Origin of the sequence: Aeromonas sp. S11(2024), from assembly GCF_041402345.1 — a bacterium.
Lineage (GTDB): Bacteria > Pseudomonadota > Gammaproteobacteria > Enterobacterales > Aeromonadaceae > Aeromonas > Aeromonas veronii.
Window position 1 is genome coordinate 1 of sequence record NZ_JBGLRC010000010.1, and the last position, 114,453, is coordinate 114,453.

103 protein-coding genes, 1 tRNA gene, 1 rRNA gene and 1 riboswitch (1 of these 106 only partly in view) are annotated in these 114,453 nt (G+C 59.6%); of the genes, 76 read left to right on the forward strand and 29 right to left on the reverse strand.

Features of this window, described 5'->3' with window-relative positions; all coding sequences use genetic code 11:
• Window positions 1-100, forward strand: a 5S ribosomal RNA gene (gene rrf / locus ACB040_RS10285); the annotation flags it as partial.
• A gap of 95 nt (window positions 101-195) precedes the next feature.
• Window positions 196-272 (forward strand) — tRNA-Asp (locus ACB040_RS10290).
• A 477-nt stretch (window positions 273-749) separates the two neighbouring features.
• Here the strand turns inward: ACB040_RS10290 and ACB040_RS10295 are convergent.
• Complete coding sequence (locus ACB040_RS10295; RefSeq protein WP_371154756.1) at window positions 750-1,115, reverse strand: YijD family membrane protein; 366 nt, start codon at window positions 1,113-1,115, stop codon at window positions 750-752.
• A 19-nt stretch (window positions 1,116-1,134) separates the two neighbouring features.
• A complete protein-coding gene (fabR, locus tag ACB040_RS10300) occupies window positions 1,135-1,755 on the reverse strand; it encodes an HTH-type transcriptional repressor FabR (RefSeq protein WP_005339921.1) in 621 nt (206 codons plus the stop codon).
• A 147-nt stretch (window positions 1,756-1,902) separates the two neighbouring features.
• Between fabR and ACB040_RS10305 the strand changes: the two genes are divergently transcribed.
• Window positions 1,903-3,021: a fatty acid desaturase gene (locus tag ACB040_RS10305; protein WP_270905515.1), complete on the forward strand. Its 1,119-nt coding sequence runs from the start codon at window positions 1,903-1,905 to the stop codon at window positions 3,019-3,021.
• Between the two features lie 210 nt (window positions 3,022-3,231).
• On the opposite strand, the gene ACB040_RS10310 is transcribed toward ACB040_RS10305, so the two are convergent.
• Window positions 3,232-3,387: a hypothetical protein gene (locus ACB040_RS10310; protein ID WP_005348505.1), complete on the reverse strand. Its 156-nt coding sequence runs from the start codon at window positions 3,385-3,387 to the stop codon at window positions 3,232-3,234.
• A gap of 175 nt (window positions 3,388-3,562) precedes the next feature.
• Here ACB040_RS10310 and ACB040_RS10315 point away from each other — a divergent pair, with 175 nt between their 5' ends.
• Window positions 3,563-4,189, forward strand: a complete 627-nt coding sequence (locus ACB040_RS10315; RefSeq protein WP_005348507.1) for a lysoplasmalogenase — start codon at window positions 3,563-3,565, stop codon at window positions 4,187-4,189.
• Window positions 4,190-4,266: 77 nt separating this feature from the next.
• On the opposite strand, the gene ACB040_RS10320 is transcribed toward ACB040_RS10315, so the two are convergent.
• Both ACB040_RS10320 and ACB040_RS10325 read right to left on the reverse strand, forming a co-directional pair.
• Window positions 4,267-5,820, reverse strand: a complete 1,554-nt coding sequence (locus tag ACB040_RS10320) for a DHA2 family efflux MFS transporter permease subunit (RefSeq protein WP_236354021.1) — start codon at window positions 5,818-5,820, stop codon at window positions 4,267-4,269.
• Window positions 5,820-6,872 (reverse strand): HlyD family secretion protein, encoded by a 1,053-nt coding sequence (locus tag ACB040_RS10325; RefSeq protein ID WP_371154752.1) that lies wholly within the window; start codon window positions 6,870-6,872, stop codon window positions 5,820-5,822. The genes ACB040_RS10320 and ACB040_RS10325 overlap by 1 nt, the downstream gene beginning before the upstream one ends.
• A 96-nt stretch (window positions 6,873-6,968) precedes the next feature.
• On the opposite strand from ACB040_RS10325, the gene ACB040_RS10330 reads away from it, so the two are divergent.
• Window positions 6,969-7,871: a LysR family transcriptional regulator gene (locus ACB040_RS10330; protein ID WP_236281489.1), complete on the forward strand. Its 903-nt coding sequence runs from the start codon at window positions 6,969-6,971 to the stop codon at window positions 7,869-7,871.
• A 9-nt stretch (window positions 7,872-7,880) separates the two neighbouring features.
• Entirely contained in the window at window positions 7,881-8,195 is a 315-nt protein-coding gene (locus ACB040_RS10335) for a DUF2007 domain-containing protein (RefSeq protein ID WP_005339933.1), read from the forward strand.
• Between the two features lie 11 nt (window positions 8,196-8,206).
• Here the strand turns inward: ACB040_RS10335 and ACB040_RS10340 are convergent, their stop codons facing one another.
• On the reverse strand, window positions 8,207-9,490 hold the full coding sequence (locus ACB040_RS10340; protein ID WP_042052525.1) for a dicarboxylate/amino acid:cation symporter: 1,284 nt from the start codon (window positions 9,488-9,490) through the stop codon (window positions 8,207-8,209).
• 208 nt (window positions 9,491-9,698) lie between these two features.
• Between ACB040_RS10340 and ACB040_RS10345 the strand changes: the two genes are divergently transcribed.
• Window positions 9,699-9,944 carry a YecH family metal-binding protein gene (locus ACB040_RS10345; RefSeq protein WP_005357633.1) on the forward strand — a complete coding sequence of 82 codons (246 nt, stop codon included), beginning with the start codon at window positions 9,699-9,701 and terminating at the stop codon, window positions 9,942-9,944.
• 99 nt (window positions 9,945-10,043) lie between these two features.
• The gene (locus ACB040_RS10350; protein ID WP_013724175.1) at window positions 10,044-10,643 is read left to right on the forward strand and encodes a YhgN family NAAT transporter; all 600 of its coding nucleotides are present in this window, start codon (window positions 10,044-10,046) and stop codon (window positions 10,641-10,643) included.
• 77 nt (window positions 10,644-10,720) lie between these two features.
• Here ACB040_RS10350 and ACB040_RS10355 read toward each other — a convergent pair whose 3' ends face one another.
• Window positions 10,721-11,689: a LysR family transcriptional regulator gene (locus ACB040_RS10355; protein WP_338772891.1), complete on the reverse strand. Its 969-nt coding sequence runs from the start codon at window positions 11,687-11,689 to the stop codon at window positions 10,721-10,723.
• Between the two features lie 276 nt (window positions 11,690-11,965).
• Here ACB040_RS10355 and tatA point away from each other — a divergent pair, with 276 nt between their 5' ends.
• The 3 genes from tatA (at window position 11,966) to ACB040_RS10370 (ending at window position 14,097) form a co-directional block, all read left to right on the forward strand.
• A complete protein-coding gene (gene tatA, locus ACB040_RS10360; RefSeq protein ID WP_005339944.1) occupies window positions 11,966-12,127 on the forward strand; it encodes a twin-arginine translocase TatA/TatE family subunit in 162 nt (53 codons plus the stop codon).
• A 16-nt stretch (window positions 12,128-12,143) separates the two neighbouring features.
• Window positions 12,144-12,446, forward strand: coding sequence for a YfcZ/YiiS family protein (locus ACB040_RS10365; protein ID WP_005339945.1), 303 nt, complete (start codon window positions 12,144-12,146; stop codon window positions 12,444-12,446).
• Between the two features lie 229 nt (window positions 12,447-12,675).
• Window positions 12,676-14,097, forward strand: coding sequence for a lytic transglycosylase F (locus tag ACB040_RS10370; RefSeq protein ID WP_021231555.1), 1,422 nt, complete (start codon window positions 12,676-12,678; stop codon window positions 14,095-14,097).
• Here ACB040_RS10370 and ACB040_RS10375 read toward each other — a convergent pair.
• On the reverse strand, window positions 14,075-14,251 hold the full coding sequence (locus ACB040_RS10375) for a hypothetical protein (protein ID WP_168797173.1): 177 nt from the start codon (window positions 14,249-14,251) through the stop codon (window positions 14,075-14,077). The genes ACB040_RS10370 and ACB040_RS10375 overlap by 23 nt on opposite strands.
• Before the next feature lie 73 nt (window positions 14,252-14,324).
• Here ACB040_RS10375 and ACB040_RS10380 point away from each other — a divergent pair, with 73 nt between their 5' ends.
• Window positions 14,325-15,578 carry a phospholipase D family protein gene (locus ACB040_RS10380; RefSeq protein WP_338772885.1) on the forward strand — a complete coding sequence of 418 codons (1,254 nt, stop codon included), beginning with the start codon at window positions 14,325-14,327 and terminating at the stop codon, window positions 15,576-15,578.
• A gap of 532 nt (window positions 15,579-16,110) precedes the next feature.
• On the opposite strand, the gene ACB040_RS10385 is transcribed toward ACB040_RS10380, so the two are convergent.
• From ACB040_RS10385 to ACB040_RS10410, 6 genes are all read right to left on the reverse strand, one after another.
• Window positions 16,111-18,666, reverse strand: coding sequence for a TRAP transporter permease (locus ACB040_RS10385; protein WP_371154746.1), 2,556 nt, complete (start codon window positions 18,664-18,666; stop codon window positions 16,111-16,113).
• Between the two features lie 103 nt (window positions 18,667-18,769).
• Window positions 18,770-19,741 carry a TAXI family TRAP transporter solute-binding subunit gene (locus ACB040_RS10390; RefSeq protein WP_005339950.1) on the reverse strand — a complete coding sequence of 324 codons (972 nt, stop codon included), beginning with the start codon at window positions 19,739-19,741 and terminating at the stop codon, window positions 18,770-18,772.
• Window positions 19,742-20,155: 414 nt separating this feature from the next.
• A complete protein-coding gene (locus ACB040_RS10395; protein WP_371154744.1) occupies window positions 20,156-22,309 on the reverse strand; it encodes a S9 family peptidase in 2,154 nt (717 codons plus the stop codon).
• A gap of 234 nt (window positions 22,310-22,543) precedes the next feature.
• Window positions 22,544-22,975 (reverse strand): DUF411 domain-containing protein, encoded by a 432-nt coding sequence (locus ACB040_RS10400; RefSeq protein WP_005339953.1) that lies wholly within the window; start codon window positions 22,973-22,975, stop codon window positions 22,544-22,546.
• A 46-nt stretch (window positions 22,976-23,021) separates the two neighbouring features.
• The gene (locus ACB040_RS10405) at window positions 23,022-23,345 is read right to left on the reverse strand and encodes a hypothetical protein (protein ID WP_005339955.1); all 324 of its coding nucleotides are present in this window, start codon (window positions 23,343-23,345) and stop codon (window positions 23,022-23,024) included.
• A gap of 88 nt (window positions 23,346-23,433) precedes the next feature.
• Window positions 23,434-24,156, reverse strand: coding sequence for an SDR family oxidoreductase (locus ACB040_RS10410; RefSeq protein ID WP_323897340.1), 723 nt, complete (start codon window positions 24,154-24,156; stop codon window positions 23,434-23,436).
• A gap of 142 nt (window positions 24,157-24,298) precedes the next feature.
• Here ACB040_RS10410 and ACB040_RS10415 point away from each other — a divergent pair, with 142 nt between their 5' ends.
• The 5 genes from ACB040_RS10415 to ACB040_RS10435 all read left to right on the forward strand — a co-directional run bounded on the left by ACB040_RS10415 (window position 24,299) and on the right by ACB040_RS10435 (window position 29,420).
• On the forward strand, window positions 24,299-25,141 hold the full coding sequence (locus ACB040_RS10415) for a LysR family transcriptional regulator (RefSeq protein WP_323897339.1): 843 nt from the start codon (window positions 24,299-24,301) through the stop codon (window positions 25,139-25,141).
• A gap of 101 nt (window positions 25,142-25,242) precedes the next feature.
• On the forward strand, window positions 25,243-25,839 hold the full coding sequence (locus ACB040_RS10420) for an NAD(P)H-dependent oxidoreductase (protein ID WP_005339958.1): 597 nt from the start codon (window positions 25,243-25,245) through the stop codon (window positions 25,837-25,839).
• 67 nt (window positions 25,840-25,906) lie between these two features.
• Entirely contained in the window at window positions 25,907-27,763 is a 1,857-nt protein-coding gene (locus ACB040_RS10425; protein WP_323897338.1) for a monovalent cation:proton antiporter-2 (CPA2) family protein, read from the forward strand.
• Window positions 27,760-28,146 carry a SirB2 family protein gene (locus tag ACB040_RS10430; RefSeq protein WP_042081419.1) on the forward strand — a complete coding sequence of 129 codons (387 nt, stop codon included), beginning with the start codon at window positions 27,760-27,762 and terminating at the stop codon, window positions 28,144-28,146. Before ACB040_RS10425 ends, ACB040_RS10430 begins: the two co-directional genes overlap by 4 nt.
• A 287-nt stretch (window positions 28,147-28,433) precedes the next feature.
• Window positions 28,434-29,420: a YafY family protein gene (locus ACB040_RS10435; protein WP_005339987.1), complete on the forward strand. Its 987-nt coding sequence runs from the start codon at window positions 28,434-28,436 to the stop codon at window positions 29,418-29,420.
• 855 nt (window positions 29,421-30,275) lie between these two features.
• On the opposite strand, the gene ACB040_RS10440 is transcribed toward ACB040_RS10435, so the two are convergent.
• On the reverse strand, window positions 30,276-30,587 hold the full coding sequence (locus tag ACB040_RS10440; protein ID WP_323926953.1) for a DUF1145 domain-containing protein: 312 nt from the start codon (window positions 30,585-30,587) through the stop codon (window positions 30,276-30,278).
• Window positions 30,571-31,200, reverse strand: coding sequence for a 16S rRNA (guanine(966)-N(2))-methyltransferase RsmD (rsmD, locus tag ACB040_RS10445; RefSeq protein WP_088870315.1), 630 nt, complete (start codon window positions 31,198-31,200; stop codon window positions 30,571-30,573). The genes ACB040_RS10440 and rsmD overlap by 17 nt, the downstream gene beginning before the upstream one ends.
• 110 nt (window positions 31,201-31,310) lie before the next feature.
• Between rsmD and ftsY the strand changes: the two genes are divergently transcribed.
• The 10 genes from ftsY to hutH all read left to right on the forward strand — a co-directional run bounded on the left by ftsY (window position 31,311) and on the right by hutH (window position 43,243).
• Window positions 31,311-33,080 carry a signal recognition particle-docking protein FtsY gene (gene ftsY / locus ACB040_RS10450; RefSeq protein WP_371154738.1) on the forward strand — a complete coding sequence of 590 codons (1,770 nt, stop codon included), beginning with the start codon at window positions 31,311-31,313 and terminating at the stop codon, window positions 33,078-33,080.
• Between the two features lie 89 nt (window positions 33,081-33,169).
• The gene (ftsE, locus tag ACB040_RS10455) at window positions 33,170-33,838 is read left to right on the forward strand and encodes a cell division ATP-binding protein FtsE (RefSeq protein ID WP_005339995.1); all 669 of its coding nucleotides are present in this window, start codon (window positions 33,170-33,172) and stop codon (window positions 33,836-33,838) included.
• A complete protein-coding gene (gene ftsX, locus ACB040_RS10460; protein ID WP_005339996.1) occupies window positions 33,838-34,791 on the forward strand; it encodes a permease-like cell division protein FtsX in 954 nt (317 codons plus the stop codon). The genes ftsE and ftsX overlap by 1 nt, the downstream gene beginning before the upstream one ends.
• Window positions 34,792-35,242: 451 nt before the next feature.
• Complete coding sequence (rpoH, locus tag ACB040_RS10465) at window positions 35,243-36,097, forward strand: RNA polymerase sigma factor RpoH (protein ID WP_005339997.1); 855 nt, start codon at window positions 35,243-35,245, stop codon at window positions 36,095-36,097.
• A gap of 125 nt (window positions 36,098-36,222) precedes the next feature.
• Window positions 36,223-36,882: a carbonate dehydratase gene (gene can, locus ACB040_RS10470; RefSeq protein ID WP_005339998.1), complete on the forward strand. Its 660-nt coding sequence runs from the start codon at window positions 36,223-36,225 to the stop codon at window positions 36,880-36,882.
• Window positions 36,883-36,893: 11 nt separating this feature from the next.
• Window positions 36,894-37,598 carry a histidine utilization repressor gene (hutC, locus tag ACB040_RS10475; RefSeq protein WP_041202733.1) on the forward strand — a complete coding sequence of 235 codons (705 nt, stop codon included), beginning with the start codon at window positions 36,894-36,896 and terminating at the stop codon, window positions 37,596-37,598.
• Between the two features lie 154 nt (window positions 37,599-37,752).
• Entirely contained in the window at window positions 37,753-38,988 is a 1,236-nt protein-coding gene (gene hutI, locus ACB040_RS10480; RefSeq protein WP_371154734.1) for an imidazolonepropionase, read from the forward strand.
• A complete protein-coding gene (hutG, locus tag ACB040_RS10485) occupies window positions 38,981-39,943 on the forward strand; it encodes a formimidoylglutamase (RefSeq protein WP_371154732.1) in 963 nt (320 codons plus the stop codon). The genes hutI and hutG overlap by 8 nt, the downstream gene beginning before the upstream one ends.
• A gap of 53 nt (window positions 39,944-39,996) precedes the next feature.
• The gene (hutU, locus tag ACB040_RS10490) at window positions 39,997-41,706 is read left to right on the forward strand and encodes a urocanate hydratase (RefSeq protein WP_371154730.1); all 1,710 of its coding nucleotides are present in this window, start codon (window positions 39,997-39,999) and stop codon (window positions 41,704-41,706) included.
• 4 nt (window positions 41,707-41,710) lie between these two features.
• A complete protein-coding gene (gene hutH / locus ACB040_RS10495; protein WP_371154728.1) occupies window positions 41,711-43,243 on the forward strand; it encodes a histidine ammonia-lyase in 1,533 nt (510 codons plus the stop codon).
• A gap of 143 nt (window positions 43,244-43,386) precedes the next feature.
• Here hutH and ACB040_RS10500 read toward each other — a convergent pair whose 3' ends face one another.
• Together ACB040_RS10500 and ACB040_RS10505 are read right to left on the reverse strand one after the other, a co-directional pair.
• On the reverse strand, window positions 43,387-44,484 hold the full coding sequence (locus ACB040_RS10500; protein WP_371154726.1) for a calcium:proton antiporter: 1,098 nt from the start codon (window positions 44,482-44,484) through the stop codon (window positions 43,387-43,389).
• A 311-nt stretch (window positions 44,485-44,795) separates the two neighbouring features.
• Window positions 44,796-46,322 carry an EAL domain-containing protein gene (locus ACB040_RS10505; RefSeq protein WP_371154724.1) on the reverse strand — a complete coding sequence of 509 codons (1,527 nt, stop codon included), beginning with the start codon at window positions 46,320-46,322 and terminating at the stop codon, window positions 44,796-44,798.
• A 504-nt stretch (window positions 46,323-46,826) separates the two neighbouring features.
• On the opposite strand from ACB040_RS10505, the gene ACB040_RS10510 reads away from it, so the two are divergent.
• Window positions 46,827-48,755 carry an EAL domain-containing protein gene (locus ACB040_RS10510; RefSeq protein WP_338772866.1) on the forward strand — a complete coding sequence of 643 codons (1,929 nt, stop codon included), beginning with the start codon at window positions 46,827-46,829 and terminating at the stop codon, window positions 48,753-48,755.
• A gap of 76 nt (window positions 48,756-48,831) precedes the next feature.
• On the opposite strand, the gene ACB040_RS10515 is transcribed toward ACB040_RS10510, so the two are convergent.
• Window positions 48,832-49,755 (reverse strand): pyridoxal-phosphate dependent enzyme, encoded by a 924-nt coding sequence (locus tag ACB040_RS10515; RefSeq protein ID WP_338772864.1) that lies wholly within the window; start codon window positions 49,753-49,755, stop codon window positions 48,832-48,834.
• 87 nt (window positions 49,756-49,842) lie between these two features.
• Between ACB040_RS10515 and ACB040_RS10520 the strand changes: the two genes are divergently transcribed.
• The 27 genes from ACB040_RS10520 to tldD all read left to right on the forward strand — a co-directional run bounded on the left by ACB040_RS10520 (window position 49,843) and on the right by tldD (window position 79,197).
• Complete coding sequence (locus ACB040_RS10520; RefSeq protein ID WP_005340015.1) at window positions 49,843-50,706, forward strand: hypothetical protein; 864 nt, start codon at window positions 49,843-49,845, stop codon at window positions 50,704-50,706.
• Window positions 50,706-51,299, forward strand: a complete 594-nt coding sequence (locus ACB040_RS10525) for a PilN domain-containing protein (RefSeq protein ID WP_005348605.1) — start codon at window positions 50,706-50,708, stop codon at window positions 51,297-51,299. The genes ACB040_RS10520 and ACB040_RS10525 overlap by 1 nt, the downstream gene beginning before the upstream one ends.
• Window positions 51,299-51,946 (forward strand): MSHA biogenesis protein MshJ, encoded by a 648-nt coding sequence (locus ACB040_RS10530; protein WP_219595028.1) that lies wholly within the window; start codon window positions 51,299-51,301, stop codon window positions 51,944-51,946. The genes ACB040_RS10525 and ACB040_RS10530 overlap by 1 nt, the downstream gene beginning before the upstream one ends.
• On the forward strand, window positions 51,939-52,268 hold the full coding sequence (locus tag ACB040_RS10535; RefSeq protein WP_005342886.1) for an MSHA biogenesis protein MshK: 330 nt from the start codon (window positions 51,939-51,941) through the stop codon (window positions 52,266-52,268). The genes ACB040_RS10530 and ACB040_RS10535 overlap by 8 nt, the downstream gene beginning before the upstream one ends.
• 70 nt (window positions 52,269-52,338) lie before the next feature.
• Window positions 52,339-54,006, forward strand: coding sequence for a pilus (MSHA type) biogenesis protein MshL (mshL, locus tag ACB040_RS10540; protein WP_043826241.1), 1,668 nt, complete (start codon window positions 52,339-52,341; stop codon window positions 54,004-54,006).
• A gap of 92 nt (window positions 54,007-54,098) precedes the next feature.
• A complete protein-coding gene (mshM, locus tag ACB040_RS10545) occupies window positions 54,099-54,989 on the forward strand; it encodes an MSHA fimbrial biogenesis protein MshM (protein WP_371154720.1) in 891 nt (296 codons plus the stop codon).
• Window positions 54,986-56,065 carry a tetratricopeptide repeat protein gene (locus tag ACB040_RS10550; protein ID WP_371154718.1) on the forward strand — a complete coding sequence of 360 codons (1,080 nt, stop codon included), beginning with the start codon at window positions 54,986-54,988 and terminating at the stop codon, window positions 56,063-56,065. The genes mshM and ACB040_RS10550 overlap by 4 nt, the downstream gene beginning before the upstream one ends.
• A 74-nt stretch (window positions 56,066-56,139) precedes the next feature.
• Window positions 56,140-57,849: an MSHA fimbrial ATPase MshE gene (gene mshE, locus ACB040_RS10555; RefSeq protein WP_005348611.1), complete on the forward strand. Its 1,710-nt coding sequence runs from the start codon at window positions 56,140-56,142 to the stop codon at window positions 57,847-57,849.
• A 3-nt stretch (window positions 57,850-57,852) separates the two neighbouring features.
• The gene (locus tag ACB040_RS10560) at window positions 57,853-59,073 is read left to right on the forward strand and encodes a type II secretion system F family protein (RefSeq protein WP_371154715.1); all 1,221 of its coding nucleotides are present in this window, start codon (window positions 57,853-57,855) and stop codon (window positions 59,071-59,073) included.
• An 88-nt stretch (window positions 59,074-59,161) separates the two neighbouring features.
• Window positions 59,162-59,623 carry a hypothetical protein gene (locus ACB040_RS10565; RefSeq protein WP_005340030.1) on the forward strand — a complete coding sequence of 154 codons (462 nt, stop codon included), beginning with the start codon at window positions 59,162-59,164 and terminating at the stop codon, window positions 59,621-59,623.
• A gap of 77 nt (window positions 59,624-59,700) precedes the next feature.
• On the forward strand, window positions 59,701-60,372 hold the full coding sequence (locus tag ACB040_RS10570; protein ID WP_005348617.1) for a prepilin-type N-terminal cleavage/methylation domain-containing protein: 672 nt from the start codon (window positions 59,701-59,703) through the stop codon (window positions 60,370-60,372).
• Between the two features lie 14 nt (window positions 60,373-60,386).
• Window positions 60,387-60,821, forward strand: coding sequence for a prepilin-type N-terminal cleavage/methylation domain-containing protein (locus ACB040_RS10575; protein WP_270657096.1), 435 nt, complete (start codon window positions 60,387-60,389; stop codon window positions 60,819-60,821).
• Window positions 60,822-60,877: 56 nt separating this feature from the next.
• Window positions 60,878-61,366: a prepilin-type N-terminal cleavage/methylation domain-containing protein gene (locus ACB040_RS10580; protein WP_270657095.1), complete on the forward strand. Its 489-nt coding sequence runs from the start codon at window positions 60,878-60,880 to the stop codon at window positions 61,364-61,366.
• Window positions 61,353-61,913: a prepilin-type N-terminal cleavage/methylation domain-containing protein gene (locus tag ACB040_RS10585; RefSeq protein ID WP_201954087.1), complete on the forward strand. Its 561-nt coding sequence runs from the start codon at window positions 61,353-61,355 to the stop codon at window positions 61,911-61,913. The genes ACB040_RS10580 and ACB040_RS10585 overlap by 14 nt, the downstream gene beginning before the upstream one ends.
• The gene (locus ACB040_RS10590; protein ID WP_338772849.1) at window positions 61,913-62,842 is read left to right on the forward strand and encodes a type II secretion system protein; all 930 of its coding nucleotides are present in this window, start codon (window positions 61,913-61,915) and stop codon (window positions 62,840-62,842) included. Before ACB040_RS10585 ends, ACB040_RS10590 begins: the two co-directional genes overlap by 1 nt.
• A gap of 37 nt (window positions 62,843-62,879) precedes the next feature.
• Window positions 62,880-63,305, forward strand: a complete 426-nt coding sequence (locus tag ACB040_RS10595; RefSeq protein WP_236358246.1) for an MSHA biogenesis protein MshP — start codon at window positions 62,880-62,882, stop codon at window positions 63,303-63,305.
• A complete protein-coding gene (locus ACB040_RS10600) occupies window positions 63,305-67,105 on the forward strand; it encodes a DUF6701 domain-containing protein (protein WP_338772845.1) in 3,801 nt (1,266 codons plus the stop codon). The genes ACB040_RS10595 and ACB040_RS10600 overlap by 1 nt, the downstream gene beginning before the upstream one ends.
• Before the next feature lie 204 nt (window positions 67,106-67,309).
• The gene (locus ACB040_RS10605) at window positions 67,310-68,350 is read left to right on the forward strand and encodes a rod shape-determining protein (protein ID WP_005340051.1); all 1,041 of its coding nucleotides are present in this window, start codon (window positions 67,310-67,312) and stop codon (window positions 68,348-68,350) included.
• A gap of 42 nt (window positions 68,351-68,392) precedes the next feature.
• Window positions 68,393-69,283, forward strand: a complete 891-nt coding sequence (gene mreC / locus ACB040_RS10610; protein WP_005340053.1) for a rod shape-determining protein MreC — start codon at window positions 68,393-68,395, stop codon at window positions 69,281-69,283.
• Window positions 69,283-69,768, forward strand: coding sequence for a rod shape-determining protein MreD (gene mreD / locus ACB040_RS10615; RefSeq protein ID WP_005340054.1), 486 nt, complete (start codon window positions 69,283-69,285; stop codon window positions 69,766-69,768). Before mreC ends, mreD begins: the two co-directional genes overlap by 1 nt.
• A 2-nt stretch (window positions 69,769-69,770) precedes the next feature.
• Window positions 69,771-70,358 (forward strand): nucleoside triphosphate pyrophosphatase, encoded by a 588-nt coding sequence (locus ACB040_RS10620; RefSeq protein ID WP_005340055.1) that lies wholly within the window; start codon window positions 69,771-69,773, stop codon window positions 70,356-70,358.
• A gap of 95 nt (window positions 70,359-70,453) precedes the next feature.
• Window positions 70,454-71,923: a ribonuclease G gene (rng, locus tag ACB040_RS10625; protein WP_005340056.1), complete on the forward strand. Its 1,470-nt coding sequence runs from the start codon at window positions 70,454-70,456 to the stop codon at window positions 71,921-71,923.
• Window positions 71,924-75,820 (forward strand): YhdP family protein, encoded by a 3,897-nt coding sequence (locus ACB040_RS10630; RefSeq protein ID WP_338772843.1) that lies wholly within the window; start codon window positions 71,924-71,926, stop codon window positions 75,818-75,820.
• A 25-nt stretch (window positions 75,821-75,845) separates the two neighbouring features.
• A complete protein-coding gene (locus ACB040_RS10635) occupies window positions 75,846-76,178 on the forward strand; it encodes a Dabb family protein (protein ID WP_058056309.1) in 333 nt (110 codons plus the stop codon).
• Window positions 76,175-76,762: a nucleotidyltransferase domain-containing protein gene (locus ACB040_RS10640; RefSeq protein WP_139740294.1), complete on the forward strand. Its 588-nt coding sequence runs from the start codon at window positions 76,175-76,177 to the stop codon at window positions 76,760-76,762. Before ACB040_RS10635 ends, ACB040_RS10640 begins: the two co-directional genes overlap by 4 nt.
• 19 nt (window positions 76,763-76,781) lie before the next feature.
• Window positions 76,782-77,615 carry a carbon-nitrogen hydrolase family protein gene (locus ACB040_RS10645; RefSeq protein ID WP_201954098.1) on the forward strand — a complete coding sequence of 278 codons (834 nt, stop codon included), beginning with the start codon at window positions 76,782-76,784 and terminating at the stop codon, window positions 77,613-77,615.
• A gap of 133 nt (window positions 77,616-77,748) precedes the next feature.
• On the forward strand, window positions 77,749-79,197 hold the full coding sequence (gene tldD, locus ACB040_RS10650; protein ID WP_323888150.1) for a metalloprotease TldD: 1,449 nt from the start codon (window positions 77,749-77,751) through the stop codon (window positions 79,195-79,197).
• A 132-nt stretch (window positions 79,198-79,329) separates the two neighbouring features.
• On the opposite strand, the gene ACB040_RS10655 is transcribed toward tldD, so the two are convergent.
• From ACB040_RS10655 to ACB040_RS10665, 3 genes are all read right to left on the reverse strand, one after another.
• Window positions 79,330-79,533 carry a hypothetical protein gene (locus ACB040_RS10655; protein WP_005340062.1) on the reverse strand — a complete coding sequence of 68 codons (204 nt, stop codon included), beginning with the start codon at window positions 79,531-79,533 and terminating at the stop codon, window positions 79,330-79,332.
• A gap of 159 nt (window positions 79,534-79,692) precedes the next feature.
• A complete protein-coding gene (locus tag ACB040_RS10660; protein ID WP_371154707.1) occupies window positions 79,693-80,415 on the reverse strand; it encodes a MarC family NAAT transporter in 723 nt (240 codons plus the stop codon).
• A 138-nt stretch (window positions 80,416-80,553) separates the two neighbouring features.
• Window positions 80,554-81,873: an MFS transporter gene (locus ACB040_RS10665; RefSeq protein WP_371154705.1), complete on the reverse strand. Its 1,320-nt coding sequence runs from the start codon at window positions 81,871-81,873 to the stop codon at window positions 80,554-80,556.
• 166 nt (window positions 81,874-82,039) lie between these two features.
• Here ACB040_RS10665 and ACB040_RS10670 point away from each other — a divergent pair, with 166 nt between their 5' ends.
• On the forward strand, window positions 82,040-82,714 hold the full coding sequence (locus tag ACB040_RS10670) for an ATP-binding protein (protein ID WP_371154765.1): 675 nt from the start codon (window positions 82,040-82,042) through the stop codon (window positions 82,712-82,714).
• Window positions 82,715-82,820: 106 nt separating this feature from the next.
• Window positions 82,821-83,540, forward strand: coding sequence for an acid phosphatase AphA (gene aphA, locus ACB040_RS10675; protein WP_181363610.1), 720 nt, complete (start codon window positions 82,821-82,823; stop codon window positions 83,538-83,540).
• A gap of 72 nt (window positions 83,541-83,612) precedes the next feature.
• Here the strand turns inward: aphA and ACB040_RS10680 are convergent, their stop codons facing one another.
• A complete protein-coding gene (locus ACB040_RS10680; protein ID WP_005348674.1) occupies window positions 83,613-83,879 on the reverse strand; it encodes a hypothetical protein in 267 nt (88 codons plus the stop codon).
• Window positions 83,880-84,048: 169 nt separating this feature from the next.
• On the opposite strand from ACB040_RS10680, the gene ACB040_RS10685 reads away from it, so the two are divergent.
• Together ACB040_RS10685 and ACB040_RS10690 are read left to right on the forward strand one after the other, a co-directional pair.
• Window positions 84,049-84,870, forward strand: a complete 822-nt coding sequence (locus ACB040_RS10685) for an HDOD domain-containing protein (protein WP_005357745.1) — start codon at window positions 84,049-84,051, stop codon at window positions 84,868-84,870.
• A 128-nt stretch (window positions 84,871-84,998) separates the two neighbouring features.
• Window positions 84,999-85,496, forward strand: a complete 498-nt coding sequence (locus ACB040_RS10690; RefSeq protein ID WP_064338887.1) for a GNAT family N-acetyltransferase — start codon at window positions 84,999-85,001, stop codon at window positions 85,494-85,496.
• Window positions 85,497-85,649: 153 nt separating this feature from the next.
• Here ACB040_RS10690 and ACB040_RS10695 read toward each other — a convergent pair whose 3' ends face one another.
• A complete protein-coding gene (locus ACB040_RS10695; protein WP_005340085.1) occupies window positions 85,650-85,826 on the reverse strand; it encodes a hypothetical protein in 177 nt (58 codons plus the stop codon).
• 505 nt (window positions 85,827-86,331) lie between these two features.
• Window positions 86,332-87,609 (reverse strand): sodium:proton antiporter, encoded by a 1,278-nt coding sequence (locus tag ACB040_RS10700; RefSeq protein WP_021231596.1) that lies wholly within the window; start codon window positions 87,607-87,609, stop codon window positions 86,332-86,334.
• 216 nt (window positions 87,610-87,825) lie between these two features.
• Between ACB040_RS10700 and metH the strand changes: the two genes are divergently transcribed.
• Window positions 87,826-91,521, forward strand: a complete 3,696-nt coding sequence (gene metH, locus ACB040_RS10705; protein WP_371154763.1) for a methionine synthase — start codon at window positions 87,826-87,828, stop codon at window positions 91,519-91,521.
• Between the two features lie 231 nt (window positions 91,522-91,752).
• The gene (gene rimK / locus ACB040_RS10710) at window positions 91,753-92,649 is read left to right on the forward strand and encodes a 30S ribosomal protein S6--L-glutamate ligase (protein ID WP_005340088.1); all 897 of its coding nucleotides are present in this window, start codon (window positions 91,753-91,755) and stop codon (window positions 92,647-92,649) included.
• 84 nt (window positions 92,650-92,733) lie between these two features.
• Here the strand turns inward: rimK and ACB040_RS10715 are convergent, their stop codons facing one another.
• Together ACB040_RS10715 and ACB040_RS10720 are read right to left on the reverse strand one after the other, a co-directional pair.
• Window positions 92,734-93,978 (reverse strand): sensor histidine kinase, encoded by a 1,245-nt coding sequence (locus ACB040_RS10715; protein WP_371154699.1) that lies wholly within the window; start codon window positions 93,976-93,978, stop codon window positions 92,734-92,736.
• Window positions 93,975-94,643 (reverse strand): response regulator transcription factor, encoded by a 669-nt coding sequence (locus tag ACB040_RS10720; protein ID WP_005340090.1) that lies wholly within the window; start codon window positions 94,641-94,643, stop codon window positions 93,975-93,977. Before ACB040_RS10720 ends, ACB040_RS10715 begins: the two co-directional genes overlap by 4 nt.
• 88 nt (window positions 94,644-94,731) lie before the next feature.
• On the opposite strand from ACB040_RS10720, the gene ACB040_RS10725 reads away from it, so the two are divergent.
• The 12 genes from ACB040_RS10725 (at window position 94,732) to ACB040_RS10780 (ending at window position 111,092) form a co-directional block, all read left to right on the forward strand.
• Entirely contained in the window at window positions 94,732-95,154 is a 423-nt protein-coding gene (locus tag ACB040_RS10725) for a hypothetical protein (protein ID WP_005340092.1), read from the forward strand.
• An 86-nt stretch (window positions 95,155-95,240) separates the two neighbouring features.
• On the forward strand, window positions 95,241-95,726 hold the full coding sequence (locus ACB040_RS10730) for a hypothetical protein (RefSeq protein ID WP_139433123.1): 486 nt from the start codon (window positions 95,241-95,243) through the stop codon (window positions 95,724-95,726).
• Window positions 95,727-95,986: 260 nt separating this feature from the next.
• Complete coding sequence (gene aerA / locus ACB040_RS10735) at window positions 95,987-97,450, forward strand: aerolysin AerA (RefSeq protein WP_201902656.1); 1,464 nt, start codon at window positions 95,987-95,989, stop codon at window positions 97,448-97,450.
• 271 nt (window positions 97,451-97,721) lie between these two features.
• A riboswitch (TPP riboswitch) is annotated at window positions 97,722-97,834 on the forward strand.
• Window positions 97,835-98,113: 279 nt separating this feature from the next.
• A complete protein-coding gene (thiC, locus tag ACB040_RS10740; protein ID WP_371154696.1) occupies window positions 98,114-100,105 on the forward strand; it encodes a phosphomethylpyrimidine synthase ThiC in 1,992 nt (663 codons plus the stop codon).
• Window positions 100,102-101,709 (forward strand): thiamine phosphate synthase, encoded by a 1,608-nt coding sequence (gene thiE, locus ACB040_RS10745; protein WP_371154694.1) that lies wholly within the window; start codon window positions 100,102-100,104, stop codon window positions 101,707-101,709. The genes thiC and thiE overlap by 4 nt, the downstream gene beginning before the upstream one ends.
• Entirely contained in the window at window positions 101,699-102,493 is a 795-nt protein-coding gene (locus ACB040_RS10750) for a ThiF family adenylyltransferase (RefSeq protein WP_371154693.1), read from the forward strand. Before thiE ends, ACB040_RS10750 begins: the two co-directional genes overlap by 11 nt.
• Window positions 102,490-102,696 (forward strand): sulfur carrier protein ThiS, encoded by a 207-nt coding sequence (thiS, locus tag ACB040_RS10755; RefSeq protein ID WP_371154692.1) that lies wholly within the window; start codon window positions 102,490-102,492, stop codon window positions 102,694-102,696. Before ACB040_RS10750 ends, thiS begins: the two co-directional genes overlap by 4 nt.
• An 85-nt stretch (window positions 102,697-102,781) precedes the next feature.
• Window positions 102,782-103,549, forward strand: coding sequence for a thiazole synthase (locus ACB040_RS10760; protein ID WP_371154690.1), 768 nt, complete (start codon window positions 102,782-102,784; stop codon window positions 103,547-103,549).
• Between the two features lie 20 nt (window positions 103,550-103,569).
• Entirely contained in the window at window positions 103,570-104,790 is a 1,221-nt protein-coding gene (gene thiH / locus ACB040_RS10765; protein WP_371154760.1) for a 2-iminoacetate synthase ThiH, read from the forward strand.
• Window positions 104,791-105,280: 490 nt separating this feature from the next.
• Window positions 105,281-109,369 carry an NACHT domain-containing NTPase gene (locus ACB040_RS10770; protein WP_371154688.1) on the forward strand — a complete coding sequence of 1,363 codons (4,089 nt, stop codon included), beginning with the start codon at window positions 105,281-105,283 and terminating at the stop codon, window positions 109,367-109,369.
• Between the two features lie 188 nt (window positions 109,370-109,557).
• A complete protein-coding gene (ybaK, locus tag ACB040_RS10775; protein WP_371154686.1) occupies window positions 109,558-110,022 on the forward strand; it encodes a Cys-tRNA(Pro) deacylase in 465 nt (154 codons plus the stop codon).
• A 185-nt stretch (window positions 110,023-110,207) separates the two neighbouring features.
• Window positions 110,208-111,092 (forward strand): hypothetical protein, encoded by an 885-nt coding sequence (locus ACB040_RS10780; protein WP_371154684.1) that lies wholly within the window; start codon window positions 110,208-110,210, stop codon window positions 111,090-111,092.
• Here ACB040_RS10780 and ACB040_RS10785 read toward each other — a convergent pair.
• The gene (locus ACB040_RS10785; protein WP_371154682.1) at window positions 111,086-111,970 is read right to left on the reverse strand and encodes a LysR substrate-binding domain-containing protein; all 885 of its coding nucleotides are present in this window, start codon (window positions 111,968-111,970) and stop codon (window positions 111,086-111,088) included. The two genes, ACB040_RS10780 and ACB040_RS10785, sit on opposite strands and share 7 nt — an antisense overlap.
• A 134-nt stretch (window positions 111,971-112,104) precedes the next feature.
• Here ACB040_RS10785 and ACB040_RS10790 point away from each other — a divergent pair, with 134 nt between their 5' ends.
• The 3 genes from ACB040_RS10790 to ACB040_RS10800 all read left to right on the forward strand — a co-directional run bounded on the left by ACB040_RS10790 (window position 112,105) and on the right by ACB040_RS10800 (window position 114,162).
• Complete coding sequence (locus tag ACB040_RS10790; RefSeq protein WP_041202734.1) at window positions 112,105-112,506, forward strand: CidA/LrgA family protein; 402 nt, start codon at window positions 112,105-112,107, stop codon at window positions 112,504-112,506.
• Entirely contained in the window at window positions 112,499-113,188 is a 690-nt protein-coding gene (locus tag ACB040_RS10795) for an LrgB family protein (protein WP_005341581.1), read from the forward strand. The genes ACB040_RS10790 and ACB040_RS10795 overlap by 8 nt, the downstream gene beginning before the upstream one ends.
• 74 nt (window positions 113,189-113,262) lie before the next feature.
• Window positions 113,263-114,162, forward strand: a complete 900-nt coding sequence (locus ACB040_RS10800; protein WP_338772815.1) for a hypothetical protein — start codon at window positions 113,263-113,265, stop codon at window positions 114,160-114,162.
• 80 nt (window positions 114,163-114,242) lie between these two features.
• Here the strand turns inward: ACB040_RS10800 and ACB040_RS10805 are convergent, their stop codons facing one another.
• Window positions 114,243-114,453, reverse strand: partial view of a cyclic-phosphate processing receiver domain-containing protein gene (locus ACB040_RS10805; RefSeq protein ID WP_371154680.1) — the 3' portion only. 116 nt of this gene lie beyond the right edge of the window; the window shows 211 of its 327 coding nt (coding positions 117-327); the start codon falls outside the window, past its right edge; the stop codon is at window positions 114,243-114,245.

Consider the following 114,453-nt stretch of genomic DNA (forward strand, 5'->3'; position numbering starts at 1 on the left):
GCCGTGGAACCACCTGATCCCATGCCGAACTCAGAAGTGAAACGCGGTAGCGCCGATGGTAGTGTGGCATTCGCCATGCGAGAGTAGGACACTGCCAGGCACCCAATTAAATGGTGATGTGAAAACACATACCCAGCTGCGAGGGTGACACCTCAGAAAAAGCGGCAAACAATTTAGCGCAAGCTAACCGAATGCGGAGCGGTAGTTCAGTCGGTTAGAATACCGGCCTGTCACGCCGGGGGTCGCGGGTTCGAGTCCCGTCCGCTCCGCCACTAATTTTGAAGGCCTTCCCTGATGGGAAGGCCTTTTTGCTATGGGCGATTTTGCCCAGCGACCCACAGGTTTGCACATCGGAACCAACACAAAGCCCGGCTTCATGACCGGGCTTTGGTATTTTTAGCGTGTTAAACAGCCAACGTTTGGTTTTTACCTGCCGAGAGAGTGCCAGATAGCCGGTTATTTCTACCATTTTCTGGCTATATCAGAGTCTTATCAGTTTCATTCACAGCAATTTGAACGACTCTGCAGGTGGTCAAATCAGGCTTCTGTCGCTTGCTGGCTACAGAGCAGTTCCATATTGACCACCCCCTCTTCCATTTGCACGTCGATCTTGACGCCCAGCAGCTTGACTAGGTTGGGAATACCGAGATTGCCGGATTAATCAGGTACTGTTCAAGCAAAGAGGCCTTCCCGACGGGAAGGCCTCTTTGCTTTATCTATCAGCTGATTACCATCACTCGGTCGATTTATCAGGGCCTCTCTTTGTTGCCAATGCTCAGGCCGAGCTTGATGGAGAGGGCCGCCAGTAACAGCAGCATCATAATCAGAGAGAAGAAGTTGCTGCCAAGCTCCGGGTATTGCACCTTGAGCAGCGCGGAGTGGCCGAAGACACCGATAAAGAAGCAAAGCAGGGTGCAGATGGGGGTGTTGCCCACCATAGGTTCATGGCGATAGTGCTGGAACAGCTGATAGGCCGCCAGCCAGAGGGCAATCAGCGGGAAGAAGGAGAAAGGCACGACCGAGTTGGTCAGCACGGCCAGAGAGGCATCGCCACAGATACCAATCAGCATGGCCATGGCGAGCGGTTTTTTCGGGATCATAAGCTGTTCAGTCATATCGTTCTCCATCCTGTGGTCATGGGTGAGGTTCACGGCGCTTCTGGTTTTGTACCTCGGCGCCCATGGCGATCATCCGCAGTTGGCGAATTGTTCGGTCGGAGAGTGCACGGCACTCTTCGCTGGTCATGTCGAGTGCATCGGCACCGGCACTGAAGACGATGGTGACCATGGCTTCTGCCTGGATGTAGGCATCTTCCCGTGGTGCTTCTGTGGTGGCTTCCAGATAATCGGTCAGCTCTGCGATAAAGTGCTGGATTTCGCGAGCCACCGCCTGACGAAAGGCGGCCGAGGTGCCGGAGCGTTCCCGCAGCAGCAGCCGGAAGATGTTGGGGTTGTTCTCGACGAACTCCATAAAGGTCTGCACCGAGGTGCTGATGACACTGCCACCACCGGCAATGCGCTGGCGTGCCTGTCGCATCAGTTGGCGCAGAGTAAGACCTCCTTCGTCAACCAGGGTCAGGCCCAGTTCCTCCATATCGCGAAAGTGGCGATAGAAAGAGGTTGGGGCGATACCCGCTTCGCGAGCGACTTCCCGCAGGCTGAGATTGGAGAAACTCCGATTGGCGCACAGTTGGCTGAATGCAGCATCGATCAATGTACGCCGGGTTTTTTCTTTTTGTTGAGCGCGAATACCCACGAAATCAGTCACCTTCAGCTTAACGAGGACAAATGATAACCCGAAGGCGCCTCAGGATCAGGTTTGTATCCTACTTTTTTACCATTGACCGTGAGGAAATCACCATAGAAAATGGCTAACAGCTGTTCGCTGAAAGGATGCAATGAGATGGCCAGACCCCCCATTATTTTCACCAATACCCTGCTGTTCTCCCTCTCCGGGATAGTGGCGTTGATTGTCGTGCCCTGGTACGGCGTGAGCCACGGTTACGATCTCTGGCAGTGGGCCAGTTTCCTGTTGCTGTTCTGCCTGAGTGGTCTCTCCATCACCGCAGGCTATCACCGGCTCTGGTCGCACAAGGCCTACAAGGCGCACCCCGCTTTGCAGTGGTTGTTTGCCATCGGCGGTGCGTTGGCGCTGCAGAATTCTGCCCTGCACTGGTCGGCCGATCACCGCCGTCACCATCGTCATGTGGATGACAACGATAAAGACCCCTACAGCGCGGGGCGCGGTTTCTGGTATTCGCACATCGGCTGGATGTTGCGGGAGCATCAAGGAGATCGCTATGGCGATTACAGCAATGTGCGAGACCTGCAAAACAACCCGGTGGTCGCGTTTCAGCACCGTCACTATCTGACGCTGGCACTGGCGGCTAATCTGGGGCTGCCGCTGCTGCTCGGCTTGTGGCACGGGGACTTGCTCGGCATGTTGCTGTTGGCGGGCGTGCTGAGGATGGTGATGACTCACCACACCACCTTCTTCATCAATTCGCTGGCCCACATCTGGGGCAGTCAGCCCTATACCGATCGCAATACCGCTCGCGATAACGGCATTCTGGCTTTTTTCACCTTTGGCGAGGGGTACCACAACTTTCACCACCTGTTCGAGAATGATTACCGCAACGGCATCCACTGGTGGCAGTTCGATCCGACCAAGTGGTTGATCCGGCTCGCCTCCTGGTGCGGTCTGGCGGGAGATCTCAGATCTTCGCCGGAGGAGCGTATCGAACAAGCCCGGCTGCAGATGCAGCTGAAACGGGCACAAGCCAAGTTGCGCAAGCAGGAAGATCGCGAACTGTGGCAGGCGCTGCTGCAGCAGGAGTACGACAAGCTGAGCCAGCAGTTGCAACACTATTACGCCAGTCGCAAGCGGCTGCTGGAGCTGCGCAAGCGCAAGGCGCTGGCGCGCTATGACCGCCTCAAGCTGCAACTGGAGTACCGGGCCTTGCGTGACGGCTTTATCGCTGGTAAACGCAACTGGAGTCGTTTGCTGGCAGGTATTGCATGATGCCGTCCGGTTATCACAGAGGCTAAAAGAGAAGACCGCCTGCTGGCGGTCTTCTCTTTTATGATTCAACTCAAGCTAGTTGGCTTGGCTCTGCTGTTGCTGCAACTGATCCAGTGCCTGTTGCTCCTGCTGGCTAAGACCCAGTTGTTCACAGGCCTGCTCAAAGCTAACCCCCGGATAGCACATCATGATATCCAATAACGGGAGGGCTTAGTTGGCTTGGCTCTGCTGTTGCTGCAACTGATCCAGCGCCTGTTGCTCCTGCTGGCTAAGACCCAGTTGTTCACAGGCCTGCTCAAAGCTGATCCCCAGATGGCACATCATTATATCGATGGCGGGCAGATAGTTCTTCATAGCTTCTTCCATGGTGATCCTCCAGACCCGTCACTTATGCCCTGAACCACTCGGTGCGGCAATTAGACTTTAGGCTTAGCCTGCCCATTTGATAAGCACCCCTGCCACTGGGGGAGGGAATTTGTTACCCTGCACCATGATAAAAACGGTTGCCGTATGACTGCGAGCAACAGGTGAGGAGCAGGGCATGTTATTGAGTTTCTTGATCATCGCTTCAGGTTGGTGGCACATCCGTGCTGCCTACGGTTCAGACAGCCGCCAGTTCTATATCAGCAAGCCGCTGACCATGCTGCTTATCATCGCGTTGGCGTTCGGCTACCAGAGTTATGACCACGACGGTTCCCACGCCTGGATCCTGCTCGGCCTTTGTCTCTCGCTGGCGGGCGATGTGCTGCTGATGCTGCCAAGTGATCGCTTCATTCAGGGGTTGGCGGCATTTCTTGTCGCGCATCTCTGCTATATCGTCGGTTTTGCTCAGGGGCCGTTGTTGCTCAATCTGGTGGATGGTTTGCTGCTGTTGCTGATCGCTGGCATGGTTTTTGGCCTGCTGTGGGGCAAGCTGGGGGAGATGCGGATCCCAGTCTTCTGCTACATGCTGGTGATCATCGGCATGGCCTGGGTGGCCGCCGGTGCCTGGCACGCCTCTCTCACTGCCGGTTCTGCCGCCGCTCTGGTGGGGGCGCTGATGTTCCTCTTCTCCGACAGCATGCTGGCGCTCGATCGCTTCCGCCGCCCCTTTCCCCACGCCCGCGCCTGGGTGATGAGCAGCTACTTCGCAGCGCAATTCCTGATTGCAGGGTCGCTGGCGGGATAACGTCTTCTGGTTGAGTGCAGGTAACAGATAACGAAAAACGGGCATTGGCCCGTTTTTCGATTTATGCCCGGCGTTTTTCACGCCTCTAGCGGTTCGGCATCCGCAGCCCGTGGGGCGGGGGATTTGAGCAATAGCATCAGTGCGCTGGCGATCAGCAGGAAGATCCCCATGATGTAGAACACTTGGTTGTAGGCCATGATGGCCGCCTCCCGGTTGATAGTATTGGCCAGCATGGCCCGTGCTTGCTGCTGGGCAATCTCGGGGCCTGAACCCTGTGCCATCATGCTCTGGGCCAGCTGCAGCAGATAGGTTTGTCCCTCGATACTGCTGGCGGCCAGAGTGCTGCCAATTTGCAGCACATGGGTGCGGGTATCGTTGTCGAGCATGGTCGCGATGATGGCGATACCGAACGCACCACCGAGGTTGCGCAGCACGTTGAGCAGGGTCGAGGAGGAGGGGATCTCGTCGTGGCTCAGGCTGGCGGTGGCGACCAGGGAGAGCGGCACCATGATGAAGGGCTGTCCCAGCGCTCGCACGATGAGCGAATGGATCAGCTGCGGCCCGGCGTAGTCGGCACTCATGTTGACGTTCATAAAGCAGCTGACGGCGAAGATCAGGAAGCCGAAACTCACCAGATAGCGCGGGTCTATCTTGTGGGTCAGTTTGGGCACCAGCGGCAACACCAGCAGTTGCGGCAGCCCCATCCACATCAGGACTTCGCCGATTTCCAGCGCGTTGTAGTTGTGGATCTGGGTCATGTAGAGCGGCAACACATAGATAGATCCCATCAGCGCCATGCCGAGGATCAGATAGGCGAAGCAGGCCAGCGCGAAGCGCGGGTTGTGCAGCAGCCGCAGATTGACCAGCGGGTGACGGCGGATCAGCTGGCTGATAACGAAGAACACCAGCGCCACAGCCGAGATGACCGCCAGTCGCACGATGAAGCTTGAGCCGAACCAGTCTTCCCGGTTGCCCTCTTCCAGTACCACCTCCAGCAAGCCGAGGCCAAGCGCCATGGTGACAATCCCGATGAGGTCTACCCGCTTGATCACGGCCCAGTCCACCGGTTTTTTATCCAGCCCGTGGGCCAGCATGGCCATCACCAGCAGTCCCGGCGGCACGTTGAGATAGAAGATGTAGTGCCACGACATCTGCTCGGTGAGCCAGCCACCGAGGGTCGGGCCGATGGCGGGGGCGAAGGTGGCGCAGAGGCCAAACAGCGCCATGCCGGTGGCCCGCTTCTGTAACGGCAACAGGGTGACGATGAGGGAGAAGGCCATCGGGATCAGCGCCCCGCCGGTGAAGCCCTGCAGCGCCCGGAAGACGATCATGCTGGTGAGGTTCCAACTGAACGAACAGAGCACAGAGGCGGCGATAAAGGCACCGGTGGTCCAGAGCAGGTAGCGGCGCACGCTCAGCCCCCGGCTCAACCAGCCGCTCAGGGGGATGGCGATCATCTCCGCCACCAGATAGGAGGTGGAGATCCAGGAGCTCTCGCTCAGGGTGGCCGACAGGGCCCCCTGAATGTCCTTCAGGGAGGCATTGGTGATCTGGATATCGAGGATGGCCATGAAGGCACCGATAAGGCCCCCCATGACCGCGATCCAGTTGCGACGTGGAATGGGTTCCATCAGTTGGCAGCCACCACGGGATCAGGGGTACGGGTATCCACGATCACTTCGGTAGAGAGACCCGGCAGCAGCTTGCCTGCCAGCGGGCCCGGCTCGGGGATGCGGATCTTGACCGGCACCCGTTGCACGATTTTGGTGAAGTTGCCGGTGGCATTCTCCGGCGGCAGCAGGGCGAACTTGGCGCCGGTGGCCGGGGCCAGGCTGTCGATGATCCCCTCGACCGGTTGATCCGGGTAGGCATCGAGTACCACTTCGACCTTCTGGCCCGGCTGCATATGGGCGAGCTGGGTCTCCTTGAAGTTGGCCTCGACCCACACCTGCTGCAGCGGCACCAGGCTGGCGACCTGCATACCGGACTGGACGTAGAGCCCTTCCCGCAGGCTGCGCTTGCCGATGATGCCGTCGGCCGGTGCCCGCAGTTCGGTGTAGCCGAGCTCCAGCTTGGCCTGTTCCAGTTGTGCTTCGCTCAATGCCAGCTTGGCCAGATTCTGTTTGCGTTCGGCATCCAGTACCAGCAGTCGCTCACGGGCCGCCTGCAGGGCGGCTTGGGCCTCCCGTGCTTGCGCCTGATTGACCTGCAGGCCGGCACGTACCTCGTCCAGACTGTCTTGCGAGCTGTAGTGACGCTGGTTGAGCTGGCTGATGCGGTTGACTTGCTGGCTGGCGCGCAGCTGTTCGGCGTTGGCGGAGGCGACCTTGGCCTCGGCTTGCTGGATCAGGCTCAGTTGTTGGGTGCGAGTGGCCGCCAGATTTTCCGCCGTCGCCAGATTGAGGCGCAGGTCGGCTTTGGCCTCCGCGACCCTGGTTTTGTATTCGCGATCATCGAGACGGGCGATCAGTTGGCCCGCTTTGACCGGCTGGTTGTCGGTGACCAGCACTTCGCGGATATAGCCGGGCAGTTTGGAGCTGATCCCGGTCACTTCACTTTGCAGATAGGCGTTGTCGGTGCTTTCAAAATAGCGGCCGTGAAGATACCAGTAACCGGCGAACAGCAGACCGAGCAGCGCCAATATCATGGCTGCCAGCAGGGGAATTTTTTTGTGTTGACTCATTTTTGTGATTCCTGAACTTAGGGGGCGCAGGCTAACACTGGTCAACTGTTTCGATTAGTATTGGTTCACGAGATATACAGTTTCACTGGTGCAACAATGGATCTCAATGCCGCGTTAATTCTGGTGCGTATCGTCGACAAGGGCTCGTTTACGGGGGCTGCCCGCGAGCTGGGGATGACCAAGGCGATGGTCAGCCGCCGCATCGCCGAGCTTGAACAGCGGCTCGGAGTGCGTCTGCTCTATCGCTCCACTCGTCAGCTCACTTTGACCGAGGAGGGGGAGAAGTACTACCTGCACTGCAGCAAGGCGGTCGATGCCCTGACCGAAGCCGAGCTGATGCTGAGCGCCAGCCAGCAGGAGGTGACCGGCACCCTCAAACTGGCGGTGCCCATCGAGACGGGGCAACTGGTGGTTGGGCGCTTGGTCGCCAAGTTTTTGCAGGCCTATCCCGCCCTGCAGGTGGAGCTGGAACTGACCAACCGGGTGGTGGATCCCATCAGTGAAGGGCTGGATGCGGTGGTGCGGATTGGCGACATGAGCGACTCCAATCTGGCGGCGCGCCGACTCTGGAGCACCGGAAGGCTGCTCTGTGCCAGCCCGGACTATCTGGCCCGCAGCTCGGTCATCGAGCGGCCGGAGGATCTGGCCAACCACGAGCGGGTGACGGTAAGCAGCGGGTTTCTCGCCTCTCACTGGTGTTTCGAGCTGGATGGCAGAGAGGTGCTGGTTGACCCCCCATCCCGTTTTCGGGTCAATAATATTACCTGTGCCCGGGAGGCGGCGAAGGCGGGGCTGGGGTTGGCTTCGTTACCCGCTATGCTCTGTCAGGATGAGCTGGCCAGCGGCGAGCTGGTGATCCTGCTGCCAGAGTGGCAGCAACCCAGGGTGCCGATTTATTTGCTGTTTCCGGAGCGGCAACTGATGCCGCGCAAGTTGCGGGCATTCATCGATTTCATGATTGAGAACGGCGCCGAGTTTGGCATCGACAAGTTGTTGTAAGGGGGAGCTATGGATAACTGGATCAATCTCTATCGCGCCTCACACACCCTGGAGGCACACGCGTTGAAAGGGGCGCTGGAGGCGGAAGGGGTGCTGGTGCGCCTCAATGGCGAGGGGCTGTCGGGCGCCCTTGGCGAGCTGCCGGTCGACATGTTGCAGGTGACCCTGATGGTGCGGGCCGAGGATCGCAGCAAGGCAGGACGGGTCATCGAGCGTTACCAGCAGCGTCAGGGTAACGGCTGGCTGTGCGGCCAATGCGGGGAGGAGAACGGCGCCAACTTCGACGTCTGCTGGCGCTGTCATCACGATCCCCACGACAGCTGATCTCTCTTCCGCTAGCGCGGCGGGAACTCGATATCTTCCCCTGCGCTGGCATCGTGATAGGTCGCCAGATCCAGTTCGTTTTCGCTGCGGGCGATCAGCACCGACACCAGAATATCCCCCGAAACATTGACCGTGGTGCGCGCCATGTCGAGGATCCGGTCAATGCCTGCAATCAGTGCCACCCCTTCCAGCGGCAAGCCCACCGCCGTCAGGGTCAGGGTCAGCAGCATCAACCCGGTGCCCGGGGTGCCAGCGGTGCCGATACTGGCCAGGGTAGCGATGCTGATGATGGTCAGGTAATCGACCATGTGCAGCTCCACACCGAATGCCTGAGCTACGAACAGCGCAGTCACTCCCTGATAGAGAGCTGTGCCATCCATGTTGATGGTGGCGCCGATGGGCAGCACCTTGGCGGTGATGGCGGGGGAGACTCCCAGCCGCTTCTCGGCGCAGGCCAGACTGATGGGCAGGGTGGAGTTGCTGGAGCTGCTGGTGAAGGCCACCGCTTGGGCATCAACGATGCTCTTGAAGTAGTGCAGCGGATTGAGCCGTGCCAGCAGGAGCAGCAGGGTGCTGTAGACCCCGAGCACGTGCAGCAGACAGCCGAGGTAGACGGCGCCGATCACCTTGAGCAGCGGCAGCAGCAGGTCGAGGCCGTACTTGCCGGTCATCCAGGCCATCAGGGCGCAGACACCATAAGGGGCGAGTGCCATCACCATCTGGGTCAGCTTGAACATCCCCTCGGCCAGCGAGGTGAAGAAGAGGATGGCGGGACGGCCACGGCGACCGCTGGCGTTTAGGGCGACCGCCAGCGCCACCGCAAAGACGATCACTTGCAGGATCTTGCCATCCACCATCGCCTGTACCGGATTGCTCGGCACCAGATGGCTCAGCACGCTGGCCAGGGTGGGTGGTTCCGACATGCCGATCCGCTCATAGGGGCCCATGTCGGCGCCCATGCCGGGCTCCAGCAGCCAGCCCATCATCAGGCCGATGCAGATGGCGATGGCGGTGGAGCAGAAGTAGAGGCAGATCGCCTTGCTGCCGATGCGATCGAGAGCCTTGCCCTTGAGCAGCGAGGTGAGACCGGCGATGACCGAGCAGAAAATGAGGGGCACCATCAGCATCTGGATGGTGTTGACGAACAGGACGCCAAGGGGCTTGAGCAGCAGGGCTTGCTCTTCAAAGCCGACGCCCAGACCCACCCCTGTCAGCATGCCGATCAGGGTCTTGAGCCAGAGTGGTCGGCGGGTCCAGATCTGCCAGGGCTTGAGAGCCTCTCCATGGAACAGCATGACGCCAATATCCTTATACATTGTCTGCGATGGCCAAAAGGGGCGCCAGTGTAGCGATCCCTGACGCGGGTTGCCACATTATCGACAAAGCGGTGGCGGTGACCACTCCCCTGACCAGGAAATGCGCAATTTATTGGCCTATATCAAGATCCCTCCGGGCGGGGAGATATTTAATTGGCATTAAATATGTTCATTATTGAGGTGAGAGATGTCGCAATCGGTTCATGGTCATGAGGTGATGGAAATGATGTTGGCGCAAGGGGGGCAATTTACCCGTGCCAGCCTGAAACAGGCGATGGCCGAGCGGTTCGGTGCCGAGGCCCGTTTTCATACCTGCAGCGCCAGCGAGATGGATGCGGAAGCGCTGATCGACTTTCTGGCCGCCCGCGGCAAATTCATCGACTCGGCCGAGGGTTTCCAGACCCGCGCCGACAAGATCTGCAACCACGGTTAATCCCGCTGCGAGCGCATCATGGCGCTCGCTCAATTCTTCGCCCTTTGCTATATTTCGCCCCCTCTCTTTTCCCTATTCAGGGCGTAGCCCGGGCGTTGTATGGATACTTTCTCTGCCGCAGTCATGCTGTTTCTGATCATGGACCCGCTGGGCAACCTGCCGGTCTTCCTCTCTATCCTGCGTCATATCGATCCCAAGCGACGTCGCAAGGTGATGGTGCGTGAGCTGCTCTTCTCGCTGGCCATCATGATGCTGTTCCTGTTCGTCGGTCAGCAGATCCTCGGTTTCCTCAACCTGCGGCAGGAGGCGGTCAGCATTGCGGGTGGCATTATCCTGTTCCTGATCGCCATCAAGATGATCTTCCCGAGTGAAGGGGGCGTGACCGGGCTGGCGGCGGGCGAGGAGCCCTTCCTGGTGCCGATGGCGATCCCGATGATCGCCGGTCCTTCTATCTTGGCTTCTTTGATGCTGCTGGCCAATCAGGAGCCGACCCGGATGGTGGACTGGTCGCTGGCACTCTTTCTGGCCTGGGCCGCCAGCGCGGTGATCCTGATGTTCTACGAGGTATTCAACAAGCTGCTGGGTGAGCGGGGACTCACTGCGGTGGAGCGGTTGATGGGTATGCTGCTGGTGATGATCTCGGTCCAGATGCTGCTGGACGGGGTGCATCACTATCTGGCGGTGACCGGTCAGGGCTGAGCGGTTTACATCTTGAAGTGAATGAAACGGGGCTACGCAGAGCCCCGTTCTTTTTTTCCTGCCGAGAGGGCGTGCCGTCACCCGTGAGTGGTCGCAGCGGGTTCCAGTTTGCTCATGATGAGGGAGAGCAACAATTCCCGCAGCCAGCGGTGGCCCGGATCCTCGCTGTGACGCTGATGCCAGATGAGCAGATGGGAGATGCTGTCCAACCCGATGGGCAGCGGCAGCTGCAACAGCGGATAGACCTGGGTAGCGTGGCGGGCGTAGAGCCTGGAGAGGGTCACTATCATGTCGGAGTGCATCCCCATCCGCAGCGCCGCCTCGAAGGAGGGCACGGTTGCCTCGATACGCCGGTAGAGATCCTGCTCTGCCAGCTTGTGATCCAGCATCCAGCGGTCTCGCCCTTCGCAGTAAGTCTGCACATGGGGATAACTGAGGTAGTGCTCCAGATTCCAGTTGGGCTCTCGCAGCGCGGGGTGGTGCTGCTGCACCAGACAGGTGAGATCATCGACCGCCAGCACTTGCTGACAGATGCTGTCGGGCAGGGTATCGAGCCGATAATCGGAGCTGATGCAGTTCTCCCGCACCGCGAAGGCGATGTCCACCTGTCCCTGACTCATCTCGGTCAGACTGTTCTCGGTCCACTCCTCGTAACGCAAGCGGATCCGTGGTGCCTGCCGCTTCAGCTCGCTCAGGTAGAGCGGGGCAAACAGGGTAAAGGCGCTGTCCATGCTGGCGATGACGAACTCTCGCTCCGAGCTGGCGGGGTCGAACTCGGGCGGCTGGATCAGGTTATCCAGCGACAGCAGGATGGGTTGCAACTGCTGCTGCAGTGCAAGGGCACGGCCGGTGGGTTCCAGCCCGTAGGCAGAGCGGATGAAGAGGGGATCATTGAAGGTATCGCGCAGACGGCCGAGGGCTTTACTGACCGCGGACTGGCTCAGATGAAGGCGGCGTGCCGCCTTGCTGCCGTTGCGCTCTTCCAGCAATACCTGCAGGATAATCAGCAAATTGAGGTCGATGCGACCCAGTTGTTCCAGCAGCATGATATGAATCCTCTTCAATTCTAAGATGAATTTATACCATTTGTTTTCATATCTTGGCGATCTTATCCTCGAATGGTCTCAGGTTCGCATGAACCACTGGTACAGGATGTAGCGGTTGAGGGGACATGTAGCACAATCAATATGGCGACCTCAGGGTCGCCCTATTTTTTGGCTATGATTTATTTGCTCACTTGCACCTGCCTTGATTTTGCCCAACAATCCCTGCGCTCTATTTTGATACAAGTAACAGATATCTCTTTGTGAGGGAGTATCCCTATGGGACTCGGTGGAATTCATATCTGGCATATGCTGATCCTCTTGCTGGTCGTTGTGCTGGTCTTCGGCAGCAAGCGTCTTGCCAGTGCAGGTGAGGATCTGGGTACCGCCATCAAAGATTTTCGCAAGGCGATGCGTGACGACGCAAATCATCCGAAATAAGCAGTAGGAGTAGAAAATGTCTGTAGACGAGAAAGTTGAACTGAACGAAACCTGTGACAGCTGCGGCTGTTTTGCCGAGATCGGCACCATCATCGGCGAAGGCGACGATGTGATGGATCTGGTGATTGAAGCCGCTGCCGAGGCTGATGCCCGCGCCAAGCTGGCTGCCTATGAAGCACTGGCCAAACAGGTCACTGCCGAAGCTCAAGTGAGCAGCGAACTGACCCAGGGCGCCAACGGCGTGATCCTGAAAGCACGCCTGCAATTCACCTGCACCGCCGAAAAACTGATTTTCGAAATGCGGGCCCGCTCTATCTGAGTTGTCTGATAACGCGGCAGGTTTGCCTGCCGTGTTGACCCTTCTGCTGTGGGTCGGCGTTCTATAGTTACTCTATCCCACAGACGTTTTTGCCCGGCGCGAGTCGGCCAACAGAAGGCGCAAACATCATGACGCAGCGATGGATCTCTGCCCCCAATCCCACCCTCTATCGTGATCCGTGCTGCCAACAGGCAGCAGGCGTGACCTCAGCACAGGGGCAGCCATCGTGATGCGACGCTGGATCTGGGCGCTGCTGGCCCTCTGCTGTTTTCCCTTGCTGGCGGCTGAACTCAAGCCACAGCGTCTGCCCCAACCCGGGGATCTCGAAAGCATTCTGCAAAAGCGCGAACTCAGGGCTCTGGTGGTCTATGAGCGCGGCTTCTATTTTCTCGATCGCGGCGCCCAGTACGGCATTCTGGTCAATCAGCTGCAAGGGTTCGAGCGCTGGCTGAACAAGACCTATCTCGCCAAAGAGAAGGTCAAACTCAAGGTGGTCTACATCCCGGTGCGGCAGGACAAGCTGCTGGACTATCTGACCGAGGGGCGCGGCGATCTGGTGGCGGCGACCATGACGGTGACTCCGACCCGGCGTGAACAGGTGGCCTTCTCCCGGCCGCTCATTTCATCCATCGAGGAGTGGGTGGTGAGCCAGCAGAGCCTGCCCGCCTTCAGCCGCATTACCCAGCTCTCCGGCAGGCGGGTCTGGGTGCGCGCCAGCTCCAGCTACTACGAGAGTCTGCGCCAGCTCAACTGGCTGTTTCGCGAGCTGGGGCTGCCCCCCGTCTATATCGAAACGGTGCCCGAATATCTGCAGGATGGCGATCTGCTGGAGATGGTGGCCGCTGGCATTATTCCCCTGACGGTGACTGACAGCTACAAGGGACGGATCTGGCTGGGTGGCATGATCTCCGGCCTCAAGGCTCACAAGTTGATCCCCCTGCGCAGCAATGGCACCAGCGCCTGGGCGCTGCGCAAGAACAGCCCCGAGCTGCTCAAGGCAGTCAATGGCTATCTGGCGAGTGTCAGCCGCAACAGCCTTTACAGCGACATGACCCTGCGCCGGTTGCTGGTTCGCAGCGATCAGATGAGCAATATCCTGGCGCCGGATCCCATGGGGCGCCTCGCGACCATTCGCAAAGTGCTGGAGAAGTACGCCAATCAATACGATCTCGACTGGCTGATGCTGGCGGCGCTTGGCTACAAGGAGTCCGGCCTCAATCCCAAGGCGCGTTCGCCCAAGGGGGCCGTGGGCCTCATGCAGCTGCTGCCCAGTACGGGGCGGGAGGTCGGCATCAACGGCGCCAGACTCACCACGCTGGAGGGAAATGTGGAGGCCGCCTGCCGCTACATGCGGTTGATCCTCGATACCTACTTCAATGATCCCAAGCTGGATCGGCTCAATCGCCACCTGTTTGCCCTCGCCGCCTACAACGCCGGGCCGAACCGGGTGCAGGCGCTGCGAGGCAAGGCGGAGAAGCTGGGGCTCGATCCCAACGTCTGGTTCGGCAACGTGGATCAGCTGGTGGCCAACGAAGTCGGACAGGGGCCGATCAACTATGTCGGCACCATCTACAAGTACTACGTGGCCTATCGTTTCAGCCTGCCCCAGATCGAGGGCAAGGCTGCCGCTATCGAAGCGGCTCAGCCCTGAGCCGGTTGACCGGCAGGGTCGCCTGCACGGTCGGCAATTGCCAGCCACCGTCCCTGTGTTGCAAAAACCAGTAGGCGGGGCCGGTGGCCGGGATGAGATCTGGTTGGCTGAGCTGGCCCAGATAGCGCAACATCGGGGTATCATGCAGTTCCATCAGCAACTCCTTTTGAATATGTGAAGAGGCTCGCCAGCGTTATGACACCCGGCCATGACAGCAGGATGACACCATGATCCCCGGATCCTTTACCCTGATCGATGATCCCCTGCTGGCGCTCAAGGTGCGTTGCCACTGGATCCGCCATGCCCGAGAGCGGATCCAGGCGCAGTACTACAGCTGGGAGGAGGACAGCAGCGGCAAGCTGCTGCTGAGCGAGCTGCTTCACGCCGCCCGGCGTGGCGTCAAGGTACAGCTGCTGGTGGATGATCTCTATGCCGGTGACAACCGCTTTCTGGAAATGGTGGCTCACTACCCCGGGATCGAAGTGCGGCTGTTCAACCCTTTCTGGCTGCGGGGCTGGCGCCCGCTGGCACTGCTGCTGGAGGGGCTGCTCAGCTTTCGCCGTATCAACCACCGGATGCATAACAAGCTGCTGCTGGTGGATGGCAAGCTGGCGCTGATCGGCGGGCGCAACATCGGCGATCGCTACTTCGGTCTGGATCCGCAGGCCCCCTTTGTGGATCTCGATCTCGCCTGTCAGGGGGGCCTGTGCCAGCAGATGGCGCAGGGGTTCGAGCAGTTCTGGCACAGCCGCTGGAGCCACCCCATCCGCCATCTGCTGCGTCGCGAGTTGCTGCCCGCCGAAATAGAGGTGGTCAACGACTTCCTGTTCACCATGACGGATCCGGCGGTGGCAATGGTCTACGATCTGCCCGCGGCGCTGTTTGACGAGAGCGATGTGCCGCTGCAGTGGCATGAGGGGCGGGCCGAGGTGTGGTTCGACCGTCCCGGCAAGGGGCTGATCTCCCGTCCCACCACTGCCCGCCAGCTTTGGCGCCAGCTGGCTGACAATCCCGGCTCGCTGGGGTTGGTGACCCCTTACCTCATCCTGACCCGCGGGTTCCGGCACCGTCTGGCGCGGCTCCGCCAGCAGGGGGTCGCCATCGACATTCTCACCAACTCCTTGGCCAGCACCGATGTGCCGCTGGTCTATGGCGCCTACCAACGTTATCTAGGCTGGTTGCTGCGGCGCGGGATCCGGGTCGCCGAGTTTGACCATGGTCACGGCAGCCTGCACGCCAAGCTGATCCTGCTGGGGGAGGAGCGGGCGCTGTTTGGCAGCCTCAACCTCGATCCCCGCTCGCTGTTTCTCAATACTGAACTGATGCTGCATCTGCACTGCCCGCCGCTCTGCGAGGCGCTGCGAATGTGGCTGGCTCGCTGGCAGGAGCAGGCGGGTGGATTGCCGCGCAAACCCGAGGGGTGGTCAAGGCGACTGATAGCCCGCCTGAGCGACTGGTTGCCACTGCGCCGTTGGCTGTGAGGCGGCCATTTTTTGTGCGAGATCTCGCAAAGCCTTGTAAGCCATTGCTGATGCCCTTTGCGGGTGAATAACCACGCATGAATCTATCTTGCTGTTTTATAACAATTTAGCGGTGATGATAAGGCTGTTTTTTGTACTCTGATGTGAATGGAATTAGCATAAAAACGTTTTTTATTTTGTTTTTATGCGTAATATTTCAGTTGCAAGGACAAACACGGTGGCTTGTCTGCCGTGTGGACGAAGGTTGTAACGGGTAGCTGGCCAGTTGCATTGCTGCAATTGGCGCGCACTTCAGATGGGTCGCGAACTATCGGAAAGTGAAACAGAGACCCGGCGTGGCCGGACTCCAATATGGAACATGCTATTTGCGAGGGGGTGACATGGACATGTCACCCCACTTTTTTGGCCGCTCGCCACCGTTTATCTTTTTCCATGAGTGTTGCTCATCGCAAGAGCCGCAGAGGGCAAGGCAATAACAAGGCAATAAAAAGAGGGCCGCAATAGCGGCCCTCGGTCTCATCTGCCCGGTGGATTAACCGGCCTTGACGCTGCGGCGACGCTGCAGCCAGACGATCGCCCCGAACAGCAGGAAGCCCGGGATCCACATCCACTCCTTGGTCCAGCGCTCGGTCGGCGCCTTGACGGTGAGGATCTCCTGATCGAACTCCAGTCCCATGGTGGCGGCCGGGCTGCCAAAGGCGACGTTGTCGATCAGCGTCTTGCCATCCTGCTCATAGAGGCTCAGCCCCAGATTGGCCAGCCGCTCTTCGCCATTTGCCCCATCCGGTACGGCGACCAGCAGGGTGAACTTGCGTGGCTTGCCCACTGCATCTTCACCTAGGATCCGCAGCCGCAGTGTGCTCTCCGCCTCCACTTCACCCATGGTTTGGGCCAGCTGGGCAGGCGGGGTCTCGCGATAGGGGTCGTGCACCATGTCCATCCAGAAACCCGGGCGGAACAGGGTAAAGGCGACCAGCAACAGCAGCACGCTCTCGTACCAGCGGCTCTTCACCAGGAACCAGCCCTGGGTGGCGGCGGCGAAGATCAGCATGGCGATGGTCGCCACGATGAAGATCAGCACCCCGTGGGCGAAGTCCACGTCGATCAGCAGCAGGTCGGTGTTGAAGATAAACAGGAATGGCAGCGCCGCGGTACGCAGGCTGTAGTAAAACGCCGTGATCCCGGTCTTGATGGGATCGCCCTTGGAGACAGCCGCAGCCGCGAAGGAGGCCAGCCCCACCGGCGGGGTCACATCCGCCATGATGCCGAAGTAGAAGACGAACAGGTGCACCGCGATAAGCGGCACGATCAGCCCGTTTTGCTGCCCCAGCGTTACCACCACTGGCGCCAGCAGGCTGGAGACGACGATGTAGTTGGCAGTGGTCGGCAGTCCCATGCCGAGGATCAGGCTCAGCAGTGCGGTGAGCAGCAGCATCAGCAGCAGGTTACCCATGGAGAGGAACTCCACCAGATCCGCCAGCACCAGACCCACCCCGGTCTGGGATACCGCACCCACGATAATCCCCGCGGTGGCGGTGGCAATGCCGATACCGATCATGTTGCGGGCACCGGCAACCAGCCCTTCCCGCAGATCCACCACGCCGTCAGCGACGGTACCGTAGTCGTGCTTGCCGTCCTTGCGCAGCCAGTTGAGCAGCGGGCGCTGGGTCAGCAGGATGATCACCAGCATCACGGTACCCCAGAAGGCCGACAGCCCCGGCGAGAGGCGTTCCACCATCAGGCACCATACCAGTACTACCACCGGCAGCAGGAAGTGCAGGCCGGAGAGCAGCACGGCGCGGGTGTTGGGCAGCTCGGTGAGCGGCTTGTCAGGATCTTCGGCAGGCAGCGGTTCATTGCTGGCAGCGATCTTCAACAGGGCCACATAGGTGGCAGCCAGCAGTACCGAGATCCCCGGCAGGGCGTAGTCACCCAGAGCAGGTTTGAGCCAGCCGAGGCCATAGTAGACCGCCAGTGACAGGCCGCTGATGAGGGCCGCGCCAAAGGCAAAGCCGGTCAGGCGACGCAGCCAGGGTTTGGGTTGATGGTTGCCGATGGGCTGCATGCCCAGTTTCAGCGCCTCCAGATGGACGATGTAGAGCAGCGCTATGTAGGAGATGGCGGCAGGCAGGAAGGCGTGCTTGATGATCTCCACATAGGGGATACCCACGTATTCGACCATCAGGAAAGCCGCAGCCCCCATCACCGGCGGCATGATCTGGCCGTTGACCGAGGAGGCCACTTCGACCGCCCCCGCTTTCTCTGAACTGAAGCCCACCTTCTTCATCATCGGGATGGTGAAGGTGCCGGTGGTCACCACGTTGGCAATCGACGAGCCGGAAATCAGACCGGTCAGGCCGGAGGCGACCACTGCTGCCTTGGCCGGGCCACCGCGCAGGTGACCGAGCAGGCTGAAGGCGAGCTGGATAAAGTAGTGACCGGCACCGGCCCGCTCCAGCAGGGCGCCGAACAGCACGAACAGGAACACGAAGCTGGTGGAGACGCCAAGGGCGATGCCGAACACCCCTTCGGTAGTGATCCACTGGTGGTTGGCCAGCGCGGTAAAGCCTACTCCGCGGTGTGCCAGCAGTCCCGGCATCCAGGGGCCCGCCAGGCTGTAGATCAGAAAGACGATGGCGATGACCGCCAGTGCCGGCCCCAGGGCGCGGCGCGCCGCTTCCAGCAGCAGCGGAATGCCGATGCAGGCGGTCACCAGATCGGCGGTGGTGAGGGTGCCGGGGCGCAGCGCCAGTGCTTCATACATCACGAACAGGTAAGACGCGGCGCCTGCAGCGATCAGACCGAGGGCGATATCACCGGGGGGAACCCGATCCCGCGGCGAGGAGCGAAATGCCGGGAACACCAGAAAAGCGAGCAACAGAGCAAAGGTGAGGTGAATGGAGCGGGTTTCGGTGTCATTGAGTACGCCAAACCCCACCATGAAGGGGAGTGGCGAGGCGATCCAGAGCTGGAACAGCGACCAGGCCAGCGCCAGCGCTGTGATGAGCCAGCCCATGATGCCCAGCGGCAGACGAGCGCCCACATCCTGGGCGATCAGTTCCTCGGTAGAGAGTTGTTTATCTTGCATAGGGTTAACTTGTGCCAACGAGTACAACAAGAGCGACACCCGCCCCCGCAATCAGGCGGCAGACGGGTGTCGAAGAGAGTGACAAAGGCCCCGGGGCCTTTAATCAGAGCCAGCCGCGCTCTTTGTAGTAGCGGGCAGCCCCTTCATGCAGCGGTGCAGAGAGACCCACCTTGATCATGTCGGCCTCTTTCAGGTCGGCAAAGGCAGGGTGCAGGCGCTTGAAGCGATCCAGGTTGTCGAACACCGACTTGACCAGCTGATAGACCACTTCCGGATCGGTTTTGGCGCTGGTGGAGAGCACCGCTTTGCCACCGATGGAGGGGGTCGGCTTGTCGCTGCCCTTGTAGATGCCGCCCGGGATCTCGGCCTTGCTGTAGTAGCTCTTCTCGGCCAGCAGCTTGTCGATGTCGGCGCCGGTCACAGGTACCAGCACTGCATCTGTGGTGGTGGAGGCTTCCTGAATGGCGCCGTTCGGGTGACCGACGAAGTAGCTCATGGCGTCGATGTTGTTGTCACCGAGGGCGGAGGCCTGTTCGGCCGGCTTCAGCTCGGAGACCAGACCGAAGTCACCCTTCTTCCAGCCTTTGACCGCCATGATCTCTTCCATGGTGTCACGCTGGCCGGAGCCCGGGTTGCCGATGTTGACGCGCTTGCCCTTCAGATCGTCGAAGCTGGCGATCTTGGCATCGCGGCGAGCCAGGATGGTGAACACCTCGCTCTGCAGGGAGAAGACGGCGCGCATATCGTCCATGGCCCCTTCGGCCTGGAACGGTGGCAGCCCCTTCATCGCTTTGAACTGGTGGTCGGATTGCATGATGCCGAAGTTGAATTCACCGCTGCGGATGCCGTTGACGTTGGCAACACCACCGCCACTGGCCGGGGCGTTGCACTTGATCTGGTGATCGGCGGCGCCGCGATTGAGGAAGCGGCAGATGGACTGGCCAGCGACATAGTAGACGCCGGTCTGACCGCCGGTGCCTATGGTCACGAAGCGCTCCTGCGCTTGTACCGGACCACCGAATGAAACACCGACCAGAGCCGCCGACAGGGCGCATGCCAAAGTTAATCCTTTCATTTTTTCTCCCTTTTCTTTGATTTTGTTTATCCGATCCCCGGATAAATTGATGGCAATCCCGTTCTGCGCCGGGCTTGCCCGCTCTTCTCGTTGCGCGAAAGCGGGGGGAGTTGATCACCCCCTTTCCGGCAGTCACCCTCATCCTGTGGTGAGGCTACCGACCTCCTGTCGGTCGAAGATAAATTGGCCCCTGAGGGGCCAAATAAAAAGTTGCAAGCACTCCGATTAAGCACATTCACCCAACATAAATCAAACGAAATGGCAAAATAGCGGAGTTAAATCTTGAGAAACATGACCTCGATCATTCATTTTCTTGCCGAAGATTAATTTGATATGGAGGGAAATGGAAGAGGGAAAAACTACGAGAGGATTCTTATGCGGCCCTTGAATGACAAGGGCCGGAGTCATGAGAGATCAGTTGGCCGGGGTGGCCTGATCCAGGATAAAGGCGTATTCCAGCGCGATATCCTCGTAGGCTTTGAAGCGGCCCGACTTGCCGCCGTGGCCGGCGTCCATGTCGGTGTTCAGTAACAACTTGTTATCATCCGTTTTCAGATCGCGCAGCTTGGCAACCCACTTGGCGGGCTCCCAATACTGCACTTGCGAGTCGTGCAGCCCGGTGGTGACCAGCAGGTTGGGGTAGGCTTGCGCCTTCACCTGATCGTAGGGGCTGTAGCTCTTCATGTAGTCGTAGTAGCGCTTCTGGTTCGGGTTGCCCCACTCGTCATACTCCCCGGTGGTGAGGGGGATCGACTCGTCCAGCATGGTGGTGACCACATCGACAAACGGCACCTGCGCCACCACGCCGCGATAGAGTTCGGGCGCCTGATTGATGACCGCCCCCATCAGCAGGCCGCCGGCGCTGCCGCCCATGGCGTAGACCTGATCCCTGGCCCCGTAGCCTTGCTCAACCAGCGCCTTGGTGACATCGATAAAGTCATTGAAGGTGTTCTGCTTTTTCAGCAACTTGCCATCTTCGTACCAGTGACGGCCCAGCTCTTCGCCACCCCGGATATGGGCGATGGCGTAGACGAAGCCGCGATCGAGCAGGCTCAGGCGCGAGCTGCTGAAGTCGGGATCCATGCTGGCGCCGTAGGATCCATAGCCATAGACCAGCAGCGGATTCTTGGGCGCATCGGCCTGCTCTTTCTTGAACTTGTCCTTGCGATAGACCAGCGACACCGGCACCGATACACCGTCGCGGGCGGTCACCCAGAGCCGCTCGCTGGCGTACTGGTCGGCCTTGAAGCCGGCCACCGGCTGCTGCTTGAGCAGGGTGCGCTTGCCGCTCGCCATATCCAGCTCATAGGTGGAGGCGGGGGTGGTCATGGAGGAGTAGCCATAGCGCAGGGCGCTGGTATCCGGCTCCGGGTTGTAGGCGAGCCAGGTGACATAGGCGGGATCGTCGAAGGCGATCTCCTTCTCGTCGCCGTTCTGCCAGTTGATCTGGCGTAGCCGGGTCAGTCCCTTGTTGCGCTCCTCCAGTACCAGCCAATCCTTGAACAGGGCGTAGCTCTCCAGCAGCACGTCCGGATTGGGGGCGATCACCGCCTTCCAGCGATCGACCGGACTCTCCTTGGTCTCGTAGAGGCCGAAGTTCTTGCCATCCTTGTTGGAGCGCACATAGAAGCGGCCGCGGTAGTGATCCAAGCTGTATTCGTGATCCACCTGACGGGGCAGGAACAGGCGGGGGGCGTGCTCCGGCTGGTTGGCATCGATCAGCCGCGCTTCGCCTGTGGTGGTGCTGGAGAGGGCGATGACGATGAAGTCTTCCGAGGTGGTGGCGTAGAGGCTGATGTAGAAGGAGTCATCCTTCTCTTCATAGACCAGCTTGTCCGTGGCCGGATCCGTCCCGAGCGTATGGCGATAGACCTGATACGGAAGCAGGGTCTGCGGGTGCTTGCGCACATAGAAGACGGTCTTGTTGTCGTTGGCCCACACCAGATTGCCGGAGGTATTTTCCAGTTTGTCGGTGGCCCACTGGCCACTCTCCAGGTCGAGGAACTGGATCTGGTACTGACGGCGGGAGAGGAAATCTTCCGCCACCGCCAGCCAGCGATTGTTACGGCTCACCTCAAGGGCGCCGAGGGCATAGAACTCGTGCCCTTCAGCCCGCTGGTTGCTGTCGAGCAGCAGGCTCGCCTGCTCTTCACCGAGCTTGGTGCGCGAGTAGATCCCGTACTCCTTGCCCGGTTCATAGCGGGTCTGGTAGCGGTAGCCGTTCTTCACATAGGGCACCGACTCATCCTGCTGGGGGATGCGGGCGACCATCTCTTTGTAAAGCTGTTCGCGCAGGGGTTGGGTCGGCTTGAGCATGGCCTCGGTATAGGCGTTCTCGGCCTTGAGATAGTCCAATACCTCGGGCTTCTGCCGCTCGTCGTCGCGCAGCCAGTAGTAGTTGTCGATGCGGGTATCCCCATGTTTTTTCAGGGTGCGGGGATGTTTGGCGGCCACGGGCGGCTGGATTGGATGTTCGCTTGTCAGCATGGCGGGCTCTTCATTGGCATAAGTGGGGGGGAGAACTGTCAGAAAGGCTAGCAGCAGAACTCCTCGGGAAAAGGTAAACATGTCGCATCCTTGGCGCTGGAAAGGGTTGGTAGACCTGAGCATCGGCTCCATGAATTGGCGTTAAATCTGCCCCTTGTTGCCGGTGGTTGCAAGCAATCCCTTGTTATTGCAGGAAATGTAATCAAAAAAAGCCGCTATCTCGCGATAGCGGCCCTCTTTCTGGCCATGAGCGGCAAGAGTCCGCTCAGGTGTGCCTCACATGATATGGGAGTGCCCTCTCATGGCCAGTTTTCGTCAGCCGGGGTAGCTCGACCAGCGGTTGGTCGCGCCCTCGTTGCTGATACTCAGTACCTCATAGGGATGGCCCGGAATATCCATGCCCGGCGCACTCTGGGGCATGCCCGGAATGGTCAGGCCACGGATCGCCGGTTTTTCCCTGAGCAGCTTTTGTACATCGGCGGCCGGTACATGCCCCTCGATCACATAGCCATTTACGATACCGGTATGGCAAGAAGCCAGTTCCGGCGCGATACCGTATTGCTGCTTCACTGCGCCGAGCTGTTCGGTTTCGATGACCTCCAGTTCGAAGCCATTCTGCTCCATGTGCTCATTCCAGCTTTGGCAGCAGCCACAATATTTGGATTTGTAGACGGTCATCTTCTCGGCCGCGAGAGCCGAAAAGCTGACGGTACCGGCCAGCATGGCCAGTAACAGGGGTTTGTACATCACTCACCTCAGATTGAAAGAAAAGATGCCCGATACGGGATGCGTTTCAGATCCGGGTGCGTGGGGGACGTTCGAGCCGCTCGCACGGGGCGTCCGGCATAAAGAGAGAGGGGGAGGCGAAGTCGGGGGTATCCGGTTCCAGCACGGCGACCGTCAGGCTGTCGCTGCCTACCAGCGTCATCGAGAGGGCGGTGGTAAAGCTGCCGCAGGGCATCGCCTTTTCCAGGGTACGCTCGCTCTGGCTGCAGTGGGTGGTCAGGGTACAGAGGTCGGTTGCGGCCCGGCTGCCAAACGACATCAACACCAGCACCAGACTCCACAAGGGGAGCCAGCGACGGGCGTGAGCGAGTTGGCGACGGGTGAGAACCATGGAATGACTCGAAAATAACAAGGGGCACATGGTAACCCTGTGCCCCGGGGGAGGGTCAAGCCCTCCCCATGGTGTCAGTCAGCCAGGATTAAGGTTGCTGACGGGTCGCCGCCAGCACGATCTCGCGCACGCAGACGTTGGCAGGCTGGTTCCAGGCGTAGAGCACGGCATCGGCGATCACTTCCGGCGCAATGACGCCACCCATCTGATATTTCCAGTCGTGGTAACCGGCTTTGATGCTCTCGTCAGTGGTGTGGCTGAGCAGCTCGGTCTCGACCGCACCCGGGGCAATGGTCACCATCCGCACGCCGACATCGGCTACCTCTTCCCGGATGTTCTCGGTCAGGGCGTGCACGGCGAACTTGGTGGCGCAGTAGGCAGCATGGTTCGGGAAGGTCTTGCGACCGGCGATGGAGCTGATGTTGATGATGGTGCCGCTGCGGCGCTCCTTCATGCCTGCCAGCACTGCGTGGACGCCGTTCAGTACCCCCATCACGTTGATGTTGAGCATCTGCTGCCATTCGGCGGGATCCTGCACATCGGCCTGACCCAGCAGCATGACACCGGCGTTGTTGACCATGCAGCCGACCGGGCCAAATTTGGCTTCTGCCTGCTGGACGGCGGCTTTCATGGCGGCGGTGTCGGTCACATCGACCCCGATGCAGAGGGTATCGGGCAGGTTCAGCGCCTGCATCGGCTCGACCCGGCGGGCCAGCAGCAGCAGCGGATGACCGGCGGCAGAGAAGGCACGGGCGATGGCGGCACCGATCCCGGCGGAGGCGCCGGTGATCACGACGAGAGATTTGGACATGGGTCTTTCCTTCTGATTCAAGAGTCGGTTTGAGCAAACAGGTGGCTGGCCAGCACGGAACCCAATCACTATAGTCACTGTATCTATAAGTGATAAATATTGTTTTCCGCTGGTTGTCATCTGAAAAAACTATGGTTGGTTTATGCTGGACTTGAGATTGCTGCGTTTCTTCATCGCCATCTATGAAGAGAAGAACATCACGGCGGCGGCCGAGCGCTGCCACGTCAGCCAGCCCTCCCTCTCGGCGGGGCTGCGCCAGCTGGAAGAGGCGCTCGGTGACAGCCTGTTTGTCCGGGGCAAGAAGGGGGTGGTGGCGAAAGATCCGGCCCACTATCTCTATCCTCACGCGGTCAAGCTGGTGGAGGAGGCGCGCCGTTTGCCAGAGCTGTTTCGCCAGAAAGCGACGCGTGCGAGGCTCAATATCGCCATCATGCCGGACTTGAGTCGCCGTCGGGTGGCCGGGCTGTTGCAGCAAGTGCAGGGCGTGTTGCCGCAGCTGGATCTCACCCTCTCCGACTACACCACACCCGCCGACTGCCGCTTGACGCTGGATGCCCTGCGCCGGGAGGACGAGATCTTTCTGCCGCTGTGGGAGGAGGATTACGTGCTCTGCGTACCGGTCGACCATCCCCTGGCCAGCCGCGAGAAAATCGAGCTGGCCGAGCTGCAACATTATGATTTTATTGAGTGCCCGCCCTGCGAAGCCCATCAGCAGACTATCGGCCTGCTGGCCTGTGACCGCCTTACCCTCAATCTGGTGGCCAAGGCCGAGAGCAAGGGGCTGGTGATGGCGCTGGTGCTGGCGGGGGTCGGCATCAGTTTTCTGCCGGACGGGCTGGTCGAGGATGAGGCGGGGCTCTGTACCCTGCCGGTGAGCGGACCGCGGATGTTTCGCCGGATCGGGCTCTGCTATCCCGCCCACCAGACCCTCAATCCGGCGCTGCGGGAGCTGATCCCCGAGTTGGCAGGCTATGGCGCTTCCTGATAAGGTCGCTCTCCTGTGCACCTTTACGATGCAGTTCCCCAGACTCTCCTTTTCTGTTTACCGCGCCTTGCACAGCAAGGCTTTGTTCGGGTGATGTGGTCATGAAACGCATTCTGGTTATTTTTTCCCATCCCGCGCTGCAGAGCTCGCGGGCCAACAAGCAGCTGTTGCAGGCGATTGAGGGGCTGGAGGGGGTCACGGTTCACGACCTTTACCAGCACTATCCCGACATGTTTATCGATGTGAAGCGGGAGCAGGCGCTGCTCTGTGAGCACGATATCATCGTCTTCCAGCACCCGTTTTACTGGTACTCCTGCCCGGCCATCATGAAAGAGTGGATGGATCTGGTATTGGAGTATGGCTACGCCTACGGCCCTGAAGCCCACGCCCTCAAGGGCAAGCAGTGGCTGAGCGCCATCACCACCGGCGGGGCGCCGGAGTCCTACTGCAGCGAGGGTTACAACAGCCGACCGCTGCTCGATTTTTTGCTGCCATTTCAGCAGGCAGCCACCTTGTGCGGCATGAACTGGCTGCCCCCCTTCGTGCTCCACTCCTTTCACAAGATCAAGGATCCCGCCGCCCTGCGCCGCTGTGGGCAGGACTACCGCCAGCTGCTTTGCGCCCTGCGTGATGATCAGCTGACCCCGGAGCAACTGGCCGGGCGTCCTTATCTGCGCGACTTGCTGGAGGTGCTCTGATGAAACATGGGCTGCTTGTTGGCCGAGCTTATGAGCCGGACCAGATGTTCACACGGAGGGCTGACTGATGGGCCACGGGATCCTGTTTGATGCCTTTATCTACCTCTCCGCCGCCGTTATCGCGGTGCCGCTGGCCAAGCGCTGGGGGCTGGGCTCGGTGCTCGGCTACCTGCTGGCGGGGATCATCATAGGCCCCTTTCTACTGGGGCTGGTGGGGGAGCAGAAGGATGTGATGCACTTCGCCGAGTTTGGCGTGGTGCTGATGCTGTTTCTGGTCGGTCTTGAATTGCGTCCGGCCCTCTTGTGGCAGTTGAAGGGGCCGATCCTCGGCACCGGCGGCCTGCAGGTGCTGCTCACCACGGCGGCGCTGACCGGCGTGGCGCACCTGATCGGTCTGCCGCTGCTACAGGGGCTGGCTATCGGCCTCATTCTGGCGCTCTCCTCCACCGCCATCGTGTTGCAGAGCCTGCAGGAGCGCAAGCTGATGCAGAGCGAGACCGGTCGCTCCGCCTTTGCGGTGCTGCTGTTTCAGGATATTGCGGTCATTCCGATCCTGGCGCTGCTGCCGCTGCTGGCCATGGCCCCGGTCGCCAGCAATGGCGGCTCCGAGCTGGCGGGTTGGCAGCATGGTCTGCTGGTGGTCGCGGCCATCTCCGGCATCGTGCTGGGTGGCCACTACCTGATGCGGCCGGTATTTCGTGCCATCGCCCAGTCCCATATGCGGGAGATCTTCGTCGCCGCCGCCCTGCTGCTGGTGATCGCTATCGCTGTGTTGATGGAGTCGGTGGGGCTTTCGCCTGCACTTGGCTCCTTCCTCGCCGGGGTGGTGCTGGCCGACAGCGAATATCGCCACGAGCTGGAGGCAGACATTGAGCCGTTCAAGGGCTTGCTGCTCGGCCTGTTTTTTATGTCGGTGGGGGCTGGCATCAACTTCGGCCTGTTTGCCGAACATCCTTTTCTCATCCCGACGCTGGTGGTGGGGCTGATGGTGCTCAAATGGCTGGTGCTGATGGCGCTCGGCTTCATCATCCGCATCTCGCCGAGTCAACGCTGGACCTTCGCGCTGGCGTTGGCGCAGGGGGGCGAGTTTGCCTTCGTGCTCTTTTCGTTTGCCGCGCAAAACCGGGTGCTGCCCGGCGAGACCATCTCGCTGCTGACGCTGGTGGTGGCGCTCTCCATGGCGCTCACCCCGCTGCTGCTGATCCTCAACGATCGGGTGATCCAGCCCTGGTTCGATTACCGTAACCAGAGCGACGCGCCGCAGCATGAGCAACCTGAGCTGGTGGAGCATCCGGTGATCATCGCAGGCTTCGGCCGCTTCGGTCAGATCGTGGGGCGTCTGCTGCATGGTCACGGCATCGGCACCACCATCCTCGAGCAGGATGCAAGCCAGATAGAGACCCTGCGCAAGTATGGCTATCAGGTCTTCTATGGCGATGCCAGCCGGATCGACCTGCTCCATGCCGCCGGGGCGCACAAGGCGAAGTTGCTGGTGCTCTCCATCAACGATCCTGCTACCTCGCTGGCGGTGATCGAGATGGTGCAGAAGCACTTCCCGCACCTGAAGATCTTGGCGCGAGCGCTGGATCGACCCCATGCCCACGAGATCCTGCGCCACGGGGTCGAGAGCGTACACCGGGAAACCCTGGGTTCGGCGGTCGATCTGGGGGTGGAAGCCCTGACCCAGCTCGGTTTTCGGGCCAACCAGGCCTGGCGGGCGGGGCAGACCTTCAAGCAGCACGATAACTGGCTGTTGCGCGAGCAGGTCAACTATCTGGACGACGAACACACTTATATCAACAAGAGCCTGCAATACCGGGAGATCCTCTCCGATCTGTTGCAAGACGACGAGGAGGGGCAGGAGCGTATCCATGCCCACAACTGGAACAGCGGGCTACCCGACGACGACAAGGAAGCAAAATGATTGCCTATTACCCCATGTTCAAACACCTGCATATGACGCTGGCGCTGGTCAGTCTGCTGCTCTTTATCTATCGCTGGAGTCTGGCGCTGGCCGGCAGCGATCGGTTGCAGCAGAAGTGGCTGAAGATCCTGCCGCATATCAACGATACCTTCCTGCTGCTGTTTGGTGTGTTGCTGGCGGTGGCCTTGCAGTTGAGCCCGGGTCAACAACCCTGGCTGATGGCCAAGCTTATTGCACTGGTACTCTATATCGGTCTGGGTGTCATGGCGCTCAAGCGCCCGGCCCGCGGTCAGAAGTTGGTGGCCGGTGTGGCGGCACTGGCGGTATTTGGCTACATGGTCGGTGCGGCCATCACCAAGTCAGCCTGGTCGTGGCTGATGTGAGCCAAAGGGGAGAGTCATGCTCTCCCCTGAAATCATATTCTACGATGAATTAATTAATTGAAGTTTTATGCTGACAATAAATCGCAACATAGAACTTTCATTTGAGGGATTTTTGGCTAATTTTAGCCTCTAGCGGCTCCTTTTTTTAGTGTATTGTCTTTGTAAATCAATTGTTTAGTGTGCTTTGTATGAAAATGGCGACAGTTGTCGCAGCAAAACTTGCGACATAGACTGTCGCAAGTCACGACTAGCATACAGTCAACGCTAAACCAGTGAAGGCAAGCACCATGAGCAAGAAGCTGTTACGACAACTGACCTTGGCGCGTTGCATCCCGCACCGCCCTTACAAGCTGACCGCCAGCCAACTCCAGGTAAAACTGGAAGAGGAAGGTATCCACGTCAGTCTGCGTACCGTGCAACGGGACCTGGAGGAGATGTCCGGCATGGGACTGTTCGACCTCACCTCGGACGAGCGCAGCAAACCCCATGGCTGGTGCTTCGAGCGCCACGGCCTCAACGACTTTGCCAATATCATGCCGCTCTCGCTGGCGGTGGCCCTGAAAACCTGGAGTGATCAGGCGAGCCAACTGTTGCCGGCGAGTGTACTGACCGAATTGAATCCGCTGGTCGACAAGGCGAGCCAGGTGATCCGCGACAGCCAGAGCGAACTGGCCGAACGCTGGCTGGAGAGTGTCCACCAGTCACCGCGTCCGTTTGCCGGCAACCCGGAGATCCGCCGCAGCACCCTGATCCGCGATGCGCTCTGGCGTGGTCGCAAGTTCAGTGCCGAGATCCAGCGCGTGATCAAAGAGCGCACCGTGTGGCTCTGCTACGACCGTATCAACCCGCTCGGCATTCTCAATCAGCCGGACGGCCCGATCCTGCTCTGCACTCTGTCCGAGCTGGATCCCAAGGTCTACGGCATCCCGTTCGACCATATCAAGAACGTGGAGCTGACCAACTTCAGCGCCACCCAGCCGAAGGATTTCAATATCCAGAAGCTGATCCGCGATCAGGGCTATCAGGATGTGAGCGGCCCGATCCGCTTCGTCGGCCGGATCGATGCCAACAGCCAGTCGCTGGTGGATAACCAGATCCCCGGCAACAATCCGCGCATGACCCGCTATGACAAGCGCAGCGTGGTGGTGGAGACAGAAGTGCAGGACACCCCGGAGTTTCGCAGCTGGTTGAACAACATCGGCGGTGAACTGGAGGTGCTGGCACCGGAATCGCTGCGCAAGGCCTATCTCAATCCGGCCAACCGCTTGAGCTGATTAAAAAGTTGGAATGTTGAAGAGTCGAGCCTGGTCTCGGCTCTTTTTTTTGCGGTTTTTTTAAGCATATTTATTCAACTAATTTTTAAGTCTTAACGTCAGGATTGAACCGTTTTCCTGCCCCGTTTTTGGGGGCGAAACCCGTGTAAGAGATCTGCCATAGCGACTGTAAGAGGCTGGCGCTTTGAGCCGTACGCGAAGCCATGCCAGAATGTTCTAGCTTTCCAGTGAAACTAAATAAATAGCTGATATTAAAGGGTTAGTTTTAAAGTTTGTTTTTTGGGATGGTAGCTGTATTGGATCTTTATCATCGGATGGCCCTTGTTCGGGGGGCGCATTTCCTTAGTATGGGTCTCACAAGGACGGAGCTGGTCCGGCAGGATGCAGGGCAGCGCATAAAGATGGAATAGTCCGCAGGATGTGGACAAGGGACACCTCAGGATGAGCTCGATAATCAGGATGATTATCGTCACGGATGAATAAAGGAACACCGCGGGATGCGGCAGGACACTCTCGGGATGAGAGCAGAACGAACGGAACATCGTTCTTCAGGATGAGCAGGACCTCGCCGGATGCGAGAGGAATACTTCAGGATGAAGTGAGATAACCCGGATGGTTATCTGTCAGGAAGACGCAAGGAACCCCACAGGACGTGGTAATGGACACCTCCAGGATGGAGACAGTGAAGCAGTTCAGGATGAATTGCTAGGCCAGGAACGCCGCAGGACACGCCAACGGATTGGAAAGGGGATATTCCAAAGGATTAGGATAACGTCAGGGATTGCAGGGAGCATCGCAGTTCTACGGACAGGACGACACGACTCTAGGGGACGGCTACCGCCGTCCCCTTTTCTTTTATGGTTTGCCCGAGAGATTGCTGCGCTGGGCGGCGTTGACGATCTCTTGCAGGCGCTGACGAATGTCGACCATGCCAAACACGCCAAATATCAGCACAGTGACAAATTCGGCTTTGGTGACCGCGAAGTAGCGTTTGCAAGCCGCCTTGATCATGCTGGCCTGCAGCCAGTGCAGCAGGGCGACGATTACGCCGCAGACCGGCAGAAAGCCGTTGAGTTTGCCGGGTAGCGGGGCAATCAGGCTCATCAGCACGCCAAACCAGAAGAACAATATCAGCCCCATCGCCAACAGATTAAAGACTCGCTTCATTGTTTACCTCTCTTAGATAGAGTTGATAGCAGACCTGACCGGCCTGTTTGTCCTTGAGTAGTTGCCAGTTGGCGGGCAGCGCCAGATCGGCCATCTCCTTCTCCCGCTCCAGATAGATGAGGGCGTCCGGTGCCAGCCAGCCGCGCTGCTCCAGCAGTTCGCACACTTGCGGCAGCAGCTCGCGGCGAAACGGCGGATCGAGGAATACCAGATCAAACGGCGTGGCCGGGCCTTGTAGCCAGCTCACTGCATCTGACTGGATCACCTGACCCTGACTGCTGCCGAGGGCGGTCAGGTTCTTCTTGATCTGGTCGGCGGCCCCCTTGTCCATTTCGATCAGGGTCACCTGCTCGGCATAGCGCGACAGCGCCTCCAGTCCGAGTCCGCCGCTACCGGCAAACAGATCCAGGCAGCGGGTGCCGCGAATGTGGGGGGCCAGCCAGTTGAAGATGGTCTCCTTGACGCGATCCGTGGTGGGTCTGAGCCCCTCCACATCCTTGACCGGCAATTTGCGGCCTCGCCACTGGCCGCTGATGATTCTTACAAAGCCCGATTTTCCTTGCGGGGCGGGACTCTTGCTCGGGTTGCTACGGCTGGATTTCACTCTGGGCATCGCGTTTCATCGTCAGAAAATAAAGTGGTAGTATAAGGCGGTTCATTTTTATGCCGACCCGCCAAGGGACGGCTATCTTAGCAGTCAGCCTTTGATGTGAGTATTTTTAGATGGCAAAAGGTTTGTTTTCCTGGCTGGGTTTCGGCCGCAAGAAAGAAGAGGCTGAGGCTGTCCAACCACAGACACCCCAAGCCACCCCCGTTACCGTTGAGCCCGAGGTCACTGCTACCCCCGCTCCCGTTTCCGATACCACTGTTTCCGATCGTACGCCGGCCGTTGCCCCCGAAGTGCCTGCCAGCGCACAGAATTCCGTTTTGCAAGATGATTGCTGCCTGCCGACCGAGCTGGACGATCACGGCCCGCTGGTGGTGGAGGAGTGCGCCTCCGATCTGGAGCCGGTGATCGTCAACGAAACGCTGATCGCCGAAGAGGAGCGTGCCGCTGAAGCCGCTCGCACTGCCGCAGAGGCGCAAGCCGCTGAGGTCAAGGCAGCCGAAGAGGCTCGTATTGCTGCCGAAGCTCGTGCTGCGGAAGAGGCTCGTATTGCTGCCGAGGCTCGTGCTGCGGAAGAGGCTCGCATTGCTGCCGAAGCCCGTGCTGCGGAAGAGGCTCGCATTGCTGCTGAAGCTCGCGCTGCGGAAGAGGCTCGTATCGCTGCCGAAATCCGCGCCGCGGAAGAGGCTCGTATTGCTGCCGAAGTCCGCGCCGCGGAAGAGGCCCGTATTGCTGCCGAAGTCCGCGCCGCGGAAGAGGCCCGTATTGCTGCCGAGGCTCGCGCCGCGGAAGAAGCTCGCATTGCCGCTGAAGCTCAGGCTGCGGAAGAAGCCCGTATCGCCAAAGAGGCACAGCGAGCGGAAGATATGCGCCTGGTCGCCGCGATGGAGGCTGAGGCTGCCGCTCTGGCCGCTCTGCCGCTGGCCGCCAAGGTGGACGACGACACCCAGGACAAACCGCAGCGGGAGGGCTTCTTTGCTCGCCTCAAGCGCAGTCTGGTACGCACCAAGGAGAATATCGGCTCCGGTTTCTTCGGCCTGTTCCGTGGCAAGAAGATCGACGATGAGCTGTTTGAAGAGCTGGAAACCCAGCTGCTGACCGCCGATCTCGGTGTGGATACCACTACTCGTATCATCGAGGGGCTGGTGCAGCACGCGGATCGCAAGCAGCTCAAGGATGCCGAGGCGCTCTACGGCCTGCTCAAGCAGGACATGGGCGAGATGCTGGCCAAGGTCGAACAGCCGCTGGTGATCGACACCAGCAAGAAGCCTTATGTGATCCTGATGGTCGGCGTAAACGGCGTCGGCAAGACCACCACCATCGGCAAGCTGGCCAAGCAGTTCCAAGCTGAAGGCAAGAGCGTGATGCTGGCGGCGGGTGACACCTTCCGTGCCGCAGCGGTCGAACAGCTGCAGGTTTGGGGTCAGCGCAACAACATTCCGGTGATTGCCCAGCATACCGGTGCCGACTCTGCTTCCGTCATTTATGACGCCATCGAGGCCGCCCGCTCCCGCGGGGCTGATGTGCTGATCGCCGACACCGCCGGTCGCCTGCAGAACAAGAGCAACCTGATGGAAGAGCTCAAGAAGGTGGTGCGGGTGATGAAGAAGCTGGATGAAGAGGCGCCCCACGAGATCATGCTGACTCTGGATGCTGGCACCGGCCAGAACGCCCTGAGCCAGGCCAAGCTGTTCAGCGAGGCAGTGGGCCTGACTGGTATTACCCTCACCAAGCTGGATGGCACGGCCAAGGGCGGCGTCATCTTCGCGGTGGCCGACAAGTTCCAGATCCCGATCCGCTATATCGGGGTGGGCGAGGGGATCGACGATCTGCGTCCCTTTGTTGCCAATGACTTCATTGAGGCGCTCTTCAGCCGCGATGAATAAGTCCGGCCGCGATGAGTCAGCTCAGCCGTGATGAGTAAGTGTTCCATGCCCCGACTCCGGTCGGGGTTTGTCAATTTCAGGGAACCGTTATGATTCGTTTTGACAAGGTCAGCAAGGTATACAGCGGCGGCCATCAGGCGCTGCAAAAGGTCAGCTTTCACCTGCGCAAGGGAGAGATGGCCTTTCTGACCGGGCACTCGGGGGCGGGCAAGAGTACCCTCCTCAAACTGATCAGCGTGATGGAGCGTCCGACCGATGGTCGCGTCTTCTTTCATGGTGATGATGTCAGCCATATCCAGCGCAGTCAGATCCCCTATGTTCGCCGCCAGATCGGGATGATCTTTCAGGATCACCGCCTGCTGATGGACCGCACCGTGTTCGACAACGTGGCGCTGCCGCTGGTGATCGATGGTTACAGCCATGCGGACATCAACAAGCGGGTGGCGGCGGCGCTGGACAAGGTGGGGCTGCTCGGCAAGGAGCGCTACCAGCCGCGGATGCTCTCCGGTGGTGAGCAGCAGCGGGTCGGTATCGCCCGTGCCATCGTCAACAAGCCGCCGCTGCTGCTGGCGGATGAACCGACCGGCAACCTGGACCCCCAACTCTCCATGGATATCATGCGGCTATTTCAGGAGTTCAACAATTTTGGGGTCTCGGTGCTGATTGCCACCCACGATCTGGGGCTGATCGCCCGCATGCGCTATCGCACCCTGACCCTCAAGGCGGGTCGCATGTATTCGGCCGGGGAGGAGCTCTGATGGCTATCGTTCGTCATAAACAACCGCCGCTGCGCCGACTGATGATGTACGGGGTTGACCATGTGCGGCAGGCATTTGCCAGTCTCGGGGAGCTGTGGCGTAATCCGCTCGCTTCGCTGATGACGCTGGCTGTGCTTGGCGTCAGTCTGGCGCTGCCCTCCTGTTTCCACGTGTTGCTGAAAAACGCCGAGGTGGTGGAGGGGAGCTGGCAGAGCAGTTCCCAGATCTCCCTTTACCTGCGCAAGGATCTGCCGGAGCAGAGCATTCTCGATCTGCAGCACAGGATCCTGCTCTATCCCGAGGTGGATTCGGTCACCTACCTGAGCCGTGACGATGCGTTGCGGGAGTTTCGCGAGATCTCCGGCTTCGGCGATGCCCTCGATTATCTGGACAGCAACCCGCTACCGCCTGTGCTGAGCGTGATCCCGGATCCGCGCTGGCAGAACCCGGAAGGGGCCGCCGAGCTGCTCAGCAAGCTTAACAACGAAGTGGGGGTCGAACAGGGCAAACTGGATCTGCAGTGGCTGACCCGGCTGCAGGGGATCATGAACCTGCTGCGCCACACCATTACCGGTATCGCGGTGCTGCTGCTCTCCGCCGTGTTGCTGATCGTCGGCAATACCCTGCGTCTCAACATCCTCAACCAGCGTTCCGAGATTGAAGTGCTCAAGCTGGTGGGGGCGACCGATTCCTTCATTCATCGTCCTTTCCTCTATACCGGTATCTGGTTCGGGGTCATTGGCGGCATGCTGGCCTGGTGGCTGACCGAAGTGATGGTGATCTGGAGCGAAGGGGTGGTGAAGGAGCTGGCGGGCTTGTATAACAGTAACTTCCGGTTGGTTGGCATGGGGGCGGTAGACGGGATCAATCTGATCTTGCTGGGCGCCCTGCTGGGGCTGATTGCCTCCTGGTTCTCGGTCCATCGCCACATTCGCGACATCGAACCCTCCTGATTACTTTGTCATCAAAGTAAATCGCTGGATTTTGAGAGGCGGATCAAGTAAAAGAGGGGCCGTTTCTGGCTTGGCCCACATAGTCAGAGTATTCTGAATAACAATGATCTTCCGGATCTTCGCTAGATCCAGTGAACCTTCTGATTTATAAGCAGTCTATTAAAGCTGAAGCATTTATACGGGTGTGGCCCCTCTGCCTTGCTCGTCAGACTTGGCAAGCATGTGAAGGTTGCGAGCTCCGCAACAATGGACTTAGCATGCTACTTTTCGGGGGTCCTTCATTGTGACCCCCTTTTTTTGACTGTTCATTCATGATTCATCCTGCAGGCTTAAGATAAGCCGGTCTAAAACTGGGCATGTTCTTTGATACACGCCGCAGAATGTCATCCGGTCAGTAGACAGACCCTCTCAGGGTGTTAGACTGATTCGATTGAAAAGTAAGAGGTAACAGATGGGAACTTCATTGCAGCGCACTATGGCTCTGATTCCGCAAGGTAGTCTGGAAGGCTATATCCAGGCAGTAAACTCTATTCCTGTGCTGAGCGCAGAGGAAGAGCGTGAACTGGCTGAGCGTTTGCAGCAGGATGGCGATCTTGAGGCTGCCCGCCAGCTGGTTATGTCGCACCTGCGCTTTGTCGTTCATGTCGCCAAGAGTTATGCCGGTTACGGCTTGCCCCAGGCCGATCTGGTACAGGAAGGCAACATCGGCCTGATGAAGGCGGTCAAGCGCTTCGACCCGACGGTCGGCGTGCGTCTGGTCTCCTTTGCCGTGCACTGGATCAAGGCCGAAATCCACGAATATGTCCTGCGCAACTGGCGCATGGTAAAAGTGGCGACCACCAAGGCCCAGCGCAAGCTCTTCTTCAACCTGCGCAAATCCAAAAAGCGTCTGGGCTGGCTGAACCACGAAGAGGTTCAGGCCGTGGCGGCCGATCTCGGCGTTTCTGCCGCTGACGTGACCGAGATGGAAGCGCGGATGGCCAACTACGATCAGGCGTTCGATCTGGTGGGTGATGATGAAGAAGAGGGCGGTTTCGCTCCGGTTCACTATCTGGAGGACAAATCCTCCGATCTGGCCGCCACCATCGAGAACGACAACTGGGACGATCACGCGACCCGTCGTCTGAGCTCGGCCCTCGCCACCCTGGATGAGCGCAGCCAGCACATCATCCGCGCCCGCTGGCTCGATGATGACAGCAAGACCACTCTGCAGGAGCTGGCCGATACCTACGGCGTCTCTGCCGAGCGTGTGCGTCAGCTTGAGAAAAACGCACTCAAGAAGCTGAAAGATGCCATGGAAGCCTGATGCTTCCTCTCATAAAAACAGGGCCTGATGGCCCTGTTTTTGTTTCGCAAGGATCTGGTCGGCCTTGCTTTGGTTACCCTTGAGTGTGTTATGTTGCCGCCACTGCCACATTAGGGAGAGCAGAAGTGAAACTGTTGAACGACCTGTTTACCAACAACCGTGAGTGGGCCGAACGGATCAAAGCCGAAGATCCCGCTTTCTTTGCCACTCTTTCTGCCCAGCAGGCCCCCGAATACCTCTGGATTGGTTGTTCCGACAGCCGGGTCCCCGCCAACCAGCTGATGGGCTTGCTGCCGGGGGATGTCTTCGTCCACCGCAACGTCGCCAATCTGGTGGTACATACCGATTTCAACTGCCTCTCCGTGCTGCAATACGCGGTAGAAGTGCTCAAGGTGAAGCACATCATCGTCTGCGGCCACTACGGTTGCGGTGGCGTCAAGGCCGCGATGCAGAACCAGGAGCTGGGTCTCATCGACAACTGGCTGCGCAACATCAAGGATGTCTACTTCAAATATGGTGAAGAGCTCGAGGCCATTGAGGATGAGCACGAGCGCTTCGACTACCTGTGCGAGCTGAACGTGGCCGAGCAGGTCGCCAACGTCTGCCACACCACCATCATCCAGAACGCCTGGCGCAAGGGGCAGGAGCTGGCGGTGCATGGCTGGATCTACGGGATCAAGGATGGTCTGCTGCACGATCTCGATCTCTGCATCAGCGGCCCGGATCAGATCCCCGACGTCTACCGCGCCTGGCCGGATATGCGTCCGCCCCACCGTCGGCGCTAGGGAGCTTCATGGTGGCGCCAGCTCTCTATCTGCAGATCAAGCAGCACATTCTGGACGGGATCCGCGAACGCCACTATCAGGCGGGGGACAGGATCCCGACCGAAGCTGCCCTGTGCGAGCAGTTCACCGTGAGCCGGATGACGGTCAACCGGGCGCTGCGGGAACTGGTGGCGGAAGGGTGGCTGGTGCGTACCGCCGGTTCCGGCAGCTTCGTGGCGGACAGGCGCACCGAGTCGCCGCTGCTGGCTATTCGCAATATTGCCGACGAGATCGCCGAGCGTGGCGGCGAGTACAGCGCCCGGGTGATCCGGCTACAGCGACTGGCCGCCGACGAGAAGGTGGCAGTGCAACTGGGACTGCGGGTTGGCGCCCCCATCTTTCACAGCCTGATCGTCCATCAGGCCGATGGGGAGCCGTTGCAGCTGGAGGAGCGCTTCGTCGATGCCGGGCGCTTGCCGGGCTATGGCGAGCAGGATTTCACCCTGCAAACTCCCAACCGCTATCTGATGGATGTCTGCCCCCTCTCCGAGATGGAGCACGTAGTGGAAGCCGTGTTACCCAGCGCCGGTGAGGCGGGATTGTTGCAGATCCGCGTAGATTCTCCCTGCCTGTTGTTGCACCGGCGTACCTGGTCGGAGGGGCATCTGGTCTCCTACGCCCGTTTGCTCTCCCCCGGTTCCCGATACAAGCTCAGCTCCAAGACTCAGCTGGAGTAAATGTATATACAGCTCGATTTTGCAAAGCCCACCTCCTGGTGGGCTTTTTTGTGCTTAAACTCTAAGTTTGATGCTGTTATCAGGATGTGAACGCCGCTCTTTCTTTCGTCATAGAGATCGACTATAAGAATATGTATATACATTTGAGGTCGCTATGAACAAGGAACTGTTGAACTGCGAGCGGGTCTGGCTCAACGTGACGCCCGCTACCCTGAATGATGAGCTGGCCGACTACGGTCTGCTGCCGCTCCACGCCATCGGCGTGAAGGATGGCAAGATCCACGCGCTGGTGCCGATGGCCGAGCTTAAGGGGCCCCATCCTGCTCACTGGCAGGATATGCAGGGCAAGCTGGCTACCCCCGGCCTTATCGATTGCCACACCCATCTGGTCTTCGCCGGCAGCCGTGCCGAAGAGTTCGAACTGCGCCAGAAAGGGGTGCCCTATGCGGAGATCGCCCGTCGGGGTGGCGGCATCATCAGCACGGTGCGTGCGACCCGTGCCGCCAGCGAAGAGCAATTGTTCGAACTGGCGCTGCCGAGGGTGACATCCCTGATCCGCGAAGGGGTCACCACGGTGGAGATCAAGTCCGGCTATGGCCTGACGCTGGATGACGAACTCAAGATGCTGCGGGTGGCCCGCCGACTGGGAGAGGCGTTGCCGGTCCGGGTCAAAACCACTCTGCTGGCGGCCCATGCGGTGCCGCCGGAGTATCGCGACGATCCCGACAGCTGGGTCGAGACCATCTGTCAGGAGATTATCCCGGCCGCCGCCGAGGCGGGTCTGGCCGATGCGGTAGATGTCTTCTGCGAGCACATCGGCTTTTCGCTGGCCCAGACCGAGCAGGTCTATCTGGCGGCGGATCAGTACGGCCTGCCGGTGAAGGGGCATATGGATCAGCTCTCCAATCTCGGTGGCAGCACCCTCGCTGCCAACTTTGGCGCCCTCTCGGTGGATCATCTGGAGTATCTGGATCCGGAAGGGATCCTGGCGCTGGCCCACCGTGGCGTGGTCGCCACCCTGCTGCCCACCGCCTTCTACTTCCTCAAAGAGACCAAGCTGCCGCCGGTTGCCGCCCTGCGCAAGGCGGGGGTGGCGATGGCGGTCTCCTCCGATATCAACCCAGGTACCGCCCCCATTGTCTCGCTGCGGATGGCGATGAACATGGCCTGCACCCTGTTTGGACTGACCCCATTGGAGGCCATGGTCGGGGTGACCCGCCACGCCGCCAAAGCGCTTGGCGAGCAGGAGCGCCTTGGCCAGCTCAGGGTGGGGATGGCGGCCGATTTCCTGATCTGGCACTGCGCCCATCCGGCCGAGCTGAGCTACATGGTCGGCGTCGATCAGCTGGCTGGCCGCATCTTCAACGGCGAGGAGACCCTCCATGGATAAATTCAACCCGGTCGACATGTCGCTCTGGCAGGGACGACAGGATCCGGAAGATGGTGAACTGGCCCTGCGCTGGCATGACAAAGTTCTGCCTTGGCAAGAGGCGCAGCCCTGGACCGCTGGAGCACAAGAGGCTGCCGGTGTGGTACTGCTTGGTTTTGCCTGCGATGAAGGAGTGCGCCGCAACAAGGGGCGTGTCGGCGCCGCCGGGGCGCCGCTGGCGGTGCGCAAGCTGCTGGCAAATACCGCTTGGCACCTGAATCGACCCGTCTACGATGGCGGGGATGTGAGCTGTTCCGATGGGGATCTCGATGCTGCCCACGGCCGTCTGGCCGAGCGGGTCGCCGCTGCGCTTGATCTGGGCCACTTCCCGCTGGTGCTGGGGGGCGGTCACGAGGTGGCCTTCGGCAGTTGGAGCGGCCTCAACCTGCATCTGGCGGGTCAGGGGCGGGTCGGGATCATCAACCTCGACGCCCACTTCGACCTGCGCATGAAACAGGAGCAGGCCAGCTCCGGTACCCCCTTCTTCCAGATCGCCGAGCAGTGCGCCGCTCAGGGCACACCGTTTCACTACGCCTGCCTCGGGGTGGCCGAGACCGCCAATACCCAAGCCCTGTTTGCCCGCGCCAAGACGCTGGGAGTGTGGCATGTGCTGGACGAGGCGATGACCCAGACCGGGCTGCCAGCCTTGCTAAGCGGGCTGGATGCCTTTATCGCCGATTGTGATCACCTCTATCTGACCATCGATCTCGACGTGCTGCCGGCGGCCGTTATGCCGGGAGTGAGTGCCCCCGCCGCTCGCGGCGTGGAGCTGGCGGTGATCGAACCGCTGATCGCTCATATCCGGGCCAGCGGCAAGCTCAGGCTCGCTGATCTGGCCGAGTACAACCCGACGCTGGATCAGGATAACCGCAGTGCCCGCGTGGCCGCGCGGCTGGTTCATCTATTGACCCGTTAACCCTTTGGCCGCCCGTCGCCGAAGGCACCCTATTGATACAACAAGGAGTGTGTATGTCTGTGCAACAGCAGGATCCCCGTCATGATCCAAACCGAGTGATCCGTGCCCAGCGTGGCACTGAACTGACCGCCAAGAGCTGGCTCACCGAGGCGCCGCTGCGGATGCTGATGAACAATCTGGATCCCGAGGTGGCCGAGCATCCCCAGTCGCTGGTGGTCTATGGCGGCATCGGTCGCGCCGCCCGCAACTGGGCCTGCTTTGACAAGATCGTCGAGGTGCTGACCCGGCTCGAGGAGGATCAGACCCTGCTGGTGCAATCCGGCAAGCCGGTCGGGGTGTTCCAGACCCACAAGGACGCGCCGCGGGTGCTGATCGCCAACTCCAATCTGGTGCCGCACTGGGCCAATTGGGAGCATTTCAACGAGCTCGATAAGAAGGGCCTGATGATGTACGGCCAGATGACCGCGGGTTCATGGATCTACATCGGCACTCAGGGGATCGTGCAGGGCACCTACGAGACCTTCTTCGCGGTGGCCAACCAGCACTTCAACGGTGAACCCAAAGGGCGCTGGATCCTCACTGGTGGGCTCGGCGGTATGGGCGGCGCCCAGCCGCTGGCCGCCACCATGGCTGGCTTCTCGATGATCGCCGTCGAGTGTGACGAGACCCGCATCGATTTTCGTCTGCGCACCCGTTATGTGGACAAGAAGGCTCACAGCCTGGATGAGGCGCTGGCCATGGTCGAGGAGGCCAAACAGAGCGGCACCGCCGTCTCCGTCGGTCTGCTCGGCAACGCCGCCGACGTGTTCGCCGAGCTGGTGGCCCGTGGCATCACCCCGGACGTAGTGACCGACCAGACCTCCGCCCACGACCCGGTGCACGGCTACCTGCCGCAGGGTTGGAGCGTGGCCAAGTGGCGCGAGCTGCAGCAGAGTGCCCCGCAGGAGGTGAATCTGGCCGCTCGTCGCTCCATGGCCCGTCAGGTGGAGGCGATGCTGACCCTGCAAGAGCGCGGCGCGGCGACTCTGGATTACGGCAACAACATCCGTCAGATGGCGCTTGAGGAAGGGGTGACGAACGCCTTCGATTTCCCCGGCTTCGTCCCCGCCTACATTCGCCCGCTGTTCTGCGAGGGGATTGGCCCGTTCCGCTGGGTGGCCCTCTCTGGCGATCCGGAAGATATCTACAAGACAGATCAGAAGGTGAAAGAGCTGATCCCCGATGATCCTCACCTGCACAACTGGCTCGACATGGCCCGCGAGCGCATCGCGTTTCAGGGACTGCCGGCGCGGATCTGCTGGGTCGGGGTCAAGGATCGGGTACGGCTCGGTCTGGCCTTCAACGAGATGGTGAAAAACGGCGAGCTGAAAGCCCCCATCGTCATCGGTCGCGACCATCTGGATTCCGGCTCGGTGGCGAGCCCGAACCGCGAGACCGAGTCGATGATGGATGGCTCCGATGCCGTCTCCGACTGGCCGCTGCTCAACGCCCTGCTCAACACCGCCGGTGGCGCGACCTGGGTTTCGCTGCATCACGGCGGCGGGGTCGGCATGGGCTTCTCCCAGCACTCCGGCGTGGTGATCGTCTGTGACGGCTCCGATGACGCGGCCCGTCGCGTCGGTCGGGTGCTGCGCAACGATCCGGCCACCGGCGTGATGCGCCATGCCGATGCCGGCTACGAGATTGCCATCAACTGTGCCCATGAGGCGAAGCTGGATCTGCCGATGATTGACGGCGCCAACGGTGTCAAAGGAAAGGTGTAACACCATGTTTGAATTGACTATTACTCCGGGCGAGCTGGATCTTGCCACCCTGCGCCGCGTCAGCCGCGAGCCGGTACATGTTTCACTGGATCCGGCCGCGCTGCCGGGGATCCACGCCTCAGCTGCCTTAGTTACCAAGGTGATCGAGCAGAACCGGGTGGTGTATGGCATCAATACCGGCTTTGGCCTGCTGGCCAACACCCGCATTCCGGTGGAGCAGCTGGACGAGCTGCAGCGTTCCATCGTGCTCTCCCATGCCGCTGGCATCGGCGAATACATGGATGACGCCACTGTACGGTTGATGATGGTGCTCAAGCTCAACTCGCTGGCGCGGGGCTTCTCCGGCATCCGGCTGACGGTGCTTGAGGCCCTGATGACCCTTATCAACGCCGAAGTCTATCCGGTGGTACCGAAGAAGGGCTCCGTCGGTGCCTCCGGCGATCTGGCGCCGCTGGCCCATATGAGCTGCTTGCTGATCGGTGAAGGCAAGGCTCGCCACAAGGGCGAGCTGATCGACGCCGCCACTGCGCTGAAAATTGCCGGGCTGGAGCCCATCGCGCTGGCGCCGAAAGAGGGGCTGGCCCTGCTCAACGGCACTCAGGCGAGCACCGCCTTTGCGCTGGAAGGGCTGTTCCATGCCGAGGATCTCTACGCCGGTGCCATCACCATAGGTGCTATGAGTGTGGAGGCCGCCCTTGGCAGCCGCCGGCCGTTCGATGCCCGCATCCACGCGGTGCGCGGTCAGCGTGGCCAGATCGATGCGGCCGCCTGCTATCGCCACCTGCTGGTGGATGGCAGCGAGATCGGCATGTCCCATCACAACTGCGAGAAGGTGCAGGATCCCTACTCATTGCGCTGCCAGCCGCAGGTGATGGGGGCTTGTCTGACCCAGATCCGCCACGCCGCCGAGGTGCTGGTGTGCGAGGCCAACGCGGTCTCCGACAACCCGCTGGTGTTTGCCGAGGATGAGGAGATCATCTCCGGTGGCAACTTCCATGCCGAACCGGTGGCCTTCGCCGCCGATAATCTGGCGCTGGCCATCGCCGAAATCGGCTCGCTCTCCGAGCGGCGGATGGCACTGCTGATTGACTCTCGGATGTCCGGTCTGCCGGCGTTTCTGGTCAACAACGGCGGGGTCAACTCCGGCTTTATGATCGCTCAGGTCACCTCGGCGGCGCTGGCCTCCGAGAACAAGACCCTGGCCCATCCCGCATCGGTGGACAGCCTGCCTACGTCGGCCAATCAGGAGGATCACGTCTCCATGGCGACCTTCGCTGGCCGCCGGCTTGCCGATATGGCCGAGAACACCCGCGGCATTCTGGCAGTTGAACTGCTGGCGGCGGCACAGGGGCTCGATTTCCGCGCGCCGCTGCGCAGTACCGAGCTGATCGAGCTGGCCAAGGGACGACTGCGGGCAGAGGTGAGCTTCTACGACAAGGACAGGTACTTCGCGCCGGATATCGAAGCTGCCGCCGCCCTGTTGGGACGTGCCAGCTACAACGACCTGATCCCGGCTGGGGTGCTGCCCAGCCTGTGAACCTGAGTACCCTTCTCCCCTGGTGGGCGAAGGGTAGGGGATGAGGGGGAAACCGCTTCACAGGCGCCGGTGACAGCCGGGAGCAGATAACAAAAGACCGCCCATCGGGCGGTCTTTGCATTTCTGGTGTTGGCTGGATGTGGTTATTCGTGTTCGAACATCAGGAACAGATAGACCACGAACAACACCAGATGGGTCGCACCATGGAGCACATTGGTGCGGCCGCTGCTGAAGGTCACTTTACAGACCATCAAGGTCGTGACCAGCAGTACCATATCGGCGGGGGAGAGGCCGAGGCGCACCTCCTGACCCAGCATGGAGCCGATAAAGAGCACTGCAGGCACGGTGAGGGCGATGGTGGCCAGCACAGAGCCGAAGTAGAGGTTCATGGCCCGTTGCAGCTGGTTGTTGAAGGCGGCCTTGATGGCGCCGACTGCTTCGGGGGCCAGCACGATGCAGGCGACGATAAAGCCGCCCAGTGCTGCGGGCGCGTCCATGACATGCACCCCGTAGTTGATGGGGATGGCCAGGGTCTTGGCAAGCAGGATCACTACCAGCAGGTAGGCGATCAGCAGGATGGTGTGATAGACGTTGCTCTGCAGCGGGCCGTGGTGCTCCTCGTAGTCCTCGTGATCGCTGTCGACGAAGAAGTGGCTGTGGCTGCGGGTCTGGATGAGCAGAAAGACCCCGTAGAGCAAGATCGAGATGATGATCAGCATCCACGACATGGCGCGCGACATACTGCCGATTGCACCGCCCTCGGTGAAGTTGGGCAGCACCAGACAGAGCAGGGCCAGCGGGATGATGGCCACCAGATAGGATTTCACCCCGTCCAGATTGAAGCTCTGGGTGTGGTAGCGCCAGCCGCCAAACAGCAGGGTGAAGCCCACCAGACCGGTACTCACCAGCATCACTACCGCAAACATGGTATCGCGGGCCATGGTGGGGTTGGGTTCACCGGTCAGCATCACCGAGGAGATCATCACCACTTCCAGCGAGATGACCGACAGGGTGAGGATCAGAGTGCCGAAGGGCTCGCCCAGCTTGATGGCGAGGGCATCGGAGTGGCGCACCACCGAGAAGATGGCCCAGGTGACGATGGCCAGTAGTGCCGCCGAAACCGGAAGATAGATCCCGAGCGGAGTTGTCTCTGTCAGCAGGTCACTGCCCAGGGTCTTGAAAAAGAGCAGGGTCAGCAGGCCAACGGGCAGGGCAATCTCTTGCCGGATAACTGTCTTCATAGGCAATGGTTCTCTATTGGGGGTCTTGACGACCGGATGACATAAACAGGCTACACGGTTATCGGTTGCGCAATAACCGGCTCCTTATGATAAAGGTTGTTATCCCCGTCAGGGCAGATCATTTTGTTGCTGAATGTAAATAAGGGGTGGCAGGAGACGGTTTGATTTCACCATGGAGCCGGGCCCGGGCCTGCAGGGGGGATTTATCCGCCTGATGGCCGGGCTGGGTTACGGCGCTACCGCCAGCATCAACCTGATGATGTCGCGCTGCTGGCCAAACCGTTTCGCGGCCAAATCCTGCCATCTCCGTGTTAGCTGGCCTTCTGGTGTTGCAACTGCCACTCTCGTTGCCAGTGGGTCAGTATCTTCAGCGGCATGGGCTTGCCGAAGAAGTAGCCCTGGATCAGATAGACGCCATGCTGACTCAGATAGTCGACCTGCAGCTGGCTCTCGACCCCTTCGGCGATCATCTCCATGCCCGATTCACGACCGAAGACGATGATGGCATCCAGTACGCTACGCTTGAGGTCGTTGGTGCCTATGGTATCGACGAACATCTTGTCGATCTTGATCTGGCGGATCCCCAGGCTCTGCAGGTAGGCAAAGCCGCCATAGCCGGTACCGAAATCATCCAGCTTGAAGTGATACCCCATCTGTTGCAGCAGGGTGATCTCCTCGGTGGCCGCCTTGATGTCGAGGATCGGCTTGCGTTCCGTCAGCTCGAAGGTGAGCCGGGCGGGTGAGGGGTTTTGGCTGTGAGCGAGCAGGGTGCGCAGCAGGGGCTGCTCGATATGGGCCGCCACCAGATTGACGCTGACCCACTGCTCTGGCGCCAGCTGCGGCAGGTCGGTGATCACCTGCTCCAGCAACTGTTCGGTCATCGGCAGGATCAGCCCCTGCTCCTCTGCATATTCGATAAAGGTGCCCGGGGGGATCAGCTCGTTTCCCCGCTGCCAGCGCAGCAGCGCCTCGAATCCCACCACTTGATGGGTACGGGCATCCACTATCGGCTGGTAGAGGGGAATAAATTCCTTGCGGATCAATCCTGTTTGCAGCAGTCCTTTGAGGGAGCGCCGATAGCTGCGCAGCAGCCAGTATGTGACGCTTAACAGGGCGCCGAGTGCGATACCAAACCAGAGACCGTAGTGATTGAGTTGGTCATGGGCATATTGCTCCAGCGCTTTTCCCGCCCAGACCGTCTGTTTGGTGAGTTCATTGGGATCGAAGAAACTCAGGCTGATATTGCTCTCTTCCTGTTTGATCTCCTTGTCGCCACGGGGGAAGTGGACTGTGCTTGCATCGGTATCCTGTCGGCTGAACTCCAGATAGAAGCAGTGGCTGCAGGGGTGTTGCAGCAGGTCGTGGCTCCAGCTGTTATCCAGCACCCAGTAGGCGAGGTTGTCACCGGATCGGTAAAAGGCCATCAGCTCCTGCTCGGTATTGTATTTGGCCACAGTGGCGGTGATCCCCAGTTTGCCAAACTTCTGCCCGCTGTTCTGGAGCTCTTTGATCAGCGGGATCTCCACCCCCAGGCTGGAGCAGCTGTTGCCGGAAGCGAGCTCCAACCCTTGCAGGCGGATATGAGCGCTGTAGAAGCGCGGATCGCGCAGCAGCTCCATGTCTTTGGCGCCGCAGTTGAACTCAAATTGTGCCAGTTGTTTGTTGATGGCGGCATCCAGCTCCCGGTGGCGTACGGCCATGGCTCCCTTGAGCTCGGCAACCTTCTCTTCCAGCATATGAAAGGCCATCGGCTTGGCAAACCACAGGCCGAGAAACTGGCTGCCCACGACAGGCAGGACGAACAGCAACAGAGCGATCCAGACGGGTGATTTACGCAAAGGAAGTACCTGCCAGTTTCATGAGACACAAATGGACTTAGCCATCATAGAGCATTAGTGCAATCAATTTGAGTCCGAGTTGTCAAACTTGTTGATTGATTTTTTAACTTCATGATTTTAAATGTTTTTATTATTAACTTTGGCTAGATTCAATCGCTGACCTGTCATAAATGACAATTGCTCAGCTTATCCGAACTGCATTAGAGTAGCCCTGCGGTTTGACTCACCGTGTGTTCAATACTCCTGTATCTGTTTTTTGTCAGTAGCACAGAGTGTTAGTTTTGATATGAGTGTTCCTTTTGGTCCCCTTTGAGGGACCATTTTTCTGTCTGTCATCCCGCCCTTTCCCGCATCTGTAGCCCGTCATCCTTGGTATTCTTCCTCTGCTTTGGGTTATGCTTGCCCGCTTAAATTGCAGAAGCGGGATCTTCATCCATAGCTGTGGCCCGATCGCCGCTGCTACCATGAGGCGACATGGATGATGCTGGGCATACGGAAAGGCGCATGAAACTCACTACACAGCTTGTCTCATTTATCACCCTTTGCGTGATCGCAGCCATGGCGACCGTGCTGATTGGCGGGGTGTTCAGCTTTCGCGAGCTGGGCATGGAGTTGCAGCAAAAGAAGGTCGATGCGTTGGTCGAAGTGATCGACAAGCAGCTCGATGTTGCTCACGACATGGAGGATATGAGCCACTGGCTGCCCACCCTGCTGCGGGCTGCCCATGTGGTAGAGCTGGAGGTGCGCCAGAATAACCAGCGGGTCTACTGGTTCCGCGATGTGCGCAATCCGGTCGACGAGCAGCTGCTGGTGCCATACAGCCACCCGCTGCCTCATCAGGCCGGCATGCAGGCTAACTTCAAACTGGAGCGCCCCTTCAAGGAGGCGGAATACTCCATCAAGGCGATGTCCGGCATCTCGCTGGGCATCTTTATCGTGGTGTTCGGTCTCTGGTACTCCATCCGCTGGCTGCGCCAGCAGTTGCGCGGGGCCGAGCTGCTGGGCATTCGTGCCCAGCTGATCCTCGATGACAAACTCTCCAAACTGAGTCATGACCCCGCCGAAGAGTGGCCGGTGGCCGCCAGTCAGGCCCTCGATCATCTGCTCGCCGAGCTGGCAGATGCCCGCAAGGAGCGCAGCCGCTTCGACAACTTCATTCGCAGCAACGCCTTCGTCGACAAGATGACCGGCATCGGCAATCGGCTGTTTTTCGACAACCGGCTGGAGAGCGCCATCATGGAGGCGAGCGTGATGAGCGGCGGCGTGCTGCTGATCGATCTCGCCTGTCTGGAGGAGCTGGAGGCCGATCAGTTCGAGCTGCTGGGGCACGATTTGATGATGGAGGCGAGCGCCACCATAGGTGCCTTCGTGCGAAAACACAACGGCGCCCTGCAGGCCCGCTATGCCGGTCAGGTTTTTGCGGTGTTGCTGCCCAATATGTCCGAGAGCGAGATGGTGGATAGCGCCAGCCAGCTGCTCAAGAGCCTGCAACGGCTGCATTGGCCGCAGGAGGTCAACCCGGAGACGGCGGTCTATCTCGGCGCCGTCTGTTATCAGGCACAAGACAGCCTGCTCAAGGTGCAGGAGGAGGCGGAGCTGGCCCTCAAGAGCGCTCGTCTGCAGGGGCACAACGGCTGGTTCCTCTACGAGAAGCAGCTGGATGAGGAGCGGAGCAGCAAGGGCACAGTACGCTGGCGTACCCTGATCAGCCGCCGTCTCGAAGAGCACGGCATCGAATTTTACACCCAGCCGATCCAGCAGGATCGGGGGCAGGTGGTGTTGCAGCAGGAGCTGCTCACCTATCTGCACGATGAGCAGGGGCGTGCCCTGCAGGCGGGGATCTTCATGCCGATGGCGGAGAAGGTGGGCTTGTTGCTGCAACTGGATCGGCTGGTGGCGGAGCAGACCCTCACCCTGCTGCGCCAACGATCTGAGCAGAGCTGCCCCATCAGCCTGACCCTCAGTGCCCAGAGCCTGCTCAACCGCGAGTTCCAGCGCTGGCTCTTCTTCGCCCTGTTCCAGCTGCCGCGCAGCACCAACGAGCGGTTGATCCTGCAACTCTCGGAATCCCAGGTGACTCGTCACTTCGAGGCGCTCAAGCGGCCACTGCGCTCCTTGCGGATGCTGGGTTGCCAGCTGGCCATCGATCATGCCGGTCAGGATGTGGTGAGCACCCAGTACATCAAGGAGTTCGAGATCAATTTCCTCAAGCTGCACCCCAGCCTGGTGCGGGAGATCCATGCCCGTCAGGTCAACCAGATGGCGGTGCGCAGTCTGGTAGGCGGCTGCGCCAATACCCGCACTCGGGTGCTGGCAGTGGGGGTGGAGAGTGGCGACGAGTGGAAGATGTTGCGCCACCTCGGGGTGCATGCCGGGCAGGGGCCCTGGTTTGCCGAGCCCCAGCGGCTGGTGCTGGAACCGGCTGGTGATTGAGATAAACGAGAGAGGGTCGCCTTGGGGCGACCCTCTGTTGTTTGCGATGCTGTTTGCGGTTGCCGTAAGGCAGGGATCACAGTCGCCCCTGCTCCCACAGCCCGGCGAGCCCTTGCATGCCGCCAGTGTGGATAAAGACGATTTTGCTGCCGGGGGCGATACGGCCTGCCGCCAGCTCGCGAAACAGTCCCCACATTGCCTTGCCGCTATAGATAGGCTCAAGGGGCAGATCGGTCGTGGCGCTGAAATCCTGCACCCACTGCCAGAGGGCCGGGCTGAATTTGGCGTAGCCACCATCGTGGTGATCGAGCGCGATGCGCCAGCCGGGGATATTGGCAGCCGCAGGATGGAGGCGACACACCTCGTCAGCGATAAAGCTGCCTCCTTTCAGTACCGCAATGGCGAGGATCTGCTCCCGATCCTGCTTGCCAGCGATCAGGCCCGCCAGAGTGCCGCCGCTGGCGCAGGGCAGTACCCAGAGATCCGGCGAGAAGGGCACTTCGCCGACCAGTTCCGCCACCCCGGGGATGGCCAGCGGGCTGCTACCCCCTTCCGGCACGATCAGGGTATCGGGGGCATCGAATTGGGCCAGCCAGTCGGGATCCTGCCGTCGTCGGTAACTCTGGCGGTCGACAAAAACGAGATCCATGCCCCAGCGCTGGGCATCCCGCAGGGTAGAGTTACTGACGGCGTCATATTCGCCCCGTATGATACCGGTAGTACGAAGACCAGATTGGCACCCCGCTGCCGCCAGCGCGTGGATATGATTGGAGTAGGCGCCACCAAACGAGAGCAGGTGCCGTTTGCCGTGCTCTTTGGCATGCAGCAGATGGTATTTGAGCTTGCGCCACTTGTTGCCGGAGATGGCCGGATGGATCAGATCATCCCGCTTGCACCACAGCTCGACGCCATAGCAGGTCAGCAACGGATGGTGGAGGCGTTGCAGGGGGGAAGGGAGGATGGCTTGACCCTCTGGCTCGGCGGAAAGGATGGCTGGCAATGGTGAGTCCGTCTTTTAATCTGGAGGCTAATCTGCTGTTTATGTTAATATTTCATACATTTAATCACTATTGATGGGCGGGCTTACATGAAACAACTGTTCAGACGGTCGACGCCAAGCCGCCAGGTCGGGCTCTTGCTGGCCAATGACAGGATCATGCTGGCTGCGGTGGGCAATCCCCCCGTCTTCGCGACGCGCACCATCAACGGCCCACAGGAGTGGGCAGTGGCCATGAACGAGCTGTTCAGCCGTCATGGGCTGGCCAAGTCTACGGTGCGGGTGGCCCTCGCCGCCAGCCTTTATCAACAGATCCAGATCGACAAGCCTGCCGTGCCTGACGCCGAGATGGCGGGGGCGCTTCCCTGGGCCATCAAGGATTATGTCAGCGAACCCGTGCTGCAACTGGCGATGGATTATGTGGACTTGCCCACCCCGCCGGCCGGTCGCCCGCGCATCAATGTGATTTGCCTGCCCAAGAGCCGGGTGCAACAGCTGGCCGATGCCATCAACGGCATCGCGACCCTGCAATCCATCATCAGCGACGAATTGGCGCTGACCTCTCTCTATGACGCTGACGAGACGGTGCGCATGCTGCTGTGGCAGCCCAAGGGGCAGGATCTGCAACTGCTGGTCTTCCATCAGGGCGGGCTCTGCTTCTCTCGCCAGCTGCGCGGTTTCACCAGCCTGACTGGCGAACATGAGCCGGACAGCATGCTGCTCGATTCATTGGCGCTGGAGATCCAGCGCTCCCTCGACTATCTGGCGGGCCAGCTGAAATTGCCCGAGCTGGGGCAGATGCAGTTTGCCGTCGCCTCGCCCTTTATCGGCACCCTGGTGCGCCACATGGAGCAGACCTTCGGCTTTGCCGTCTCCGCCATGGCCAACAAGGCGGTGCTGGCCGGCGTCGAATACCTCTCGGCTTACGCAGCCGCCATCGGGGAGGATGCGTGATGAAACGTCAGATAAACCTCTATGGCGCCGAGTTTCGCCCCAAGCGGCAGTGGGCCAGCCTCAATCAGATGGCGCTGGTATGGGGCTTTGCGCTGCTGCTGATCCTGTTGACGGGTGTTGGTTACAGCTGGCAGCAGCAGCAGGTCAGCCGGGCGCTGGCGCAGCGCTCTGCCGAGCTGGAACTCAAGCGCAGCGAGGCGCAGCGGCTCGATGCCGAGCTGGCGCGCCATCAGGCAGATCCCCGGCTGCAACAGCAACTGGTCAACAAGCAGGATGAGCTGACGGCCAAGCAGGGGCTGATGCGCCAATTGGGCAGCCTAACCCTGCAAAAATCCCAGGGCTATGCCAGCGTGATGGCGGATCTCTCCCGCATTCGCAACAGCAACCTGTCGTTGCAGCGCATCGAGATCAACGAAGGGCGGATCAACCTCTCCGGCTTTGCCGGACGCAGTCAGGATGTGCCGGCCTGGGTCAATCGCTTCAAGCAGACCCCTAGTCTGGTGGGCAAGGAGTTTGGTGAACTGACCCTCGGCCGTGACAAGGAGGGTCGCCTGACCTTCCAGTTGAGCGGCATTGCGCGGGAGAAACCCTGATGAACCTGAAAGCACAATGGCAGGCATGGGGCCAGCGTATCGCCTTGTTGAGCCAGCGGGAGCGGGTGTTGATCCTGCTGACCGGTCTGGTGCTGCTGGGGGCGGCCGGACTCTACGGCTGGCTCGATGGCGCTGATACTCGCCTGCAGCAGGATCGCATGGCCCTGAGCGCCGCCGAGCGCGACCTCGAGATCATGGAGCTGGAAAACCTCGGCAAACAGGCCCGGCTCAAGCGGGATCCCAATCAGGGAGTTCGCGATCAGCTGGCGCAGGTTGAAGCGGATCTGGCCCGGATCGACGATGAGTTGAAGGCCCAGACCGTCGATCTGATCCCGGCGCACGAGATGCCGCTGGTGCTGGAGGCGCTGCTCTCCCGCTCCGCCAACCTTCACATGCTGGCCCTCAGTTCGCTGGAGCCGACCCCGCTGATGGCGGGGGAGCAGAAGGTCAATCTCTACAAGCATGGTATCCGGCTTCAGCTTGAAGGAGGCTATTTTGATATCTATCAATATCTTAAAGCGCTGGAAGCCTTGCCGCGTCACTTCTACTGGAAGCAGTTCGACTATCAGGTCAAAGCCTATCCCGGCGCGGTGGTGGAGATGGAGATCTACACCCTGAGTACCAGCAAGGAGTTTATCCGTGGCTAGAGTGTTTGCGTTGTGCTGTTGCCTGTTCAGCTTGCTGGTTCAGGCGGAGCAGGTCGAGGTATTGCAGGATCCCACCGCGCCGCTGGCTGATGTGGCGGTTGGCGCCCGTGCGACCGGCGAGAGCAGCGCCGGTTTGCCGAAGCTGCAGAGTGTCGTGCTGGGCAATGGCCCGGCACTGGCGGTACTTAATGGCAAGAGTTATCGGGTCGGGCAACAGGTGGACGGCTATACGCTGGTGGCCATCAATGCCGATGCCGTGGTGCTGGAAAAGGCGGGAAAACGCCATGCGGTAACACTGTTTGCCAGCAAGATCCGGGTTTGAGTCGTGCTTGCCTCTCGAGAGGTGAATCGGCTTTATCGAGTTTAATTGCAAGTCAGGGTGCCCTAATTACATGAAAAAACACCGTCTCTGTCTGATCACCGTGGCCATGATGGCTGCAGGCTGTACCACGTATCAGCACCCCGAGCCGACCCAGGCGAAGGATGCTCTCAAACAGGCCATGAACGAACAGCAGAAACAGGCTGCCCCTCTGACCGCGTTGCCCAAATCGGTGCAAAGTGAATTGCTGCAGCTGAACCGGCCGCAGATGCCGGTCGGCATGCCGGAGAAGCGGCTGCGTATCGCGGCTCACGACGTGGAGGCGGTAGAGTTTTTCGGTTCCCTGTTCAAGGGCTCCCGCTACAGCGTGGCGGTTCACCCCGGGGTGGCCGGGCTGGTCTCCGTCGAGCTCAAGGATGTGACTCTGCCAGAGGTGCTGGCGGTGGTGGGCGACATGTACGGCTTCGATGTGCAGCGCAAGGGCAATGTCTTCCATATCTATCCGGCGGGTCTGCGTACCGAAACCATCCCGGTCAACTACCTGATGATGTCCCGTCGTGGTCTCTCCCGCACCTCGGTCAGCACCGGCGGGGTGACGGCCAATGACAGCAATAACAGCAGCGACAGCAGTTTTGACAGTGCATCGAACAACAACAGCACCAATAACTCCTCCGGCAACAACTCGAACGGCAACAGCAGCAATGGCACCCGTATCGAGACCGATACCAACAGCGACTACTGGACCGATCTGCGCGACTCTCTGCAGACCCTGATTGGCACGGGTGATGGTCGCGCGGTGATCACCAGCCCGCAGGCGGGTCTGGTCACCATTCGCGCCTACCCGAAAGAGCTCAAGGCAGTGCGTGAATTCCTGAATCAATCCGATAGTCACCTCAAGCGGCAGGTGGTGCTGGAGGCGCGGATCATCGAAGTTGCCCTCAACGAAGGGTATGAGCAGGGAGTGGACTGGAGCGGTCTCTCCGCCAGCTGGGATGGCAACAAGGGGATTACCGGTGGCGGTTCACTGGCCAATACCCAGTTACCCACCACCCCTAACCAGATCTTCACTGCACTGGGTGGCGGCGCCGGTTTCAAGGTCTCTGACGGCAACTTCAATGTAGCGGTCAACCTGCTCAAGACTCAGGGCGATGTGAATACCCTCTCCAGCCCCCGTGTCACCGCGACCAACAACCAGAAGGCGGTGATCAAGGTGGGGACGGACGAATATTTCGTCACCAATGCATCGACAACAACCGTGAGCACGACGAGCGGTGACCGAACAACGCCCAATGTAGAGTTGACCCCTTTCTTCTCAGGTATCTCTTTGGATGTAACACCACAGATCGATGAAGAGGGGAAGGTGTTGCTGCATATCCATCCCTCCGTTATCGATACTGAAGAGCAAACCAAGACCATAAAGGTGACAGACAGCGATACGCTGGTGTTGCCGTTGGCGAAAAGCTCGATCCGCGAATCCGATACCGTGGTGCAGGCCAATAACGGTGACATCATCGTGATCGGCGGCCTGATGAAGACCGACAAGCAGGAGATCGTCAGCAAGGTGCCGCTGCTGGGGGATATTCCCTGGGTGGGTGAAGCCTTTACCAACCGCCGCGAGAGCACCAAGAAGGTGGAGCTGGTGATCATGCTCAAGCCGACCGTGGTGGAGAAAGATACCTGGCAAAACGAGCTGCAACGCTCCTCCGAGCTGCTCGACAAGTGGTATCCGGCCAAGGGCTGACCCATGACACCAGATACGGTCACCCTTATTCCAAACGGCCTGTGCAGTCTTGACTGCACAGGCTGCTTGCTTGCCGTGGCAGGTGAGGTCTCATGTACCTGACCCACTTCGGCCTGCAGGAGGCACCGTTCAGCCTCACTCCCAATACCGGCTTCTACTACGGCCTGCCGCCTCACGAAGAGGCGCTGCAGGTGCTTAACTGGGCGCTGGCGCAGGGGGAGGGCTTTATCAAGGTGACCGGCGAGGTGGGTACCGGCAAGACCCTGCTCTGCCGCAAGTTGCTCAGCGAGCTGGGTTCGGAAGCGCGTCCGGTGCGGCTTGCCTGGTTGCCCAATCCCCATCTCACTCCGGCCGAGCTGCGCATCGCGCTGGCGCTGGAGTTGGGGTTGGCGGTACAGGATCAGAGCGAGCTGGATCTGACCGATCGTATCCATCGTCACCTGATCAGCCTGCACCAGCAGGGCAGTCGGGTGGTTGTGCTGATCGACGAGGCGCAAGCGCTGCCGGACGAGACGCTGGAGGCGATCCGCCTGTTCGGCAATCTCGAGACCGAATCGAGCAAGCTACTGCAGATCGTGCTGTTCGGCCAGCCGGAGCTGGATGCCAGACTGGCCAAGCCGCATCTGCGCCAACTGCGCCAGCGGATTGGCTTCTCCTACTGCCTGCGGCCGCTGCGTTTTGACGAGACCCGCGCCTATCTGGAGCACAGATTGCAGGTCTCCGGTTACCGCGGGGCACCGCTGTTTGCAGGTCGAGCCATGCGCCTGTTGTGGCGCGCATCGCGAGGGATCCCGAGACTTATCAATATCCTGGCGCAGAAGTGCCTGATGCTGGCCTATGGTCAGGGTGTGCGTCAGGTCGATAGCCGTCTGGTACGGCTCGCTATTCGCGATACCGACGATGCGAGCCGCTTTGCGCCACGGCGCTGGTGGCCCCTGTTACTGTTGCTGGGGTGCGCCCTGGCTTATGGAGTCTGGCCATGAGCGTTATCAACCAGATGCTGAAAGATCTGGATCAGCGTCAGCAAGGATCCGATGGCGCTGCCGTCTATATTGCCCCTGCGCGTCAGCAGGGATGGTGGATGTTGCTGCTGACCCTGATCTGCGGTCTGGCACTGGGGATCCTCGGTTGGCGAACCTGGATCTACTGGCAGCAGACCCATACCGTGACGGCTGCTAGTGAAGTGATCGCCCCCGATGTGGTTGCAAGGGCCGCCGCGCCAGTCAGCCAGTCCGAGTCGGTCGAGGTGGCGGCCGCGCTGCCGTTGCCAAGTCAGGATGAGGTGAATGATGAGGCAGGCGAGAGTGACTCCGATAGCATGGCCGACGGTGCGCCCTTTGATGCCTCCAGCGATGTTGACGAGTCCGAGCCGACCGATGAAGAGCTGCAGCCCGAGCTTTACGCCGAACTGGCGGCAGAGCAGCAGGCAGTCGCCAGCGCGCCGCGCAAGCCGAGCGTATTGAAGATCGAGACGGTCGAGCTGTCGGCCAAGGAGCTGGCGGCACTGGCGGAGCGCAAGGCGACTACCGCCATGGCCAAGGGAAGCCTGCGGGATGCGCAGGACAACTACTATCAGGTGCTGGCCCACGATCCCTACAATCAGGGGGCGCGCGAGCAGCTGGCGGGGCTGCTCTACGGCGAGGGCCGTCTGACCGAGGCGCGTCAGCTGCTGGAAGAGGGGATCCGGCTCGATCCCCAACAGGCCGATTTTCGTCTGCTGCTGGCCCGCCTTGCCATCAGCGAGGGGCAGCAGCAGCAGGCACTTGGCTGGTTGTCCGGTTATCAGCCGGATCTCGCCAGCAACATGGACTATTACGCGACCTGGGCCGGGCTGACTCAGGAGCTGGGCCAGAATGCCGATGCGGCGGCGCTCTATGTGAAGCTGCTGCGTCAGCAGCCGGATCAGGGCCGCTGGTGGCTTGGCCTCGGCGTGGCCGAGGATGGTCAGGGTCACAGCCAGCGGGCGCTCGATGCCTATCGCAACGCCCTGCTGCACGGCAACCTCGGCGAGGCGTCGACCAACTGGCTGGAACAACGAATTGGCCAACTAACCCCTTGATAAACAGCAGGTTCGATTAGCAAAGCGGAATCGGATGCGGCAACGGGTGTGAAGTAACAGAGATCGGAGCAAACATGGCACAACCCAGACTGAAAATGCGCCTCGGCGACCTGCTGGTACAAGAGCAGATCATCTCTGATGATCAGCTGCAGCTTGCCCTGCAGCAGCAGCGTCAGACCGGCCGCAAGCTGGGCACCACTCTCATCGACCTCGGCTTTATCAGCGAGGTGCAGCTGTTGCAGTTCCTCGCCCGCCAGCTGGATGTGCCCTTCTTCGATCTCAACAACCTCACCATCGACGCCGCCGCGGTGCCGCTGCTGCCCGAAGTGCAGGCGCGTCGCTATCGGGCGCTGGCGGTCAACCTCACCGATGACAAGGTGACGGTGGCGATGTCGGATCCGGCTGATCTGAGCGCACTGGATGCCGTCGCCGCCCTGCTCAGCCCGCGCATCATGGTGCTGGCGGTGGCGCGGGAAGGGCAGCTGCTGGAGTATTTCGACCGCCTCTATCGCCGTACCCGCGAGATTGAGAGTTTCGCCGAACAGCTGCAGGAGGAGTATCAGGACTCCGGCTTCGAGCTGGGCTCCAGCAATCTGGGAGCCAATGACGAGGGGGAGGCGACGGTGGCCAAGCTGCTGCGCTCCCTGTTCGAGGATGCGGTTCAGGTGGGGGCGTCGGATATCCACATCGAACCGGACGAGAAGGTGCTGCGTATTCGCCAGCGGATCGACGGTATCCTCCACGAGAATATCCTCAACGAGGTGCGGATCGCCCAGGCGCTGGTGCTGCGCCTCAAGCTGGTGGCGGGGCTCGATATCTCCGAGAAGCGCTTGCCGCAGGATGGCCGTTTCAACATGAAGGTGCGCGGTCGCGATGTGGATGTGCGGATGTCCACCATGCCGGTGCAGTATGGCGAGTCTGTGGTGATGCGTCTGCTGGATCAATCCTCTGGCATCCTGTCGCTGACCGAGACCGGCATGCCGCCTGAGATCCTGACCCGTTTCCGTCGCCAGCTCAAACGGCCACACGGGATGATCCTGGTGACCGGCCCGACCGGTAGCGGCAAGACCACCACCCTCTATGGCGCCCTCTCCGAGCTCAACCAGTCCAGCAACAAGATCATCACGGTAGAAGACCCGGTGGAGTATCGTCTCTCACGCGTCAATCAGGTGCAGGTTAACCCCAAGATCGGCCTCACCTTCTCCAACGTGCTGCGTTCCACTCTGCGTCAGGATCCGGACATCCTGCTGGTGGGGGAGATGCGGGACAACGAGACGGTGGAGATCGGTTTGCGTGGCGCCATCACCGGTCACCTGGTGCTGACCACCCTGCACACCAACGATGCGGTGACCAGTGCCTTGCGCCTTATCGACATGGGGGCGCCCGGCTATCTGGTGGCGAGCGCCCTGCGGGCGGTGGTCGCCCAGCGGCTGGTGCGGCGGGTATGTGAGCACTGCGTTGAGGAGAAGGCGCCCGACGAAGGGCAGGCCACCTGGCTCACTGTGCTCTCCGGCGAGGCGCCTGGCCAACACACCTATCACAAGGGCCGGGGTTGCCAGAGCTGCAACTTTACCGGTTATTCCGGCCGTATCGGGGTCTACGAGCTGTTGGAGCTGGATCAACCGATGATGGATGCCCTGCGCCGCAACGATGCGGAAGGGTTCGCCAAGGCGGCCCGTCAACACGAACACTACCGGCCGCTGGCCCTCACTGCCCTCGATTATGCCCGTCAGGGGATCACCTCGGTGGATGAGGTGCTGCGACTGGCCGAGGATTTGGGGTAAGCGATGGCTAACTTTGCCTACAAGGGGCGTGACAGCCAGGGCAACGCCACCAGTGGCGTGGTCGAAGCGGCCAACGAGATGGCGGCCGCCGAGCAGCTGATGCGCCGTGGCGTGATGCCGACCGAACTGAAACCGGGCAAGGCCAAATCCGCTGCAATCGACTGGTCACTGTTGCTGGAAGGGGGCGTAAAGCTGGACGATCTGGTGATCTTCAGCCGCCAGATGTATGCCCTGACCCGGGCGGGGATCCCGATCCTGCGCGCCATTGCCGGGCTGGAGGAAAGCACTCACAGCAAGCCGCTCAAGCGGGCGCTTCACTCGCTGGGGGAAGATCTCGGCAACGGTCGCCCGCTGTCGAGCTCGATGCAGGCGCACCCCAAGGTATTCAGCAGCCTGTTTGTCGCCATCATCCATGTGGGTGAGAACACAGGTCAGCTGGAAGAGTCCTTCTTGCAGCTCGCGAACTATTTCGAGCTGGAGCTGGAGACCCGCAAGCGGATCAAGACCGCCATGCGCTACCCCAGCTTCGTGATGATCGCCATCGGTATCGCCATGGTGATCCTCAATATCATGGTGATCCCGGTGTTTGCCGGCATGTTCGCCAAATTCGGGGTGGAGTTGCCGCTGGCGACCCGCATTCTGCTCGCCACCTCGCACTTTTTTGTCAACTACTGGTGGCTGCTGCTCGCCATTCTGGCGGGGATGGTGTTCGGCTGGCGCCGCTGGGTCGCCACCACCAAGGGCAAGCTGACCTGGCACCGCTGGCAGCTCAAGTTGCCGATCGTCGGCACCATCATAGAGCGCTCCCTGCTGGCCCGTTTTGCCCGCAGTTTTTCCATGATGCTCAAGGCCGGGGTGCCGCTAAACACGGCGCTGACCCTGGTGGCCGATGCGGTGGATAACGCTTATATGGCGGGGCGGGTGCGGGATATGCGCGCCGGTATCGAGCGGGGCGAGAGCCTGCTTCGCACCGCCAGCAGCAGCGGCCTGTTCACCCCGCTGGTGATGCAGATGATCGCCGTGGGGGAGGAGACCGGTCAGGTCGATGACCTGCTACACGAAGCGGCCGAGTATTACGAGCGGGAGGTGGATTATGACCTCAAGAGTCTCACCGCCCGCATCGAGCCGATCCTGATCGGGATCGTGGCGGTGATGGTACTGATCCTGGCACTGGGTATCTTCACCCCCATGTGGGACATGATGCGCGCAGTTCGCGGCAAGTAATCTTGCTGGAACTGGATATCTTCACGCCTGAATGGTGGGACATGATGCGAACCGTAAGAGGCAAGTGATCGGTGGAGTTGAGGGCTGGATGAGCAGACAGACGCAGCAGGATGATCGCTGGCTGACCGGATATCGGCGGATCGCCGTGATCATCCTGCTGATGGTGATCGTGGCGACCCTGGTGCGTAGCTATCAGGGCCACCGGGAAGAGGCGCAGCAGCTCACTCTCACCTTGCTGGGGGAGCAATTTGCCGAGCGGGCACAGCGTTTGCACGGCATTTGGCTCGATGAGCGGCGCCCGCAGACACTGCATGTCGCCGGCAAGGGGTGGCAGTTTGATGCCCGAGGGTGGCCCCTGGGGTTAGTGCCGCTGCAATCCCCTTCGGAAAATTGCCGTCAGTTGTGGTTGGCTCTGATGGGTGAGACGAAGGGGGGCATGCCTCCCCTGCAGGTTCTGGCCCGCCCCGATGGCAGTGGTTGCGAGATGGGGTGGGATGGTTATTGGCTGGTTTATCAGTTTTCTGACGGGCGGGTGATGAAAAAGCCTTGAATGAAACTAATCATATGACCCAACTACATGATTTTTTTGGGCCTGCATGAAATAATGTGGGTCATTACGGAGGGAGCATGACAATGAAACCAATGGCACCAACAATGCCGGAAAACGGGATGAGAAGACGGTCTGCCGGCTTTTCCCTCATTGAGCTGGTGATCGTTATCGTGATCCTGGGGATCCTGGCGGTGACTGCACTGCCGCGCTTTCTCGATGTGACTGACGAAGCGAAGAAGGCCAGCGTGGAAGGAGTCTCTGGCGGTTTTGCTACCGGCGTTTCACTGGTGCGGGCGCAATGGGAGGCGGAAGGTCGCGCCAAACAGGACAGCCTCAATACCGTGCTCTATGACGGCAGCCGCTTCTATCTGACCACTCCGACCGATACCCAGATCAGCAACGGCGAGCTGTCGCCCGGCTATCCCATGGATACCGTTGCAAGCGGTAATCCCGATGTGGACCCCGCTAATCTGACCGCCGAACGTTGTCTCAATATTTGGGAGGGGTTACTGCAAAACCCGCCCAAGGCTACGGCCAGCTTCAATGAAGTGCGCGGTAGCGGCAATGACCTGAAATACTATGCCACCGTAAGCAGTAATGGACTGGATTCGGTCTGCCGTTACTATTTGGTCAATAGTTTGAGTAAGGGCAGTGATGGCAAGTATCAGGATCCGCAAGGCAAGACTGATGCATTTATGAGTTTCAGTTACCGCCCGGCATCCGGTCAGGTGACCACAAATATTAATTAACAGAGGAAAGTGAAATGAAAAAACAGGCGGGTTTTACCCTGATCGAACTGGTTATCGTGATCATCATTCTGGGTATTCTGGCGGTCACCGCTGCACCCAAGTTCCTGAATCTGCAAGGTGATGCACGCCAAGCTGCAGCTGATGGCGTTAAAGCATCGCTACAGAGTGCCTCGCAGCTTGTTTACAGTAAGGCAGCTCTATTGGGGATTGAGGGGTCTTCGGGAGCTGTTTCTATCGCTGGCGATACAATTCAGACCTCGTATGGTTATCCTGTGAATGCTGACGTGAAAAAAACAGTTACCCTTGATGGTTGGGATCAGGTATCTGGTTCAGATGGCACTTTCAAACCTAATAATGCTGCAAACAGCCAGTGTCAGGTTGTATACAACAATAATCTGACCAGTGCTGGTGGTGTACCTAGCATTAATGTTGAAAACTGCGGCAACTAAAAGGGATCTGAGCGAGGCCTTGACCTCGCTTTCTCTTTTCCCTGATGAGAACCTCCATGCCTGCAACCAAGGGCTTTACCCTGATTGAACTGGTACTGGTGATCCTGTTACTCGGGATTCTGGCCGCCTTTGCCGTGCCCAAATGGCTGGGCAAAGGCGGCTTTGAAACTCAAACTGTGCGTGACGAGCTGCTTACCCGGCTGCGGCTGGTACAGACCGTCAATATGCATGAGCCTGCCAACCGCTGTACCCAGCTGGTGGTTGCCTCTCCCCGTTTTGCCCACCGTACTTATGCTGCGTGTCCTGCCAGCGATGATCTGAGCGGTGGCTGGACCGATAATCTGCGCACCCGTGGTCGGCTGGTGACCCCCTCTGCCGGTATGTCTATCTCCCTCAATAACAGCAACAACTTCGTGCTGCGCTTCGATCAGATGGGCAGACCGCTAGGCAGCTGCGCCACCGGTTGTACCTTGCTGGTGAGTGATGGTCGCGAGACCAGTCGTATCAAGATTGAGTCAGAGGGGTTTATTCATGAGATCCCTTAAGCGTGGTTTCACCCTGATTGAGCTGATCGTTGGCATAGTGCTGCTGGCGGTGGCTTTGACTGGCATTTTGGGGTTGCTTATCAATCAGGCGCCGCAGGCGGTAGACCCGGTGCAGCAGGTACGCGCCGCCCAGCTGGCCCAGCGCCTCTCCGGCGAGATCTTGCAAAAGTCGTTTGATGAACATTCGGATCATAACGGTGGTCGTTATCGTTGTGGCGAGCAGGTGGCTGGGGTGACCATCTCTTCCTGCTCCACCAGTTATGGTCCGGATGGCGAGCCCGCATCCTATGCCTATAACGATGTGGATGATTTCGATACCGCAGGTAGCTGGGTGGATGCCAACACGCTGACCCAAACTGAGGTGGGAGTCAGCAGCGAGGAGTATCGCAACTATCAGGTGAAAATTGCGGTGCGTGGAGCCGATTTCAGCGACGGCACCTTCAAGAGTTGTGCCGCCCCCTGCTCTGTGGGCAAGCGCATTGATCTGCAGATCAAGCTACCGGATCAGAGCGTGCTCGATTTCTCCTTTTATCGGGGGAACTACTGATGGATCGCTCCGCTGTTGGGTGTTGCTTACCTGTCCGAATGTCCGCGCCTGTAACCACTTCCGGCGTTCGATTACGCCTGGCGGCCAATCGAACCTACCGTAAACCTCGGGGTAATCGTGGCTTTACCTTGGTCGAGCTGGTGATGGTCATCCTGCTGCTCGGGATAATGGCGACCTTTACCAGCCAGTTTATCGGTATCGGTACCCAGATTTATGGCGATGCCAGCAGCCGTGAGCAGCTGATGAGCGATGCCCGCTTCGCCATGGAGCGGCTTAACCGCGAACTGCGTGATGCGGTGCCGGGCTCGGAGCGGATCGAGACGACTGGCGGGACATGGGACGACACCGGTGCCTGTTTGCGGTTCTGGCCCATCAGCACCTCGAGCCGCTATCTGGCACTTAACCGCGCCATGTCGGGGAGCACGGCTACCCTTGAGCTGGTGATGGCGACCCCGGCTTCTGCTGCCAATCCGCTGGATGTGGATGCCACCGCCGTCAAAAAAGATGATCAGCTGATCGTCTTCCCCGTGCCGGACAAAAATGTCGGTTCGCTCACGGCAGGCTGCGATTATGGCCGCTGCGTAGCCAGGGTTACCGATGTGCTGACGCCCGTATCCGGAGCGCAAACCATCCGCTATACCAGCACCGAGAGTCTGACTGGCCTCTCTCCCGGCAGCCGGGTCTACTTTGCCAACCAGCAGGTACGTTACTGTGTGGAAGGAAACACGCTGACCCGTGCTACCGCTCCCATTGGGGCACCCTTACCTGCACAAGGCGTATTGATGGCCGACTCCCTTCGTATTGGAACCTTCTATCGGGAAACCTCGGCGTTTAACGCCGAAGGGGAGTTTGGCATGCGCTTTGTGTTCGAACGCAAGGGGGAGTCGGTCACCTTCAACCACAAGATAGAGGTGTTCAATGTGCCCTGATCCACAGGCTTTCGGACGGATGCGAGGCAGTGCCTTGATGATCGCCCTGTTTGTGATTGTGGTGATGGCACTGCTGGCGGCTGCCATGGGCCGTTTTCTGGTCGATAGCGGCGAGAAAAATACCGTGGAGGTGCGCAGCGTGCGGGCCCTGCTGGCCGCCCAGAGCGGGCTGGAAGTGGCGCTCTATCGGTTGTTCCCCAAGCGCACGCTTGCCCAACCGACCCCCCCAGCGGTCTGCCTGGCAAGCAGCCCACTGAGCTTTGCCAGCACGCCCGGACTGACCAACTGTCAGGCTGTGGTTCGTTGCGCCACGGTGCCGGTGACCTATAACGGATCTGTGACCAATGGCTATCGTCTCGAGAGTGTCGGAACCTGTGGCAGCTCGGACCTTAACAATGCCAACCCTGATTTTGCCGTGAGCCGAACCCTGATGGTCGAAGCTTATGATGGAGGAACTCCCTGATGCGCAATTTATTTCTGCTCATTTGCTTATACATCATGGTCTCACCAGTTTGGGCGGCAATTGATTGTAATAGTATTTTCCCTGGACCGATTCAGAGCCATGATGCAGACGGAACTCTTTATATGCAAGGTGGTGCTCGTGTAGATAACTACAATGGATTTGAAGTATGTTTTAAGAAAGTTAGGGCCTATAACGAAGAGATGAATTCGTTAGCTTGTGGCACAGGTAAGTGTGAGATAACCGGTATTTCGAGTAAAAAACAGGTTAGTCTGATAATGCCTGGTGGGACAGATAACAAAACCTATTCAATACCAAGTTGGGGAAACCCTTCCCAAGTTGTACTAGGGCAAACGTCTAACTATGGTAAGGCCGTTGGTTCGCGTTGGGATGCAGGTCAGATTACTGTATCTGGAAACATAGGTGGGTATGATGGTCGCCCAGGATCTTTGGGTTTTTCTGATTTTTACGATACATATGTCATTAAAGGATTAACAATACAGAATAAGGGAGTTGTAACCTTAATTTCAGGTAAGACATATGTCATTGACGGCAACCTAAAATTGAGTTCCGGTGAGATCAAACTGATAGGTAGTGCTCCAACACGCCTTTTCGTTAAAGGCGACTTTGATGCTTATAGTGATACTCAGCTGTCAGCTAATTCAGATATGGAGGTTTACATATCCGGAGCAGTGACACTCACAGGTAATAATGTCTTAGCTGGCTCTTACTATGTTGAGGGTAATGCTACTTTTGAGAATGATGTGACTCTTTTTGGTCGAGTGAGTGCGAAGAATGTCAACTTGAAGGGCAATAGTAAGGTTATATACGATGGTGGTGTGCCTCCATTTAAATGTGAGAGTTCAGAAACCTTTGATTCAGCAAATTCGCTGGCTATGTGGGCATTATCTGCGGCAGCCCAAAGTACACTGCCTTCAGTCAAAAATGGGCGACTGCAATTAACCACTAATGACAACAGCCAATCTACGGCTGCGACTTACAAGATGCTGTTCCCTGGCGCTGACAATCAGGTTGTTCTGGAATTTGATCACTTTGCATACGGTGGATCAGGGGCTGATGGAATGGCCGTTGTTTTGTCAGATGGTTTAGTGACAGCGCAACCAGGTGCGGCTGGCGGGCCTCTCGGTTATGGCGCGCGCAGCAATGTCAACGGTTTTGCCGGTGGTTGGTTAGGTATCGGTCTTGATGAGTATGGGAACTTTTCTACTGAAGGTGGGCCAAGGGGGGCTGGACCTGGGGCTCGACGCCCCCAGTCTGTGGTGATCCGAGGTTCGGGTAGTGGTACCTCGGGTTATAGTTATCTTGCAGGTGCTTGTATAAATGGAACCCAGAATACCGGTTCTTGCCTCTCGCCAAGAGTCGATGGGAACGGTAGTGCTAACCCAGTGCATCGTTACCGGATTGAAGTTGACTCGCGCCAGAGTAATAAAACCTTTGTAGAAGTCAGTCGCCGTACCAGCGGAAATCAATTCACCATCCTCATTCCTCGCTTTGAGCTAAAAGGTCAGGTAACGACGCCCAATGATTTTCAGCTCTCTCTGACGGGCTCGACTGGCGGTTTAACCAATTTCCATGAGCTCGATAATTTTCAGGTATGTGCGCTAAAAAGTCGGCCATTGAATGTGCAGATCGATCACTTTCGTTTTGACTACAGTCGTGTGCCGCTGACCTGTAATCCACAAGATGTCACGCTAACGGCCTGTGCTAATAGTGACTGTTCGGTTCAATATAAAGGTCCTGTGACTGCTTATCTGTTACCTAAAAAACTTGCGCAAGGAGAGTGGCGCGACAGTCAGGGCAACGTGTTAGCCAATGATCAAGTGACGTTCAGCGGCGGGAAAGTGGATCTGCGCTTACGCAGCCCGATTAAAGGCAAGATAACACTGGGAGTAGAAGGATCCACGCCCGCGACCAGACCTTTAAGCTCGACTTTGTGCAGGATGGGCAGTGGTGCCTATTCGATCGGTGCTTGCACAATCGACTTCGCTGACAGTGGTTTTATCTTTGATGTGCTGGATACCTATTCCAACCAGCCTCAGGATGTGACTATCAGTGCGGTCAAAAAAGACGACATTACCAAGCAATGTGTGCCTGGATTTACCGGCGTGAGGTCTGTCGGCTTTTGGGGAACGTACAACAATCCAAATACCAATAGCTTTGGTAGCAAGATCTCCATCGATGGCAACGCTATTGCAACTTATGCCGGCAGTGTTTCTTCACCAACACCAACCACCCTCAACCTGACTTTTGATAATCAGGGTAAAGCGACCTTGAAAAAAGTGACCTACCCGGATGCGGGTCAGATGCAGCTTTCAGCCAGTCATAATGGCAGTGGTGAGACGGCGGGTCTGGTGATGACGGGGGCCGACACGTTTGTGGCACGTCCTGTCGGCTTGTGTATAACCCCTCCGCAAGGGGTCTGCGCGGTGGGTGACAGCAGTTGTCCGGTATTCAAAAAAGCAGGGGAAACGTTCCTGGTAGATATCAAGGCGATGGCCTGGGAGTCGGCCAATGATGGGGATATCTGCGTAGGGAATCAGACTACGCCCAACTTTGCCCTGCCCAATATTGCTCTGGGCAGTACGCTGGTGGCACCCAATCCGGGCACCAATGCAACGCTGGGTACTACCACCTATAGCCATGTGGCTGCGGCCAACAGTGCCAATAGCGTTAGCCAGACCGTGAGCGAGGTGGGAGTGTTCCGGATGACGGCGACGCCACCGGCGGCAAAGCCGCCAGAAGGAAGCACTGTATCTACGGGCTATTTCGGCTATACCATCCCTCCCGCCAGCAGCGTGCCGGTGGGACGTTTTGTCCCTTGGGATTTCAATTTGCTGAGCGGGGTGCTTACTCCTGCTTGCGGGCAGTTCAGCTATATGAGTCAGCCATTCGGGGTCAAGATGACGGTACAGGCTCGTAACAAGAGTGCCGGGGTGACCAAAAACTATGGTGGCGAGTTCGCGAAGGGGCGGCTCTATCTGGTGGCAGGCAATAATCATGATGGGATTGATCGCACGGATCGAGTGGGGAGCATGATGGCCAGCTGGGCATCAGGCGAAGCCAATATTGACAGCCAGAGCCGCTTTGCCCGGCTTTCTGAGCGCGATCCCGGCCTGACTACTCCCGAAGAGCCCTTTAAGTTACTGCGTTTTGGCCTGCAAGTGCTTGATGAGGAGTCACCCTCAGTCACTTTCATGGCTGATGCTGACCTGAATCCTGGCATCAAGAATGGTTGTACCAAAGGGGTTAACTGCAATGCCAAGCAGTTGACGATTCCTACGCGGGTGAATAACACCATGACGGCTTATTATGGCCGCCTGCAGGCGGGCACGGCGGCGGGTCTTGCCTCGGCGCCGCTGGCCATTCCACTGCAGATGCAATATTACGAAGGGGGCAACTGGCTGCAAAACAAGGAAGATCAATGTACCCAGCTCTCTTTGGCCAATCAGGGGTTCATTTTCCTCAATCCGAGTCACACCTTTGATGCGGCGACTCGCGAGCTGAATCTGGGGGCGGGTCGCAAGATCAAGCTGGGGTTGGGCAGTTCGGCACCGGGTGGGGATGCTGCACTGGCGAAAGACGGGGAGATCCTGTTCCACTTTGCCAAGCCGGACATCTCGGTGCGCATTCCCTACAAGGTCGATTTGGCAAAACAGCCGTCGCAGCCCCTCTGGTTGTCTGACCCAACGAGTGCCAATGACGGCAACCTGCAAGGTGAGGCCATTTTCGGCTCCAGCCGGGGTAATGACAGAATTATTTATCGGCGCGAAGTATTGCAGTAATTGATGTGTAAGGGGGGTTGGCTCAACAGCATCCCCCTAAATCCTTGTTTATTAGTGTTTGCAAGCGTGTGCGAGTGAGTGATGACTCGCATTTTTGTCGCGCCTGATTGATTGGCGACAGTTTGAGCGCTTGCCCATTGGGGTGGGCATTGGTAAAGTTAGCCGGTTTTCTGCACCTCCAAATTCTTAGGATTTCCCGTAGCCATGTTCAAAAAGCTCAGAGGCGTCTTTTCCAACGATCTGTCGATCGATTTGGGAACTGCCAACACCCTGATCTATGTAAAAGATCAAGGGATCGTCCTTAACGAACCCTCAGTTGTCGCCATTCGCCAAGAGCGCGGGAACGCCAAATCGGTCGCTGCTGTCGGTCATGCCGCCAAGCAGATGCTGGGCCGTACCCCGGGCAACATCTCCGCGATCCGCCCGATGAAAGATGGCGTGATCGCCGATTTCTACGTGACCGAGAAGATGCTGCAGCACTTCATCAAACAGGTTCACGACAACAACTATTTCCGCCCCAGCCCACGTGTGCTGGTGTGTGTACCGTGCGGTTCCACCCAGGTTGAGCGTCGCGCCATCAAGGAGTCCGCACTGGGCGCCGGTGCCCGCGAGGTCTACCTGATCGACGAGCCTATGGCTGCTGCCATCGGTGCCGGCCTGCCGGTGTCCGAAGCGACCGGTTCCATGGTGGTCGATATCGGTGGTGGTACCACTGAAGTGGCCATCATCTCCCTGAACGGTGTGGTCTACTCCCAGTCCGTCCGTATCGGTGGCGACAAGTTTGACGAGGCGATCATCAGCTACGTCCGTCGCAACTACGGCAGCCTGATCGGTGAAGCGACTGCCGAGCGCATCAAGCACGAGATCGGCTCCGCCTATCCGGGCGAAGAGGTGCGCGAGATTGAAGTCCGTGGTCGCAACCTGGCCGAAGGTGTACCGCGCAGCTTCACCCTCAACTCCAACGAAATCCTGGAAGCGCTGCAAGAGCCGTTGTCCGGTATCGTGGCTGCCGTCATGGTGGCGCTGGAGCAGTCTCCGCCGGAACTGGCTTCCGACATCTCCGAGCGCGGCATGGTGCTGACCGGTGGTGGTGCGTTGCTGAAAGATATCGACCGTCTGCTGATGGAAGAGACCGGCATTCCTGTCGTCGTGGCCGAAGATCCCCTCACCTGTGTGGCCCGTGGCGGCGGCAAGGCGCTGGAGTTGATCGATATGCACGGTGGCGATCTGTTCCACTACGAATAAGACCCAAAGCCGGCCAGCGTGCCGGCTCTTTTTTGACGACCCATGAAACCCATTTTTGGTAGAGGCCCTTCGCTTCAGTTACGGTTGTTTCTCGCCGTCATCATCTCCATCGCTGCCATCGTCGCGGATTCCCGCTTCGGTGTGTTTACCCATGTCCGCGTCTACCTCAGTTCGTTAGTCAGTCCCCTGCAATACATGGCCAATGCGCCGGGTACCCTGCTCGACACCATGTCGACCCAGGTGCAGACCCGCGCCGATCTCATCGAGCAGACCAAGCAGCAGGAGCAACAGCTGTTTACCCTGCGTGCCCGTCTACTCAAAATGGATCAGCTGGAGCACGAGAACCAAAGGCTGCGTGAGCTGCTCGGTTCGCCGGTGCACAAGGAGTCCCGCAAGATGGTGGCCGAGCTGCTGTCGGTGGATTCCGACCCCTTCAGCCATCAGGTGCTGATCAACAAGGGGGCGCTGGATGGCGTCTACAACGGTCAGGCGGTGATCAACGATCAGGGGGTGATTGGTCAGGTGCTCCACGTGGGCTCCACCACCAGTCGCGTGCTGCTGATCACCGACTCCAGCCACGGCATTCCGGTGCGGGTGCTGCGCAACGACTTGCGCGCCATTGCCTCCGGCAGTGGCGAGCTCGACAAGCTTGAGCTGCGCAACCTGCCGCGCAACACCGATATTCAGGTGGGTGATCTGCTGGTCACCTCGGGTCTGGGTGGCCGTTTCCCGGAAGGTTATCCGGTGGCGACTGTGACCCGCTCCGAGTATGTGGAGGGCAAGCCCTTCGCTCAGGTCGAGGCCAAGCCGCTGGTGGAGCTGGACAGACTGCGTTATCTGCTGCTGCTGTGGACCGACAAGAAGCCTGAAGTACATGATGAGGATGGCGAACGGGCGGCTCCCGCTGCGTCCGCCGCAGGAGCCACCCGCTAATGCTAGAACCCGCCAGCGGCAGGATCTGGATCTGGATCTCGATCCTGCTGGCCTTGAGCCTGTCGATCCTGCCGCTTCCTTTTGAATTTGACCCCTTCCGTCCGGACTGGCTGGCCATGGTGCTCATCTACTGGGCACTGGCCTTGCCGCACCGGACCAACGTCGGCACCGCCTGGGTGGCGGGCCTGCTGCTGGATGTGCTGCTTGGCAGCACCCTCGGCGTGCGGGCGATGGCGATGGCCATCACCACCTATCTGGCGGCCTTCCAGTTCCAGAAGATCCGCAACTTCTCCCTCTGGCAGCAGGCGCTGATCATCGGTGGCCTCTCGCTGGTGGGTAAAATGACGGTATTCTGGGCCGAGCATCTGTTCAGCCAGGCCAGTCTCAACTTCTCCTACTTTTGGTCGACGTTGACGACGATGCTAATATGGCCCTGGGTGTTTCTGGTGCTGCGCAAGGTGCGGCGCCGCTTCAATATCAGGTAAATATGAATAAAAACAACGAACCACAACTCTATCTCGCCTCGGCTTCTCCCCGTCGCCGTGAACTGCTGACCCAGATTGGCTACCGCTTCGAGGTGCTGAAACTGGATGTGCCCGAGCAGCGGGAAGAGGGTGAAAAGGCGCAGGATTACGTCTGCCGCCTCGCCCGTGACAAGGCGATGGCGGGCGTGGCGTGTGCGCCGACGGCGTTGCCGGTGCTGGGTGCCGACACCATAGTGGTGCTGGGCGACCGGGTACTGGAGAAACCGTCCGATCTGCTGGATGCCAAAGATATGCTGGAGTCCCTCTCCGGCAAGGTGCATCAGGTGATGACGGCGGTAGCGCTGGCCAGCAAGGATCGTTGTGACGTGCGTCTGGTCACCACCAACGTGGCGTTTCGCAAGCTGGACGAGGCCGAGATCGAGGCCTACTGGCAGACCGGTGAGCCCTGTGACAAGGCCGGGGCTTATGGCATTCAGGGTATTGCCGGCAAGTTTGTCAGCCGCATCGAAGGGAGCTATAGCGCCGTGGTCGGCCTGCCCCTGCTGGAGACAGACCTGCTGATCAAGCATCATCTGGAACAGCTCAAATAATTTCCCGTCAGCTGTGCTCTGCTGCGTTTCTCCCTTGCGCGCGTTGTACCGGATTGGCTCTATAGAATTCAAAACTGGAACAGGCAAGGTTACTTATGTCGGTAGAACTGCTGGTTAACGTTACCCCCTCCGAAACCCGGGTCGCTCTGGTCGAAAACGGTCTGCTGCAGGAAGTGCATGTAGAGCGTCAGGCCAAGCGCGGCATTGTCGGCAATATCTACAAAGGCAAGATCAGTCGGGTGCTGCCCGGTATGCAGGCGGCCTTCGTCGATATCGGCATGGACAAGGCAGCTTTTTTGCACGCCTCTGATATCGTCCCCCACACCGAGTGTGTGGCGGTGAAGGAGAAGGAGCAGTTCCAGGTCGGTAACATCGCCGAGCTGGTGCGTCAGGGGCAGGACATCATGGTGCAGGTGGTGAAAGATCCGCTGGGTACCAAGGGTGCCCGTCTCACTACCGATATCACCCTGCCATCCCGCTATCTGGTCTTTATGCCGGGCAGTGCCCACGTCGGTGTCTCTCAACGTATCGAGTCCGAAGCGGAGCGGGAGCGCCTCAAGCGCACCGTAGCTGGTTATGTGGACGAGCTGGGTGGTTACATCATCCGTACCGCTGCCGAAGGGGTGGGGGAGCAGGAGCTGGAGCAGGATGCTGCCTTCCTGAAACGGCTGTGGCGCAAGATCCTCGAGCGCAAGCAGAAGTATCCCCCCTGCAAGATCCTCTACGAGGATCCCAGCCTGGCATTCCGTGTAGTGCGCGACTTTGTCGGTGCCGAGCTCGACAAGATCCGCGTTGACTCGCGCCAGAGCTTCGATCAGCTAAAGCGCTTCACCGAGGAGTATGTGCCGGAGCTGGCCAGCAAGCTGGAGTACTATCCCGGCGAGTCGCCCATCTTCGATCTCTACGACGTGGAGAACGAGATCCAGCGGGCGCTGGAGCGCAAGGTGGAGCTGAAATCCGGCGGCTACCTCATCATCGATCAGACCGAAGCCATGACCACGGTGGATATCAACACCGGCGCCTTTGTCGGCCATCGCAATCTGGAAGAGACCATCTTCAACACCAACGTCGAGGCAACGGCGGCCATCGCCCGTCATCTGCGCCTGCGCAACCTCGGCGGCATCATCATCATCGACTTCATCGACATGCAGTCGGAAGATCACCGCCGTCGGGTGTTGCACAGCCTGGAGCAGGCGTTGTCCAAGGATCGCGCCAAGACCAACGTCAACGGCTTCTCCCAGCTCGGTCTGGTGGAGATGACCCGCAAGCGCACCCGCGAGAGTCTGGAGCATGTGCTCTGCTCCGAGTGCCCCGAGTGCAAGGGACGCGGCCGGGTCAAGACGGTGGAGTCGGTCTGCTTCGAGATCCTGCGGGAGATCATCCGGGTCAATCGTGCCTACGATGCGGATCAGTTCACCGTCTACGCGGCCCCGGCCGTGGCCGACTACCTCCATGGTGAGGAGTCCCACAGTCTGGCGGAGCTGGAAGTGTTCATCGGCAAGCAGGTGCGGGTAGTGAGCGAACCCCTCTGCGGTCAGGAGCAGTTCGACGTGGTGATGATGTAATTGGTCTATCGCTGGCTGAGTCGGGGCTGGTTGGCCCTGGGGGTCCTGTTCGTACTGATGGCCATGCTGGTCACCCTGGTACGGGTCGGGGGCCCTTTGCTGAATCAATACCGGGAGAGTCTGATCCACACTCTGCTGGGTGATTCACAACTCAAGGTCAGCGTGGAGCAAGTGGGGCTGGACTGGACACAGTCCGGGCCCGCCCTCGAACTGCAGCAACTCGCCATCGCCCCGGATTCGGGGCGTTTTGCCGTACAGCTCGGCAAAGCCTGGGTGCATCTCGACTTCTGGCGCACCATTAACGAGCTAAAGCCGGTGTTTGGCGAGCTGATCCTGAGCGATGGCGATATCACCATCGACTTGCGCCAACCGGCTGACGACAGCCCCTCCGGCGATCCCCAGCAGGGTGCCCTGCTGCGCTTTCTGCTGACCCAGCTCTCTACCTTCGATGTGCATAATACCCGCCTCAGCGTCACCACCTCCCTCGGTGATCTGCGCGCCCTCGACATCGCCCAACTGCGCTGGCAGAACCGTGGCAAGCGCCATCAGGGGGTCGGCAAGGCTTACCTCATCAACGGGGTGGGCGAGAGCACCCTCGATCTGATTCTGGATGTGGACGCCCCGACTGCCCGGCTCGATCGCCTCAAGGGGCAGCTCTATCTGGGGGCCCGCCAGCTCGATATCACCCCGACCCTGGCCAAAATCCATGCGGGCGAACCCAAGGTTGCCGGTCAGCTCGACTTCCAGCTCTGGAGCGAGTTTGACAGCGGCAAGCTGGGCAATACCCTGCTGGCGTTTGGCAACAATTACCTGATCTGGAAGGATCCCAAGAAAGGGGATATGCACCGCTTCGGCCTCGATGGCGGCAAGATCCAGCTGCGCCGTGAGGGCACCGACTGGCAACTGGCGAGCCATAACGTCACCTTCAAGCTGGATGGCAAGCCCTGGTTGCAGAGCCGCTTGCAGCTGGAGCGGATCGGGGATCGGGTGCAGGGCTATCTGCCCAGCATAGAGTTCGACAAGATCACCCAGATCAGTCAGCTGGTCTCGGCGCTCTACCCCACACTCTGCGAGACCCTGCGCCAAACCAATCCGCAGGGTTCGGTGCAGGAGCTGACGCTGCTGGCCAATGCCGATTGGCAGGATCTCTCCCTCAGTGGCCGCTTCAGCAAGGTGCGCCTCAAGGCGTGGCAGGATATACCCGGGATGCAGGATCTCAACGGCGAGTTCTGGCTTACCCCGAGCGGCGGTAGCGCCAGATTGGCGCTGGCGAACGACAAGGTGGATCCCGCCCGTCACTTCAAGATGCCGATCCCGGTCGACAACTTCTCGGCCCGCCTCGACTGGTGGCGCGAGGAACAGGGCTGGGTGCTCTACGGGCAGGATATCGCGCTGGATAACCCAGACCTGACCCTGTCCAGCCGTTTCCGCCTCGATCTGTTCGAGCACCCTTTCCTGGCCCTGACCGGCCGCATCGATGTGAAGAATGCGGGCCATGCGGATCGCTACTTCCCGCTGCAGGCGATGGACAAGGGGCTGGTGGATTACCTGAGCGGCGCCATCAAGGGGGGCAAGGCCAAGGGGGCCGACCTGCTCTGGTATGGCGAGTTTCGGGATTTCCCCTACGACAACGGAAAGGGCATCTTCCAGGTGGCGGTGCCGCTGGAGCAGGCCACCTACGAATTCTTCCCCGGTTGGCAACCGCTCACCGACCTGCAGATCGATCTCTTGTTCCAGAATGCCGGTCTCGATATGCGCAGCCGATCCACCAAACTCGGCAAGGCGAGCTCCGACTCGGTGCATGCCTGGATCCCGGATCTCTCCCCTGGTGCCCATCTCTATGTGGATGCCAAGGTGCAGGGCGAGGGCAAGGCCATCAGCGACTACCTGCAGGACTCCCCGCTGGGCAGTTCGGTAGGTCAGGCGCTGCGAGAGATCGAGATCCGCGGCCCGATGGCCGGTTCGGTCAAGCTCGATATTCCTCTCGATGGCGAGAGCGAGGTCAAGGCGAGCGGCGATGCCACCTTCAGCAACAACAAGGTGCGGGTTGCCAGTCTGGATCTGCCGCTGGAGAAGGTGCAGGGGCGCCTCGAATATGACAACGAACAGACCCGTTTCAGCAACCTCAAGGCGAGCCTGTGGAACCAGCCGCTGACCCTCGACTATCAGGGGCGCCAGCATCCGGATCACTATCAGGTCGACCTCGATTTCAAGGGGCAGTGGGATAGCCGCCGCCAGCCCGCTGCCATCTCCTCGTACGGTATCCTCAACGGTCGAAGCAACTGGGGCGGCAAGCTCGGGTTGACCCTGCCCGAGAGCAAGCCGCTGCGCTTCCAGCTGGCGCTCGACTCCAACCTGCAGGGGATGGGGCTGGATCTGCCGCTGCCGCTGGCCAAGAGCAGTGCCAGCCGGCTGCCGCTCAAGGTGATCGCTCGTGGCCGGGATGGCGGCGCCGACATTCGCGCAGTGCTGGGGGCTGATGTGGATATGCAGACCCGACTGGTCTACGGCGAAGGGGTGCCTTATCTTAGCCGGGTGCGGGTCGATGTGGGTCAGCCGGGCGCCCGGGTAATGCGCGATGCCCCCATGCTGCTCGCCATCAACCAGCAGGAGGCCGATGTCGGTGGCTGGCTGGCGCGACTCAAGCAGTGGCTACCCTCCGGCAATGCGCCGACCGGTACTGCCGTGGTTGGCCCCTCTTTCCTGCCGCAGGAGTGGTGGGTGGATGGCCAGCTGGCTCGCGCCTATATCGGCAGTGCCACCCTCAAGGCGGCGCGTTTCACCGTGGGGCCGACCAATCAGGCGACCGAAGTGATGATCGACAGCCCCGATGTGATGGGGGTGATCCGCCTGCCCGCAGTGGCCAATCGCCCGGTGGATGCCAAGTTTGCCCGCATCTACTGGTCTGGCAAGAGTTCGGATCTCAGCCCGGATCCCGATGCCAAACAGGACAACGCCATCATGGCATCCATCCCCTGGTTGAAGGTGAGCTGCGTCGATTGCCGCTTTGGCGAGCTACCTCTTGGGGAAGTGAAAGGGGAGCTGGTGCCCGGCGCCAACAAGGTGACCCTCAAGGGGCTGGATGTGCGGCTGGCGGGGAGTCAGCTCACCGGCAGCGTCGACTGGCTGGCCGATGGCAACCGGATGGAGACCCGCGCCCGTGGCAAGCTGACCAGCAACAACAGCGAACTGCTGCTCAAGCGGCTCGGCTACACCTCGCCCATCGGCGATGCCCCCGGCTCCCTCGCTTTTGATCTGAACTGGCAGGATGTGCCCTATCGCCCAAGCCTGCCGACCTTGGGGGGGCGTGCCAACTATCAGCTGGAGGGCGGCACCCTGCGGGAGGTCAACGACAAGGGGGCGCGACTGCTCTCCCTGCTCAGTCTCGACTCCCTGCTGCGCAAGCTGCGCCTCGATTTTCGCGATGTGTTCGACAAGGGCTTCTACTTCGAATCCATGTCTGCCTCTGCCAAGATCAAGCAGGGGGTGGTGGATAATCAGGACTTCTTCATGAAAGGGGCCGCCGGCAATCTGCGTGGCGAGGGGATTGCCGATCTGGTGCGCTGGCGGCTCGATTACGAGCTGAGCTTCTCCCCCAATCTGGGGGGCACCCTGCCGGTTGTGGCCGCCTTCTCCATCACGCCGGTGACCGGTCTTTATGTGCTGGCCCTCTCCAAGCTGCTGGAGCCGGTGGTGGACGTGGTGACCCGCATCGATTTTCGCATCTCGGGCCCGCTCGACGATCCCAAGCTGATCGAAGCTGGCCGGGATCGCGCTCGCATCAAGCTCAACCAGCAGCAGAAAGAGGCGGTCGATGCGGTGGCGCCCAAACTGCCTGCTGCCAAGAGCACTCCCTTTCTGCTGAATCCGCAACCGGGTGGCCCGAACCAGCCCTGACCTGCACCATCACAAGGAGTGAGCCATGATCCGACATATCCTGCTGATCGCCTTCAAGCCGGGCACCCAGCCTGCCCAGATAGATGCGGTGCGTACCGCCTTTCTCGCCATTCCCCATCAGGTCAGCGGCGTGACCGCCGTGGAGTGGGGTCGTGATGACAGCCCGGAGGGGCGAGCCGAGGGGTTTACCCACAGCGTGCTGATGACCTTCGCCGACGAAGCGGCCCGCCAGCGCTATCTGCCCCACCCGGATCACGATGCCCTCAAGGCCATCTTCCGTCCGGTGCTGGAGCGCATCATAGTGCTGGATTACACCCTGCAGGCAGGGGATCGGGTTGTGTCAGAGGGGCCGTTATGATGGTGGATGAGCACTGGGCTGCCATCCCGCCACTGCAGCGCGCACTGCTGGAATCAGTTATGAAACATGGCGCAGCCCATCCTGCGATTGATGCTGGGGTAGTGGTTGGGTCGCTCGCCAAGGGCAAGGCAGACAGGGTATCAGATGTCGATCTCTTGCTGCTGGCCGAGCCGGGCTTCCATAAGCAGGGAGACGAACTGGTGCGCACCATTGTGGGGGATCGGCCCATCTTTCACTGCTGGCAAGGAAGACATGAAGAGGTCTGTTCATACTGGCGCTTCATATTCCTCGACATGTCCAGCATCGAGATCCACATCCTTGATCGGGGGGCTGAGTTCCCCCTTGCCAAACCTTATTTGCCACTGTTCGATAAAACTTTCTCCCTTGGTGCGCTTGAGGTATCTGGCCCTGCCCCAAGCCATTGGGACTTTCCTGCCTATATGGCTGAAGGGGATGGCCTGGTGTGGGAGTTGTTCGATTGCCTCAAATGGGCGGAACGGGGCCAGCGTGGCTTGGTCAGACATCATCTTCGCAAGCTGCTGGCCGAGATGGATAAAGACCCGAATATTGTGGATCGTGATTAACGCGGACAAGGAGAGAGTCATGTGGTTAGCCGCAATACAGCTGGTATCTGGCCGTCGCTGGCAGGATAACCGGGAGCAGATCGCCGCCGAGCTGGCGGCCTTGCCCAAAGAGCGGCCACTGCTGGTGCTGCTGCCGGAGAACTTTGCCCTGTTTGGTGAACGGCAGGGCTATCTGGATGGTGCCGAGGCAATTGGCCCCGACCCCAGCCCCGATCTGGGCGGAGCCGCGCCCATCCAGCAACAACTGGCCGCATGGGCCCGAGAGTACGGCATCTGGCTGGTGGCGGGGGCTATGCCGACCACCATCGCCGGTTCAGACCATATCCACACCAGCTCGCTGGTGTTTGATCCAAGCGGTGAGCTCAGGAGCCACTACCACAAGATCCACCTGTTCGACGTGGATGTGGCGGACAATCACGGTCGCTACCGTGAGTCGGAGACCTTCAGCCCGGGGGAGGCGCCTGTGCTGGTGGACTCTCCCTTTGGTCCCCTCGCCCTCTCGATCTGTTATGATCTGCGCTTTCCCGAGCTCTACCGCCAGTTGGCCCGTGCCGGTGCCCGCGTGCTGCTGGTACCTGCCGCCTTTACCGCCGTGACCGGCGAGGCGCACTGGGAGCCACTGCTGCGGGCTCGCGCCATCGAAAACCAGTGCTACGTAGTCGCTGCCAATCAGGGCGGCACTCACGAAACGGGGCGCCAGACCTGGGGCCACAGCATGGTGATCGACCCCTGGGGTCGGGTGCTGGCGAGCAAAGAGTCCGGGCGCGGCACAGTGCTGGCGAAGATGGAGCCCGGATTTATCGACGAATTGCATCGCACCATGCCAGTGCTGCAACACGCCCGTTTGCTCTGATGGTGTGGTGAAAAATTGAAACGCAGCCGTTTGCCCGTGCTGGAGCATACCCGTTTGTTGTGATGGTGTGGCTTGTCGCCAACCCGTCGGCAAGACGATTTAAAACAGCTCGTTACGAGAGTGGAGAAGAAGATTGAGTCTATTGAGCCAGGTTAGTGCCTCCCTGTTGGCCCCGAACGATCTCGACGAAGGGCGCCTGCAGCAGCTGCTCGGCAGCCTGATGAGCCATCAGGTGGAGTTCGGCGATCTCTATTTCCAGCGCAGCTGGCACGAGTCCTGGATGCTGGAAGATGGCATCGTCAAGGATGGCAGCTACAACATCGATCAGGGGGTCGGGGTGCGCGCCGTCAGCGGCGAGAAGACTGGCTTCGCCTACTCGGACGAGCTGAGCCTGCTGGCGCTGCAACAGTCGGTGACTGCCGCTCGCGGCATCGCCGCAGCCGGTGCTCACGGCAAGGTGAAGGCGTGGGCGCGCACCGAAGCGAACCTGCTCTATCCGGCCATGGATCCGCTGCAGACCCTCGACAAGCACCAGAAGATTGCCCTGCTGGAGCAGATGGACAAGTTCGCCAGAAGTCTGGATCCCGCCATCAATCAGGTGATGGCCTCCATCAGCGGCGTCTACGAAGAGGTGCTGGTGGCAGCCACCGACGGCACCCTGGCTGCCGATGTGCGTCCGCTGGTGCGTCTGTCGGTGACCGTGATCGCCGAGAAGGGCGATCGCCGCGAGCGTGGCAGTGCCGGTGGCGGCGGGCGCTTTGGTTACGACTGGTTCCTCGAACTGGACGGGCTGGAGAGCCGCGCTTTTGGCTATGTGCGTGAGGCGGTGCGTCAGGCGCTGGTCAATCTGGAAGCCATCGACGCGCCAGCCGGCACCATGCCGGTGGTGCTGGGTGCCGGCTGGCCTGGTGTGCTGCTGCATGAGGCGGTGGGTCACGGTCTGGAGGGCGATTTCAACCGCAAGGGCTCTTCCGCATTTGCCGGTCGCATCGGCGAGCAGGTGGCCTCCAAGCACTGCACCATCGTCGATGACGGCACCCTGCCGGGTCGGCGTGGCTCCGTCAGCATAGATGACGAGGGGACGCCGGGTGGCTACAACGTGCTGATCGAGAACGGTATCCTCAAGGGCTATCTGCAAGACAAGCAGAACGCCCGCCTGATGGGTGTGCCACTCACCGGCAACGGGCGCCGCGAATCCTACGCTGCCATGCCGATGCCGCGCATGACCAACACCTACATGTTGGCGGGTCAGTACGATCCGGCCGAGATCATCGCCTCGGTGAAGAAGGGCATCTATGCCCCCAACTTCGGCGGCGGTCAGGTGGATATCACCTCCGGCAAGTTTGTCTTCTCCGCCTCCGAGGCCTACCTCATCGAGGATGGCAAGATCACCGCCCCCATCAAGGGCGCGACCCTGATCGGCAACGGCCCCGAGGCGATGAGCCAAGTATCCATGGTGGGTAGCGATCTTGCACTGGATCGCGGAGTCGGTATCTGCGGAAAAGAGGGGCAGAGCGTGCCGGTCGGTGTCGGCCAGCCCACCCTCAAACTGGATCAGCTCACCGTGGGTGGCACTTCGTAGGTTTTGGTTAGCCGCGCAGCGGCGTAACCCGACGCATTCAAACCCCGGCTCTTGCCGGGGTTTTGCTATTCAGAGAACCACAGGCAACAAAAAGCCCCGGTCGTTGGACCGGGGCTGGCGGGCTATTCGGTATCAGTTGACGGATATGGCGCGGGCGTCGATGAAATAGCGAGCGTTACCCTGTTTGTCGATCTGGATTTTGGCAACCAGCTGCTCTTGATCTTTATATTCCCAGCGTTGCTCGATCTTGGCGAGGGATGGGCTCGCAATCCCAACCACGTTCAGGTACTCGTGAAACAGGCTATGGCTCCCTATTTCGGTCAGCATCTTGTCCATCTGCATACTCTCCTGAAGTTGAGTGGGTATTCATCAACAAACCTATCAGCGTCCATCTGAATACAGTCTGTATGAAAAACAAACTAACTCATTTGTGTGTCAATAACATGATCAGGAACAAGATCAGTGCAGATCGTCAGGGACTTTTTGATACCGTTTTCAATCAGGGCCGGTGGGCTTTTGCGGCAACTGATCAAACGTGCCGGAAGCCTTTGGGAGCGCCGGTGCGGTTTGCACGGCCTGGCCGTTGTGGAAGACCGGATCCTGTGCCACTTCCTTGATGCCGTTGATGCAAAACTGCATACCCATGCAGACCAGCAGGAAACCCATGATACGGGTCATGGCATCGATGCCGGTGGCGCCCAGGATCTTGCAGACCGGATCCGCCAGCTTCAATACTCCCCAGCTGATCAGGCTCATCAGGGCAAACGCCGTTACCACACCGGCGTAGATGGTGAGGCGGTTGTACTCGTCAGGCAGCTCGGCAATCTGGGCTGCCCCGCTTATTACCAGCGCCATGGTGCCCGGCCCGCACATGCTGGGCATGGTGAGCGGTACGAAGGCAATGCTCTGGTTTATATCGACCCCGCTCTGCTGGCTGGGGGCGGGGAACAGCATGCGAAAGCCGATAAAGCCGATGATGAGGCCACCGGCCAGGCGCAAGCCCGGAATGGAGATCCCGAACAGATCCAGGATCGAGGATCCGATAAAGAAGGTGATGCAGAGGGTGCAGAACAGATAGATGGCGGCCAGATTGACCTGACGGCGCACGTGTTCGCGCGACATCCCCTTGCTCAGTCCCAGCAGCAGGGTGGCCGTGGTGGGCGGGTTGACCATGGGCAGCAGCGCCAGCAAGGTGAGTAATACGACCTGAAAGAACATCTTGAGCCTCGGATAAAGAGTTGGACGTCATGGGGCGACGCGGGTGGCAGGCCCCAGAGGGAGGCTATCTTATGCTGGTGAAACTGAACATAAGCAGTACAAAAAAGCCCCGGCAGATGCCAGGGCTTGTTGTTCGGGTCAGGCCGCTTGCGGCGCTTGCTGCTGCCGGATGGCCCGTTGCTGGAACCAGAGCCAGAGACCGATGGCGAAACCCAGCACTGACAGACTCACCACATAGTGGGAGGGGGCCAGCATGTCGCTCTTCATCCAGAGGGTCACCGCCATCGGGGTGAGGCCGCCGAAGATGGCGTAGGCCACGTTGTAGGAGAACGACAAGCCGGAGAAGCGCACCACCGGCGGGAAGGCGTTGACCATCACGTAAGGCACGGCACCGACAATCCCGACCGCAAAGCCCGCCAGCATGTAGAGCGGCACCAGCGGGCTCGTGCCTGCCGCCAGACCGTGATAGAAGGTGTAGCTGGAGCCTGCCAGCAGCAAGGAACCGAGCATGAAGGTGATACCGCTGCCCAGCAGGTCGATCAGTCGGCCATAGACGATGCAGCCGAGGGTCAGGGCCACGATGGCCAGCGAGTTGGCGGTCAGGGCGTCGGCCGGGCTGATGCTATAGACCTTCTGCAGATAGGTCGGGGTCATCAGGATCACCACCACGATCCCGGCGGAGAGCAGCCAGGTCAGCAGCATGGAGACCACCACGCTGCTCTTGTGATTGCGCAGCACCGTCTTGAGGGGCAGCTCGTCAGCCAGGGTCTTGTTGGCTTGCATCTCGGCGAAGACCGGGGTCTCGTGCAACCAGCGACGCAGGTACATGGCGACGATGCCGAAGATACCGCCCAGCAGGAAGGGCACTCGCCAGCCCCACTCGCTCACTTCGGCCGGGGTCAGGCTCTTGTTGACCGCAGTGGCGATGAGGGAGCCGAGCAGGATGCCAGCCGTCAATCCCGCCGTGAGCGTGCCGCAGGCGACCCCGATCCGACGGGCAGGAACGTGCTCGGCGACAAATACCCAGGCGCCGGGCACTTCACCGCCGATGGCGGCGCCTTGCAGGATCCGCAGTCCCAGCAGGGCGATGGGGGCACCGATGCCGAGCACCGCATAGGTGGGCAGCAGACCGATCAACAGGGTCGGCAGCGCCATCATGATGATGCTGAGGGTGAACATCCGCTTGCGGCCGATGAGATCGCCAAAGTGGGCCATGATGATGCCGCCGAGCGGGCGAGCCAGATAACCGGCGGCGAAGATGCCGAAGGTCTGGAACTGGCGCAGCCACTCGGGAATATCGGCCGGGAAGAACAGCTCGCCGATGACCACGGCGAAGAAGACGAAGATGATGAAGTCGTAAAACTCCAGCGCGCCGCCGAGGGCAGCCAGACTCAGGGTTTTGTAATCCTGTCGATTGAGGGGGCGGGCGTGATCGTGTTGTTGTATGGTCGTGGTCATATCCGTATGTTTCCCATCGGTTTTTTTAGTTATTGTCACCCCGGATAAGGGGCATATACAGGTGATCGAGAGTATGCTGCCTGCCTCTTGTGTGTAAATCGCGCAATTCGCAACACTGTCTTGCATCTTTTTGGGGCAATCCGAGTGCCCCGCTGGCGGAGGTATGATGGAAAAGAAACGGGTACTGCTCTCCTGGAGCAGCGGCAAGGATTGCGCATGGGCACTGCATCAGTTGCGGCAAGATCCCGCCATCGAAGTGGTGGGGCTGTTTACCACCCTCAATCAGGCATTCGAGCGGGTGGCGATGCACGGGGTGCGCAAGCAGCTGTTGACCGAGCAGGCCGCCTGCGTCGGGCTGCCCCTCATCACCATCGATCTGCCCTGGCCCTGCAGCAACGAGGATTACGCCCGCATCATGACCGGCTTTATCGCCGATGTGGTGGCACAGGGGATCCGCCATATGGCCTTTGGCGACTTGTTCCTCGAGGATGTGCGCGCCTACCGTGAAAAGCAGCTGGCAGGCACCGGCATCGAACCACTGTTCCCGCTCTGGGGCAGCAATACCCGTGAACTGGCGCCGCAGATGGTGGCCGCTGGGTTGAAGGCGCGGATCAGTGTTCTCGACCCGAACAAGCTGGATGCCAGCCTGGGTGGCCATGACTTTGACGAGGTGCTGCTGGCGGCGCTGCCGGAGGGGGTCGATCCGTGCGGCGAGAACGGCGAGTTTCACACCCTGGCCTATGATGGCCCCATGTTCTCCCGTCCGCTCGGCATTCGGGTCGGTGAAACAGTGCTGCGCGACGGCTTTGTCTTTACCGATCTGCTGCCAATCAAGGATTAATTGTCGGGCGTCAAATGCTCCCTTTTGCAGGAGCATTCACAGATTTGAAGGGCGGGATGGGGGCACTATTAGCCCCCTCTTTTGATTGAAGATGACAACCTGCCTTATGAAACACCTCTCTCGTCCGGCGCTGCTTGCCTCCTTGCTGGCTGCGGCCCTCTCTCTGCCTGCCGTCGCGGGTCAAGCCGCTACCGTTCAGCCTATCCCTGCCGGTGTCACCACCGTCACCTTGGCCCAGCAGGCGCCGATACACTGGGTGTCAGTGGAGCAGATTGCCAAGAGTCTGGATGGCCTGCCCCCGATGGCAGTCGGGTTTGATATCGACGATACCCTGCTCTTCTCCAGCCCGGGTTTTTATCGCGGCAAACAGGAGTTCTCGCCCAACGACGAGAGCTATCTGAAGAACCCCGCCTTCTGGGAGAAGATGAACAATGGCTGGGATGCGTTCAGCATGCCGAAAGAGGTGGGCAAGGCGCTCATCGCCATGCATCTCAAGCGCGGTGACCACATCTATTTCGTCACCGGTCGCTCGGCCACCAAGACCGAAACCGTGAGCCAGACTCTGCAGCAGACCATGAATATTCCGGCCGACCAGCTCAATCCGGTGATCTTCGCTGGTGATCAGCCGGGCCAGAACACCAAGGTGCAATGGCTCAAGGATAAGCAGATGAAGCTCTTCTACGGCGACGCCGATGGGGATATCAAGGCGGCGCAGGAGGTCGGCATTCGCGGCATTCGTCTGCTGCGGGCCGCCAACTCCAGCTATCGGCCACTGCCGTTGGCAGGGGCGCTGGGGGAAGAGGTGATCATCAACTCCCAGTTCTGATCCGGAGTGGATCCATGCAAAAGGGCGGGGCCATTGGCACCCGCCCTTTTTGCACCCGTCATCCAGCTCGGGTCAGTCGTCTGCCCACGGCATCTCGGGCAGGCTGTCGAGGAACTCGCCGTAACGGGTCAGATTGAAGGGGCCCTGATCGGCCTCCATCGCCATCAGCTCGGCACCGAGGGCGCAGGCGATATATTGCAGCGCCTCTTCCCGCGGGGTGCCCTTCATTACCAGCCGCATCAGGGTCGCCTTCACATGGGGCGGGTGACCGTCGTTGAGCTGGTTCTCCACCATCTCCAGCAGCGCGTCTTCATCAAAAAATTCCTGAGTGTCGTTCATGGGATATCCGCAACAGTGAATGTGGCGGCCAGTATAGCCTGAATGTGACTAACACCTTGAATGACCAGCGAATAAACAATCTGATGGGGAGGCCATTTGTTACCCATAATTAGGAGGAGTTTGCCAAGGCAAACAGGTTGGAACACAGATAACATGGATGGACACGCCTATGCCCACGATAGATTCCCTGCTGGCCGAGCCCAAGCTACTGCCCCAGATCCCGGAAGTGATGCGCGATTTGATCCAGACCTTCAATGAAAAGGATCCGGATCTGCTCAAGATCAGCAAGTTGATCAACAAGGACCCTGTCATCTCCGCCAAGTTGCTGCGCCTGGCCAACTCGGCCAAATTCGGCAGCAGTCGTCAGATCGGCACCGTCAATGAAGCCGCAGTGCGGCTTGGATTGGCGATGGTACGCAACATGGTGCTGGCCTGCGGGCTCACCGAGTCGGTCACTGCGGTGCCCGGCATTGACCTCAAACATTTCTGGGGCTGCGTCTTCAATGTGGCGGAGCTGGCCCGTCGTCTGGCGGTGAAGAAGGGGATGAAGGGGGATGAGGTCTTTACTTGCGCCCTGCTCTATGACCTTGGCCGACTGGTGATGCACGTAGGCCTGCCGGAAAACACAGTTCACCACATTCACGATCTGGAGTTGCACAAGGGACGGGCCAAGGCGGAAGAGCTGGTGGTCGGCTTCAACTATGCCCAGGTCGGGGCGGCCATGGCACGTTACTGGAAGTTCCCCGAGACCATCAGCAATGCGGTGGAGTATCACTACAACCCCATGCTGGCCAAGGAGTTCTCCGCCGAGGCCGGGTTGATCCATCTGGCGATCGTGCTGGCTGCGCAATCCGATGTGGGGGAAGAGGCGCCGCCCGAGTGGCCCCACAAAGTGGCAGACGCGCTGGGGCTGAGCTGGGCCGATTGTGCCGCCCAGTTCACTGCGCTGCGCGAGCAGGGTAATGGCTATGCCGGGTTGCTGGCTGCCTGAGCCCGTTTATCCCATCTCATCAGGGGCCAACATGGCCCCTTTTTCATGGCCGATGGTGCCACAGGCTTGCCAGCCCGGGAGTGACGGGGCACTCTTTGCCCTTCACTTTCCGTTTGAGAGCCCTTGCCATGATTGCCTCCGCCCGCCTGATCCTGCGCGAAATGATCGCCACCGATGCCCCCTTCATCCTTGAGCTGCTCAATGACGGTGACTTCTATCGCTACATCGGTGATCGGGGCATTCGTACCCTCGAACAGGCGCAGGAGTATATCCAGCAGGGGCCGGCAGTCAGCTATGCCCGCTATGGTCACGGACTCTATCTGGTGGAGCGCAAGGAGGACGGTGCCAGCCTCGGTATTTGCGGCCTGATCAAGCGCGACACCCTGGAGCAGGTCGATATCGGTTACGCCTTCCTGCCGCAATATCGCGGTCAGGGCTACGCCATTGAAGCGGCGCAGGCCGCCCTTGCCGATGGCAAAAGCCGGTTGGGGATCGGGCAGGTAGTTGCCATCGTCACTCCGGGCAACGAGCGATCCATCGGCCTGTTGGCCAAGCTGGGGCTGGTGCGCAGTCGACTGGTCAAGTTGAGCGAAGATGCCGATGAGTGCCTGCTGCTGGAGCAGTGATCAAGGTCAGAGAGCGGGGAAGCGAATGGCTAGGCGGCTGTCAGGCTGAGTGACAAGCAAGAGCCCGGGTCTGGCGAAAGGAGTAAGAGAAGCAAAGAGGCCGCCGTGAGTTGCGGCCTGTCTGCATCGGGCGCTGCCGGAGGGCAGGCAGGATCAGTTGAGGTCTTCGATGGAGAACTCGCCAGCGATACCATCACAGGAGATGGCGAAACCGCCGCTGAAGCGGGTGCTGAACTGGATCAGAAACGCATCATTGTCGTGCTCTTGCACAGGCAGGTTGATGGGCTTGCTGCGACGCAGGGGCTTGTGTGTTTGTACTGCTTTCATCATGGTATTTCTCTATATAAATTAGGTGTTTGCTCCTTGTATTGGCAAATGTCAGGTCAATGGGCGCGGTCGACTGGGTGAACGACAAGCGCGCAGGAATACCCAGCCCGGTTAAGGGGCGTCTGCACTTTCAAGGAATATGCTGATGCATAAATCAAATTGGGTGGGCAGATCGGGTCTGCACCGTGAGAGCCGGGCAACGCAGGCAGACAGCCTGACGGTTCTCAAGGCGAGTAAATCAGAAGAAGGTTATGCGGGTACTGACAGGATTCATCGTGAGGTGAAGCATTGCAGGATAAACATAAACAGGCTGATTAACTAGCCGACGCGCATTCTCTCCTCGAAATGAATAAAAAGCAAACAATAATTTGCCGATGTTGAAGTCCGTACGCTTTTCCTCTGTGTAATCAAGACGCTATCAGCAGCAAATATTCGCAACTATCCGCCATAACAAGAGGGCTCCCGACGGGAGCCCTCTCTCATTCTGCAATCAGCACAGTGGGCCGACTCAGTAGTCGCCACAGGCCTTCTTGGCAGCCGTGATCATCGGGGTGATGGTCATGCCTTGCACCACGATGGAGAACATCACCACCGAGTAGGTCATCACCAGGATGACCTGACGCAGGTCGACGCCATGTTCCGGGATCATCATGACGCCGGAGGGGAGTGCCAGTGCCATCGCCATCGCCAGACCACCGCGCAGGCCACCCCAGGTGAGGATCCGTACCGAGAAGGTGTTGTAATTGCGGAATCGGCGGAAAGCCACATAGGGCAGCGACACGCTGATAAAGCGGGCGCCCAGGCAGAGCGGCACCGCAATGACCAGCAGGATCCAGTCACGCCAGGCGAGATCCAGCAGTACCAGCGCCAGACCGATCAGCAGGAACAGCAGGGCGTTGAGGAACTGGTCCATCAACTCCCAGAAGTGATCCAGGTGATGGCTGCTCTGCTCTGAGAAGCCGGAGTGACGGGTCCAGTTGCCGATCATGATGCCGGTGACCACCATGGCCAGTGCGCCGGAGACGCCGATCATGTTGGCAAAGGCGAAGCCGGCGGTCGGGATGCAGAGGGTCAGCAGCAGCTCCAATGAACCGTCATCGGTGGCGCTGATCATCACGTGGGCGATGAGGCCCAGCACGGCGCCGAACAGGATGCCACCGAGGGCTTCGTGCAGAAACAGACCGGCCACGCTACCGAAGGTGGGCTCGACCCCGCCAAAGGCGACGGCAAACACGGTAGCGAAGATGACGAGGCCAACACCGTCGTTGAACAGGGATTCCCCTTCGATCTGGATGGCGATCTGGGGTGGCGCTTTCATCTTCTTGACGATGGCCAGTACGGCAATCGGGTCAGTGGGGGAGATCAGCGCGCCGAACAGCATGCAGTAGACCAGCGGCAACTCCCAGCCCAGCAGCTTGGCGATAAACCAGAAGCCGTAGCCGATGAGGAAGGTGGAGAGCAGGGTGGCAATGATGGCCAGAATGGTGATCTCCCACTTCTGGCTACGCAGCGCCTTGAGGTTGATGCCGAGGCCACCGGCGAACAGCAGGAAGCCCAGAATCCCCTTCAGCAGGAAGTTCTGGAAGTCGATGCTCTCCATGGTCTTGACGGCAAGAGGTTCCAGATTGAACCAACCCAGTTTGCCAAACAGCACCAGCAGTGCGGAGATCAGCATGGAGCCCGCAGTAATGGCGATGGTGGTCTGGATCTTCACAACATACTGGTTGGCAAAGGCGATAAAAATCGCCAACGCTGCCAGAAAACAGAGTGTGTAGTAGACGCTCATAGTTATTTTTTTCTCGTTGGTAGACAGCAAGCACGTATCCCTATGCAGGACGGGCATAGGTTACTCTCGGGCCCTATGTTACTCATTACCCATAAATGAGTATATGGTGGCGCATTTGGACTGATAGACGGCTAGATTTCCATTTTATTTGTTTGCTGTTAGGATGCTGTTTACGCAGTTGCATGGATGTAAGAGGAACACGCGGTGTCGAACGTAATGTCGAGCAGAGAGCCGAGCAAGCAGTCGGACGTAACAAAGAAGCTGGAAGCCTGCCTCAGGGAGCGGATCCTGATCATCGACGGGGCCATGGGCACCATGATCCAGGGCTACAAGCTGGGGGAGGCAGATTATCGGGGTGAGCGGTTTGCCGACTGGCATACCGACATCAAGGGCAACAACGATCTGCTGGTGCTGACCCGTCCGGCGGTGATCCGCGAGATCCACGAGCAGTATTGCGCTGCCGGGGCCGACATTCTCGAGACCAACACCTTCAACGCCACTCGCATCGCCATGGCCGATTACGAGATGGAAGAGTTTTCCGCCGAGATCAACCGTGAAGCCGCCCGTCTGACCCGCGCCGTGGCAGACGAGTGGACGGCAAAAGATCCCGCCAAGCCGCGTTTTGTAGCAGGGGTGTTGGGCCCCACCAACCGCACCGCCTCCATCTCGCCGGATGTGAATGATCCCGGCAAGCGCAACGTCACCTATGACCAGCTGGTGGCCGCCTATACCGAATCGACCCACGCCCTGATCGAGGGGGGGGCCGACATCATCCTGATCGAAACCATCTTCGATACCCTCAACGCCAAGGCGGCCGCCTTCGCGGTGGAAGGGGTGTTCGAAGAGCTGGGTTACAGCCTGCCGGTGATGATCTCCGGCACCATTACCGATGCCTCCGGTCGTACCCTCTCCGGCCAGACCACCGAAGCTTTCTACCACTCGCTGCGCCACGTCAAACCGGTATCGTTTGGCCTCAACTGTGCGCTCGGGCCAGACGAGCTGCGCCAGTATGTGGAAGAGCTGTCGCGCATCAGCGAGACCCATGTCAGTGCCCACCCCAACGCCGGTCTGCCCAATGCGTTCGGTGAGTACGACCTCGATGCCGTCGAGATGGCGGAGCATATCCGCGAGTGGGCCCAAAGCGGCTTTCTTAACCTGGTCGGCGGTTGCTGCGGTACCACCCCGACCCATATCCGCGCCATGGCCGACGCCGTGGCGGGCATCAAGCCGCGTGTGCTGCCCAAGCTGCCGGTAGCTTGCCGGTTGTCGGGCCTCGAGCCGCTGATCATCACCCCCGAGTCCATGTTCGTGAACGTGGGTGAGCGCACCAACGTTACCGGTTCGGCCAAGTTCAAGCGGCTGATCAAGGAGGGGCTCTACGACGAGGCGCTCGACGTTGCCAAGCAGCAGGTGGAGAACGGCGCCCAGATCATCGATATCAACATGGACGAGGGGATGCTGGACGCCGAAGCGGCCATGGTGCGCTTCCTCAATCTCATCGCCGGTGAGCCGGATATCGCCCGGGTGCCTGTGATGATCGACTCCTCCAAGTGGGAGGTGCTGGAAGCGGGCCTCAAGTGCGTGCAGGGCAAGCCGGTGGTCAACTCCATCTCCATGAAAGAGGGGGAGGAGAAGTTCATTCAGCAGGCGAAACTGCTGCGCCGCTACGGCGCCGCCGTCATCGTGATGGCGTTCGATGAAGCGGGTCAGGCCGATACCCGCGCCCGCAAGTTCGAGATCTGCCAGCGTGCCTACCGGATCCTGGTGGATCAGGTCGGTTTCCCGCCGGAAGACATCATCTTCGACCCCAATATCTTCGCGGTAGCGACCGGCATCGACGAGCACAACAACTACGCGGTGGACTTCATCGAGGCGGTGAAGGACATCAAGACGCACCTGCCCCACGCCATGATCTCCGGCGGCGTCTCCAACGTCTCGTTTTCGTTTCGCGGCAACGAGCCGGTGCGCGAAGCCATTCACGCCGTCTTCCTCTACCACGCCATCAAGAACGGTATGGACATGGGGATCGTCAACGCCGGTCAGCTCGCCATCTATGAAGACATTCCGGCGGAGCTGAAAGAGAAGGTCGAGGCGGTGGTGCTCAACCTCAATGACAATGCCACCGAAGAGCTGCTGGCCATCGCCGAGAAGTATCGCGGAGCCGGTGCCCAGGCGGAGGATCCGCGGGATCAGGAGTGGCGCAGCTGGCCGGTGGGCAAGCGGCTGGAGCACGCACTGGTCAAGGGGATCACCGACTTTATCGAAGAGGATACCGAAGAGGCACGCGCTGGCGCCGAGAAGCCGCTGCACGTCATCGAAGGGCCGTTGATGGATGGTATGAACGTGGTCGGCGACCTGTTCGGTGCGGGCAAGATGTTCCTGCCGCAGGTGGTGAAATCGGCGCGGGTGATGAAGCGGGCGGTGGCCTATCTGCAGCCCTATATCGAGGCGGAAAAATCGGGCGGCTCCAGCAACGGCAAAATCGTGCTGGCGACCGTGAAAGGGGATGTGCACGACATCGGCAAGAACATCGTCGGGGTGGTGCTGCAGTGCAACAACTTCGAGATTGTCGACCTCGGGGTCATGGTCTCCTGCGAGACCATTCTCAAGACTGCGCGTGAGGTCGGCGCCGATATCATCGGGTTGTCGGGTCTCATCACCCCGTCGCTGGACGAGATGGTGCACGTGGCCAAAGAGATGGAGCGTCAGGGCTTCAAGCTGCCGCTCTTGATCGGCGGTGCCACGACTTCCAAGGCGCATACTGCGGTGAAGATAGAGCAGAACTACTCGGAGCCTGTGGTCTATGTCTCCAACGCCTCCCGCGCGGTAGGGGTGGCCCAGAGCCTGCTCAGCCCGGACCTCAAGGAGGCGTTTGTCGCCCGCATCGACAAAGAGTACGAGATCGCTCGGGATCAGCATGCCCGCAAGCAGCCGCGCTCCCGTCCGGTCAGTCTGGCCCATGCCCGCGCCAACCGGCACCAGCTGGATTGGGTTGGCTACCAGCCGCCGAAGCCCCGCGAGCTCGGGGTGCAGAAGTTCGAAGATGTGGCCATTTCAGTGTTGCGTCCCTACATCGACTGGACGCCTTTCTTCCTCAGCTGGGAGCTGGCGGGCAAGTATCCGCGCATCCTCGAGGACGAGATCATCGGCGAGGAAGCGACCAAGCTGTTTGCCGACGCCAACGCCATGCTGGATCAGCTGGAAAAGGATCAGAGCGTGCGCTGCGCCGGGGTGGTCGGCCTGTTCCCGGCCAACGCGGTAGGGGACAGCATCGAGGTCTACAGCGACGAGTCCCGCACCGAGGTCATCAAGGTGCTGCACCACCTGCGCCAGCAGAGCGAGAAGCAGGGCTTCCCCAACTACTGTCTGGCGGACTATGTGGCGCCGAAAGAGAGTGGCAAGCCCGACTGGATCGGCGCCTTCGCGGTGACCGGCGGCATCGGTGAGGAGGCCATCGCCAAGGCCTACAAGGCGCAGCATGACGACTACAACGCCATCCTTATTCAGGCGGTGTGCGACCGTCTGGCCGAGGCCTTTGCCGAGTACCTGCATGAACAGGTGCGCAAGGTGCACTGGGGTTATGCCCCGGACGAGGCCCTCAGCAACGAGGAGCTGATCCGCGAAAACTATCAGGGCATCCGTCCGGCGCCCGGTTATCCGGCCTGCCCGGAGCACACCGAGAAGGGGAGCATCTGGGAGCTGCTGGAGGTGGAGCAGGCTATCGGCATGCAGCTCACCGAATCCTACGCCATGTGGCCGGGTGCGGCGGTGTCGGGCTGGTACTTCTCCCATCCCGAGAGCAAATACTTCGCGGTGGCGCAGATCCAGCAAGATCAGGTGGAAGATTACGCTGTTCGCAAGGGGATGACGCTGGCAGAGGCCGAGCGCTGGTTGGGGCCAAACCTGAACTGACTCCCGCGTGACATCGGTTGATCTTTAACGAGAAACGGCGGCATCCTTGCACGGGTTGAATAACCTGCGCAGAGCCGCCGTTTAACCTGTTGGTCACAGTGATGTGGTAGCGTGCGGTTTGGTGTGGTTTGTCTTGTTGTCAGGATAAACAATTGGCGTTGTCTTGGCGCTGTGGCACCTTATACTCTCCCGCCCCATCCTGCCCAGGCATAGCCTTCTAGCGGAATTGTCATGAAGATCGCCATTTTATCCCGTGAGCCGAAAAACTACTCCACCCGCCGTCTGGTCGAGGTGGCACAGGCGCGCGGTCATCAGGTAGAGGTGCTCGACACCCTGCGCTGCTATATGAATATCGCTTCCCACAACCCCTCCATTCACTACGAGGGTGGGGAGCTGGGAAGTTATGACGCCGTGATCCCCCGGATCGGGGCCAGCATTACCGCCTATGGCACCGCCGTGCTGCGCCAGTTCGAGATGATGAACACCATGGCCCTCAACAGCTCGGTGGCCATCAGCCGTTCCCGCGACAAGCTGCGGGCGATGCAGCTGCTCTCCCGCCACGGTATCGGCCTGCCCATCACCGGCTATGCCCACAGCACCCACGACGTGCCCGACCTCATCACCATGGTGGGCGGGGCGCCGCTGGTGGTGAAGCTGCTGGAGGGAACCCAGGGGATTGGCGTGGTGCTCTGCGAGACCCAGAAAGCCGCCGAGAGCGTGATCGAGGCCTTTATCCAGACCAACAACAACATTCTGGTGCAGGAGTATATCCGCGAGGCCAATGGCGCCGATATCCGCTGTCTGGTGGTCAACGGCAAGGTAGTTGCCGCCATGCGCCGTCAGGCCCAGCCGGGGGAGTTTCGCTCCAACCTGCACCGTGGCGGTACCGCCGAAGCGATCAAGATCACCCCGGAAGAGCGCGCCACCGCGGTGCAGGCCGCCAAGATCATGGGGCTGGATGTGGCGGGGGTCGATATCCTGCGCAGCGCCCGCGGCCCGCTGGTGCTGGAGGTCAACTCCTCCCCCGGCCTGCAAGGGGTGGAAGCCGCCTCCGGCAAGGATGTGGCCGGCAAGATCATCGAGTTCCTCGAACTCAAGGCGAGCCGCAAGAACAAACCGGCGGAGTGAGCCCTAGGCTTGCATCCGTCAGATAAAAACAGGGCGCCCTCGGGCGCCTTGTTGCTATCTGGCTGGTGCCGCAGTTCCCTCACCCTAGCCCTCTCCCAAAGGGAGAGGGAACTCTCCGGCGGCGATCATCGCAAGCCGGGCGCTAAATACGCCATCCTCGAGCCGGGTGTCGATCTGCCAGCCCAGCTTCTCGCAGATGCGTTGGATGATGGTGAGGCCACAGCCGTAGCCGAGGATCTGATCCGGCGCCGCCGCCGTCGGGTTGCTGATGGTGAGCACCGGGCCACACAGCTCGATGTCGATATGTCCCTCGGCATAGCTCAGGGCATTTTTCAGCAGGTTGCCGAGGGCGATGGCGAGCAGGGAGAGGGGGGCATTTACTTCGCTGCTCTCGTCCAGATTAAGCCGGATATCGAGTGCCTCCCGCTGCAACAGCGGAGCGAGGCGGGCCAGCTCCTGACGGATCTGCGGGGTCACCTGCTGCAGCGGTCGCTCCACTGCCTCCTTGCGGCCCAGCAGCAGGAAGGTCTCGGTGAGCAGCGCCATCTCGTCGGCGGCGGCGCGGATGCGGGTGGTGGCACGAGCTGCTGGTGCGGGCAAGTCCGTCACCTTGCCGAGCAGGGCCGCCGAGCCCTGGATCACCATGTTGGGGGTGCGCAGCTCGTGGCTGGCGAAACGGCTGAACTCCTGTTCGCGGGCGAACACTGCACTCACCTCCTGCTTGCCGGCCAGCAACGCCAGCTCGATGTCCCGCAGCTCCTGCCAGGGGGCGTCGGGCTCGAAATCCGCCTGATCCGGGGTGAGGTGGGCGACCCTCTGTTGCAGCCGTTGCAGCGGCCCTGTGATATGGCGCACCAGCCAGATGCCGAAGCCGAGGCAGCCCAGCAGCAGGGTCACCCCGATCAGTCGGGTGGCCAGATGCAGCTTGTCTTCGTAGGGGTCGAGGTAGTCGTCGGCGTCGTCGTTGAAGACCAGATAGAGCAGTCCCTCGCCGGAGGGGTGACGGGCCACCAGAAAGTGTTTGTCCTCCTTGCCCAGCTGGTGCTCGAAAAAGCCGGGGGTCTGGTAGGGCTTCAGCCATTTCGGCAGGCGGCCCGCTTCGGTCCAGTAGCTGGAGAACTGTCTGGGGCTCGGGGCAGCGGCGGCCGGGCCGAGTCGCAGCCAGTCATCGCTGTAGCGGGTTACTTCGGCTTCCAGCCAGTGGCGCAGGCTCAGCTCCTCCATCTTGTCCTCGGCCACCAGCATCAGGCCGGAGAGCAGGATCAGCAGCACCACCCCGGCGCCGCCGAGCGCCATGATCAGGCGGCGGCGCAGGCTCGGCAGGCTCATGCGCTCACCAGCCGGTAGCCCTGGCCGTGCAGGGTCTCCAGCATGGGAGTGGGGAAGGGCTTGTCCAGCGCGTTGCGCAGGGCGTAGATATGGCTGCGCAAGGCATCGGAGTCGGGCTCCTCATCCCCCCAGACGGTGTCGAGCACCTCCTGACGGCTGACGATGGCGGGGGCGCGGCGGGCCAGCAGGGCGAGGATCCGGAACGGGATCTTGCCGAGCTTGAGGGGCTCACCGGCACGGGTGGCGCGGCCGCTGGCGACATCGACCGTCAGATCGCCAAAGCTGATGGCCCCCACATCGCCGCGCGGGCCACGCAGGCTCAGGGCTTGCAGCCGTACCTCCAGCTCCTCCATGGCGAACGGCTTGACCAGATAGTCATCCCCTCCCGCCTTGAAGCCTGCCAGCTTGTCTTCCAGGCTGTCGCGGGCGGTGAGAAACAGCACGGGAGTGGCAATCCCCTGCTCGCGCAGGCGCGCCACCGTGCTGAGGCCATCGAGGCGCGGCATCATCACATCCATGATGATGACGTCGAAACGCTGCTCCTCCAGCAGTTGCAGCGCCGCCTGACCGTGATAGGCACAATCGAGGCGGTGACCGGCCAGCTCCAGATAATCCATGATGGTTTCCGCCACCTGAGGATTGTCTTCCACTACCAAAATCTTCATGCTTTGCTCTCCTGGTTGGTGAGCGTTTCACGCTCTTTTCACACCGGATTCGGCATCCTGTTTGCCAGTGTAACCCCGAGGATCCCTGATGAAGAAGTCTCTCTGCGCCCTCCTGCTGTTGATCTTGTTGCCACTTGGCACCGCACAGGCGACCGAATTCAAACTGACCGGCCGCACCACCTGGCAGCTTGGCCAGTTGATGGTCAACGGCATGCCGTTCGTGATCGATGACCAGACCCGCTTCAAGGATTGGCTCAACGAGGATGATCTCGGCGGCACCTGGGTCGAGATGAAGGGGGTGGTGGAGAACGGCGTGCGCTATGTACGCAAGGTCGAAGCCCTCGACGAAGATGACAAGGACGAGATGGATCTGGAGGGGCCGGTGGAAGGGGGGCGGATCTGGGGCTACACCACCTCGGATAACAGTCTGGCGCCGTTCGAAGGGCGCTGGCTCGAGCTGGAGTGCAAGTTTGACGGCATGCGCCTGAGCCGCTGCCGCGAGGATGACTGATCCGATCTCTGCGTTCCGATTAGAAATGCTCCCGAATGAAGCCCATGCTTGTCCTGCATGGGCTTTTTGTTCAGGGACGAACGAAGATGGAACAATCGAGAAAGTGGTGTGCATGGATGCTGGGTGTGCCGCTCTGGGCGGCGCAGGCGGGAGCCGACGAATTGTGGCTGGTGGAGCTGGAGCACAGCGACGGCATCCGCCTGCAATTTCAGGGGGCCGAGGTGGAACAGGGCAGTGCCGCCATCTGGCGGCAGGGGGAGATTTGGCCGCAGCCACTCAAGCCCGGCGACCAGCTCGCCCTGCTGGTGGCCGATGGCGTTGCCACCCGCATTGAGCTGCTGGCCGCCAGAGCTCCGCTGGCCAATCAGCCCTGGCAGCGGGCGCAAGATCGCCTGCAATCCTTCGATGAATGGCAGCTCACGCTGGCAACCCTGGGCACTGTGCCACTCAATCCGCTGGTGCGCTGGGTCAACGGTTCGGCCGCTGATCTGCATGCCGGGAGCGAGCTGGTATTGATCCGTTCGGCGGATGGAATATTGCAGGGAATTGAAGTGATCAATCCGGAAGAGTAATTCAGTATCTTCTTATTTAATATAGGTTCACCATATTGTGACAGCCATTAAATAATGGCTGTCACAATATTTATGATTTATTCCTCAATAAAGTCATCACTCTAATTATTTTCTTATACCACCATTATTTTGTTTGTCATGGATGTTTTTTGGTGGTTTATTTTATTTGTGTCAGGTTTTGTCGGAGTCCATACCTGTCAAATGAAAAAGGATATTTCTACACAATAACAATTATCGTATGTCTGAAAGAGGGATAAATGATGAATAGAATAATTACCGCCAATCTGGCGTTTTTGGCGTCTTCATTGATGCTCGCTCAGGTGCAGGCGGCTGAACCTGTCTACCCTGATCAGGTCAAGTGGGCGGGTCTTGGCACGGGCGTCTGTGCCAGTGGTTACCGTCCTCTGACCCGCGATGAAGCCATGAGTATCAAGGGTAATCTGGTCAGCCGCATGGGGCAGTGGCAGATCACCGGGCTGGCGGATCGCTGGGTGATTATGGGGCCTGGATATAATGGTGAAATCAAACAGGGCACTGCCGGAGAAACCTGGTGCTATCCAAATTCACCGGTTTCAGGAGAAATACCGACACTCTCTGACTGGAATATTCCGGCGGGTGATGAGGTCGATGTTCAATGGCGTCTTGTCCATGACAATGATTATTTTATCAAGCCAGTCAGTTATCTCGCCCATTATTTGGGATACGCTTGGGTAGGTGGAAATCATAGCCCCTATGTCGGGGAGGATATGGATGTTACCCGGGTTGGCGATGGCTGGCTGATAAAGGGAAATAATGACGGCGGCTGCTCCGGATATCGTTGCGGGGAGAAGAGCTCTATCAAGGTAAGCAACTTCTCATATACCCTGGAACCCGACTCCTTCAGCCATGGTCAGGTCACCGAGAGCGGCAAGCAGCTGGTCAAGACCATCACGGCCAATGCGACCAACTACACCGACCTGCCCCAGCAGGTGGTGGTGACCCTGAAGTACGACAAGGCCACCAACTGGTCGAAAACCGATACCTACAGCCTGAGCGAGAAGGTGACCACCAAGAACAAGTTTCAGTGGCCGCTGGTGGGGGAAACCGAACTGGCCATCGAGATCGCTGCGAGCCAGAGCTGGGCTTCCCAGAAAGGGGGTTCGACGACCGAGACCGTCTCGGTTGAAGCACGCCCCACGGTGCCGCCTCACTCCAGCCTGCCGGTGCGGGTTGCCCTCTACAAGTCCAACATCTCCTACCCCTACGAGTTCAAGGCCGAGGTCAATTATGACCTGACCATGAAGGGCTTCCTGCGTTGGGGCGGCAATGCCTGGTATACCCATCCGGAGAATCGTCCGACCTGGGAACACGCCTTTGCCGTCGGCCCGTTCCGCGACAAGGCGAGCAGCATCCGCTACCAGTGGGACAAGCGTTATATCCCGGGTGAAGTGAAGTGGTGGGACTGGAACTGGACCATCAGCGAGTATGGTTTGTCGACCATGCAGAATAACCTGGGTCGTGTGCTGCGCCCGATCCGTTCGGCAGTGACCGGTGACTTCTATGCCGAGAGCCAGTTTGCCGGCGATATCGAAATCGGTCAGCCCCAGACCCGTTCCGCGAAGGCTGCCCAGTTGCGCAGTGCCTCTGCCGATGAGGTGGCGCTTACCGGTGTGGATCTGGACAGCGAGGCCCTTGCCAACGAAGGCTTTGGCAACGTATCCCTGACCATAGTTCCGGTTCAATAACCTCCCTCACAGGCCCCTTTCATAGGGGCCTGTTTCTGTTCTGCGCAAGACGATGCACTTGCCCTGCGCCCCTCGATTTTCCCTCTTTTTCTCCTCTTGTCCCTGCATGATCACAGCGGGAATCTGTGGCTTGCCAAGGGGATGCCAACGCAGGTTTGACCTGTACTTGGGGTGGCCCCGTGAGCGAGGCATCGTTCACTCATTTGTTGAAAGAGGCGTGTTGGCCAGATTGTTAACGGCTTGTGCTTTAGATTTTCCCCCTTATACTGGCGCCATCTTGTCGGAGTGCTGACCGTCGAACGACGCGAAGCTGAGACCGTTAATTCGGGATCCGTGGAACCTGATCAGGTTAAAACCTGCGAAGGGAACAAGGGTAACTTGCGGGTTACCGCGCCGGAGGAGGAACAAGCCTCTTCCGCTCATCGAAGGGGTAACCCTGATGGGTCAGGGCGCACAGGAGGGAGTCTGTCCCGTCCGGTTGTCCAGCACGTGGGGCGCCTTGCCCACAGCGTGCAGAGAGCCGGAAGCGGCAGAACAGCAGCGCGGAGATCCATCCCGCGCGGACTCCCTCCCGAGATAAACACCCCGCCGCAAGTTCATCTTCTCCTCGAACTCCAGACAAGCAAACACCCATAACTTCAACCAGTTAATGTGAGTTTTGCTATGTCTACTTCCGTATCTGATACCACCAAATCCAGCCGCCGCGAGCAGCGCTCCAGCGCCCAGGCCTTTATCGACAGCCTCAAGGGGATGGCTCACCCCAACTCCCGCCGCATCTTTATCGAAGGCTCCCGCGCCGATATCCGGGTGCCCCTGCGTGAAATCCAGCTGGCCGACACCTTCGTCGGCGGCACCAAAGAAAATCCCCAATTCGAGCCCAACGAGCCGGTGCCGGTCTACGACACCTCGGGCCGTTACGGGGAGGAGGGGGTCGCCATCGATGTGCGCCGTGGCCTGCCGCGCCTGCGGGAGAACTGGGTGCTGGAGCGCGATGACACCGACGAACTGCCGGGGCTCAGCTCCACCTTCACTCAGGAGCGACTGGCCGACGAGGGGCTGGATCACCTGCGCTTCGAGCACTTGCCCAAGCCGCGCCGCGCCAAGCCGGGTCGCCGGGTCACCCAGCTCCACTACGCCCGCGCCGGCATCGTCACTCCCGAGATGGAATTTATCGCCATTCGCGAGAACATGGGGCGCGAGCGGGTGCGCTCAGAGCTCTTGCGTACCCAGCATCCGGGGCAGGGTTTCGGTGCCCGCCAGCCCCAGAACATCACCCCCGAATTTGTGCGCGATGAGGTGGCGGCCGGTCGCGCCATCATCCCCAGCAACATCAACCACCCGGAAGCGGAGCCGATGATCATCGGCCGCAATTTTCTGGTGAAGATCAACGCCAACATCGGTAACTCGGCGGTCACTTCCAGCATCGAGGAAGAGGTGGAGAAGCTGGTCTGGTCGACCCGCTGGGGCGCCGACACAGTGATGGATCTCTCCACCGGTCGCTACATCCATGAGACCCGCGAGTGGATCCTGCGCAACAGCCCGGTACCCATCGGTACCGTGCCCATCTATCAGGCGCTGGAGAAGACCAACGGCATCGCCGAAGAGCTCACCTGGGAGCTGTTCCGCGACACCCTGCTGGAACAGGCCGAGCAGGGGGTGGACTACTTCACCATCCACGCCGGCGTCCTGCTGCGCTTCGTGCCCATGACCGCCAAGCGCCTCACCGGCATCGTCTCCCGCGGCGGCAGCATCATGGCCAAGTGGTGTCTGTCACATCACAAGGAGAACTTCCTCTACCAGCACTTCCGCGAAATCTGCGAGATCTGCGCCGCCTATGACGTGGCCCTGTCGCTCGGTGACGGTCTGCGTCCCGGCTCCGTCTACGACGCCAACGACGAGGCCCAGTTCGCCGAGCTGCGCACCCTGGGCGAGCTGACCAAAATCGCGTGGGAGTATGACGTGCAAGTGATGATCGAGGGGCCGGGCCACGTGCCGATGCACATGATCGAGCGCAACATGACCGAGCAGCTGGAGCACTGCCACGAGGCGCCTTTCTATACCCTGGGCCCGCTCACCACCGACATTGCACCGGGTTACGATCACTTCACCTCCGGCATCGGTGCCGCGCTCATCGGCTGGTACGGCTGCGCCATGCTCTGCTACGTCACTCCCAAGGAGCATCTGGGCCTGCCCAACAAGGAGGACGTGAAGCAGGGGCTGATTACCTACAAGATCGCCGCTCACGCCGCCGATCTGGCCAAGGGTCACCCGGGTGCCCAGATCCGCGACAACGCCATGTCCAAGGCGCGCTTCGAGTTCCGTTGGGAGGATCAGTTCAATCTGGCGTTGGATCCCGACACCGCCCGCGCCTACCACGACGAAACCCTGCCGCAGGAGTCCGGCAAGGTGGCCCACTTCTGCTCCATGTGCGGGCCCAAGTTCTGCTCCATGAAGATCACTCAGGATGTGCGCGACTACGCGGCGAAACTCGAGGCCGTGGAGATCAAGCTGGTCGGCATGGATGGCCAGCAGGAGCAGGTAGTGGCTCAGGTGGAGAGCGGCATGGCCCGCATGGCTGAAACCTTCAAGGAGACCGGTGGCGAGATCTACCATCAGGCGGCGGCACTGAAACAGGCCGCAGGGGAGGAGGCGTGAGCAGCGCAAGCGGGGCTGTCAGCCCCGCCGACCTGTCGCCCGTGACCGACTCGCTACCTGTGGTCTGGACCATCGCCGGTTCAGACTCCGGCGGCGGCGCCGGCATTCAGGCCGACTTGCACACATTGCACGATCTTGGTGTGCACGGCTGTTCGGTTATCTCCGCCATCACCGCCCAGAACTCGGTGGCGGTGAAGATGGTTGACCCCGTGCTGATGCAGACCTTCACCGCCCAGATCGACGCCCTCGGCGTCGATCTGCCGCCCGCCGCCATCAAGATCGGTCTGCTGCCGACCCGGCTCCATGTGGAGGTATTGGCCCGCCGACTGGCAACTATCGATGGTCCCTTCGTGGTCTACGATCCGGTGGCCATCGCCAGCAGCGGCACCCCGATGGCGGAGCCCAATATGCTGGAGGCGGTGCGCGAGCAGCTGTTGCCACGTCTGTCGCTCATTACCCCCAACGGCCCCGAGCTGGAGGCCCTGACCGGCATTCCCGCGACCAGCCCTGTGCTGGTGCGCTTCGCCGCCCAGCGGCTGCGCGAACTCGGCGCCCGTGCCGTGCTGGTCAAAGGCGGCCATCTGGGCTGGAGTGGTGAGCTCTGCCTCGACTACTACCAGGACGAGACCCGCGAATTCTGGCTGGCGGCGCCGCGCCTCGATACCCGCCACGGTCACGGCACCGGTTGCTGCTACGCCAGCGCCATCGCCGCCGTGGTGGCGCAGGATTATCCGGTGGAGGACGCCATCACCCTGGCGCGAGCCTACCTGCAACAGGGGTTGGCTGCAGCGCAGGGAGTGGGCGCAGGCCCGGGCCCCATCGCCCATCTTGGCTGGCCAGCCGATCTTGCCCACTTCCCCCGCGCCGTGTTGGCGGGATCAACCCTCGATCGCCGCTTCGGACTTTATCAGACAAGCAGCGCCCGCCTGCCGGATGGCCCCTTCGCGCCGACCGAACACAACCTCGGCCTCTATCCGGTGGTGGATTCGGTCAAGTGGCTGCGCCGCCTGCTGGGACAGGGGGTCAAGACTATCCAGTTGCGGATCAAAAATCTGCCCGCCGCTCAGGTGGCACCGGCCATTCGCGATGCGGTAGCGCTTGGTCACCGTTATGGGGCGCGGCTCTTTATCAACGACTACTGGCAGCAGGCCATCGAGGCGGGTGCCTGGGGCGTGCATCTGGGGCAGGAGGATATGGAGACCGCCGATCTCGCCGCCATTCAGGCCGCCGGGCTGCGCCTTGGCATCTCCACCCACGGTTACTTCGAGCTGATGCGGGCCCGCGAACTGGCCCCCTCCTATATGGCGCTGGGTCATATCTTCCCGACCAATACCAAGGCGATGCCTTCGCGCCCGCAGGGGTTGGTGCGGCTGCACCGCTACCGCGCCCTGATGTGCGACTGGCCGACGGTGGCCATCGGCGGCATCAGCGAGGAGCGGGTGGCGGCGGTCAAGGCAAGCGGGGTCGGCAGTATCGCGCTGGTCTCGGCCATCACTGCCAGCGATGACTGGCAGGGGGCGACCGAACGGCTGCTCGCCGCCGTGGGGGCGGGGGATGAGCCGCGCTCGGCCACCGTTATTCGGGAGGCAGAACATGCGCTCTGATGCCGCTTCTCTTAGTGACAAAGAGTACCTGCGATACGGCCGTCAGCTGATGCTGGCGGAAGTGGGGGAGGCCGGTCAGGCGCGGCTGAAAGATAAGTCCGTGCTGATCGTCGGCCTCGGCGGGCTTGGCTCGCCGCTTGCCCTCTATCTGGCCGGGGCCGGGGTGGGCACCTTGTGGCTGGCCGATGGCGATACGGTCGATTCCAGCAATCTGCCGCGCCAGATCCTGTTCGATAGCGAGGCGGTCAACCACTCCAAGGCGGAGCTGGCCCGCGAGCGGTTGGCCGCCCACAACCCGCTGGTGGAGCTGATCGCCATCAACCAGCGGCTCGATGCCACCAGCCTGCCGGAGTTTGTGGCCGAGGTAGATCTGGTGATCGACTGCTGCGACAACCTCGCCACCCGCCAGGCCATCAACGCCGTCTGCGTGGCTCAGGGCAAGCCCTGGATCTGTGCCGCCGCAGTGGGCTGGCAAGGGCAGCTGATGGTGCGCACAGGTACGGATCACGCCTGCTACGCCTGCCTCTATCCGCTGGATACCAAGGTGAGCCAGAGCTGCGAGACCAGCGGCGTCACCGGCCCGCTGGTCGGAGTGATGGGCTCTTTGCAGGCGCTGGAGGCACTGAAACTGCTGCTCGGGATGCCGAGCCCGGTCGCCGGCACACTGCGCCGCTTCGATGCCCTGACCCATCAGTGGCAGACCCTCACTCTGGCCCCTGACCCCGATTGCCCGGTCTGCGGGCAGCGCCAATGCGCGACACACGATAAGGAGATCACCCCATGACCTTGACCATTCGACTCAACGATAAAGCCCAGCCGCTGACGGCAGAGCAGAGCGTGGCCGACCTGCTGGCGGCGCAAGACGTTAATCCACAGGGCGTAGCGGTGGCCCTTAACGGCGCCGTGCTGCCCCGTGGCCGCTGGGCCGAGACCCGTCTCAATGACGGAGACGAAATTCACCTCTTTACCGCCATTGCCGGAGGCTGACCCATGATGCTCGCAGTCCCATCTTCGCGTGTTCTGCCTTGCGGCGGAAGCTCATCTCTTCTTATCGCAGTGGCCGGAGGCTGACATGCTGACAATTGCCGATCACACCTTCTCTTCGCGTCTCTTTACCGGCACCGGCAAGTTTGCCCGTCCGGATCTGATGGCCGCCGCCATCGAGGCGAGTGGCTCCCGGCTGGTCACCATGGCCATCAAGCGGCTCGAACCGGGCAAAGCCCACGACGATATCCTGAGCCCCTTGCTGCAACTCGGGGTCAAGCTGTTGCCCAACACCTCCGGCGCCAAGAGCGCCGCCGAGGCGGTGTTTGCCGCCCATCTCGCCCGCGAGGCGTTGGGGACGAACTGGCTGAAGCTGGAGATCCACCCCGATCCGCGTTACCTCTTGCCCGATCCCATCGAGACGCTGAAAGCCGCCGAGCAGCTGGTGAAAGAGGGCTTTGTGGTGCTGCCCTACTGCGGGGCCGACCCCGTGCTCTGCAAGCGGCTCGAAGAAGTGGGTTGCGCCGCCGTGATGCCGCTCGGCGCCCCCATCGGTTCCAATCAGGGGCTGGTGACCCGGGAGTTTCTCTCCATCATCGTCGAGCAGGCCAATATGCCGGTCGTGGTGGATGCGGGGATCGGTGCGCCGAGCCACGCCGCTGCCGCCTTTGAGCTGGGGGCCGATGCAGTGCTGGTCAACACCGCCATCGCCGTCAGTGGCGACCCGGTCGCCATGGGCCGCGCCTTTGCGCTCGCCTGCACCGCCGGTCGCAGCGCCTATGAGGCGGGCCTTGGCGCCCGCGCCCTGCAGGCCCAAGCCTCCAGCCCGCTCACCGATTTTCTGGGGGCGTTATGAGTCATGAAACAGGGGCGACCATGAACATCTCCCCCTTGCCCCAAGGGCAGCCAGAGGTTTGCCCCCCTCTCCCTCTGGGAGAGGGGCTGGGGGTGAGGGCGCCGGGGGTGAGGGCTAAGGAGCCTTCCTTTCTCGACCGATGGCAGGAGCTTGATTGGGACGATATCGGCATGCTGATCCGCGCCAAAACGGCCGCCGATGTCGAACGGGCGCTGGGTTCACCCCGCCGCACTCTGGCCGATTTTATGGCGCTGATCTCCCATGCCGCCGAGGCGTACCTGCCGCAGATGGCGGCCGAGGCCGAGCGGCTCACCCGCCAGCGCTTTGGCAACACCATCGGCTTCTATGTGCCGCTCTATCTGTCGAACCTGTGCGCCAACGACTGCACCTACTGCGGCTTCTCCATGAGCAACCGCCTCAAGCGCAAGACCTTGAATAGCGACGAGATTGAGCGCGAGTGTCTGGCCATCAAGGCGCGCGGTTTCGACAGCGTGCTGCTGGTGACCGGCGAGCACGAGCACAAGGTAGGGCTCGCCTATTTTCGCGAGGTGATGCCCATCATCCGCCGCCACTTCAGCACGGTGGGGATGGAGGTGCAGCCCCTCTCGCAGGCCGAATATGCCGAGCTGAAAACCCTCGGCCTCGATGCCGTTATGGTCTATCAGGAGACCTATCACGCCCCCACCTACGCCCGCCATCACCTGCGCGGCAACAAGCGGGATATCGCATGGCGCCTCGCCACGCCGGATCGGCTGGGCCGCGCCGGTATCGACAAGATTGGGCTGGGGGCGCTCATCGGCCTCTCCTCGGACTGGCGCGCCGACAGCTACTTTGTCGCCGAGCATCTGAGCTGGCTGGAGCGCCACCACTGGCAGAGCCGCTATTCGCTCTCCTTCCCGCGCCTGCGCCCCTGCACCGGTGGGCTGGAGCCTGCCGTGGTCATGTCGGATCGCCAGCTGGCCCAGCTTATCTGCGCCTGGCGCCTCTTCTCGCCCACGCTGGACTTGTCGCTCTCCACCCGTGAGTCAGCCACCTTTCGCAATGGCGCGGTGCGCCTTGGTATCACCCAGATGTCGGCCGAATCGCGCACTCAGCCGGGGGGCTATGCCGAGGGGGATGCGGAGGAGCTGGAGCAGTTCGCCATCCACGACGACCGCCCGGTGGGGGAAGTAGCCGCCGCGGTGCGGCAGGCGGGGTTGCAGCCGGTGTTTAAAGATTGGGAACCCTTCTTGGGCCGATAGGGGCGGCCATGCCCCTTTGCCGGTGGCATCACGGCGTTCAGCCAGACTCCTAGCCAGTGGCGAGCAGGCACGGCTGCACCGTGCAATCGTAGGGTCGATTAGCCGGTAGGCGTAATCGTCCGGGGGATAGTCGATGGCACGGCTTTGCCGTGCAGGACGCGAGGCCGCTGGCCTCGAAGGGGTTTCGCCTGCCCTTCGGGCCGGGGCGAATGACTTTGGAAAGACCCAAAGTCACCAAAGGTCTTCTCCCCCGCTTATTCGCCCGACGTTGTCGGGTTCCTTCGGCTCACTCACTTGTCCGACGGCATGCGGCGACGGGCCGTTCATGGCCCAGCGCCGCTTGCTCGACATCCTGTCTCGCTGCTGACCTGGTTCTCGCCTCAGCGAATAAGAGGGGGGGGGCAATGCCGATCTGACTTATGTGACTCCTCCTAACATTTATGGGGAAATCACTCCAACTATTTGATAAATAGCGTAGTATCGGAAATAAGTGACTCTGGATGAGGCTTTCAAACTAGCGAAGAAAGACCCTCAAGCGATTCCAATACACAGGTTTCTTGTTCCTATGACGTCGACGTTTTACCTCCCGCGCAAGCTTTCTAGTGATAGCCAGATATACACAGAAGCAGAGCTATTGGCTGCTTCGAAGTTTGTTGTTGTCTTGGCCGAACCCGGCGGGGGAAAAACCGAGCTGATGGAAAGTCTTGCGCGGCAGTTGGGGACAAAAGCCGTAACCGCAACCCGATTCCGGCATATGGGGGCAGAGGTAGAAAATAGTCCACAGGTGATCGATGCATTCGATGAACTGGCCAAGATAGATCAGTCAGGAATTCACTTAGTTCTAGCTAATGCCTGTAAGGCAAAAGCAACGCGAGTCATCATTTCAAGCCGCTCCAGTGAATGGAGCAATGCAGATACCCAGTCATTCGGCGAGTTTTTTGGGGTGCAACCTCTGGTCGTCAGGCTGTATGAATTTGATGAGAGCGACCAGCAAGCTATTTTCCTGCATCACTACCCAGAAGAGGACTTCATCGCCTTCCGTTCAGAGGTAATTCGATTTGAACTGGAGCCATTACTACCCAATCCACTGTTCCTGCAACTGTTTGCGGGGGCCTATATCGAGAGCGATAGACATTTCATCGACAAGCGATCCATTTTCAGCACGGCAGTCGAGCGTCTGGCCAAAGAGGCTAACTCCAGAGTCAAGAGCGCAGCCCACTCTCTGACCTCACAACAAAAAATTGAATTGGCAGCAGAAGTATTCGCCAAGCTACTGTTGTCTGGGGCTGAGGGGGTCAGTACCCAAGATGCTACGGCAGACCGGATCTACCCGACGCTGACATCATTGCTTCACCCGATCGCTTCCAGAAACGACATTCTGGCAACCCAGCTCTTTAAACCGGGTGAGCGAGTGGATCAACATCGGCCAGTGCATAAGATCGTTGCTGAATATTGCGCGGCGCACTATCTGACTCAACGGATTGCGGATCCAACCAAACCTCTGATGCTTGCAAACTGTTTCGCCGTCATCGCGCCCAACAATACGGTGCGAGATGAATTGCGGGGGCTATTGGGCTGGATGGCGACCCTGGGTAACCGCGCTATACAGGAAGAGGCCATCAGGATCGACCCTTATGCTGTGCTGGCCAACGGTGATCCTTCCCAATTGCTTCCTAGCTCAAAACGAATGCTGCTGGAGCAGTTGAGGAAATTTGCAGCTCAAGACCCCTACTTCAGGCGGGGTGATTACTGGCGCAGGTTCAGCATCGCTGGTTTCTTCACGCAGGATGTGGCAGACGAACTAAAGCCACTGCTAGCAACTGGTGATGAAGGACATTTGCGCGACTTGATTCTTGAATTGCTGGCGGGGTCTTCGGTAATCGACTCACTGCAAGATGAATTGCACCAACTCACCTTAGCTTCGCAAGAAAGCGCCCATACACGTATTCTGGCAACGAGATGCTTGCTCAAGATAACAGGCCGTGATCACCACGCAGACTTGGCCAGTCTCATTGTTGAAGCTAGTGAAGTATCGCTTGGGTGCGCGGCAGAAATCATTATTACGCTGGGGTATCAAACATTCGAAAGGCAGTATTTATCTGATTTCCTTTTGGTTTGTGCAACGCTCTATCCAAGCCACCAAGAGCTAGAGCGTACTATCGGTGCTCGCTACTTTATCAAAAATTTCATTGCTGAAATTGATCCGCTAACTACCGAGTGGTTGTTGGATGAATTGACCAGAGACCTTGCCTGCCATTGTGGCAAAGAATGCTACGAATGTGATTGTCGAAATGGTATAAGTAAAATCGTAGGCTCACTGCTTGATCACTATTTTGATATGGCTCAAGCACCATTTGACCCAGTGAAGGTTTGGCGGTGGACTCAGGGGCTTAATTTTCATGGAAGTAAGAGGGCAGATGAAAGTAGTTCGGTTCGTATACTGTCTACAGACCACCTTTTACGGCAGGGTGTTATTGCTCAGGTATTTTCAAAGTTAACAAATAGAGATGATATTCATAATGCGAGATTATATAACTTCAACTGGCATTGTCACTCTGGCCTCAACCTTCAGTCGATAGATTATAAGTTCATAGTAGACCTTGCTTTTGAAATAGAAAATATAACTCTGTGGGCGTATTTTATTGAAAGGCACCAATATTACCGTAAGAGTGAAGAGCGAGGACCGAATCCTCTCAGGCGGCACATGCGTGCGCAAGCACTGTTAAAATCAGCATTTATGCGAGAGTGGGCAAAGTCTAACAAGATAACTAAAGAGCAGTTTCAACTGGAGTATCAGCAATGGCACCGTAGAAGTTCAAGAATAAGAGGGCGCAGAGAAAAGAAGCAGATGGTATTACGTGCTGCAAATATTAGGTATTTACAAGAAAATCAGGAATTAATAGAAAGTGGCCGCCATTTGAATAGCTTACTTCATTTTTCTGAGCTGTTTTTGATGGAGCCAGACAAGATAGAATCAGAATGTGGTAACAAAAAAATTGTTCATAATGCTCTTCAGAATTGTCTGGATTTTATTTCACCACATATTCCTGGGTTGGGTAAATTAGCTGAGTTGCAGTGCGCTTCTCAGCCCCTCAATATTGAAACGGTTCTTTATGCAGCCTGTATTAATATATTTAGAGTAAAAGGTAATTTAGAAACTGTTGATGATAGATTTTTGTCCGCGTTACGAACCAACATAAACATGGGTTATAGCGCAATATCAAATGAGGAAAGAGACCTTCTTCGAGTTGAAGTGGATCGCCTCATATTTTCTGACCCAGCAAAAGCGGAGAGCTTCATTCGGCAGTATTTAGAGCCACAACTTGCTCATAAAAAATGCAACAATGTCGAGCTGTGGTTATTAAAAAGAGATGATAATTTCAGTCATCTACGCGCATCTCTTTCAATTGAGTGGCTCCAGAATTATCCCGAACTAAATCTATCTACATTGAGTGAGCTTTTTGAGATTGCAGCTCAGTATGGAGATCGTACTGACTTGAATGAGGTCATTGCTAGTCGCTGTAGCGAGTTAATGTCGGCATGGCCTTCCTTAACTGACAATGATGAGATCGAACAGAAACGTGCGTTCTGGCTATTAAGATCATTTTATTTTATTGAAGATACACCCGAGCAGTATTGGAACTGGCTTAAGAGAGACAGAGACACAGTTTTACTATTCTATAGGTTCTCTAGCAGCATTAACAGGAATGAATATCCGAACTGGCCTGCATTAAGTGCAGGTAAAGCATATAAAATATTAGATGAGTTCATTGAGCGATGGCCAAAGGTAGAGTTGCCTAGTGGTTGGGGAAGTGACAGTCCAGCAGATGAGAAAGCCTATCGCTTTTTAAAAGAATTACTCTGGTCATTCAATACAGATGATGGAGCATCATACATTAGATTGTTGCTTTCTGACCTTCGCTTTTCTGACTTCCATATGGACTTGCAGAGTATTAATGCCTCCTTAATTAGGAAGAGGGCATTGCGAGACTTCACACCTCCGCTGCCACATGAAATTATCAAGTTGCTGGATGGTAATGAAGTCGTCACGGTGGAGGGCTTACGCAAGCTGGTTCTTTATGAATTGCACCGATATCAACAAGATATCTACGGGGGAGAGTTCAATTCAGCAGAGCGCTTTTACGAGAAAGGTGAAAGGTTGGATGAAGTGCGTTCAACCGAGATCATTGCTGAACGTATCAAGTTGCGCCTTGAGCCGCAAAACATCACAGTCACGCCAGAACATCAGCTAAAGGATCGAAATCGGAGTGATTTCACTTTCACCAAAATTATTGCTGGTCAGAGGCGCCTATTAGTGACTGAGGTAAAAGGGCAATGGCATCGAGAACTTTACAAGGCCGCATCAGCCCAGCTCTATGAGCGTTATTCCATCCACCCAGATGCCGAACAGCAAGGAATATTTTTAGTTATCTGGTTTGGTGCGAATGAAGAGGTTGCAGGACGAAAGAAGCACGGAATTGAATCTGCCGAAATGCTGAAAATAGATATTGAAGAAAAACTCCCCGCAGAGTTATTGGGGCTAATTGACGTGTTTGTGTTGGATGTTTCTCGTCATTAAGTCATCAGTCTAGGAGATGATGCTTGCCATTGTGATGAGTGGATTTTAGGGGCCCTACTTGTTTGGGTGAAGAGAAAGATACGATTGCTTCCCGACATTCAACGTAGCCGCTCCGGCTTGCATCCCCCGCCATGCAGGCGCAGACTGTTTGGCCTTGTTTTTATGCGATTCGATTCAAGGCAACCATCATGACTCCTGCCATCAACCTGCTGAAGAAGCTCAAGATTCCCCACAAGCTTTACCCCTACGAGTGCGAAGCCCACGACGATTTCGGCAAGCATGCCGCGACCCAGCTCGGGCTGCCGGAGGCGCAGGTGTTCAAGACCCTGGTCGCCCATCACGACAAGCAGGCGGTGGTGGCCATCGTTCCCTCATCCGGTATGTGCAGCCTGAAGCAGCTGGCCAAGGCGACCGGTCTCAAGAAGGTGGAGATGATGAAACCGGCGGAAGCGGAGAAGCTGACCGGTTACAAGGTGGGTGGCATCAGCCCGCTGGCCCAGAAGAAGCTGCTGCCTACCGTGCTCGACGAGTCGGCGCTGCAGTTTGACGAGATCCTGGTGAGCGGCGGCAAGCGCGGTCTCTCGGTCGGCGTGGCGCCGCAGGATATGCTGATGCTGATGAAGTGGATCGCCGCACCTATCGGCGAAGAGTAGTGCCGGGCACGGTGTGAACCTGCTCTCCGAGCCTGTGGCGGCCCGAGGGCGATGTGACTCGTGAGGATATCTGCCCGCGTCCCCCCTGTTTGTTGTGTTGCTTATCCTCGTCATAGGCCGCGCCAAGGTGGGGCACCCACGCTCAGGGCTACACTGAAAGTAACCCTTCAACCAAGGCGCGGTTTATGTCACCCCTGCATCTGCTGGCTGCCGCTCTGTTCTGCGTGTTGTCGCTGACCGGACAGGCGGCCACCCGGTTTACCTATATCAGCCCGGAGAGCGAGCGGGATCCGCGCACTACTTATGATCGGGAGCTGCTGCGGCTCGCCCTCGACAAGACCCGTGACCAGTTTGGCGACTATCTGCTGGAGCCTGCGCCGCCCATGACCAAGGCGCGCGAGCGGCTCAGCATGCAGCTCGACAGCTATCCCAACCTCTTTGTAATGGACAGCTACAGCAGCACCCGCGAGGAGCTGGGGCTCGCCTATGTCCGTTTTCCCATCCATCTGGGCATCGTCAGCTATCGCATCTGTTTTGTCAGCCCGCAGCACAAGGCGGCGGTGAGCAAAGTGACCGACCTCAAGGGGCTGCGGCAGTTTACCTTTGGTCAGGGCAAGGGGTGGCTGGATGTGGATATCCTGCGTTACGCCGGGATGGAGGTGGTGGAAGTGGAGGGGTACGAAAAGCTGTTCAAGATGGTGGCGCGGGGCCGCTTCGATCTCTTCTGCCGCGGGGTGAGCGAGCTGCGCAGCGAGCAGCTTACCCACAAGGATATGACGGATCTGCTGGTGGATGACGCCTTGTTGATCTACTACCCGCTGCCCCGGGTTTTCTACACCAATCCCAACAATCGCGAGGCACTGCAGCGGGTCGAGCGGGGGTTGCAGCTGGCGTGGCAGGATGGCTCGCTACAGGCTCTGTGGCGCAAGAGCTTTGGCCCGGCCATCGCCTTTGCCAAGCTCTCCCAGCGCCGACTGCTGCGACTGGATAATCCCTTCCTCGACGGGATCAGCTTCGATTACCGCCCCTACTTCTACAATCCGCAGACCAATCGCTTCGGCGATTACTGAGGTGCCTGCCGCTGGCGGCAGAGGGCCAGCCAGGCCTCGGCGGTGCGGGAGAGATAGCGCTCGCTCGGCCAGATCACCCCGAGTCGCCAGCTCAATTCGGGCTCCAGCGGCCGCAGCACCAGACCATCCGGGGTCAGCCGGTGGCAGACCGGCTCCGGCAAGAAGGCGACCCCCATGCCGCTGCGCACCATGGCGGTGAGAAAATCCCACTGGCTGCTGCGCGCCGCCACCTGTGGCACAAAGCCTGCCTCCTGACACGCCTGCTCCAGCCGCTCGCTCAGGGTAAATGCCTGGGTATAGAGCAGGAAGGGCTCCTCCTGCAGGGACTCGAGCCGCAGCGGCGCTTCGCCATGCCAGCGCGGTTGATCTGGCAGCACCACCCGGATCGGGTATTGATCCAGCTCCAGCGCGCTGAGGGCGCCTCCCTCTTTGGTCGGCAGCATGGTGATGGCGAGATCCAGCTCCCCCTCCAGCACCGCCTGTTCGATGCGACGGCCGCCGTACTCCACCAGGGTCAGCTCCGCCTTGGGATAGCGGCTGCGGTAGGCGCGGATCAGGTCCGCATAGACGTGACCCACCATGGGGGGAATGCCGAGGGTGAGGCGACCATGTTGCAGGCTCTGCAGATCCGCCAGTTCGGCCTCCAGCTGTTGCATCTCTGCCAAGATGGTCTGGGCACGGTTGAACAGCACCTGGCCGCTGTCGGTCAGGGTGAAGCGGCGCCCTTCCCGGTTGAGCAGGGGTTGGCCCAGCTCCTCTTCGATATTGCGGATCATCTTGCTGATGGTGGGCTGGGTGACGAACAGCTTTTCAGAGGCGCGGGTGAAGCTTTTTTCCCGCACCAGTTCGACAAAATAGCGCAGGGCGCGAATATCCATGGACTCTCTCGACTCGTGTTGGCGGGTACGGGATGAAGTATGCCTATGCGGCATGAATTTGATAATTTTAATTCATTTCTGGCAGGTTTTGCTCAACTCTATACTGTGAGCCGGTTCACAGAAAGACGATGATCATGAAAGCCCTCTGCTTGCGCTGGTTACAGACTCCCTTCCAGATTGTGTTGCTGGCAGCCATCTGGCTGCTGGCCGATACCGCGGTGCGTACCCTCCATCTGCCGCTGCCCGCCAACCTCACCGGCATGCTGTTGCTGCTGGCCTGCATCCTGCTCGGGGTGGTTAAGGCCGAGTGGTTCAGCGCGGGGGCTCGCTGGCTGCTGGCGGAGATGTTGCTCTTCTTCGTGCCCGCCGTAGTGGCGGTGGTCAACTATCAGGAGCTGCTGCTGCAAGAGGGGTGGCGCATCATGGTGGTGCTGCTGGTGAGCACCACGCTGGTGCTCGGCACTACCGCGCTGGTGGTGGACCGGGTTTACCGCCTCGAACTGAAACTGGCCCGCCGGAGTCGCCGTCATGTCTGATACCCTGCTCGGGCTGATCTGCTTCGCCCTCACCCTGCTCTTCTACTACGCCAGCAAATGGCTCTATGGCAAAAAGCGCATCCTGCCGTTGATGCCGCTGCTGCTGGCGCCGACCCTGCTGGTGGCGGTAGTGCTGCTGTTCCACATCCCCTATCAGGATTACATGGCGGAATCCCACTGGCTGCTCTGGCTGCTGGGCCCCGCCACCGTCGCCTTCGCGGTGCCGGTCTACGAGAACCGCCAGCTCATTCGTCGCCACTGGTTGTCGCTGTCGGTCGGGGTGGTCGCTTCAGTCATTATGGCGGTGGGCAGTACCGTGCTGCTGGCTCGCTGGCTGGATCTCTCCGACATGTTGCAGCGCAGTCTGGCGATGCGCTCCATCACTACGCCGTTTGCGGTGGAGGCGACCCGCGCCATCGGCGGTCAGAGCGATCTCACTGCGCTGTTTGTGGTGCTGACCGGGGTGATTGGTATGGCGGTGGGGGAGAGCGTGCTGACCGTGCTGGCCATTCGCAGTCGCCTCGGCAAGGGGGCGGGCTTTGGCGCCTCGGCCCACGGTGCCGGCACCGCCAGGGCCTATCAGATGGGTAATGAGGAGGGAGTGGTCTCCAGTATGGTGATGATGATCGCCGGTATGGTGACCGTGCTGCTTGCACCCCTGCTGGGCCGGATGTTCTGGTAGGCCTGGCTTCCCTTTAGAAGGCTGCTTGTCCCGGCGCTACACTCTAGTGAGCGTGTATTTCCGGGATGAGCAGTATGACCTTTCATCGCCTCGCTTCCTGTTTGCTGTTGTGCTGCCTCTCTCTCCTTGCCACTCCCCTACGGGCGAGCGATGTCATCACTCATATCAGCCCCGAGAGCGATCGGGACTTGCGTACCCTCTATTTTCGCGATCTGTTGCAGCTGGCGCTGGAGAAGACCCGCGACAGCTTCGGTGACTACGAGCTGCGAACCGCGCCGCCGATGAACCGTATCCGGATGCGACAGATTGTGCAGACTCAGCAATACCCCAATCTGTTTGTGGCCGACAGTCTGCGCCCGGCCGCAGAGAGCGGAGCGCTGGATTACGTCCGTTTTCCGGTGGAGCTGGGCATCCTCGGTTATCGCATCTGTTTTGTCAGTCCGCAGCAGGCCGATGCGGTGGCAAGGGTCAATACCCTGACCGAGCTGCAGCAATTTCTGCATGGGCAGGGACGTGGCTGGCAGGATGTGGAGATCCTGCGTCATGGGGGATTCAAGGTGCAGGAGATCGACGGTTACGAGCGGCTGTTCAAGCTGGTGGCGCGCGGTCGCATCGACCTCTTCTGCCGCGGGGCCAACGAGCTCTTTATCGAGCAGGAGCAGCACAGTGATCTGCCCGGCCTCACCGTGGATCGGCGAGTGGCGCTGCACTATCCCTTCCTCCACCTCTTCTACACCCACAAGGATAATCAGGCCGCCATCCGCCGCCTCTCGGTCGGGCTCAAGCTGGCGTGGCGGGATGGCTCGCTGCAACAGCTCTGGCTGCGCCACTTCAAACCTTCCCTCGATCAGGCACAGCTCCCCAGGCGCCTGTTGTTCGAGTTGGCCAATCCGCGCTTGGATAAGGTGGATTTTGATTATCGGGCCTACCACTACAACCCCGTCGACGGGACGTTCGGGCCCGGGTTGCCTTGAGGCTGGCTTTGATTACTCGAATAATATTGATTATTGCTGAAAATGGTTCATAAAGCATATATAAATTTGGGGAGTTTCCATCACGGATTCGAGAGTTTGATAATATTCCTCACCCCTAACTCCATCTTGATTCGTGCGGACGAATTAGCTGAATGAATGAGGATTTTCGGCGCTTTAAAATCCCGAGTTATGACCGCCTCCTCAATCCAAACTATCACATCATAGCCAGTTCCATGAGTATCATCACCCAGATCGTGATCAAGACTCACAATGGTAACATAATCAGTCATT

Bases quoted from the DNA above. Each gene is read 5' to 3' on its own strand.
- ACB040_RS10295 (WP_371154756.1), bottom strand. From the start codon at position 1,115: ATGACTGAACAGCTTATGATCCCGAAAAAACCGCTCGCCATGGCCATG.
- ACB040_RS10305 (WP_270905515.1), top strand. From the start codon at position 1,903: ATGGCCAGACCCCCCATTATTTTCACCAATACCCTGCTGTTCTCCCTC.
- ACB040_RS10310 (WP_005348505.1), bottom strand. From the start codon at position 3,387: ATGGAAGAAGCTATGAAGAACTATCTGCCCGCCATCGATATAATGATG.
- ACB040_RS10315 (WP_005348507.1), top strand. From the start codon at position 3,563: ATGTTATTGAGTTTCTTGATCATCGCTTCAGGTTGGTGGCACATCCGT.
- ACB040_RS10320 (WP_236354021.1), bottom strand. From the start codon at position 5,820: ATGGAACCCATTCCACGTCGCAACTGGATCGCGGTCATGGGGGGCCTT.
- ACB040_RS10325 (WP_371154752.1), bottom strand. From the start codon at position 6,872: ATGAGTCAACACAAAAAAATTCCCCTGCTGGCAGCCATGATATTGGCG.
- ACB040_RS10330 (WP_236281489.1), top strand. From the start codon at position 6,969: ATGGATCTCAATGCCGCGTTAATTCTGGTGCGTATCGTCGACAAGGGC.
- ACB040_RS10335 (WP_005339933.1), top strand. From the start codon at position 7,881: ATGGATAACTGGATCAATCTCTATCGCGCCTCACACACCCTGGAGGCA.
- ACB040_RS10340 (WP_042052525.1), bottom strand. From the start codon at position 9,490: ATGCTGTTCCATGGAGAGGCTCTCAAGCCCTGGCAGATCTGGACCCGC.
- ACB040_RS10345 (WP_005357633.1), top strand. From the start codon at position 9,699: ATGTCGCAATCGGTTCATGGTCATGAGGTGATGGAAATGATGTTGGCG.
- ACB040_RS10350 (WP_013724175.1), top strand. From the start codon at position 10,044: ATGGATACTTTCTCTGCCGCAGTCATGCTGTTTCTGATCATGGACCCG.
- ACB040_RS10355 (WP_338772891.1), bottom strand. From the start codon at position 11,689: ATGCTGCTGGAACAACTGGGTCGCATCGACCTCAATTTGCTGATTATC.
- tatA (WP_005339944.1), top strand. From the start codon at position 11,966: ATGGGACTCGGTGGAATTCATATCTGGCATATGCTGATCCTCTTGCTG.
- ACB040_RS10365 (WP_005339945.1), top strand. From the start codon at position 12,144: ATGTCTGTAGACGAGAAAGTTGAACTGAACGAAACCTGTGACAGCTGC.
- ACB040_RS10370 (WP_021231555.1), top strand. From the start codon at position 12,676: ATGCGACGCTGGATCTGGGCGCTGCTGGCCCTCTGCTGTTTTCCCTTG.
- ACB040_RS10375 (WP_168797173.1), bottom strand. From the start codon at position 14,251: ATGGAACTGCATGATACCCCGATGTTGCGCTATCTGGGCCAGCTCAGC.
- ACB040_RS10380 (WP_338772885.1), top strand. From the start codon at position 14,325: ATGATCCCCGGATCCTTTACCCTGATCGATGATCCCCTGCTGGCGCTC.
- ACB040_RS10385 (WP_371154746.1), bottom strand. From the start codon at position 18,666: ATGCAAGATAAACAACTCTCTACCGAGGAACTGATCGCCCAGGATGTG.
- ACB040_RS10390 (WP_005339950.1), bottom strand. From the start codon at position 19,741: ATGAAAGGATTAACTTTGGCATGCGCCCTGTCGGCGGCTCTGGTCGGT.
- ACB040_RS10395 (WP_371154744.1), bottom strand. From the start codon at position 22,309: ATGTTTACCTTTTCCCGAGGAGTTCTGCTGCTAGCCTTTCTGACAGTT.
- ACB040_RS10400 (WP_005339953.1), bottom strand. From the start codon at position 22,975: ATGTACAAACCCCTGTTACTGGCCATGCTGGCCGGTACCGTCAGCTTT.
- ACB040_RS10405 (WP_005339955.1), bottom strand. From the start codon at position 23,345: ATGGTTCTCACCCGTCGCCAACTCGCTCACGCCCGTCGCTGGCTCCCC.
- ACB040_RS10410 (WP_323897340.1), bottom strand. From the start codon at position 24,156: ATGTCCAAATCTCTCGTCGTGATCACCGGCGCCTCCGCCGGGATCGGT.
- ACB040_RS10415 (WP_323897339.1), top strand. From the start codon at position 24,299: ATGCTGGACTTGAGATTGCTGCGTTTCTTCATCGCCATCTATGAAGAG.
- ACB040_RS10420 (WP_005339958.1), top strand. From the start codon at position 25,243: ATGAAACGCATTCTGGTTATTTTTTCCCATCCCGCGCTGCAGAGCTCG.
- ACB040_RS10425 (WP_323897338.1), top strand. From the start codon at position 25,907: ATGGGCCACGGGATCCTGTTTGATGCCTTTATCTACCTCTCCGCCGCC.
- ACB040_RS10430 (WP_042081419.1), top strand. From the start codon at position 27,760: ATGATTGCCTATTACCCCATGTTCAAACACCTGCATATGACGCTGGCG.
- ACB040_RS10435 (WP_005339987.1), top strand. From the start codon at position 28,434: ATGAGCAAGAAGCTGTTACGACAACTGACCTTGGCGCGTTGCATCCCG.
- ACB040_RS10440 (WP_323926953.1), bottom strand. From the start codon at position 30,587: ATGAAGCGAGTCTTTAATCTGTTGGCGATGGGGCTGATATTGTTCTTC.
- rsmD (WP_088870315.1), bottom strand. From the start codon at position 31,200: ATGCCCAGAGTGAAATCCAGCCGTAGCAACCCGAGCAAGAGTCCCGCC.
- ftsY (WP_371154738.1), top strand. From the start codon at position 31,311: ATGGCAAAAGGTTTGTTTTCCTGGCTGGGTTTCGGCCGCAAGAAAGAA.
- ftsE (WP_005339995.1), top strand. From the start codon at position 33,170: ATGATTCGTTTTGACAAGGTCAGCAAGGTATACAGCGGCGGCCATCAG.
- ftsX (WP_005339996.1), top strand. From the start codon at position 33,838: ATGGCTATCGTTCGTCATAAACAACCGCCGCTGCGCCGACTGATGATG.
- rpoH (WP_005339997.1), top strand. From the start codon at position 35,243: ATGGGAACTTCATTGCAGCGCACTATGGCTCTGATTCCGCAAGGTAGT.
- hutI (WP_371154734.1), top strand. From the start codon at position 37,753: ATGAACAAGGAACTGTTGAACTGCGAGCGGGTCTGGCTCAACGTGACG.
- hutG (WP_371154732.1), top strand. From the start codon at position 38,981: ATGGATAAATTCAACCCGGTCGACATGTCGCTCTGGCAGGGACGACAG.
- hutU (WP_371154730.1), top strand. From the start codon at position 39,997: ATGTCTGTGCAACAGCAGGATCCCCGTCATGATCCAAACCGAGTGATC.
- hutH (WP_371154728.1), top strand. From the start codon at position 41,711: ATGTTTGAATTGACTATTACTCCGGGCGAGCTGGATCTTGCCACCCTG.
- ACB040_RS10500 (WP_371154726.1), bottom strand. From the start codon at position 44,484: ATGAAGACAGTTATCCGGCAAGAGATTGCCCTGCCCGTTGGCCTGCTG.
- ACB040_RS10510 (WP_338772866.1), top strand. From the start codon at position 46,827: ATGAAACTCACTACACAGCTTGTCTCATTTATCACCCTTTGCGTGATC.
- ACB040_RS10520 (WP_005340015.1), top strand. From the start codon at position 49,843: ATGAAACAACTGTTCAGACGGTCGACGCCAAGCCGCCAGGTCGGGCTC.
- ACB040_RS10525 (WP_005348605.1), top strand. From the start codon at position 50,706: ATGAAACGTCAGATAAACCTCTATGGCGCCGAGTTTCGCCCCAAGCGG.
- ACB040_RS10530 (WP_219595028.1), top strand. From the start codon at position 51,299: ATGAACCTGAAAGCACAATGGCAGGCATGGGGCCAGCGTATCGCCTTG.
- mshL (WP_043826241.1), top strand. From the start codon at position 52,339: ATGAAAAAACACCGTCTCTGTCTGATCACCGTGGCCATGATGGCTGCA.
- mshM (WP_371154720.1), top strand. From the start codon at position 54,099: ATGTACCTGACCCACTTCGGCCTGCAGGAGGCACCGTTCAGCCTCACT.
- ACB040_RS10550 (WP_371154718.1), top strand. From the start codon at position 54,986: ATGAGCGTTATCAACCAGATGCTGAAAGATCTGGATCAGCGTCAGCAA.
- mshE (WP_005348611.1), top strand. From the start codon at position 56,140: ATGGCACAACCCAGACTGAAAATGCGCCTCGGCGACCTGCTGGTACAA.
- ACB040_RS10560 (WP_371154715.1), top strand. From the start codon at position 57,853: ATGGCTAACTTTGCCTACAAGGGGCGTGACAGCCAGGGCAACGCCACC.
- ACB040_RS10565 (WP_005340030.1), top strand. From the start codon at position 59,162: ATGAGCAGACAGACGCAGCAGGATGATCGCTGGCTGACCGGATATCGG.
- ACB040_RS10570 (WP_005348617.1), top strand. From the start codon at position 59,701: ATGACAATGAAACCAATGGCACCAACAATGCCGGAAAACGGGATGAGA.
- ACB040_RS10575 (WP_270657096.1), top strand. From the start codon at position 60,387: ATGAAAAAACAGGCGGGTTTTACCCTGATCGAACTGGTTATCGTGATC.
- ACB040_RS10580 (WP_270657095.1), top strand. From the start codon at position 60,878: ATGCCTGCAACCAAGGGCTTTACCCTGATTGAACTGGTACTGGTGATC.
- ACB040_RS10585 (WP_201954087.1), top strand. From the start codon at position 61,353: ATGAGATCCCTTAAGCGTGGTTTCACCCTGATTGAGCTGATCGTTGGC.
- ACB040_RS10590 (WP_338772849.1), top strand. From the start codon at position 61,913: ATGGATCGCTCCGCTGTTGGGTGTTGCTTACCTGTCCGAATGTCCGCG.
- ACB040_RS10595 (WP_236358246.1), top strand. From the start codon at position 62,880: ATGATCGCCCTGTTTGTGATTGTGGTGATGGCACTGCTGGCGGCTGCC.
- ACB040_RS10600 (WP_338772845.1), top strand. From the start codon at position 63,305: ATGCGCAATTTATTTCTGCTCATTTGCTTATACATCATGGTCTCACCA.
- ACB040_RS10605 (WP_005340051.1), top strand. From the start codon at position 67,310: ATGTTCAAAAAGCTCAGAGGCGTCTTTTCCAACGATCTGTCGATCGAT.
- mreC (WP_005340053.1), top strand. From the start codon at position 68,393: ATGAAACCCATTTTTGGTAGAGGCCCTTCGCTTCAGTTACGGTTGTTT.
- mreD (WP_005340054.1), top strand. From the start codon at position 69,283: ATGCTAGAACCCGCCAGCGGCAGGATCTGGATCTGGATCTCGATCCTG.
- ACB040_RS10620 (WP_005340055.1), top strand. From the start codon at position 69,771: ATGAATAAAAACAACGAACCACAACTCTATCTCGCCTCGGCTTCTCCC.
- rng (WP_005340056.1), top strand. From the start codon at position 70,454: ATGTCGGTAGAACTGCTGGTTAACGTTACCCCCTCCGAAACCCGGGTC.
- ACB040_RS10635 (WP_058056309.1), top strand. From the start codon at position 75,846: ATGATCCGACATATCCTGCTGATCGCCTTCAAGCCGGGCACCCAGCCT.
- ACB040_RS10640 (WP_139740294.1), top strand. From the start codon at position 76,175: ATGATGGTGGATGAGCACTGGGCTGCCATCCCGCCACTGCAGCGCGCA.
- ACB040_RS10645 (WP_201954098.1), top strand. From the start codon at position 76,782: ATGTGGTTAGCCGCAATACAGCTGGTATCTGGCCGTCGCTGGCAGGAT.
- ACB040_RS10655 (WP_005340062.1), bottom strand. From the start codon at position 79,533: ATGGACAAGATGCTGACCGAAATAGGGAGCCATAGCCTGTTTCACGAG.
- ACB040_RS10660 (WP_371154707.1), bottom strand. From the start codon at position 80,415: ATGTTCTTTCAGGTCGTATTACTCACCTTGCTGGCGCTGCTGCCCATG.
- ACB040_RS10665 (WP_371154705.1), bottom strand. From the start codon at position 81,873: ATGACCACGACCATACAACAACACGATCACGCCCGCCCCCTCAATCGA.
- ACB040_RS10670 (WP_371154765.1), top strand. From the start codon at position 82,040: ATGGAAAAGAAACGGGTACTGCTCTCCTGGAGCAGCGGCAAGGATTGC.
- aphA (WP_181363610.1), top strand. From the start codon at position 82,821: ATGAAACACCTCTCTCGTCCGGCGCTGCTTGCCTCCTTGCTGGCTGCG.
- ACB040_RS10680 (WP_005348674.1), bottom strand. From the start codon at position 83,879: ATGAACGACACTCAGGAATTTTTTGATGAAGACGCGCTGCTGGAGATG.
- ACB040_RS10685 (WP_005357745.1), top strand. From the start codon at position 84,049: ATGCCCACGATAGATTCCCTGCTGGCCGAGCCCAAGCTACTGCCCCAG.
- ACB040_RS10690 (WP_064338887.1), top strand. From the start codon at position 84,999: ATGATTGCCTCCGCCCGCCTGATCCTGCGCGAAATGATCGCCACCGAT.
- ACB040_RS10695 (WP_005340085.1), bottom strand. From the start codon at position 85,826: ATGATGAAAGCAGTACAAACACACAAGCCCCTGCGTCGCAGCAAGCCC.
- ACB040_RS10700 (WP_021231596.1), bottom strand. From the start codon at position 87,609: ATGAGCGTCTACTACACACTCTGTTTTCTGGCAGCGTTGGCGATTTTT.
- metH (WP_371154763.1), top strand. From the start codon at position 87,826: ATGTCGAGCAGAGAGCCGAGCAAGCAGTCGGACGTAACAAAGAAGCTG.
- rimK (WP_005340088.1), top strand. From the start codon at position 91,753: ATGAAGATCGCCATTTTATCCCGTGAGCCGAAAAACTACTCCACCCGC.
- ACB040_RS10715 (WP_371154699.1), bottom strand. From the start codon at position 93,978: ATGAGCCTGCCGAGCCTGCGCCGCCGCCTGATCATGGCGCTCGGCGGC.
- ACB040_RS10720 (WP_005340090.1), bottom strand. From the start codon at position 94,643: ATGAAGATTTTGGTAGTGGAAGACAATCCTCAGGTGGCGGAAACCATC.
- ACB040_RS10725 (WP_005340092.1), top strand. From the start codon at position 94,732: ATGAAGAAGTCTCTCTGCGCCCTCCTGCTGTTGATCTTGTTGCCACTT.
- ACB040_RS10730 (WP_139433123.1), top strand. From the start codon at position 95,241: ATGGAACAATCGAGAAAGTGGTGTGCATGGATGCTGGGTGTGCCGCTC.
- aerA (WP_201902656.1), top strand. From the start codon at position 95,987: ATGAATAGAATAATTACCGCCAATCTGGCGTTTTTGGCGTCTTCATTG.
- thiC (WP_371154696.1), top strand. From the start codon at position 98,114: ATGTCTACTTCCGTATCTGATACCACCAAATCCAGCCGCCGCGAGCAG.
- ACB040_RS10750 (WP_371154693.1), top strand. From the start codon at position 101,699: ATGCGCTCTGATGCCGCTTCTCTTAGTGACAAAGAGTACCTGCGATAC.
- thiS (WP_371154692.1), top strand. From the start codon at position 102,490: ATGACCTTGACCATTCGACTCAACGATAAAGCCCAGCCGCTGACGGCA.
- ACB040_RS10760 (WP_371154690.1), top strand. From the start codon at position 102,782: ATGCTGACAATTGCCGATCACACCTTCTCTTCGCGTCTCTTTACCGGC.
- thiH (WP_371154760.1), top strand. From the start codon at position 103,570: ATGAACATCTCCCCCTTGCCCCAAGGGCAGCCAGAGGTTTGCCCCCCT.
- ybaK (WP_371154686.1), top strand. From the start codon at position 109,558: ATGACTCCTGCCATCAACCTGCTGAAGAAGCTCAAGATTCCCCACAAG.
- ACB040_RS10780 (WP_371154684.1), top strand. From the start codon at position 110,208: ATGTCACCCCTGCATCTGCTGGCTGCCGCTCTGTTCTGCGTGTTGTCG.
- ACB040_RS10785 (WP_371154682.1), bottom strand. From the start codon at position 111,970: ATGGATATTCGCGCCCTGCGCTATTTTGTCGAACTGGTGCGGGAAAAA.
- ACB040_RS10790 (WP_041202734.1), top strand. From the start codon at position 112,105: ATGAAAGCCCTCTGCTTGCGCTGGTTACAGACTCCCTTCCAGATTGTG.
- ACB040_RS10795 (WP_005341581.1), top strand. From the start codon at position 112,499: ATGTCTGATACCCTGCTCGGGCTGATCTGCTTCGCCCTCACCCTGCTC.
- ACB040_RS10800 (WP_338772815.1), top strand. From the start codon at position 113,263: ATGACCTTTCATCGCCTCGCTTCCTGTTTGCTGTTGTGCTGCCTCTCT.